Source organism: Paenibacillus agaridevorans, from assembly GCF_018604145.1.
Taxonomy (GTDB): Bacteria; Bacillota; Bacilli; order Paenibacillales; family Paenibacillaceae; genus Pristimantibacillus; species Pristimantibacillus agaridevorans.
On the sequence record NZ_CP075889.1, the window covers coordinates 3,033,574 to 3,148,916 of the forward strand.

Here is a 115,343-nt window from a genome sequence, read left to right on the forward strand (position 1 = left end):
GCTTCTGCCGATGCCTGAACCCGCGCCATTCTGCCGAGCAGCGCGCGTACGGCAAGCAGCGTGCCCGCTACCCAGATCACGAACGCGGCAACAGCCACAGCGGCAATCCATTCCATCGTCATCCCTCCCGCTCCTCTCTCTCTGATCCTTCTCCACCACATGCCTTCACGGCCGACAAGGGCGAATGCCCATTTGCGTAATGACAGTATAAGCAGACTGGGCTTGTCTTGACACAAAGTCGCATGGATCCCCCGGATAAAAATCAATGGGCTCGTTCGCCGCATGGACAATTCTTAATCCTACTTGCCGCTAAATCCCGACTGAGGGGTCGAACGAACAACAAAAAACACGACCCGCAGCAGGTCGTGCCCAATATAAGATCAAATTTTTGCGTACGTATTCGTCGATTTTACTCGCCCGAGAGGAGAGCTGCGGGGACAAATTTACCGATTGCATAGCTGCATCTATTGCCGCCCTTCGCGAGACATTCCGTGCGCTGCACATTCGCCTCCAGGAGAGAACGGAACAGCGACAGCTCGCACCGGCAAGCTTGATCATAACGTCCGGCAACATCGGAGATGGGACAATTATATTCATGAAGCATATAACCATCGCCGTCCCCGCGCTCCATCTCTGCCATGTAGCCGCCGCCGTTCTGAATCGCCGTCAGCTCGCGCACACGCTCCTCCAACGTCTTGCCTTCCATACGCGGAGCATAACGCTCCAGAAGCTTCCGCTTGCGGCCTTCGAACATACGGTTAATGAGCGGCATGGTGTCGGGATCAGACTCCAGCTCGGCGAGCAGGTCGATCGCTAGCGTATGGTAGTTACGTGGAAAATGGCGATCCGCCGCATCCGTCAGCTCGTATACATGAAGCGGACGGCCTTTAGGCTGGCGCTGCGGCACGATGCTGACACTGCCTTGGCGCTCCAGCTCGTGCATATGGCGGCGAATCGCCATCTCCGTAAGACCCAGCTCGGCTGCAAGCATCGCGGCGTTCATGCCGCCTTGCTTACGAAGCAAGTTCAGCAGCCGCCCTCGCGTAGCGCCAGCTGTGCCAACGGCCTCAACGCCGTCTCGCTCCGCCATCAGATCTGCCATGCCCTCTCCCCCTCTCCGCCCGACCGATCGATGATTGCCTATTGCAGTTCTTTCTTAAGATACGTCTCTACAGCCGATGCAAAGGTCGGCAGCAGTTCAGCCAATCTGGCCGTATACGGATGCAGCTCGCCTCGCGGCCAGCTGTAATATTCCTGTACCAGCGGGCGGCGAAGCTTTACAAGCTCCGTCAGCGTCTCGGTCATATCGGCCGGATAGGCGCCTTCCGCCCCAGTAATTTCGATGATATCCTCGTAGCTGCTGGCATCCCGCATCAGAAATCCGTCGATCAGATAACTTCCGACATCGGTTACGATTTCGATTGCCAAGTGAAGCGCACGCTCCTGCGCAAGTCCTTGCATCAGACTGCCGTTCCATCCATTAGCCAGCTCACGCAGCGCATCCGTCAATGCCGGAATGGCACCCAGCCGGACTGCGATTTGTTCCTGGTTTACATAATACATGTTATTCCCTGCTTTCGATTTACTTCTTGCTCCGCCGAGCCTTGCGTTTTAGCCAAGCAACCATAATGATGCTGCTAAAAATGATTACAAGCAAATAGGTGAATATTTCGTAAACGTCTCTCATCTCTGACATTGCTTAAGCCCTCGAGCTTTCGTAATCGACGCTGACGGATGCTTCGCGCACCCGTGACATATGCTCGATCACCTTCTTGTGTACGGGATGCACCTGATAAACCTCCAGGTCTGCCATTGAATCGAATTTCGTCACGAGGGCGATATCGTAAGAGCGTTCCGAATGAAGAACATCCACGCCAACCTCTATGTATTTAAGCTCCTCGATTTTGCCTTCCATATCGCGCAGAATCGCCACTGTACTGTCAAGGTCCGCGTTGCGATCCTTCAATTTGAAGCAAACGATGTGTGTAATCATGATACTTAGTCCTCCCTATTGTACGTATTGCCGCCTTGCCGAAGCATACGGCATGAGTTTCGTCCTTTTGTCACATAATAACCTATGAGATGACATTACGGCAATCTTTAGTTAAAGGAGCGAACGCGCATCATGCGATACAAGGTCACAATCATTGCCACTCTCATCGGACTTGCCGTCTGCGCATTCAACTATACCGGCTACGATCCTCATAATATGGTGTTTTTCATGTTCAGCGTTCCCGCTTGGTTCGCGGACATGTTCATGGACATTCACGACATCAGCGTGCTGCTGATGTACGCGCTGACCGTGCTGACGTGGGCGCTGCTCGGCTTCATTACGGATCTTATCATCGCGCGCGACAGACGAAAAAATTCCAGCACCGCCTGACTGACTAACTGACTAACTAACTGACTGTCGTCCGAGATGTCTCGCTCTGCAGGCACTCAAACGTCTGCCGAACCCTCTAATCCGAAGCGTAATAATTCTCATCGAATAATCGCGAGCCAAAAGACGCTCTCGAGCGCATCCTCGCGCAGAGCGTCTACTTGTCGCTTCTTCGAACATCCCCTTAGATCCTGACTAATTAACCAGGCCGGAATATGCGTTACTTATCCTTCTCCTTTAGGACCGCAATCATCTTGCGAATCCGTTCCGGCAGCGGCAGTCCCAGTCTGCCGTAGTTTTCGGTTACGGAGATCAGCTCATTCGCGATATAAAAAAATATAGCCGCCCCCATCGTCACATCCTCCGTGTTCATAAGCACGTCAATCCGATGGGCTAGCAGGACAACGAGGAGCGATAACCCTTTTCGCGCAAGTCCCCATGCTCCAAATGAACTACTCAACCCTTTGCCTTCTTTCAGGGAGGCCGCAATACCCGTTAAATAATCCGCTGCCATCGCAACCAAAAGAAACGTCAATGATTCCGACCAGCCTCCAAATGCGAACAATAGAATCGCCCCCATCACCCCGCATGCCGAATTAACCCAAACGAGCGGCATCCTCGCCACCTCTTTTCATCGGAGAGTTATACGATAGGATATGCCTTGCCGCAGAGTCTTGCTTGTTGACTTGTCCCTGCTGCCGCGTTCTCGAAACAATTAGGCCGCCCAAAATAAAAATAGGATTGGCACCTTCCGGCTCCAGTCCTTAACTCTTATTCCATTTCGAGGTAACTTTCATCGTCGGCCACGCTTTGAATATCCTCGGACGTCACGGCAAGGTAACGATAGCCCTCCTCCTGCATTTTCCGCAGTGCACGCTCCTTCATAAAGCGCGGACTTCCTTCGCCGGCATCTTCGTCATACACGAGAATGATGCCGTCCGACTTGCGCAGCAGAAGCTCGTCCCGAGCTTTGAACTGCCACGGCCCCTCGTAAGGCGCCTTCGACACGGCCGCGTAATAATCAACTTGCTTAAGAAGATCTCGGTAATAGGTCTGCTTCTCTTCTTTCCAATTTTCCTCTTGATTTTGGAATGCCGTCAGAATGGACAGCTTGAGCTGAGGATATTGCGGCTTGAGGTCGATCGCCGCCTCGCAGGCCCATAAATCCACACCGTACCCGCCGGGCGTGATCACCCATTCCAAGCCTTCCTCCAGCAATGGAATCAGCTTGTTCGTGATCGCTTGACGAATATAGGGGATACCCTTGTGCTTCTGGTTGAAAATGCCTAGCTCATGCGCGCGATAGCCGGTGACGAGTATAGTCTTCATACGCTAGCGGTTATCGACTTTCTCGGGATACAGGTCATGATTCATAAGACGGTAAGAAGCCATTTCTTCGAACTTGGTACCCGGACGTCCCCAATTGCAGTACGGATCGATGGAGATGCCGCCTCGCGGCGTAAACTTGCCCCAAACCTCGATATAACGCGGATCCATGAGCTTGATCAGATCATTCATAATAATGTTCATACAATCCTCGTGGAAGTCGCCGTGATTCCGAAAGCTGAACAAATACAGCTTTAGCGACTTGCTCTCAACCATCTTAACATCCGGAATGTAAGAGATGTAGATCGTCGCGAAGTCAGGCTGTCCCGTGATCGGGCATAGACTCGTAAACTCCGGACAATTAAATTTGACGAAATAATCGCGGCCGGGGTGTTTGTTATCAAACGATTCCAGCACCTCAGGCGCGTAGTGGAACGGGTACTTCGTCCCTTGATTCCCGAGCAGCGTAATGCGGTCCAATTCTTCCTTTTGCCTACCTTCCATTCTTGCACATCCTTTCGATCTATTTTTCTTTTTAAGTATTAAAGGGGTTTGTTGGTTCTTGCACTTAAATAAAATAGAGGTTCAAAAAGCCGCTTTTCAGCACCGAGAAGATTGGACGAAGCTAGAAACTGAGTATCGGAGCGTAGCGGAGCTACGTGAGAAACGGAAGTTTCGGCTGAGTTCAATATTCGACGCCGAATAATCACCTCCGAATAGGCTTCGTGATGGGAAGCGGCTTTTTGAACTACCTATACGCCTTTTTTGTTGCCATATATCCAGGTGTGGAGTTGGGGAAGTACGTGCACGCCCCGGAGCGACTCGTCCGGCATTGTCCGGCTAATCAGCCATTCATAACGCTCCACGAGATAAGGAAGCATCGCTTGCGGGTCCGTCTCAGTCAGATTGCCGTTCCCTGCTTGAAGATAGAACGGTACATCGCGGTAACGGGCATGTACCTTGCGTGCGTAATCCAAGTCGGCATCGTCAAAGATGACAACCTTGAGACAGAAACCGTTCCCGGCCTCGCTCAGCCTTTCTACAATATCATCCAGCGTGTCCCAGTTCGTCGTCATGCCGGAGCTTGGCGGCTTTGGCGACAAAGTCAGATCGTCGATGGCCTTGAACCATGGCTGCCAGCGGCTGCCCTGCGTCTCCAGAGCGACTTTGCAGCCTCGATCATGCAAGCCCTGTATCAACGCGGAGAGCTGCGGCAAAAGGGCAGGATTGCCGCCTGAGATCGTTACATGATCAAACGTGCCGCTGCCGATCTTCTCCAGCTCCTCGATAATCGCCGCTGCGGACAGCAGACGAATATCGTCCTTGCCGGAGCCGTCCCACGTGAAGGCCGAGTCGCACCAGCTGCAGCTGTAGTCGCAGCCGGCGGTGCGGACGAACATCGTTTTGCGGCCGACAACCATGCCTTCTCCCTGCACCGTCGGTCCGAACACTTCCAGCACGGGTATAGGTCTAGCAGCGCCGACCAAGCCGGATGCTGTACCGGATGCCTTTCCGGCGTTAGCCGACGCCGCCGAATCAGATCTTCTCGAACGTCGAAAATCAGTCATTGCCCTTCCCCTTCCGCTTGGGCCGATAGATACAATAACTCGTCGGAGTCTCGCGCAGGAAAACCTGCAGACATTGCGGACGGTTCGGCAGGCTGTCCAGATGCGTTTGCACAAGGTCGTGGATGACCCGCGCGACGACCTCCGTCGTCGGAAACCGATGGGATATGCCATTGTCGAAGCTGTCGGTATCTTCGTTAAGCAGGGTGTGATCGAATCGGTTGTGAATCAGTTGTTTAATAATGGCGAAATTGACAAGGAAGCCGGAATCGTCGAGTTCTTCTCCCGCGACCGTCACATTGGCGAAATACGTATGCCCATGCGTCAAGCGGCATTTGCCAGCATCGTCAGAAGGGATGTAATGCGCCGCTGCGAAATGAAAGTCCTTGTTCAGCTCGTAGCAATAATCATGCTGGACAGATGGATAAATTTGCTGCAGCATCAGCGTCCCGCCTCTCTCGAACCGCGGATTGCCAAATAATCGGCAAGCCCTTTGCGTCGCAGCTTGCAGGCCGGACATTCGCCGCAGCCATCTGCCAACATGCCATTATAACATGTGAGCGTACGTTCCCGAACGAAGTCGAAGGCGCCGAGCTCGTCGGCCAGTTCCCAAGTCTCCGCTTTATTGAGCCACATGAGCGGCGTATCGATCACGAAGCCGTAATCCATCGACAGATTCAGCGTAACGTTAAGCGACTTAATAAAGACGTCGCGGCAATCCGGATAACCGCTGAAGTCGGTCTCGCAGACGCCGGTTACAATATGCTTCGCTCCAATCCCTTTCGCGAGCACGGCTGCGAATGTCAAGAACAGCAGATTTCGGCCGTCGACGAAAGTTGTCGGGAGCTCGCCTTCCTTTTGCTCGATTGCAATGTCGTCGCGCGTCAGCGCGTTCGGCGCGAGCTGATTCAGCAGCGACATATCGAGAATATGATGTTTGACGCCAAGCGTTCCAGCAATCTCGGCGGCGCAATCCAGCTCCAGCTTATGCCTCTGGCCGTAGTCGAACGTGATTGCTTCCACTTCCGAGAACCGGCTCATCGCCCAGAACAGGCATGTCGTGCTGTCTTGCCCGCCGCTGAAAACGACGACGGCTTTTTCTAGTTTCATGTTGTTTCCACCTCTCCTGAAGTAGAAGACGGATATTCGCGACGGGACCGTACGATCCCTTATCAATAAGAAACGGCGCGTTAGACGCTCCCTCCAAGGGAGCGACGCGACGCGCCGAACACAAAAACGACGATGCCTTCGACGGGCAATCGTTTCGTTTAGTTTTTTATAGAGGGAGTTCGCGAACCTCTCCCGGCATGCTGGCGAAGGGAAATGTAACCGGACATCTTCGCGGCAGCAACCGGAGTTGCATCTTCAATTGTTCACTCGTACTATAGCACAGCGCATGCGGAATTGAAATAGGAGTGCCCCAGATGCCCTTCAAACATCGCTCCACCGTCTCGCACGTTCCGGCTGTTCCGTCTGTCTCCAGATGGAACCGCAGCGTAAGACGGCTTGTGGACGCCGCGCCCGGTATCTCCAAAATTTCGTCGGACAACTCCTTAAGCGAGGAGCTTAGCAGCAGCTCTGCCGTCGTCGTTCCTCCGTTCGCCAAGCGGCATGACAATGTCAGCTCGCGCGACAGCACGGCCATATCCAACAAATCACGCCTGCCTGTAACGTCAATTTTGCGATCCAGATTATCTAGGTCGTATAGCTCATTCTCCAGCGCTACCTTTACATTCTCAAATACGGTTGGGTCAATGACCCCCACTTAACTATCGTTTGAAGTGGGAGCTTGTAACGACCCGATCGTACAAACGTCTTGTGCGACTCCGATCTTTTGCGTTCCGAAGAACGTGGTGTTACATCCGCAGGTAAGCCTTCGCTTACCACTGGGCAGACTGACAGCTACCCTGCAAGCCTAGTCATGCTAGGCCTGCACCTTGTAGAAGGTACTCTTTTCCCTTCAGACAGAGATTCATCGCACCGATCCGGTCATCATTACTTGCATAGCCACAGGCCAGGCAATGGAATCGATGCCCCCGTTTATCCCGGTTCCCTTTTGCCGTGTGACTGCATATCGGACAGGCTTGCTAGGTGTTTTTTGGATCTACGGCAATGGTCATCGCTTTCACAAGCTGCGACTTGTACGTTACCATCTCGCGAAGCTGGCGGAACGCCCACGATACCGTCACATAGCGATGCTTACGCCTGACCTTTTCCGTTGCTCCCCGAATCCCTGTCAAATCTTCAAGTACAAACAGCGTATTCGCCCCATACCGGGTCACGAGTGCCCTGCTGACTCCATGATTAACATCGGTCATCCAGCGGTTTTCTCGTTCTCCGATTTGCTTCAGCCTGCGACGGGACGAAGGCGTTTGTTTGCGCTGCAGCTCCGAACGCAACCTTTTGTAGTTCGCTCGTTTTTGTTTGAGTTCTCTTCCTCGAAAGAATAGGGTTTTGCCATCGGTGTCATACGCCGTGGCTACAAAGTTGACGCCCAGATCAACGCCAACGACGTTTTCGATTTCCGTCAGCTCAGGAACGGCTATTTCTTTCGATACCGGAATATGCAAAAACCACTTCCGCTTTTTATACACCAGCTTGGCCGTACCGAACGTCCACGAACCGTCGAAATAAGCTTCCATTCCTTTCGCTTCGAAAGGAACCTTGATACGGCCCTGCAGCGTATTAACGGAGAACAGCCCAGCGCCTAGGTTCAGCGAGTAATCCCGGTTCCAGACAAGATCATATTCCGGCTTCTTAAAGCGTACAAGCGTCCAGGCATGGCCGTTACTCCGAAAGGCTTTGTATTTGGCAATTACGGTTTTCATCACCGATTGAGCCATTTGAGAGCGCAGGCCAAGCGTGCTGCGAAGGGGTTGATACGTCATTCGATGCAAGGCAGGCTGCCCAAGCTCTCTCTTCTCGAACACAAGAGCAGAGACAAAATCGCAGCCCTGCCGATAAGCGATCATCGTTTGTTGCAGTGCCCTCATTTGACTTTCTGACGGTTTTATTTTGAGTTTAGCCGTTATAGTCACGATCATACGTTCGCCTCCTTTCCATCCTTATTTTAGCATAGTGGGGAGAACAAGAACATACGAAATATCCTTCAGGCTAACGCCTGACGCCCAAGTTTGCCGTACGCCCCGGAAATCCGTATACTTATAAGAAGAGATACGCAAGCTCTGCTTGCCAATCATGAGAGCAGCATAATCGAGGTGACCGAGTGGAAAAGTTGGATGACTTAAAAGAAGCTTACACATTATTGGGTCTGGAGGAGTTCGCCCCCAAGGAAGAGGTCGAGAAACGTTATACGACGTTAATGCGCCGAGAGCGGTCCAGATCGCGGGCAGAGGTTGAAAGCGCCTCCCAGGGTGACGACTTCGCGAAAGTAACGGCGGCGTACAAGCTGATCCTTGCCTATGAGGACCGCAAGATCACTGACGCCTTCAACGAACAGGAATACGGCAAGTTCAAGGGAATGGCAGGCAGAGCCCAGAAGATCGATCACTTCTGGCGTTATTACAAAATTCATACGTTCGTCGCAATCGCACTAATCGCCGCAATTATTTATGGAATCAACAGCTACATCGACAAACGCGAATATCAGAAATATTTGGCCAGCCTGCCGCCGATTGATCTTAGCGTTTCGTTTTACGGCACCTTTATGGAACCGGACAACAAGGACAGCAAGGAAATGACAAATGCGGCCATGCTGAGCGCCTTTCCGGAATGGAAGCGCGTTGAATCCAACATTGTATTCGTACCGCAGGACGACATGAATCAATACGCCTACCTGCAGAAAGCCGTTGTCACATTAATGTCTGAGAAACCCGACATCTACATTATGGACCGTGCCATGTTCGAGTGGGTCGGCAGACAAGGCGCGCTGCTGGAGCTTGACGGCAAGCCCGAGATCAGCGGAGCCGGAGAGGATCGGACGAGAAAGCTGACAACGGAGGATGTACCCGAGGAACGTATCTACGGCATCGATCTCAAGGATACCAAGTTGGACAAGGACCTGCCTCTCATAAAACCGGCAGAGGATCTGATTATCGCCGTTCGCGTCAATGCCGAACGTCCTGACAAGGCTCTGGAGTTTATCGAGACTTATCTGGCTGACGGTGCGGCGCAGGAATAAGACGCAAATGATTGAATACCGCAAAGCCCCCGTCCATGCACTGGCGGGGGCTTTGCGGTGTGAACCAATAGAACGATGCCAACAACTTAAATCTGCGAAAGCAGCACCTTCGAGGGAAATAGATCGATGCCAACGACTTAACTCCGCGAAAGCAGTACCTTCAAGGCAATTAGATCGATGTGTGGTACAGCAGGAAGCCGCTGGCGGCGGCGCTGCCGACATACAGGACGGCGTGGAAGAAGGCGAGTAGCCAAGCTGCTCGTAGACAACGCCGCCAAGGACACCGCTGATCAGGCCGGCATTGCCTGCCCATGTAATGGTATATACCCGCTTGACCGGATGCACGTTGGATGTTCAAAAAATCCAGTGGTAAAACGCCACGCGAATATCGTAAAGATGAACTGCCCGCCACGGGGAGTCCTCCAGCTTCAGCGACAAGAGCCGTCCACTCCGCTTCTTAAGCGGAATGGACGGCTCTTGCATTTATCGTATTGTACATTGCATGCTACCCGACAATCAACGCGTAGACGACGCCAGGGCCGTGCACCCCGATCGTCAGGTCGTTTTCGATATCGGAGGAGCGGCTTGGCCCCGTGATGAAGTGGACGCCGGCAGGCAGCGCCTCACGGCCCGCCTCGTCTAACCCGATCAGCACCTCGCCCAGCCGCGTCTTTAGACGTTCCGCAGGGATGACGATAAAGAGCACCGTCGGCAGCAGGCTGACGGAACGCCCCTTCTCCTTCGACGACGTTACGACAACGGAGCCCGTATAGGCTACGGCATGGTCCGCCTGCACAACGCCGAAGTCTGCTTCGGCCGCGCGTGCCTTCCAAGGCTGTTGTTCGTCGCTGTTCCAAACGGACACCTGCACGTCTGGCAGAGCCTCCTCCAGCCCGAGTCCCGCCAATGTCGGATCGTCCTGGCGGACGAGAAACTTCGCGCCCATCTCCTCGGCTTTGGCCGTGATGTATGCGGAGGCTTCTTCCATGCTCCCCAGCTTCGCGACATGGCCGCCCACGGACAACCAGTTGTCCGTAAATGCAGCGACTTGCTGTTCGGTCGTCCAGTCCAGCTCTCTCCAAAAGTCGGGAGCGCCGCGATATGGATGCTTCGGAGCCGTCGTCATCCGCGGATGGCGCAGGCGCTCCGAGATATTATTCATAAATCGCTCCTGCTTCTGTCGGGACTGCTCCGCCAGGCGAGCCAGCCATTGCTCGCGGGACTCGTCGCCTTGGCTTCCGCCAGTTGGCCGGGCAGCGTCGCTCCCCGTCTGAGTCACATGTTTACTCATGTCTATGCCTCCCTTGCCGACCCGCGGCGTCGGCCACGTCAACGAAATACCCGGCCATTTTCCTGGCCTCGTCACCCATGACCGCGACCTCCTCCGCCCTTCGACTCGCGTTGTTCCCGCGCCTTCTGCTCCATACGCTCGCGCATGGCCGACGGCATCTCGCGGAGCTCCGCTTTCAGCTCTTGGTCAAGCGTAGCCCACTGGTCGCGGAACGACTTCTTCGGCAAGCTCGGCGTAACCCGATACGTATTCCAGCCTTTCAGAGGACCGAGCTTCGTACGAATGAAACCGTCGCGTACGACCAGCTTTTGGCCAAGCTTGCCCATCCGTATAAGACCGCCCATCACCTTGGAGCTGCTCATCACCGTGGCGAAGCCTTGCATGCCCATGCCCTCCAGCTTGTTGCCGTTGCCGCTCTCCACCTTGCGGCGGCGCAGGTAGACTAGCATGTCGTGCAGCGGAATTTTGACAGGGCATGCCTCGTAGCAAGCACCGCATAAGCTTGACGCATTTGCGATATCGTCCCATTCGGCGATATTTTTGTTAAGCGACGGCGTCAGCACCGCGCCGATCGGGCCGCTGTACGTGCCGCCGTAAGCATGGCCGCCGATATGGCGGTACACCGGACAAGCGTTGAGACAAGCTCCGCAGCGGATGCAATTAAGCAGCTCCTGGAACTCGGGGTCCCCAAGCTGCAGCGATCGGCCGTTGTCGACGATAATAATATGCATTTCCTCGGGTCCGTCGCCGTCGGCCGTCCGCTTCGGTCCCGTAATGCCGGACATGTACATCGTCAGCTTCTGACCCGTCGCGGAACGCGGGAGAAGCGTCGCCATCACCTCGAGATCTTCCCAGGAGGGGATGATCCGCTCCATGCCCATCAGCGTAATTTGCGTTTTCGGCACGGTTGTCACCATACGGGCGTTGCCTTCGTTCTCGAACAGCACCATGGAGCCCGTCTCCGCGATCGCGAAGTTGCAGCCGGTCATGCCGATATCGGCTTCCAGAAACTTCTCGCGCAGCTTTTTGCGCACGAAGCCGGCCAGCGCCGTCGTGTCAGGCGGAAGTTCATACCCAGCTTCCTTCGACAGTAGCTCCGCGATCTGATAACGGTTTTTATGAATAGCCGGGATGACGATATGCGAAGGCATCTCTCCGGCAAGCTGGATGATATATTCGCCCAGATCCGTTTCGATCGCTTCCACGCCGATGGATTCCAGCGCGTGGTTGAGATGAAGCTCCTCCGAAACCATGGACTTGGACTTCACGACCGATCTCGCGCCGACATGCTCCGCGATATCCAGCGTAAGCTCTACTGCTTCCTGAGCCGTATCGGCAAAATGTACATGCACGCCGTTAGCCCTTGCATTTTCGACGAACGTATTTAAATAATAGTCGAGATGAGCGATCGTATGCAGCCGAATCTGCCGTCCGCGCTCACGCCATTCCTCCCAGTTGCCATGCTCCTCGGACGCCTTCTTCTTGCCGTTCCGCAGCCGCTCCGTCGTGAATCGTACCGCCTTGCGCAGAAATTCGTCGTTCAGCGCCAGCTCGGCTCTCGCCTTGACCGTCGCTCCTGGTTTCCCTCCGCTCATGCTCCCTTCACTCCTTCGTACAGCAGCTCGGCCAGATGCATGACGCGCACCGGTTCGCCGCGATAATGCAGATTGCCCGCGATGTTCATCAGGCAAGCCATGTCGAGGCCAACCAGCACCTCGGCTTCCGTCTCCAACACATGATCGGCTTTCTCCGTCACCATCGCGCCCGAGATATCGGCCATCTTAACGGCAAAGGTGCCGCCGAAGCCGCAGCAGTCTTCCGCGAACGGAAGCGGCACAAGCTCCATGCCCCTGACGTTTTTCATCAGCTGCATCGGCTCGTCCTTCACGCCCAGGATCCGGCTGCCATGACAGGATGGATGATAGGTGACTTTGCGCGAAAAGGTTGCCCCGACGTCCGTCACGCCAAGCACCTGCACGAGAAACTGGGTAAACTCGTACGATTTTGCCCGCAGCGCCTCGGCCCGCTTAAGCATAACGGGATCGCTTTCGAACAGCTTCGTATAGTGATGCAGCATGCCCGTGCAGGAGCCGGAAGGCGAGATGACAAAGTCGCTGTCCTCGAACGCGTCGAGAATCGTACGAGCCGACTCGCGCGCTTCCTTCCAGTAGCCGCTATTGTAGGCAGGCTGCCCGCAGCAGGTCTGGACGCGGGGGAATTCCAGCGTAACGCCGTAATTCGCCAGCAGCCTGACCATCGCTTCCCCGACCCGCGGGAAGATTGCATCGCTTAAACAAGTAATAAATAGAGATACCTTCATGACTGCACCCACCTGTTAAACCGTCGTAACGGTAATTTGGCGTTCCCGAAGCTCTGCACCCAGCTCCGGGGTCAGCCCGTTATCCGTAATGATTCGATGAATTGCGCCAAGCTCGGCCACATGGGTGAACGCCTGGACGCCGAATTTGCTGGAGTCCGCGAGCAAGACGACTTCGTCGGCCATGCCAACCATCCGATGTTTGATGCGTGCTTGCAGCTCGTTGGACTCGCTGATGCCCCGGTCCAGATGAACGCCCTTGCAGGAGAGAAACACCCTGTCGACATGATAGGCGTCCAGCGAACGTTCCGCCAGCGGTCCGATATAGGACAAACTGCGGGAAGCAAGGATGCCTCCCGTCGAAATGACCTCGATCCGCTCCTTGCCCGCCAGCTCCATCGCTACCTTGATGGAATTGGTCAGCACCGTCAGCGGAATATCAGGCATGCTCTGCGCCATATACCAAGCCGTGGAGCTGGCATCCAGCAAAATCCGCTCCTTGGGGCGGATCAGGCTTACGGCTTCCTCGGCGATTCGCCGCTTTTCGTCTGCCCGGACAATCTCCCGTTCAAAATAAGGAATTTCCGGCTGCTGCTCCTTTACGCTCACTGCACCGCCATGGGAGCGGCGCAATCGGCCGGCCTGCTCCAAGCGGTCCAGATCGCGGCGGATCGTCTCCTCCGTCACCTGGCACAGCTCGCTGAGTTCCGTCACGCGAATACTGCCTCTCTCATTTACCAGCTGTACAATTAAGTCGTATCGTTCCGCAACCAGCATAGAATCCCTCTTTCCCGACCATCATCGATCACGTTATTTTAGCCCTTCAAGCCGGTAGCGGCCAAGAACCTGACATAAGCCTCTTCCCATTGCGGTCCGTCCTTGGGCTCATAGACGTCTACAGGGAAAGAATCGCCGACTACGCGTCTCGCTTCCCATATGTCGCTCAATTCGCCGTTCGTTATCCATTGTACCAGCATATTGCCGATTGCGCTTCCTTCGATTGGTCCTGCCCATACCGGCTTGCCGATCGCGTTCGCCGTCCATTCGCAGAGCAGCGTGTTCTGAATGCCGCCGCCGACCATATGCAGTCCACTATAGGTCACGCCGGACAGCTGCCCAGTCTGCTCCAGCGCATAACGGTATTTAAAGGCCAGACTCTCCAGGATGGCCCGAACGAAAGCTCCCTCGTTTTCCGGCGCCTTCTGTCCCGTCCGCTCGCAATATTCGCGAATGCGGCCAGGCATATCGCCAGGTGGCAGAAACAGCTCGTCGTCGGAATCAATGAAGCATGCGAAAGGCTCAGCAGCCGACGCCTTCGCCACCAGCTCGGGGAACGTATACTTAACGCCTGCGCGCTCCCACTCGCGTCTGCATTCCTGCAGGATCCAGAGGCCCATGATGTTTTTGAGCAGCCGGTACGTGCCGTATACGCCGCCCTCGTTCGTGAAGTTCAGCTCCAGCGCCTTCGCTCCCATAACAGGCTCGCTTACTTCGGTACCGATCAGCGACCATGTGCCGCAGCTCAGGTAGGCGAACGAGCGATCCTTCGCCGGCACCGCCGCAACGGCGGAGCCCGTGTCATGTTCGGCTACTGCGATGACCGGCACCGACTCAATGCCCAGCTCCGCGCATACCGATTCGCTAAGCCGACCGACCGGCGTGCCAGGCTGAACGACTGGACCAAACAGCGAACGGTCCGCGCCTACCGCCTTCAGCAGCTCGTCATCCCAATCGCCCGTTACCGGGTTGTACATTTGCGTCGTCGTCGCGAGCGAGAATTCATTGTGCATTTCGTCTGTAAGGAAGTAACGAAGCAGAGCCGGAATCATCAGAAAGTGTTTCGCTTCGCGCAGCAGCGGAGAACCGGCCTTCTTCATGGCCTCAAGCTGATAAAGCGTGTTGAACGTCAGAAACTGAATCCCCGATCGGTCGAAGATTGTCTCCGCCGACAGTTCGCCGATGAGACGCTCCATCACTCCATCGGTCTGTGAATCCCGATAATGGACGGGATTGCCCAGCAGCTCGTTGCCGGGACCGCCCAGCAGGCCGAAGTCAACGCCCCAAGTATCGATGGCGATGCTGCTCAGCTTGATGCCGCGATGTTTCGCTTTCAGCAAGCTTTGTTTCAGCTCATGAAGCAAGCGAAGAATATCCCAATGCAGCCGTCCGCCTGCCTGCACAGGGTCGTTCGGGAAGCGATGCAGCTCTTCGAGAACGATTTTGCCGTCTTCGAGCCGACCCAGCATGGCTCTGCCGCTGCTGGCGCCGAGATCGAAAGCCAGTACATGCTTCTGCATCACCAGCTCGCACCGCCCTTGCCTCTAACGGCAATGTCTTTCCCGTAGCTGGAGGCCAGGTAATCGCCCATGGGATCAACGGACAAACCTTGCTCTTCGCGGTACGACCGCAGCAGCGGAGCAACGTCGAATTCGAATGCGCTGCGCACCGCATGTTCGGCAGCCAGCACGTCGCCGCGGTTTGCTGCCGCTTCGACTTCCTCGTGATTAACAAGCAGCGCTTTCGCGAATTGCGTTTGCACATTAAGCACGGAACGCAGCATCGCTGGAATTTTCGCTTCGATATTATGCGACTGGTCGATCATGTACGCAATATTGTTCACGCAGGATTGGATCGCCTCGTCGCGGTCGCTCGCCGCGCTCAGGATTTGATAGAAGATCAGGAACAGCTCGTATGGATTGACGGTACCTACGATAAGATCGTCATCCGCGTATTTGCGGCTGTTGAAGTGGAAACCTCCGAGACGTTTTTCGTCGATCAGATAAGCGACGATATGCTCGATGTTGGCGCCCTGCAGATGGTGGCCCGTATCTACGAGCACTTCGGCCTGCGGTCCCAGCTTTTGCGCCAAGTTGTACGCCATGCCCCAATCCGCGAGATCCGTATGATAAAACGCCGGCTCGAAGCATTTGTATTCGATCAGCATGCGCATGTTTGGCGCAAGCGCTTTATACATTTCGCCCAGCGATTCCTGCATCCATGCTTTACGTTTGCGAATGTTGCCTTGTCCCGGGTAATTCGTGCCGTCCGCGAACCACAGGCTGATATCGCGCGAGCCCGTCTCCTTTGCGATATCGACGCATTCCAGCAGATGATCCGTCGCCTTGCGGCGAATGGCGGCATCCGCATTTGTCACGCTGCCCAGCATGTAATCGTCTTCTTGGAACAGGTTCGGATTGATCGCGCCAATCGCGAGACCCAAACTCTCCGCGTGGCTTCTCAGCTTGGCGTAATCTTCCACTTTGTCCCAAGGAATATGGATCGCAACAGACGGCGCAAGGCCAGTCAGCTTGTGCACCTGAGCCGCATCCTCGAACTTCTCGAACGGATTGCGCGGCACGCCTTCCTTCTGGAACACCTTAAAGCGCGTACCGGAATCGCCATAGCCCCAGGACGGAGTTTCGATGCTAAGTCCTTTCAGTTTCGCTTTCACTTCGTTTAAATTAATGCCTCTTGCCCCTTGCTGCTCCTCGAACAGCGAATACGCGCGATCTGTCATGTTACGGCACCCTCTCTATAATTGAATGGTATTATTTCGATTTCAGCGGAAACGCCATTGTCGACATCAGCGCATTCTCCGCTTGCGTGGAATCCAGTCTGCTGTACTGCACAATAACGGGAATATCGCTTTTTACCTCGATCGCATAAGGCACGCCCACCGGAATGCCTGCGCCGTTTTTCTGAAGGGAGGAAGTGCGGATATGCTTCGTGCGCCTCGCCGGCACAACATGCAGCATGTCCTCCATCGGTTCCCTATCCTCGAAAAAGATCGTAAATCGCAGCAGCGCCTCTTCGGAAGACGTATTAAGGACGCAAACGGATTCATGACTGGTCAAGCTGCCCGAGCTGTCCGGCGGAATAAATCCGTCCGGAATGATCCAATGTTTCTCTCCTCTGGCCTGGAACAAACCGATCATCCCCTTTTAGGCGATAGGTCCGCCTGGCGTCCTTTAAACGTGGATGCAGGCGGACCACTTGGGCCCGAATATTATCTAGTAAACGCCGCCGGCACGCCGCCGTCAATCGTCAGCATGCAGCCCGTCGTTTTGTCTGCTTTCGACGAAGCGAAGAAGGCAATGCCCTCCGCGATATCGCGCGGATAAATATTAACGAGCAGCGTCGTACGTTTGCGGTAGTACTCCTCCAGTTGATCCGGCTCGATGCCGTAAGCGGCTGCCCGCTCGTTGCGCCAGCTGCCGTTCCAGATCGCGGAGCCTTGCAGAATCGCGTCCGGCAGAACCGTGTTGACGCGAATGCCGAACTCGCCGCCTTCTGCCGCGATGCAACGGGCAAGATGCGCTTCCAGCGCTTTCGCCGCGCTGTATGCCGATGCGTTTTTGCCTGCGTATACCGAGTTTTTGGATCCGATAAACACCATGTTGCCGCCAATGCCTTGCGTCTTCATCAATTTGAACGCCTCGCGCGCAACCAGGAAGTAACCTGTGCCGAGCACGTTCATGTTCAGGTTCCATTCCTTCAGGGAAGTCTGGTCGAACGGGCTGGAAGTCGCCAGACCCGCATTGTTGACGATAATGTCAACGCCGCCGTATGCGATCGCCGTCTCGGCATAAGCCGCCGCCACCTGTTCCTCGCTCGTCACGTCCATTTTTACCGCAATCGCGCGGTTTTCGCCGTACTTCTCATTAATTTCGCCGGCAACCTTCTGGGCACCTTCCAGGTTCAGGTCAGCCAGTACGACATGGGCGCCTTCGGATACGAGTCTGCGCGCCGTCTCGCTGCCGATGCCGCCGGCTCCACCCGTAATGAAAGCAACCTTGCGGGAGAATTCCGCTTCTGCGGGAGCAAGCGACAGCTTGTACAGCTCAAGCGGCCAGTACTCTACATTGTAGGACTCGTTCTCGCTTAGGGAAACGAAGTTGCCCAGCGCCGTTGCGCCCCGCATAACAGCGATGGCACGGTGATACAACGCGCCGCTGACTTGGGACATCGCCCAGCTCTTGCCTGTGTTGATCATGCCGATACCAGGAATAAGAATGACGCGTGGAGCCGCTTCGAACATGACGTCGCCTTCATGTTTGTTACGCTCGAAATATTGCGAGTACTGCTCCTTGTAAGCCGCGATTCCTTCGGCAAGCTTCGCTTTCAAGCCTTCGACATCGTCCGCGTTCGGCGCCCAGTCGATAAAGAGCGGAACGACCTTCGTATGAACAAGATGGTCCGGGCAAGCCGCGCCGACTTGCGATAATGCTGCGGAATCCGAGCCGTTTACGAAGGAAAGCACGTCGTCCGCGTCGTCGAAGGACAAAATCATCTTTTTGACGTCGCTGACGGCGCCGCGAACGGTTGGCATCACTGCCGCGACGATCGACTTGCGAACATCGGCCGGCAGCGATTCGTAACGCGCTCCGCCGAACAGCTTCGCTTCGTTGACGCGCGCCTCGATAAACGCTTCCGCTTCATTGATAATGCGAATGGTTTGCGCGTAAGCAGCCTCGGACGTTTCTCCCCAAGTAACCAGACCGTGTTTCTCCATGATGACAAGCTCGGCGTTAGGATTGTTAAGGACGCCTTCCGCTATCATCTTAGACAGCGTGAAGCCAGGACGTACATAAGGAACCCATACGAAACGGTTGCCGAAAATCTCTTCCGCCAGCTGGCGGCCGTTATCCGCGCATGCCAGGCTGATAATCGCGTCGGGATGCGTATGGTCAACGTGTTTAAAAGGAAGGAACGCATGCAGCAATGTTTCGATGGAAGCACGCGGATGTTTGGCATCGATCATGCAGTTCGCCAGGTAAGCCACCATATCCTCATCGGACATCTCGCCGCGCTCGAACAGCGGACGAATGTCGTCCATGCGCAGACCGGTGAAATTGCCCGCTTTCATCGTAGCCAGGTCGGAACCGCTTCCTTTTACGTACATGACTTCGACGTCGCGTCCGCGGAAGTCCTTCTCCATCGTTTTGGTCGATGTATTGCCGCCGCCGAAGTTGCACACTCTGCGGTCCGTGCCGATCAGGTTGGAGCGGTATACCAGCTCGTTCAATCCCCCGTTAAGCTCTGCTGCTTTCGAAGATTCCCATAATGATTGCACCATGTTTGCTTTTACCTCCAAGTAATTTTTGTTTTTATTTGTTTTTGATTGGTTCCAGTATATCATCTTTGTTTTTGTTTGAATACAATTATTTTCGGAAGAAAACAAAGATGATCCAAAACAAAAAAACGCTCCCATTCCTCTATCGAGAAGATGGAAGCGTCTGTCGTTCCGGTTAAATCCGCAGCCCGTCGTAAGCGACTGTAATCCGGCAAGGGAAATGCTGCGCGGCGAACCATTCCACAAGCTCCGCGTGGGTTGAGGTGAAATGGTTAATATGCGTCAAATAAATATGCGTGCCTTCGTGCAACGTTCCTTGCTCCAGCAATTGGCGAAATAGTCCCATGCAACTGGGAGCATCCAGATGCCCGCCGGGATGCGGCCCGCGTCCGGGGGTCAGACCGAAGGTGCATTCGCTGATGAGTACATCCAGAGCCGCATTTTCCAGCGCCCGGAAGGTCTCAGGCAAGTACCAGCCCGTATCCACTCCGTAATAGAGCTTTCTTCCATCTTGCCATCGGAGCAAATAATTGGCGCAATCTTCGCCCATATTGCCTCTGTGATTGCCGCGGAGCGGTGTAACTTCCATGCCGTCCACTACCGCCGTCCGGTTAAATTCCAGCTTGTGAAAAGCAATGACGCCCTGCTCTTCCAAGCGAGTAGTCATGCCCTTCATAATAGGTTGGCTTTGGCGATAAAAGTCGGCGATGTCATACGCGCGATCGGTCAAATAAATATGAAGCGGCTCCTTATGTCTTTCAATCGCCATGTTGCGGACATTCATCATCATATAGTTGAAGTGATCCTCGTGCGTATGACTGACCAGCACATGCGCAAGCTCCGTGAAATCGCCGTAATCAATGGCTTGCTGGAAGGAGTCGGCGCCCAGATCAAGAGAAATCCGTTCGTTCACTCGGAAGGTGGAGCGGCGGCGCACCTCGGCGCCGCCAGTTTGCCGGGCGTTCCGGCACACGGAGCAGGAGCAGAACGGGTTAGGGATGCCTTCCGCCGCGCTTGTACCGTAAAATCTCATGGTGTTCCCGCCCCCTTACTGATTCCAGCGGTCGTATGCCGCCTGGTAGATAGCCAAATATTCATCCAGCTTCATGTTGTTCAAAGTGCTTACGAATTTATCCCATTCTCCGATCGGTCTCGATCCGGTTACAAATTTGACAACCTGCTCGTCCGTATACGCTTCGAGATCTGTCGCGATCGTACCGAGTTTGATGTTCTCCTCTTCTGTGAAGCTGGGATTCATCAAGTTCTCGTCCGGTACGAGGTATGGACGGATAATATCCTTGTTCGCGATCATCTCCGGCAATACGGCCGCGCTCTGATCGACCTTCTGCGTCACGCGCTGCGTAATTTGGCCGCCTTGAAAAATCGTATATTCCGACAAGGCCTCATCGACCGTCAATCCGTTCGGATTGTTGGCGAATTCGTCCTTAAGCTTGTAGAATCCGTCAGCGTCGATCGTATACGTGACATCCTTGATCCCGAGTCTGGCGAGCGCCGTGCCCTCTTCGCTCAAGAAGTGGTCGGCCCACCGAAGCGTAGCCTCCGGATTCGGATTTTTGTTCGTAATGACGAAGGAGCCCACTTCGCGTACTTTAGGATTGACTCCAACCCAATAGATGTCTCCGTCGGTTGCGCGCAATACCGGATTCTGCACATAATTGGCGCGATTATTGCCAAGCCACAGATTATTGTTGCCGCGAGCGACGAAGCCGACCCGATCCTCATCCACCTTGGAAACCACCTTGTTCATATCCTGAGAGAATATTTCCTTGTCGATCAGGCCTTCCGTCCACAGCTTATTGAAGAAAACAATGATTTCTTTAAATTTATCGTCCGTCGCGATGTAGCGGATCTTGCCTTCCCCGTCCACGTCCATATAAGGAGCGATGATGCCTGAATTACCTCCGTAACCCCAGCTTCCATAGAACGTGCGGATCAACTCGTTGCCGCTGCTCTTGGTTTCTTTGTATCCTGTGAAAGGCACCTCGTCTGCCTGTTGATTGCCGTTCGGGTCCTTTTCCTTGAATGCTTTCAGCACCTCATAAAATTCGTCCATTGTCGAAGGCATCTCGAGGCCGAGCTTTTCCAGCCACTTCTGGTTGATCCAGGAGGAGGATATTCGTCCGTCGGCTTCGCTAATATTCGGAAGGGAATAGATGTGGCCGTCCGCGGCCGTAATCGCCTTCCGAATGCCCTCGTCTTCTTCCATCAATGCGGAGAGATTCGGCGCGTACCCTGCTTCGATCAATTCGTCCAGCGCGATGATCTGCCCAGTGGCCGCGTAAGACGTCAGCAATTGGGAGGACAAATTCGCGCGCATCACGAAATCCGGCAGATCATTCGAAGCGAACAGCAGGTTTCTGCGCTCCTCGAAGGAGTTTTGCGGCACGCTGTCCCATTCGATCATGACGTTGGACAGCTCCTCGTAATGTTTCATGCCTTTATGTTCGTTCCAGTCCTTTACGAGCTCGTATTTGGATACAAGTCCCTTTAACTGCACCGGTTCATTGGCGATCGGGAAGCCGGTCTTGTTGATATTATCCTTCGACTCGGCTGCCGCACCTTGTCCTGCAGGCTCCGATGGACCATCGTTGTTGTTGGATGCGCAGCCCGTCATGGCGAGCAGTGATACGACTTGAACGGCCGCTGCGGCCGCAACCCATTTTTTTCTCATGATTACATTCATCTCCCGTATAAGTTTTAGCCTTTCAAAGCGCCGATCATCATGCCTTTAACAAAATACTTTTGCAGAAATGGATATAGCGCGAGCACAGGTATGCTGGACACGATAATAACGGCATATTTGACGCTTTCCGCGACCAGGAATTTGCTGGTGTCCATCTCGATGGAGTCCATCATAATATTATCGGACTGATTCATAACCAGAATCTCCCTTAAAAATAATTGCAAAGGATACAACTCGCGATCTTTCAAATAGATCATCGCTTCAAAGTACGAATTCCAATGGAAAACGGCGTAAAATAATACCAGAACGGCGATGATCGGCGCGCTAAGCGGCAGCACGATCGCGAAAAACGAGCGAATGTTCCCGCTGCCGTCAATATAAGCCGATTCATAAATCTGTTCGTCGATCGTCGTCTCCAGGAAGGTCCGGGCTACGATCATATTGTATACATTAATAGCCGTGGGCAATATAATCGCCCAAATCGAATTGTACAGCCCCAAATTTTTGACAAGCAGATACATGGGCACAAGACCGCCGCTGAAAAACATCGTAATCGTAAAAAAGATCATGCACAATCTTCGGAACGGGAAGTTCTTGCGCGCCAGCGGATAGGCGCCCATCATCGTCAGCGATATATTGACGACCGTCCCGATGATCGTATACATAAGCGTATTGCGATAACCGACCCAGATCTCCGGATTGGCGAATACCCGCTGGTACGCTTCTACATTAAACCCTTGCGGAATCAGCCCTATCTTGCCGGAAATGACCAGCGCAGGATCGCTGAAGGACGCGCTGACCACATAAAGCAACGGATAGAGAATGATCAGGACGAACCCCGCGATGAGAATATAAGTGATGAACAAAAAGATTTTATCGCCCTTAGACTCGCGAATTTTATAGGACACGGCCTGCATAATGATCCCTCCTAGAACAGGCTGCTGCTACTGTATCGTTTGGCTAGCCGGTTGGCTACCAGCAGCAAAGCAATGTTGATGGCGTTGTTGAACAGTCCGACAGCCGTCGAAAAGCCGTAATCCATGTTTATAAGCCCCATTTTGTAAGCATAGGTCGATATAACCTCGGATGCTTCCACATTAAGACTGTTCTGCATCAATAGAATGCGTTCGTAGCTGAGCGACATCATTTTCCCCATCTGCAAGATGAATTGGATGATGATCGTCGGCAGCAAACAAGGCAAGTTGACATGCAGGATCCGCTTTAGCCGGCTCGCGCCGTCAATTTGCGCTGACTCATGCAGCTGAGGGTCCACGCCGGATAGCGCCGCGATGAAAATAATGGAATTCCATCCACAGTTGCGCCATATATCCGTTCCGACATAGACGCTCGAAAAGTACTTCGAATCCGTCAGGAAAGGAATCGGTCCCAGCCCAAAGTAATCCAAAATGTGATTGATGTATCCGCTCTCTCCGCCCAGGAACAAATTGATGATCCCGACGTATACGACCGTCGAAATAAAATAAGGCGCATAAGTGATCGTCTGGAACGTTTTCTTAATGCGCTCCCGTCTCATTTCGTTAAACATTAAAGCCAGGATGATGGGGATCGGAAAACTGATCAGCGTCTTCATTAAATTAATGACGAGCGTATTATTGAGAATGCGGGCGAACTGGAACGAATCAAAAAGCCTCTGAAAATTGTCGACGCCAATCCATGGACTGCCGGTTATGCCGTCTATCGGATTAAAACGCTTAAACGCTAATTGCACGCCATACATAGGGCCATAGCAGAAGACCAGGAAATAGACAATAACCGGAATAATGAAAATTAGATAATCCCAGTTGCTGCGCATTCCGAATCTCCGCTTGCGCATCCCGTCAATGGATACGGGCGCGGCCGCGGATCGAGCACGCATCGGGCAAACCTCCTTACGAAATTCTCGAGTGGAAACCAATCTGGCCAGATTCGGTCCTCAGCTATCCTTAGTCGGAACAGCGTCGTCTCACAAGCTCGATCATAAGAGAAGACAACCGCTCCCGCAACGATAGATAATTGCTCCTCACAGCAAAAATTGATATTTGGCGCGCTTTACGCACCCTGCAATTTTCGCAGCGACCCGTCATTTTTTGCAATTGTCTTCATAAGGATTGATTACTCGCGGCAAAGTTCGTATAGTTGTTAAATACAAAATTTCAATTATGCATCGGGATGTGAGCAAGATGTTGAGCGCTTTTCGCTCCAAGCTGTTCAGACAATATTTGCGCAGATATTTATTGATTTTGGGCGTGTCAGGCACACTGCTCCTCACCACCAATATTATTTCGTTGACGAATGCTTACAGTCGGTTAACCGACAATGCGCATCGCTTTATGGCACACGCCACGGAGCTGCTGGACAACCGAATTCTCGAGCTGCAGCAACTGACCTTGTTCATTTCCCGAGATTCCGATCTTCTGCCTTATCGGTTGCAAGAACAATTCGAACACCCCTATTTGATTTCCGACGAGCTTTCCAAATTAAAGGCGCCTTCCATCGATCTTGATTCGATCGGCCTATTCTATCGGAATACGTTGCACCCCTCGCTCGCGAATACGGTCTTTACCGACACGGGCATGTATTCGCCGGAAAGTTATATCAAACTGATTGCCGACGACAAAATTTCGACGGCCGGCTTCCGCGGCATGCTGGAACAATTGAAAGCGCCGGTACTGCTTTCGTCATTATCGAACGAAAGCAATCAAGGCGATCGCGATCAGGTGCTGCTGTTCCTCGTTCCGCTTGACGGCACGCCTTACTCCAGCGGCGTCATGGTTTACAAGCTCAACTATCCGGCCTTGCTGCAAAATTTCAAGCAGATCATCGATAGCAGAAGCAATCTGATCGTATTTGACCGTCAAGGAACCCCCATTGTTTATCTTGCGGACGATCCCAAGCTGGAATATGCGAGTCTGGCAAGGGCTCAGGAGCAAGGAGTTCGGCTTCCCGGCTATCTCCTGCTGCAAGAAACTTCCGCCAAACAAGAATTCCAGGTCGTCAGCGGCATTCGGCACAGCCTATACTATCACGAATATTATGTTTCTCTTGCCATTTCGATCTCTATTATTCTATTATCCATCGTGCTTGGGACGGCGCTCAGCTTCCGTTCGGCCCGCAAAAGCTACGAGCCGATTCAGGAGCTTTCAAGCAGCTTTGCCGACTTGGAGCCCGCTAAGCTGAAAGTAGAAGGGGGCAAAGACGAATTAGCCCGATTATCCGAATACATTCGTCAGATTCGGGACGAAAGCGTAAACATGTCCAATATGATGAACAATCAAGAGGTTCTAAGCCGAAATCAGCTATTGCAGGCTTTGCTTATGGGCAAGCTGAATGTGGATAACACCAGCGAGGCGAATCAGCACGCGCTGAGGAAATATTTTGGCGAAAGCGCGGGCTGCAACGTGCTGGTGTTCCTGTTCGACGAATTTAATGCCAAAGTCGGCAAAGAGCCCCTGAGCGAGCAGTGGCTGTTAAAGTACGTCATCGGCAATGCCTTCGAGAACCTGACTGGCGACCATGGCGTCCATTTCGCCCTCGATTTGGCCGTGGACAAAGGCATAGTCGGCATCGTCGCCTGGCATCGGGAGAACGCGGGAGAATGGGAAGAGCGCAGCCGGGCATTCGCAGCCCAAATCGGCGCGTTCATGCAAAGACATTTCTCTTTGTCGCTCTCCTGCTTCGTCGGCGAGCTCCAGCCCGCGAGCGAACTTCATCAATCATTCAGCTCCGCCCTGGCGTTGGCCGAATTCCGAATTTTCTCGGGGAAACAAGCGATTATTACCCCAACGGAAATCGATCGTCAGAGAGCAGACCAAACAGAAAACGATAAACGCCATATTTTGAGCTTTGTTGCCGAGCTCAATGCAGCCGTCTCGTCACGGCAGCCGGACAAGCTGGTAGAGATCATGCGGGAACTGGAAGCTCGCTTCCTGTGGCTCGAGGACCCTACAGCGTTCCGAAGCACCTATTTGCAGATGGTATTCAGCTTGAATCAATTCGTCAATAACATCCCGCTAGCCCATCGCGAAGCGATCAAATACAAGCTGGATGGTCTGGCCGAGGCGGAAGTGGAAACAATAGAAGAAGCCTGCGCCAATCTCATGGACGCGGCGCACTGCATTCAGGGCAGCTTGGGCGAGGAGTCGGGCGAAGACCGGTTGTATGGTTCCATGCTTGAGTTCGTGGCGACTCATTACATCGACTGTAACTTGAGTTTATCGATGGTGGCGGAGAAGCTGTCGTTGACTCCTTCCTATGTAACGCGTTATTTCAAGACGAAGAATGGACTGCCGCTCATGCAATACGTGTCCAAAGTTCGCATCGACAAAGCGAAGGAGCTCCTGGAGACCGGCAGCCTCACGATCAAAGAAGTCGTAGAACGGGTCGGGTTCGTAGACGAAAACAACTTTTCACGCGCGTTCCGCAAACGCGAAGGCGTCTCGCCGACTAAATTCCGGTCGATGCGGCAGATATCAGGAATCGCGACGGCGGATGCGGCGGATGCGGCAACTTCGGTTCCCGGCTCAACCAATCCCTACCCGAAACATTGACACCCGGGAATGTTACGGATAAAATAGGTCGCGTCAACTAGGGCGTGTCTGAATACTCCGAGGGGAGCAGATTTTGCCGAATTTTCGTTCCATGCAAGGAACTTTTGTGAAGGCGTACCGGAGGTACGTCAAGCAAAAGTGACGAAGCAGGGGGCGGAAAGGCGGTGAAAGATGCCCCAGAGCGGGTTTTCAGACACGCCCTAGAACAAAAACATTACAGTATTTTGAAATTAGTCGGATAAAGGAGGTTGCCGCATGAACAACTTTCAGTTTCACAATCCTACCCGCATCGTGTTCGGCGATGGCGAAACGCGTCGAGTCGCCGAAATGACCGCTACATATGGCCAAAACGTCCTTCTTGTGTACGGAGGCAGCAGCATTAAAGCGAACGGCCTGTACGACCAAACGATCGATCTGCTCAAGCAAGCGGATATCGCCGTGCATGAGCTGGCCGGCATTGAACCGAACCCTCGCCTGTCCACCGTGCAGAAGGGCATCGACATTTGCCGCCGGGAAGGCGTGGACTTTATATTGGCGGTCGGCGGAGGCAGCGTCATCGACGCGGCCAAGGCGATCGCGGCCGGCGTTCCGTACGACGGCGACGTCTGGGATTTCTTCGTAGGCAAAGCACGAATCCAGGAAGCACTCCCGCTGGGAACGATTCTGACGCTGGCCGCTACGGGCTCCGAGATGAACGGCAACACCGTTATCTCCCACTGGGATGCCAAACTAAAGCGAGGCAGCGGCAGCCCCCATATCTATCCCAAGTTTTCGATACTCGATCCCACCGTTACCTACTCCGTGCCTCGCAATCATACGGTGTACGGGTCCATCGACATTATGTCGCATGTGTTTGAACAATATTTCAGCCTGACCAAGAATACGCCCCTGCAGGAGAGATTGTGCGAATCCATTCTTCAGACCGTCATCGAGAACGTAGAACCTGCGCTGTCCAATCCTAACGACTCGGTGGCACGGGCCAATCTGATGTGGAGCGGCACCATGGCGCTGAACGGCGGGCTCATCAGCGTCGGCGTGCATACCGATTGGGCGACGCACGGCATCGAGCACGAAGTCAGCGCGATCTACGATATCCCGCATGGCGCGGGTCTCGCTGTCATTTTCCCTAACTGGATGAAATACGTGTACAAAGAACGCGTCGACAGATTTGTCCAATACGCGCAGCGGGTATGGGGCATCCAGCGTGATGACCGCACTGACGATGAGCTTGCGCTTGCGGGCATCGAGGCAACCCGCGCCTTCTTCTCTCGCATTGGAGCGGAATCCCGTTTGGCCGACTTCGGCATCGAAGCGGACCAGTTGGACCGAATGGCGGAAGAAGCCGTCCGTTACGGCGAGATCGGCAACTTCAAGCGTCTGAGCCAACAAGATGTGCGCAATATTTTGGAAATGTCGCTCTAATCTACTATCGATCGAGGAGGAACTCTAACAATGACAACCGCATTTACGAACAGCGCAACGCTGCATAACGGACTTAAAATGCCTTGGCTCGGCTTGGGCGTATGGAAAGTAAAGGACGATGGCGAGACGGAGCGTACCGTGCAAGCCGCGATCGAAGCAGGCTACCGACATATTGATACGGCCGCGGTCTACGGCAACGAATCAGGCGTCGGCATCGGCGTACGCAACAGCGGCATCGCGCGCGAAGAGCTCTTTATTACGACGAAAGTATGGAACTCGGACCAAGGCTACGAGTCTTCGCTTGCGGCGTTCGAGCAGAGCTTGGAGAAGCTTGGCATGGACTATGTCGACCTGCTTTTGATCCACTGGCCGGTGAAAGGCAAATACAAGGACACTTGGCGCGCGCTGGAATCCATCTACCGCTCCGGCAAAGCCCGCGCGATCGGCGTCAGCAACTTCCACATCCATCACCTGCAGGATCTGATGGAATCCAGCGAGCTCGTGCCGATGGTCAATCAGGTAGAATACCATCCGCTGCTTACGCAAGAGCCGCTTTTGGCATTCTGCAAGAGCAATCATATTCAAGTCACGGCTTGGAGCCCGCTGATGCAAGGCAACCTGGATCATGCCGTGCTTGCAGACATCGGCGCCAAATACGGCAAATCTCCCGCGCAGGTCGTGCTCCGTTGGGATCTGCAGACGGGCGTTATTACGATTCCGAAATCAACGAATCCGGAGCGTCTGAAGCAGAACGGAGATATTTTCGACTTCGAGCTGTCCGCAGAGGATATGGCTGCCATCAGCGCGTTGAACCGCAATCAACGCTTTGGTTCGGATCCGGACAACTTCAACTTCTAAAATATTCCCGGTTAACCAGCCAATGTGATACGGCCGAGCAAAGCGCTTCACTCCGAGAAATAGAGTTGGCGAATCATATACACTCTTCTATACGATCAGGGCACGGGGACTCAACGGTCTCCGTGCTTCTTTTTGCCTCGATACGGCTGCCGCTTACACCTTGCCCGCTCTACGCTCTACGCCCCATGCGCCTGGTATCCCTTTCATACTATTGATTCTGTCCATGGCCTACTCATGAGGCTGTCGATTCATTGTGGACGGCAGCGCTGTGAAGTAAAGGCTGATCGGACGGACACCACAATCGCTATTTCGCAAAAATGGGGCCTGTTCAAATGCTAACGGACACAGACGACCTTACTTCCATCAAAACCGCATAGAATGGGCGGAAATGCACCAATTAGCGTCATCTGAGTCCGTTAGATTTTCAATATCGTGAAAAGGCTGCACATAGAGGCTCTGAGGTCCGTTAGCGAAAGCAGAACGTTTCAGCTCAGTTACTCACAATGAATCGACAGACTCTTCATATCTATTAGCGAATCCTTCTACCGACAAACGTTTGTTTTCGCCCCTATCTGAACTCATTAGACGCCAGCGCATCGTTGTTTTTCGCCCCCATCCGAACTCATTAGACGCCAGTGCTTCGCTGTAGTCGAAGCATATCCGATTTTTCTTGACAGCTCCAGCCTTCCGGGAGTATTCTAATGCCATAAAATGAGTGATTACTCACTCTTATCCGAGGGGGTTTTGGAATGTTTGCTCCTATCGATCCCGCCATCCGCGTTCGCGGGCTCAGCCGCGCTTTCGACCATCAACCCGTCCTAAACGACATTACGCTCGACATCCAATCATCCGAAATATTCGGTTTGCTGGGACCTTCCGGCTCCGGCAAAACGACGCTTGTCAAAATGATCGCCGGCATTGACGAAGGAACCTCAGGCGATGTCGTCATGCTGGGCACGAAGCTGCCGAATCTCTCGATGATGGAAAGAATCGGGTACATGGCCCAGTCCGACGCACTGTACGCAGAGTTGACGGCCAAGGAGAATCTTGATTTCTTCGCCGCTTTGTTTGGACTAAAAGGCGCGATAAAGAAAACCAGAACCGCGTACGTCATGGAGTTGGTCGGGCTGGGCGAGCACATGAACGGGATTGTAGCCTCGTACTCCGGGGGGATGAAACGAAGATTGTCGCTCGCGATCGCCCTGCTTCACGATCCCAGAATCCTTATTCTCGATGAGCCAACCGTTGGCATAGATCCCTTGCTTCGGAAGTCGATCTGGTCCGAGCTGGAAAAGCTTAGCCGGCAAGGGACGACCATCCTTATCACGACCCATGTCATGGACGAGGCGGAAAAATGCCATCGGCTCGGCCTCATCCGCGAGGGCCGCCTCATCGCGGTCGGCTCACCGGAAGCGTTGAAGCAGGAAACGGGCAGCGCCACGATCGAGGAAGCATTTCTTCATTACGGAGGTGCGGAAAGATGAGAATTCGCGCGTTAACGCTCCGGATTATCCGCCAGTTTTTCCGCGACAAGAGGACGCTGGCCTTGCTGATCGCAGCGCCCCTACTCGTCCTTTCGCTTATGTATCTTGTATTTAACGGCGACTCTTATACGCCTAAAATAGGGGTTATCGGCATACCGGACTCGCTCGCAAAACAAGCCGAGGGGCTTGATGCGGATGTCCTTGCGTTCGGCAGTCCGGAGCTTGCGGAGAAGGCGCTCGAGGGGCAAGACATCGACGCCTATGTCTGGTGGGACGGCAGCACGCCGGCGATCAGGCTGGAGGGTAGCGATCCTGCCCGCAATCGGGCTGTGCTTTCCGTCGCTTCGGCGTGGCTGGGGCTGTCCGGCATGCCTGCGGGCATGGGCGTACCGGGGGGCATAGGCGCGCCGGCAGGCAAAGGGGCGCCAGCGGATATGAACGCGCATTTGAATGATGTCGCAGACACGTCGTCGAAAGCGCACTCGGAGGCTGATAAGGGCACGAGCGTTCAAGCCGTTCCTGTGGAGCCTGCAATCGAGTATTTGCACGGCGGACCCGCGATGACGACATTCGACAGTCTGGGCCCCGTCTTCATTGGCGTATTTGCCTTCTTTTTCGTGTTCCTGATCGCTGGTGTTTCGTTTTTAAAGGAAAGAACAAGCGGAACGCTTGAGCGGTTGCTTTCGACGCCTCTGAGAAGATGGGAGATCGTTGCGGGATATATTTCCGGCTTCGGCTTGTTCACGGGCATACAAGCGGTGCTGATCGCCTTGTATTCCGTCCATGTCCTGGGATTGATGATGGACGGCTCCATCTGGTACGTGCTGCTGGTGACGCTGCTCTTGTCAGCAACTGCGCTAAGTCTCGGCACCCTTCTGTCGGCGTTCGCCAATACGGAATTCCAGATGATACAATTCATCCCGCTGGTCATCGTGCCGCAAATCTTTTTCTCCGGACTGTTCGATCTCGAAAGCATGTCCCCATGGCTCAGATGGCTGTCCCATCTCATGCCGCTGACCTACGGCGCCGACGCGCTTAGAGGCGTCATGCTCCGGGGCGAAGGCTGGAGCGGCATCGCGGGAGACGTGCTCGTGCTCGCCGGCTTATCTTTGCTCTTTATGGGAGCCAACGTGCTGGCGTTGCGCAAACATCGCAAAATATAGTAACCTGTAGCCAACCTACAGCTAGACAAAAAGGAGCTTACTCGCATGACCGAACGGAATGATCTATGGCTGCAAGATCTGCTTCGACTGGCGGAGGCAGACGGGGGCGGCGTTAAAACAGAGAAGCAAGCCCGCATTCTCGAAGCCGCGATCGAAATCTTTGCCGAGAAAGGTTACGCTGCCGCATCGACGAGCGAGATCGCATCCAAAGCCGGCGTAGCGGAAGGCACGATTTTCCGCCATTACAAGACCAAAAAGGATCTGCTGCTCTCCATTGCGGGACCCATTGCAGTGAAACTTGCCGCTCCGTTCCTCATGCGCGACTTCGCCAAAATGCTGGAGCAGCCCCACGAACGGGTCGAAGACTTGTTCCGGACCATCGCCAAGGATCGATTCCAGTTCGCGCGACAGCACATGAAGCTGCTCCGCATTCTGATCCATGAGGTCCCCTTCCAGCCCGAGCTGCTGATACAGGTAAGGGAGCTGTTCGAGAACCACGTATTTCGGCGCATGGAGAAAGCGATACTCCACTTTCAGGCCCAAGGCCAACTGATCGACGCCCCTCCATGGCGCGTGCTTCGATCCGCGATCAGCCTGGTTGTCGGCATGATCTTGACCCATCTCCTCCTATCACCGGACGAGAGCATCGACGAGGACGAAGAAATCGACCGCACGATCGACATCTTGATGTACGGCATCGCAGGCCGGTCGGAATAAGGAAAATCTCAAACGTCCAGTCACTCACTGCCTATCGGACATAAATGACACTATTCTTCGATTTTTTAGGTTTTCGAAAATCTAACGGACATGCACGACGTTATTGGCATCATCCGAGCGCCATTGGGCTGGATAACAGCCAAATAGCGTCTGTCCTGTCCGCTAGATTTATTTGTGGTTAAAAATCGGACAATTAGCGTTGCTGGTGTCTGTTAGATTTCAACCATCTCCTTACAAGTCTCGGAGTTGTATAATTTCCTATACAAGGATAAAGACACCCCTTACCTCGCTGAAACAGCAAGGTAAGGGGTGTCTTTATGGTCAAGAGATCCTGTCCAGCCTCTTTCGTCGAGTCCAATCGTTCCCGTCGGCAAGTTATTCGGAAGCGTCATTTGGCGTCATTGGACGTTGCTGAAACGTTGTTAGTGGACGTTGTTAGACGTTGTTCAGCGTTTCTAAGCTTCATTAGACGTCAGCGCCATTCGACGTAACTGAACTTTACTCGGCGTTAACCGGCTTGACAACGCCCTTCTTCAAGATCAGGTTCGCGTACAAGGCGCTCTCACCTGTCGCTACGATTGCGTAAGCCCGCTTCGCCCTCTCGTAGAAGGAAAATCTTTCGATCTCTTCAAACGGCTCATCCAGCCCTTCGCGGGCGCGGATAATTTCGCGGTACTCTTCCCAGATAGGCGTCTCCGTGGCGTCACCCGGCATGACGGCCATCAGTCCGGCAGGTTTTTCCACGTATTGATCCAAAGGGAACAATTGCAGCATGGCGTCCAGCAGCGCCGGAATGCCGTGCCCGTCACAACGGATTAGCCGCTGCGCGTGGCTGGCGCCAGGGAAGTTTCCGTCCGCGAGGACGATTTCGTCGCTATGTCCCATTTCCATAAGGACCTTCAACAGCTCGGGCGGCAAAATGGCCGGTATCCCTTTCAGCATAAAAAGCCTCCTCACCGCTTCCCTATCGCCATGTTAAGCCACAAGGACCCAAGGGCGATTGGCATCGGCATTATTTCATCTTCTGAAGCAGTTGAATCCGGTAGGCTTCGCTTTCAAGCGATGCTATCTCCTCAAACTCTTCCTTCGTGAGCACCTTCGGCTCGCGAATCGCTTTGGCGATGAGGTAGATTTTGCAGCTTTCCTCGACGACTTCCGTACGGTAATAAGCTTCGCGCAGGTTGCGTCCTGTCGTCACGAGACCGTGATTGCCCAGCAACACGGTGCTGGCTTGATTAACAACCTCGACGTATGCGTCCGCGAGCTTATCCGTCGTAGGCAGAACGTAAGGTACATACACCGTCTTGCCGACAAGCGCCGCTTGGTCCGGAAACATGATGGGCAGCTCCTGCTCTACCAGAGTAAATGCAATGCAATAGGGCGGGTGCGTATGCACGATTGCGCCGATATTCGGATTGGCGCGGTAAGCGTAGAGATGCATCAGCACTTCAGACGATGGACGCAGACCGATGTCGGTTATGTCGCCCGTTTCGATGTCGACTTCTACCCATTGCTCCGGCTCGATTTCGTCGAGAGCGAAACCGCTTGGGGACAAATACATTTTGCCTTCGTGCTTTGCGCTAATATTGCCTCCAGGGCCGACGACCAGCTTGTTCGTTACCGTCTTGCGGGCGTATTTGCACAGTTCCTCGCGAATGGCTGCACTGCTCATGTTGGGTTAACCTCCAGCATAATTAATTTGATGGTGCGAACTCATTTACTTTTCTATGTGTCAAGGTGAAACGGCTGCCGCCATCCATCGATGGGGCAGCACGTTCAAGTTATTTGTAAAGCGGGCCAAAGTTGCTGCACGCGCGGAAGTCCGCGCCCTCGGCATCGGCCGTGCCGAAAAGTCCCCATGCGCGAGGACGGAAGACACGATCCTCCGGCACGTTGTGCATATGGACCGGAATGCGAAGCATGGCCGCCAGCGTAATCAAGTCGCCGCCGATATGGCCGTAGCTGATGGAGCCATGGTTGGCGCCCCAGTTGTCCATGACATCGTAGACGGAGCGGAACGCGCCTTCTCCGGTAAGCTTAGGAGCGAACCAAGTCGTCGGCCATGTGGAATCCGTCCGTTTGTCCAGCGTATCGTGCACGTCTTGCGGCAGATCGACGGAGTAGCCTTCCGCGATTTGCAGAACCGGACCGATGCCCTTTACGAGATTGAGCCTTGACATCGTCATCGGCATGCCGCCGCGAGTCAGATAATCGGAAGAATAGCCGCCGCCGCGGAAATATTCCACGGAAGCCGGACGCCAGGACGTCGCGTCCAGACACTTCTGCGCCTCTTCTTCCGTAATCTCCCAGAACGGCTTCATGACCGGCTGGCCGTCCCTGCTTTGTTCGCCCGTGCCGTCAAGCGTTGCCGGACCGGAGTTGATCAGATGGAGAATGCCGCCTTGCGCAGCTCCTTCGAGCTTATGTCCCGTCACGCGTTCAACGGAGTCGGGACTCCAGTAAGTGCGAACGTCTGCAAAGATCTGCGCCGTATTCGTAAGCAAGTTGCCGAACAACATGACCGCGCCGTTAAGGCTGTCGTTCTCCGTCGCGACGATGTATGGAGCTCGGATGCCATTCCAGTCGAACGAGGAGTTAAGCATCGCTTCCATAAAGTCTCCGTTCGGGAAGTGGTCCGTCCACTGGCGCTGGCCTTGGAAGCCGGATACGATCGCGTTGTGGCCCATTGCTTCCTCGCCGAAGCCCAGCTCCGCAAGGCGCGGGTTGCCGACCATAAGGTCGCGGGCGATTTGGGTCATTTTGACCACGGTCTCCCAGTCCTTGTCCTTGCTCTCGCGGGAGGTCTGGATGCTTTCCGGATTGTTGTCCGGTCCTTCGATGCAATTCTCCTTCACCCATGCCAGCGCCTTTTCGTATTCCTCGCCGTCATAGATGCCTTCTTCCATACGACGGACGAATTCCGACATGTCTACGTATTCGGTGCGAAGGCCGAGATATTCCTGGAAAAACGCGTCGTTGACGATGGAACCCGCGATACCCATGGATACCGAGCCCATGGACAGGTACGACTTGCCGCGCATATAAGCAACCGCGAGACCCGCGCGCGCGAATCCGATCAGCTTGTCCCGGACATCGTCCGGAATGGTCGTATCGCCAGCATCCTGGACTTGCTCGCCGTAGATGCCGAACGCCGGCAAACCTTTCTGCGCATAACCCGACAATACGGCTGCCAGATAGACCGCGCCCGGACGCTCCGTACCGTTAAAGCCCCATACCGCCTTGGGGATGGACGGATCCATATCCATCGTCTCCGTGCCATAACACCAGCATGGAGTTACGGTGATGGACACGCCTACGCCGGACTTCAGGAATTTGTCGGCGCATGCTGCAGCCTCCGCCACGCCGCCGATGCATGTATCCGCAATGACGCATTCTACGGGCTCTCCGTTCGGATAACGAAGCGTCTCCGACAACAATTTCGCCGTTGCTTTTGCCATATTCATCGTCTGCTCTTCGAGCGATTCGCGCACGCCTCTGCGTCTGCCGTCAATCGTCGGCCGAATGCCGATCTTGGGGAAACCCCCTTGGAATCGCAAGTTTGTCTCTGCCATGTCAAAACCCTCCAATGGAATAATTTAAAGGTTGTTCAAAGTAATAATGTTACCGATAACTCTAAATTAACAGCCAAAGAGGTTGCTGTCAACGCTTTCTTTTTGTATGATAAGTCCTAAGATATGTCGAAAGGATAGTCATTATGGTAACGATCTATGATATTGCGGAGAAAGCCAATGTCTCGGCGATGACCGTGTCGAGAGTTATCAATAACTCCGGCAGAATTAGCGAAAAAACACGGGCGAAGGTACGGAAAGTGATGGAGGAAATGAACTACGTGCCGAATCAAACGGCGAGAAGTCTCGTGCTGCAGCAAACGAAGCTGCTGTTCCTGCTCATTACGGATATTACGAACCCGTTTTATACGACGCTCGCAAGAGGCGCGGAGGATGCCGCCAAGAAACAAGGCTACCGTCTGCTGTTCGGCAACAGCGACGAGAGCCTGGAAAAGGAAGCCGACTACGTGACGACGATATTGACGACGCGGGTCGACGGCGTGCTGCTCGCGCCGGCCGGCGATCCGTCACTCCCCCATCTGGAGTTGCTGCGCCGCCACGATGTGCCCTTCGTCCTGCTTGACCGCGAGGTGCCCGGCATCGACTGCGACATTGTACTCGGCGACAGCAAGGAAGGCGCCAGGCAACTCGTCTCCCATCTGGCGGAGGCCGGACATGAACGAATTGCCATAGTAAACGGTTCCTCCTCCATCTCCAGTGCGAGACTGCGCCTGCAAGGCTACAAAGAAGGACTGAAGCTAAGCGAGCTGCCTTTCCGAGAGGACCATATTTTCGAGACGAGCTTCGGCTCGCTAAACGATCTGTCCGAGATGGAAGCATGGCTGGCCGGCCTCAACCCTCGTCCAACCGCGATTCTTACGGGCAACAACGTGCTAGCCGTAGAGGTTATGCGGCTGCTGCATGGACAAGGACTCCGCGTCCCCGAGGATATGTCCATCGTCTGCTTCGACGATCTCGGTCCCTACGCCGACGTGGAGCCGTTTCTCACCGTCGCGGCGCAGCAAGCCTACCAGTTCGGCTATATGGGCATGAGCATGCTCATCGAACGTATTCAGGACAAGGAGATCGCCCAGCCTTGGAAAAAAATCGTCCTCCCCGCGGAGCTGCTCATCCGTCGATCCGTCAAGCCGCTGCGCTCGGGAAAGTAGTTTGTGTCACAGCGACTTCCGGAATTCTGTAGGCGACACCCCTCGCCACTTCCGAAATTGCTTCGTGAAAAACAGAGGGTCGTTAAAGCCGACCGAAGCCGCCACCTGGGCGATCGTCAAATCTCCAGCGAGCAGCTTCTCGGCTTTTTTCATACGGATTTTATTTAAATATTGCATGGGAGACAATCCTGTCGTTTCTTTGAACAGCTTCGTCAAATGGGCGCGGTGGTAGCCCAGCTTCCTAGCGATTTCCCCAATCGAAATATGCTGGCCGTATTGGTAGGACAGCATCCGAATCGCTTGATCGATCTGCTGCTGTCTGCCAGGTATCGCGTCCTCCGGCAGCGGTCGATTCATGGGGCGCCCTCCCTCGCTTGGCTGATGCGACATGATCCTCGGCTCGCCGTCGCCGCCGTCAATGCCCGTGACGCCGTTTTCGGGGGCATTCCCAGCCAGCGCGGCGACCCCCATTTCGTGAAGCACCAGCCTCAAACAGCCGGACGCCGCCATGCTGCCCAGCTCGGGCGTCGCTCCGTTGTCCAGACTGTCCCGGATACTGCCGAACAATTCTCGCATCTTAATGGGAGACAACCCTCGGAGTGCCGCCCGTTCAGGCGTAATGCCAATACGCCCCAACGCCTTCTCGGTCTGATCACCCGAGAAACCGATCCACATATACGTCCACGGAGTCTCCTTGCTCGCTTCGTATTTGACCAAAATGTCGGGGAAAATCAGAAACGCGTCCCCCTTCTTCAGCCGATACTTTTGCCCCAGCGTTTCGAACGTCCCTTCTCCCGCCGTCACAACATGAACGAGAAAATAATCGTGAACCGCAGGCCCGATGTAATGGCCGCCAACGACGTCGGCTTCGCCGCAGAACATCACGACGAAGTCCCCCCGATCCGTCGCGGCGTTTATAGACAAGCTGTATCGGTAGTGTTCCACTTTGCATGTCTCCCTTCGCGTTTCTCCTGTCGTTACTCCTATCGTTATCATACACAACAATACGACATTACTCCATATATTGATCTCTTCTTTCCATATGCAACGGCAGCTTGCCGACCTATACTGTAAGTGATTACTTCGGTAGTGCGCGCTGCATACCACACTTCAAACCTATACGTTCGAGGAGGCTTATTTCTTATGTCCAAGATTACATTTATCGGTGCGGGAAGCACAGTATTTGCAAAAAATATTTTAGGCGACGTGATGCATACGCCGGCGCTTCAGGGCTTCGAGATTGCCTTGTACGACATCGATGCCGATCGTCTGCGCGATTCCGAAACGATGCTGCAAAACATTAAGTTAACCAGCGGCAGCGCTTGCGAGATCAAAGCTTACTCCGATCGCAAGGAAGCGCTGCGCGGCGCCAAATACATCGTTAACGCGATTCAGGTTGGCGGATATGATCCATGTACGATTACCGACTTCGAAATTCCTAAAAAATACGGCCTGCGTCAGACGATTGCAGATACGGTCGGCATCGGCGGCATTTTCCGCAACTTGCGCACGATTCCCGTCATGCTCGACTTCGCCAAGGATATTAACGAAGTATGTCCGGACGCGCTGTTCCTGAATTACACGAATCCGATGGCGGTATTGACGAACGTCATGAACACGCACGGCGGCGTTAACACGGTCGGTCTCTGCCATAGCGTGCAAGTATGCGTACCGCATCTGTTCAAACATCTTGGCATGGAGACGGAAGGCGTGAAGTGGCACATCGCGGGAATCAATCATATGGCTTGGCTGCTGGAAGTAAGCAAAAACGGCGTCGATCTATATCCCGAGATCAAACGCAGAGCCGCAGAGAAACAAAAGGAAAAACACGACGATATGGTCCGCTTCGAGATGATGCTGAAATTCGGCTATTACATCACGGAGTCGTCCGAGCATAACGCGGAATACCACCCGTACTTCATCAAACGCAATTATCCCGAGCTGATCGAACGCTTCAACATTCCGCTGGACGAGTATCCACGCCGCTGCGTGAATCAAATTCAGAACTGGGCGGATATGCGCGATAAACTCGTTAACGACAAAGGACTCGAGCATTGCCGAAGCCATGAATACGCATCCTACATCCTGGAGGCGATCGAGACCGACGTTCCGTTCCGCATCGGCGGCAATGTCATGAACACGGGGCTCATCACGAATCTGCCTAAGGAAGCCTGCGTCGAGGTGCCGTGTCTGGTCGACCGCAACGGCGTTACGCCAACTTACGTAGGCGATCTGCCGCCGCAGTTGGCCGCTCTTAACCGCACCAACATCAATACGCAGCTGTTGACGATCGAAGCGGCTGTCACCGGCAAGCGCGACCACATCTACCATGCGGCGATGCTGGATCCGCATACGTCCGCCGAGCTGTCGATGGACGACATCGTTTCCCTCTGCGACGAGCTTATCGAAGCTCACGGCAGCTGGCTGCCGAAATACGTATAACATTACGGAAAACCATTGTTGTTTTTGCTGCCTCCCGTCTTTCGGGAGGCCTTTTTATTTGGGCATCCAGTGAAAGTTGATCCTCTATGTAATGAAGAATAAGCCGCAAAGTCAGGTAACGAAACCCGTCTCTGCGGCTTATGGAAATGGACTAACCGATAAGTTATATCATTTTTTTGAAAAGCAGGCTTGAAATCAAGGTTCCGCGTAGACGCCCCACCCCGCTCCGCCCGGAAGCGGACAACGCTTGACCTTCAGCTTTGCGGCCACGCGCACGTAACACCCGCAAGCGACGCAAGTCGAACCGCCGGACAGCTTGGGACATGCTCGGCATACGGCAAGCCTGCTCTCGTACACATCGTCTGGAACGGCATGGAGAGGCGAGCTGAACATCGGCGCCGACAAGATACGGTCGATATCGGCTTCCGAGACGCGATAAGCGGGATCGCAGCCTCTGCAGCCCCCGGAATCGGGCTGCCTGGACTGCCCGCGAGCAACCTGTCGATCTTCCGCGGTCATCATGAACCGCCCCTACGATTGAAGCTGCAGTACCGTTACGGACATCGGCGACAGCTTCACGCGGAGCGTCGTCCCTTCCAGGGAAAAGCCGCCAAACGGCGCCGGCTTCACGACTTCCGGCTGCTCGAACGTATTGTGGGCATCCATGGCGCTTGCCGTCAATTCCGTGCCGCTGACCTGCGGAGCGGCATCCGACAAACCGCGTAGATCGATGCTCAGCTCGGCTCCGCTGTGTGGATCGACATTGCACAAGCTGATATGGATGCGGCCTTCCGCGTCTCTCGACGCGCTGGCGGACAGCTTGGCGATGGAGTCGCCGCCATGCGAATACGTTTCGTCCGACGACAGCTTCAGCTCCAGACGCTCCGCGTCGTGATGCACCTTGTACATATCGAATACATGGTACGTCGGCGTCAAGATCATGGCTTCCCCTTCCGTAAGAATGACGGATTGCAGCACGTTGACGACCTGAGCGATGTTCGCCATGCGGACACGATCATTATGTTCATGGAAGATGTGGAAGTTGAGTCCGGCGACGATCGCGTCGCGGATTGTATTTTGCTGATACAGAAAACCCGGATTCGTGCCCGGCTCTACGTTGTACCAAGTGCCCCATTCGTCGATAACAAGTCCTACCCGCTTTTCCGGGTCGTAACGATCCATGATCGCGGAGTGGCGAGTAATGAGCTCATCCATCCGCAGCGTCTTCTTGAGCGTCACGAACCACTCCGCCTCCGTAAAGCCCGTCGCCGCGCCTTTGTCCGCCCAGACGCCCGGCACCGTGTAGTAATGAAGGGAGATGGAGTCCAGATGGCGATGCGCTTCGCGCATGAGCACGTCTGTCCATTCATAATTATCGTCGTTGGGACCGCACGCAATTCTGTGTATCTTGTTGTCCCCATAGTTGCGCACGTAAGTCTGATAACGCTTGTATACGTCCGCGTAATATTGCGGACGCATATTGCCGCCGCAGCCCCAATTCTCATTGCCGACGCCGAAGTAGGTCAGCTTCCACGGCTTCTCACGGCCGTTCTTCGCACGCAGCTCCGCCATTGGCGATACGCCTTCGAATGTCATGTACTCCACCCACTCGGACATCTCCTGCACCGTGCCGCTGCCTACGTTGCCGCAGATGATGGGCTCGCATTCCAGCAGCTCGCACAACAACATGAACTCATGGGTGCCGAAGTGGTTGTTCTCCACCACGCCACCCCAATGCGTGTTGATCATCCGCTTGCGCTCCTCGCGAGGGCCGATGCCGTCCTTCCAGTGGTATTCGTCCGCGAAGCAGCCGCCTGGCCAGCGCAACGAAGGGATCTTAATGCCTTTGAGCGCTTCCAGCACGTCGTTCCGAATGCCGCTCGTATTTGGAATCGGAGAATCCTCGCCCACCCAAATGCCCTCATAGATACATCTGCCCAGATGCTCGGAGAAGTGGGCGTAAAGATTGCGGTCGATCTTGCCTAACGTTTGGTCGGCTTGAATCGTCAATACGTTTTGGTTCGTCATCGCTATGACCTCGCTATTCTAATGGGAGTAGGTTGCTCTAACTGAATTAACATTTATATAAATTCAATTAGCGTATTTATTAATCCTACTCATAGAATACGCTTGCAGAGCTATTTTAGCAATCCTTTTTTACTTAACCAGCTTAGATAATGTTTGATTTGCGAATCCCAATGCCCCCAAGAATGATCGCCAGGTCCTTCGGAGTAGTCCAGTTCATAGGCGGATTCCCGGCAAGCATTCCGGAAGCTCAAGTTTTCCTCATAAAGAAAATCCTCAGTTCCGCACCATTGGTACAGCGGCGGCAATGCCGCATCTGCCTTGGCTCCCCGCTTTAATAGCTCCAACAGGTCATTGTCCGTTCCTTCCACGGGATCATCTCCGAAAATAAGGCCGAAGGAGCGGCGACGGTTCTCGTCATCCTTGGATTTTTGGATGAAGGCTGCTAAATCTACCGCACCGGAGAAGCTGCCGGCTGCCGCGAATCGTTCCGGTTGGCTCAGCGCCCACTTGAACGCTCCGTAACCTCCCATGGACAGGCCCGCGACGAAATTATCCTCGGGCTTATCCGAAAGCGGAAACATCGATCTCGCAAGGAACGGAAGCTCTTCCGTCAGGAACGTCCAGTAATCGCCCCCATGCACCATGTTCGCGTAATAGCTGCGATGGACGTTTGGCATGACGACGGCAATTCCATGCTCGTCCGCGTATCGTTCGACGGAAGTACGGCGCGTCCAGATCGTGTCGTCGTCAGAGAAGCCGTGGAGCAAAAACAGCGTTTTGTATTTCCGCGATTCCGGGTTCATTCCGTTAGCTCTGGAGGGCTGCGGCAGCAGCACCGTCATGGACGTACTAAGTCCCAGCGATTCGGCAATAAAGTGACACTTCAACAAAGCCATTCGATTATCTTCTCCCTTGACTCATAGTATCTTTACGACTAATATGCTAGCAGAAAAACCGATGTTGCGAAACCTGGAATTGAAGCGCTCTCAGCGCTTATTCATCCTGCTTGCTTTCATGAGATTTTTTTCATGCAATTCTCATAAAGCCAAAAAAAGCGCTCTGCAAGAACCTTTCCAGCTCTCATTTGGCAAAAAGGCCCTGTTTCAATTATGATATATTGATTTTATGAAAAACGACCTGGAGGGATACACTGACAACATGAGAAACGGAAACCTGCTCAAGCACATCGTCAAAATCGGAACCTGCGGCGCAATTATTTGGTCGGCCGTAACGTTCGGAGCCGGCACAGACTCGGCTCATGCAGCAACTCCTACTTCGATAGCGTTAATCGACAGCAGCAAAGATTACATAGGCACGCCATACCTTTATGGCGCAGCCGCGGGTTCGACCTCCGCATTCGACTGCTCCTCGTTTACCCAATACATGTTAGGATCCATCGGAGTCTGGCTGCCCCGCACATCAACGGCTCAAGCCTACATGGGCGAAAAGGTTGGCAAAGGATTTCTGAGCATGGGCGATCTCGTGTTCTTCAGCACAAATGGAGGCAAATCCATCAGCCATGTCGGCATCTATGCAGGATCCGGCAAGTTCATCCATAGCTCCAGCAGCAAAGGCGTTACCGTAACCGACATGAACTCCAGCTACTGGAAAAACAAATACGTAACTGCACGCCGGGTTTTGTAAGCGGGATTTCAGAGTATGCACTTTTGAAAAAGCTGTTCCCCTGATGAACGAATTCGTTCTTCGGGAGAACAGCTTTTTTGGTCCCATTCTTCATCGATCAGGTCAGGTCTTCACCTTAATCCACTCTTCGCTTCTTCCTTCGGCGTACAAGCTCCGCCAAGACTTTCCGATTACGCCTTGCAGCCCCAACTCCCGGACTTGGCTGTGCAGCGATTCGCTTGTACCTCTTGCAAACACCATCCGCTTAAAGCAGGCATTATCCTCCAGCACGGCAAGCAGCATACGCTTCCGCTTATATAGAGGAAACACTCGCAAATCGATGCCGTTATAATAAAGAATATCGAATACAAAAAACCGGAGCGGCATCATCGATTGCGCTTCGCGAATACGCAGATCGCCCTTTAAACGATACCGATGCTGGAGCACTTCGAAGTCCGTCTTTCCGGACTCCGGATGCACATAGGCGAGCTGCCCGTCGAAAACGACGTCTGCGGGTTTGCGCAACGGGACGTTATGTAATTCCGGATATTGCCTCGTCACGTCATACCCGTGCCGGCTCAGCAGCTTGACTACGCCTCCGCTCATTGCCAACTGGAGACGCTGACCGTGAATCAACGGCTCGAACAGAAATCGCTCGTCATCAAAAGGGCCGTCCCCCCCGGCGGGGAGCATAGGTTTCATAAACATAGGATGAGTCACCTCGTCTCCATTTTATCATGCATCTATTCATCGAATCCTCGGTAAATTTAGGCTCAATTGACGAATAATTCGTGTAGATGCAACGCATAATATCGGTAGAAAAGGAGGTTGACCAAAGATGTCCAACAACAGAAGCAGCAACAATCTTTTAGTACCCCAGGCTCGCGCCGCCCTGGAGCAGATGAAATATGAAATCGCAGGCGAATTGGGAATCCAGCTTCCGCAAGACGGCTATTACGGCAACATGACCTCTCGGGACATGGGCTCCATTGGCGGTTACATTACGCGTCGCCTGGTTCAGATGGCTCAGCAGCAGCTGGCAGGTCGCCAATAACCGAAAACGCATGGTCAGAGAGCGCAGCTGCGCTCTCTTTTTGCATTTCGCTTCCATTCGGTTGAGAAAATCGGTAAAATGGGATAGAGTTGTCCTTTGTACATAAATGATGAACGTATTTCATGAAAAGAAAGGAATATCCCAATATGATCATTCAACCAAAAACTCGCGGCTTTATATGCACAACGGCTCATCCGGAGGGCTGCGCCAAGCAAGTTCAGCGGCAAATCGATTACGTGAAAGGCCAGCCTGCTCTGACGGGCCCACGCAATGTGCTCGTAATCGGCGCTTCAACGGGTTATGGTCTTGCATCCCGTATCGTCTCCGCCTTCGGCGCAGGCGCGAATACGGTCGGCGTTTACTTCGACAAAGCCGCCGAAGGAGCGCGTACCGCCTCCGCGGGCTGGTATAACTCCGCCGCGTTTGAGCAAGCTGCCGCCGCTGCCGGCACGAAGTCCTACAGCATTGTCGGCGACGCATTTTCCGACGAGATTAAAGCCAAAACGATCGACCTGATTCGTACGGAGCTTGGCAAGATCGACCTGATCGTGTACAGCGTCGCCTCCCCGCGGCGCACGCATCCCAAGACAGGCGAGACCTTCTCTTCGGTTATCAAGCCGCTTGGCGAAACTTACAGCAACAAAACCGTCAACTTCCATAATGGCGACGTTTCGATCGCAACGATCGAGCCCGCAACGGATGACGAGCTGCGTCAGACTATTGCAGTCATGGGTGGCGAGGACTGGCAAATGTGGATCGACGAACTCAGTGCCGCCGGCGTTCTAGAGGACGATGTCACGACGGTTGCTTATTCCTATATCGGACCCGAGATTACGCATGCCGTCTACCGCGAAGGTACGATCGGCGCGGCAAAAAATGATCTCGAGACTACGGCTCAGCGGTTGAACAGCCAGCTGTCGGCAACTGGCGGACGGGCGTTCGTATCCGTGAACAAGGCGCTCGTAACCCAATCCAGCTCCGCGATTCCGGTCGTGCCGCTGTATATCTCCGCTCTGTACAAAGTCATGAAAGAGAAAGGCCTGCATGAAGGTTGCATCGAGCAGATGTATCGTCTGTTCTCCGAGCGGCTGTACGCCTCTAACGGAGTTGCAGTAGACGAAAAAGGCCTCATCCGCGTCGATGACTGGGAGATGAAGCCGGAGATTCAAGCGGAGGTCGCTCAGCTATGGGCTGATCTGACTACCGAGAATGTCTACGAGCTGTCCGATCTGGAAGGGTATCGCCGCGAGTTCTTCCAATTGTTCGGCTTCGAGACGGACGGCATTGATTACGAAGCGGATGTCAATCAGGAAGTAAACATCCCGAATTTGCGTTAAGTTTTACTATATTACAACAAAACGCTGAGCGTCGGCCGCGGCCGTGCTCAGCGTTTTTGACCACATAAAAATTTTTAAGTTTCCGAGCTTATCGGACATTTGAAATCTAATCTTTGAAGCGGAGGGCAATATGCCGAATATTAAAATTTTCGCCGGATCATCGAACCCCCGGCTAGCAGAAGCCGTGTGCAAGCAGCTTGAGCTGCCGCTCGGCCGTTCCAACATCTCCCGCGCGCAAAGCGGAGAAATTCATGTTTCTTACGAAGAGTCGATTCGCAACTTCGATATCTTTATCGTGCAGTCGCTCTCTCATCCCGTCAACGAGAATCTCGTCGAGCTGCTTGTTATGATCGATGCGGCCAAACGAGCTTCGGCCAAGTCCGTTAACATCGTCATGCCGTATTACGGCTATGCGCGTCAAGAGAGGAAAGCCGCGCCTCGCGAACCGATCTCGGCCAAGATGGTTGCCGACGTTCTGACGACGGCCGGCGCATCCCGGATCATTACTGTCGATCTTCATGCGGATGCTATCCAGGGTTTCTTCAAGATCACGCTCGATCACTTGACCGCGCTCGATTTGATTATCGAATATTTGCGTTCCAAATCCATTCAGAACCCTGTCGTCGTATCGCCCGACGCCGGACGCGCCACGACAGCGGAAAAGCTTGCAGGCTTGCTGGACTGCCCGTTCGCGATCATGATCAAAAACCGTCCGGCTCACAACGAGTCCGAAATTACGCATATTATCGGCGAAGTCGAAGGGATGACGCCAATCATCATCGAGGATCTGATCGATACGGGCAGCACCATTATTAACGTCGTCGAGGCGCTAAAGAAACGCGGAGCCGAAGACGCCTTTATTTGCGCGACGCATGGACTATTCTCGGGTGACGCGGTACAAAAGCTAAACCATCCCAACATTCAGGAGGTCGTCATCACAGACACCATCAGTCTCGACCAGGAACATTCCGACAAATTCGTCCTGCTGCCGATGGCTCCGCTGCTCGGAACCGCCATTCGCATCATTACGGAGGGCGGCTCCATCGCGACACTGTTCAAGTCGGAGTAACAATAATCTCTCGGCCTGAGACTAGACGGTCAGGCTTTCCTTCTTTAGATCCAGCCAGTCCATCTCTTCCTTGGTCAAGACGATTCGCGAACCTTCGTCGCAGGACGTCAGCTCCTGCGTCGTCTGCGCGCCGATCAGGGCGCAGGTCGGGAACGGCTGATTTAATACATAAGCCAGGGCAATCTGAATGGCGGTTGCCCCCTTCTGTTCCCCAAGCTTCCTTGCCCGCTCCAATCTCTCCCAGTTGTCGTCGTTATAAAACACCCGCACCAAGTCTGCATTGTCACGAATCTCCGGCGTGAACCTTCCCGTAAAGAATCCCCTTGCCTGCGAAGACCACGACAAAAGCGGAAGACCTTCGCGCTCATGCCAGGCGCAGGTTTCTTCGTCTGCCGATACGCAGCCCTTCCAGAACGGCTCATTCGCTTTTGCGAGACTGAGGTTCGGACTGCTAAACGTAAAGCCTCTTAATCCACTTTTAGCGGCATATTCATTCGCCTCCTGGATTCGTTGCCAAGTCCAGTTGGATACGCCGATCGCGCCCACTTTGCCTGCTTCGATATGTTCGTTAAGAGCGTCCACGATAACCTGTACCGGTATCTCGGGATCGTCGCGATGCAAGCCGTAGAGATCGATATACCCCGTACGCAGTCTATCCAGACTCACGGAGAGATCATAAGCGATGTCCTTGCGGGTAACGCGCGGTCCGTTCTGATCGTGATGGGCTCCCTTGGTCAAAATAACGATTTTGTCCCGGTTTCCCCTCTCTTCCATATAACGGCCAATTACTTCTTCGCTCTGGCCTCCGCAATAAATATGGGCGGAATCCAGCGAGTTGCCGCCGATGGCAAGGAAAGCGTCCAGATTCGTTGCCGCCTTCTCGTAGGAATCGTGATAGAAATAGTCCGTGCCCTTCATCAATTGAGACACCGGTTTGTCGCAGCCTTTAATTTGAATATATTCCATGGTTGTTGTCCTCCTATTAGTTAATGGTTACTCTTGCTCTCTCGCGTGCGGATTGCAAGCAAGCATCAATGACCTTCATATTGCGGACTGCGTCAAAAGCATCATACCGAAGCGGTTCTTCTCCTTTGACGGCGCGATACAACGCGTCGGCCTGGGCCGTATAGGCGTTGACATGCTCGACCTCCACCAATCGGCGTTCTCCTCCAGCGTTTACATAGAAGTCGCCGCTGCCTGGCTGCGGCGCTACGTATGCGGAAGGAACTTCAATAATGCCTTCAGTCCCAAGGATCTCAAGCGGGTTGCGGAACGCCGCCCACATGCCGCAGTCGAACGTCAGGGAAACTCCGCCTTCGAATTCCAGCAGACCGGATGCCATCATATCCACATCATCATGCTCCTGCGAGAAGATCGCCTGAACCGTCGCCGCTTCGGGCTCCTTGCCAAGCAACAGCCGTGCCGCGTTGATCGGGTAACAGCCAACGTCGTAGATAGAGCCGCCGCCCCAATCCTTGCGATAACGGACATTGGAGGAATCTTTGGCGTTGTTGAACGTAAACGCGCTGCGAATGCCCCTCAGCTCGCCAATTTCTCCGGATGCGATGATCTCCCGAAGCTTGTCGTAACGCGGATTCCAACGATACATAAACGCTTCGGACAGTTGCACGCCGGCTTTGGCGCAAGCCTCTACCATTTCCTCTGCTTCTTTAGCGGTTAATGCCAGAGGTTTCTCGCAAAGGATATGCTTGCCTGCCTCTGCGGCGCGAATCGTCCACTCTCTGTGCAGATGGTTCGGCAGCGGAATATAAACGACATCGATGGAAGGATCCGCGAGGAGCTCCTCGTAGCTGGAGTAGGCTTGGCCGATCCCATGCTCTTCTGCCGTGCGTGAAGCCTTATCGGCATCCCGGCTGGCAATAGCCGCCACTTCGTTCCATTTCGAAGCTTGCACGCCTGGAATCACTGCGCGTTTGGCAATCCCGGCACAGCCGAGCACGCCCCATTTTAATTTGGTCGCTGTCATATTTGATTGCTCCTTTGTATGTGTGATAATACTATATTGTGATTATATGACTACTGCATTAAAATGAAAATGACAATATATTAAAGGTGTTTAGCACAATTTTGTCTTGAATTAAGTATTCAAAAAGTAAGGGGGTTGGCCTATAAATGCAACGTCAAAGCCACTTGCTAACGCTTCCCCATAGCCCTTTCTTCTGTATGCCCGAATCCGTCGGACATTATGAGGATTATATGGAACATACCGTTCATCGCAAGGCCGGAGCGCAAAATAACTTCAATATCCATTTTGTCGTGTCGGGCAAAGGTTATGTAGAAATAGACGGAGAGCGACATGCGCTAGTCGCAGGCGACGCCGTCTTGTATTTCCCCCTTCAGGAGCAGACCTATTATACCAGTCAAGACGATCTCTGGAGCTGCCGATGGGTTCACTTCTACGGCGATGGCCTGCTTGGCGATTTCCTCGTCAATCAGGAGCTGCATCTCAGCCAGCTCTGGTCGCTCCGGGGAACCGAACAGTGGATTGCCGCGCACGAAGAGCTGCTTGCCGAAGCGGAGCAGCACCGGATGTTGCGCCCTCATCGGCTATCGACGCTTACTTATGCGCTAATCGCGTTATTTGCCGAACAAGCCGTGCCGAGAACAACGATCAAACCCGTCTCATCCGGCAACCGCATTCTGGAGATTCTGCCGTTGATGCAAAAGGAAGCCGTCCAGCCTTTCGAGCTGGAGCGCTGGTCCTCGCTCGTTGGGGTTACTCCCCATTACTTCTGCAAGCTGTTCCGAGCTGTAATGGAGATGACGCCGATGGACTTCATAACGCGCTGCCGGCTGCAAACGGCCAAGCAATGGCTGCTGGAACGCAAATCGGCCTCCATCGGCCAAATCGCGACGGAGGCCGGTTATCCCAGCGCCAGTTATTTCAACAAACGATTTATGGAGCATGAGGGCATGACGCCCACCTCTTATCGCCAGCTCTATAACAATGCGAATAAATAATGGGCGAGACGGCTAATTGTTCTTGCCTGGCCCCATTATATCTTTGTCGCACACTTTAGATCGGCGACGCCGACTTCAATCCTTACGTTGGGTTGCTCGCATCGTATAGGATAGTCAGCCGCCGTCAGATCCTTAAATCCGGCCTAATCCAACATACGTCAAGCCGGCTTCGCGGACTTTGGTCGGATTCAGCACATTACGTCCATCCATGACGATCGTTCCGCTCATTTTTTGCCGAAGCTGATTCCAATCGGCATCCACGAATTCCTTCCAGCCGGTCGCCACGATGAGGGCGTGGGCACCCGTCGCTGCATCGGCAGCGGACTTCGCCCAAACAACGCCCGGCAGAGCAGGCGAAACCAGCGGGTCGTATGCCGTAACGGCGCAGCCTCTCGCAGCCAATCGCTTCATAAGCTCAATCGCTTGCGAATACCGCAAATCGTCGGTATTCTCCTTAAAGGTAGCTCCAAGCACGGCAACTTTGACTTCCGAGTCCAGACGGCCAAGCGACTTCTCCAGCTTGCCGATATAATAGTCCGGCTGAGAAGCATTGACGGCGGCGACTTCCCGCAGCAGCTCCAGGCCAATCTTGCGGGAAGACGCCGCTCCAATCAGCGCGCTGACGTCCTTGGGCAGGCACGAGCCCCCGTACCCGATGCCGGCTTGCAGAAATTTGCCTCCGATCCGCGTATCCTTGCCTATGCCCTCGGCTACCTGCATAATATCTGCGCCGAATACGTCGCAGACGCGCGCCAACTCGTTTACAAAAGAAAGCTTTGTCGCCAGGAACGCATTGGAACCGTATTTGATCAGCTCAGCCTCCGTCTGTCCCGTCCACACCGTCTCCGCTTCGATCCCGTTATAGATGGCCCGCACTTTCTCGGCCGCATCGACGCTCCTGCTGCCGATAACGATACGATCGGGATTGAGCGTATCGTGGATCGCCGTGCCTTCGCGCAGAAATTCCGGATTGGACACGATATCAAAGAGCGTGCCGGGCACGCCAAGTCCCAGGAGGAACTCCTCCGCCCATACGCCTGTACCCGGAGGCACCGTACTTTTCATAATAATGACTTTATGGGTATGAAGCACGGTGCTTACCGCCAGAAGCACGCTTCTTACGTACACGAGATCTGCACTCCCGTCCGCAGCCGAAGGCGTCCCTACTGCAATCATAATCAGCTCATGTTCGTCCATGCTGGCCGCCACGTCGGAGCTGAACGTCAGCCTGCCCTCTTTCCTGTTGCGAACGACCAGTTCGGATAATCCAGGCTCAAAAATCGGGATAACGCCCTGCTCCAAGGCATTAATCTTGGTTTCGTCGCGGTCGACGCACCTGACCTTGTGTCCAAGATCCGATAACACGGCAGCTGTAGTCAAGCCGACATAGCCCGCTCCAATGATACAAATCCTCATGAATACGCATCCTCTCCAGACACCATAGGTACAATATCATGTGCAGAGAGAAAAGGAATGGAAACGGCGTATCACTATCCGCATTTACAATAATTTAACCTAGGACCGGGCTTTCGGTTTGCGTTCGTCTATTCTGAAAGCATCATGACGTGACCGATTCGTTATTTGCCTTCGGCCTAACGGAGGGCTAAAATATAAGAACACGCTGACAAAGGTTGTTCAAAAAGCAAACAGGAGGAGATGCATATGCGCAAGGGGATCCAATCCGTAAAAGCTATGATAACCGCAGGTTTGATGGCAACAGCCTTGCTGTCAGGCTGCGGCAACTCAGTGCAGTCGGAAAAGCCTTCCGAGTCGCCTCCGGCAACCATTCAGCCGACTCCGGAGAGCTCGCCGTCCGAAAGCCCGAGCGCTTCCGCCGAAGGTCCTGCGTCGACTTTAAATCCGAATACGCCGCCTCAGACGGGCGATAAAGCCATTCTGGAACAGATTGCAGCTATGACGCTTGAGCAGAAGGTAGGGCAGTTGGCTATCATCGGTCTGGAAGGCAAATCGATGGACAAGTCGACGGAATCTTTTATCCAGAACTACCATGTCGGAGGGTTCATTCTATTTAAAGACAATATAACAAGCGCGAATCAGACGTTGAAGCTGCTTAATCAGTTAAAGGCTGCCAACGAGGCGGTGCCAGACTCCGTGCCGTTGTGGCTAAGCGTCGATCAAGAGGGCGGCAAGGTCAACAGGCTGCCATCCGAGTTCGACAAGACTCCGACCGCGCGCCAGATCGCAAGCAAACAGAATCCGGAATATACGGAAGCGATCGGTTCTTCGCTTGGGCTTAAGATCGGTTCGCTTGGTTTTAATATGGACTTTGCGCCCGTGCTTGATATCAACAGCAATCCCGACAATCCCGTCATCGGAGACCGTTCGTTCGGCAGCGATGCCGAAACCGTCAGTCGCCATGGTGTCGCCATGATGGAGGGCATCACTTCGCAAGGCGTCGCAGCAGTCGCAAAGCACTTCCCCGGACACGGAGACACTTCCGTTGATTCCCATAAGGGGCTGCCCGTCGTGAACAAAAGCTTGAATGAGCTCAAAAACTTCGAGCTGCTTCCTTTCGAAGAGGCTATTCAAAAAGATGTGGATGCGATTATGGTCGGCCATCTGCTGATGAAGAAGCTGGATGCGGAGAATCCCGCGTCGATCTCCCCTGCCGTCATCACCGGCTTGCTGAGGGAGCAGCTTGGCTACGATGGCCTCATCATAACCGACGATATGACGATGAAAGGTTTAACCGGCGGCATTAGCGTGGGTAAAGCTGCGGTAGAGGCGATATTGGCGGGAGGGGACATCTTGCTCGTCTGTCATGAATACAAGCTGCAGCAGGAAGCGTTGGACGCCGTCATTAAGTCCGTAAAGGACGGCGTCATCTCGCAGGAGCGATTGGACGAAAGCGTCTATCGCGTATTAAGCCTGAAAGCGAAATACGAACTGTCGGACGCCGCCATGCCCGCTGTTGACACGTCGGCGATCAATGCCGCTGTGGAGGACTCGCTTAAAGCTTTCCAAGCGCAATAGATCATGCCTCAGCCGCCGATCGCTTTTTCGAAGCGGGTAATATCGATATTTTTGCCAATGACGACCAGCAAATCTCCTTCATAGATATAATCGTCCGCATGCGGCGCTACGACCATATCATTGTCCTTCCTGCGGATCGCCATAATGTTGCATCCGTACTTTGCTCTTACGTTTAATGCTTTGATCGTTCGCCCGCAGAAGTTATCCGGCGCGATTATTTCGACAAGACTATGCTCAGGCGACAACTCCAGATATTCCACCGTGTTTTTTGAGGTTACCTGATGGGCTACCCGAATGCCCGTGTCCCGTTCGGGATGCACGATCTGATCGGCTCCAAGCCCTTCGAGAACCCGTTGGTGGTAGTCGTTGTTCGCCTTGGCCGTTACATACGGGACGCCCATGTCCTTGAGGATCAACGTCGACAGAATGCTGGCTTGCAAGTCTTCCCCGATCGCCACTATGGCATGGTCCATATTATGGACGCCAAGCTGTCTCATGACCGCCTCGTCCGTCGAATCCGCCTGATACACCTGCGCAAGAACAGGAGCGAATTCTTGCACGCGGCGTTCATCCCGATCAATTCCCATCACCTCGTGGCCCAGTGAAACCAACGTCCTGGTGACGCTGCCTCCGAACCTCCCCAGACCGATGACGACAAATTGTTTTTTCATAGTAACGCAGCCTCTTTTCTCTCATTCCTGTAACCCCGACACTCCTATGCACATCAAAAAACCACAGAGGTTCATTCGCTCTGCGGTCGTGAATCATACGAACACGGCTCGGCGTTTTGATGTGTTTGGTTCATTGCTAATGCTACTCCTTTCGAAACCAAATGTAAAAGCCGAAACGAGGATACCATTATTAGGATTGACTGAAATAATGCCGTTAGAACGTTTACAATGCGTCCAAGATCAGCCAATCGCGAATTCTGAAGTCCTTGGACCGTTTTACGCGTTTTCCGGCCTGGGCAAACTACTTTTCGAATTTGCCTACGGACTTGATTGTCACTTTCGTATTGCAGCGAATGTCCATGTTCGGATAAACGGCTTTCCAATCCATATTTTCCCATTCTTTATAACTTAACGAATTCCGTACATGTTTCCCGATTCCGATACTATCTACGCCTAATTTCTGAAGCTCCTTCACCATGCTTTCAGCCTCATTGTTGATGTGAGCGGCTATTGCCTTCTCCAACCGCTCCTTATCCGATTCCATGTTTAATTGCAAATCGCCTAGATATTCCAGAAGAATTCCATGAATTTTAATACTAATATCGGCTCGATACAAACGCTCCCCAGGCAACGTTTTGATTTTCACCTTGCTGTTTCCGGCAAGCGAACTAAACATCGCTTTCTCCCCTTTTCTTTCTTGAGCGGCCAAGTCGATATTAATCTCTCCGTATTTGAAGGAACCCTTCAAAAACGCGAATATTAAGGTTTGATCGCTATCGATGCGCGAAATATAACGGTCTCCATCGAACAAGGCGATGCCGCTAGCTTCGATATGAGTCCCCTGCTGCTTAATGATTGGCGCAACCGGATCCACACCGTCATCCATATAATCGCGCATAAAGCTATAAAGAGTCGATTCAGGAACCCTGTTGTTCATGACTTCCTTTTCCAGTAAATGATCGATATATGGCCCCGTATTCATATGGGAGGGATACTCTTTTTTCAACATTTCATTTGCCGTTCCATCGACAACTACGATTTTCAGACGCTGCGAAACAGCTGGATCCCGCATGAATCCGTCCAAATATGGCATAATTCCTCTGGATGCAAGCTGCAAGTTGAATAGAGCCGTGCGCATCTGTCCGCTTGCGAGCGATAATTCCGTCTGCTTGGCTAGACGGAATCTGCCTTCTTTCCCCGTACTGGCAACGGTTTGTAGAATCAACGGATGCTGCCTGCCGCTCTCGGCGCTGACAACGGGCAGCCAGACCGTAACGCTGAGCTGGTCTTTCTTTACCTTGTTGCCAGGCACGGATCCTTCCGCTGATTTGCCTTTGGCCAGCCAATCGTACCCTACTGAATAGATAAACCCTTGTTTCTCCAGAATGCGCTGATCCCCGCATCCTGCCAGCACTCCTAATAAAATTACGATCATTGCCACTCGAACGAGTCGATTATGCATGCCCCTGCTCCTTTCTTCGCAGAATCAACAAGATGAGAATCAAGAAAACCGGCAAACCGATCGCAACGATAACTTGGCCGTAACCGAGCCACTTCAGCCAAATCTCTACCTGGCTTAATGTATCGGGAAGCCAGGACACCCCATAGATGACGATGAGCAACACGGCTGCGAGCAGCTTAGATTCTGCTTTGGGAAACATCCGGTTAAGCGCTTCGGTACTCGCCCAAATATACATAACGATTGTGATTAACACCGTAAAGAAGAAAAAACCAAAAAACAACGTTTCTATGCGCTCCACGAAGGGCAGACGAATATACGATAACATATCCAGCATCGGGAAGCGGAAAGCGGTAAGCTGCCCAAGACTGTAGAAGCCGAATGCCACGAAAGCATACAAGGTATACAAGACGCCGGTCAACAAATTACCCGCATGCACCGCCTTAATAAAACCCTTTTTGGTATTGACGTATGGAAAAAGGAAAAGCGTTAACTCGTAGCCCAGAAATGCCGAATATCCGTTCAATCCGCCTCTTATCGTTTCCGTGCCTCCCTTTAGCAAAAACGGCGTTAGTCTTGCAAATTCGAAGTCCGGGACAAAAAACAGAAGCAGCAAGCCCATCCAAATCGTTAACACGAAAAACGACATCGTTGCTTTGGAGATGTTATAAACCCCTTTAATAAGCAACAAAAAAGCGGCAATATCTATAAGGAGCTTAAAAAGCATAGGATGCAAAGTGGGAAACGCCATCGTTTGAAAAATATAAACATAATGTTTTGCTACCATACACCCTAATAACGACCAAACGACAATCAAAACGAGATAAAAGGGATAAGCCCCTATTTTTGTCAATGACCTCTCCAATATTTCAAAAACAGACCTTCCTTGGCTCAGTCTGTAAACCACCGCAATCAAACCAATATTGAGCGCTGCGATCAGCGTAAACACCGGCACCATCAACCAGCCGTTGTAACCGAAGGCCTCTGCCATAATCCGCGGAAGGCTAAACACGACCACTCCCGTCTGAATCATATACACTAAAATCGCGATATGGACAGGATACAACTTCTCTTTCATATGCGGTTCCTCGCTTATTGTTTGATCCTCGTCTTCCGCTTGTTGGGAGTGCGGGTCTGTGAAGGCCGTTCTTGTATCCAACTAAAGGGAGCGCGTATGAAGATATCCAGCCAATCTTTAAGGTTGATTGGCGCTACCGGAGTCAAATACGATGATTTTAAGCTAGTCAAGCCGCTAAGGTGAATGAAGATGATGGCAATCGCCATCACGATCCCGAAATTTCCGAGGAGTCCTGCCATTAATAGCAGTCCGAACCGGATTAGCCGGATCGATGCGCTCATCACATAACTTGGAATAACGAAGGAAGCGATCGCAGAGGAGGCTACCGCAATGATTAAAATATTGCTTGTCAGTCCAGCCTGCACTGCCGCTTGCCCAATCACGATACCGCCGACGATGCCGATAGTTTGACCGATTTTTGTCGGAAGTCTGGCCCCGGCCTCGCGCAGCAGCTCGATGGTGATCTCCATAAGCAACGCTTCGTATAAGGGAGGAAAAGGGACGCGGCTCCTTGATTGCGTTATTGTAATGAGCAAGTCCTCGGGAATCATCTCGTAATGGAAGGTCGTAACGGAAACGTACATTGCTGTAAACGAGATCGTAATGACAAAGGCGATGAACCGAAGCATTCTGGTCATCGTGCCAATCGCCCATCGTTGATAGTAGTCATCCGATGAGGCAAAAAACTCAAAAAAAGACGATGGCGCGGAGAATGCGGACGGACTTCCGTCCATAACGACGACAATCTTTCCGCCTGCCAGCTTGGATGCTATGGCATCCGTTCTTTCCGTTGTCTGAAACAACGGGAATACGGAGTTCGGATGATCATCGATCAGTTGAGCCAGCATGTTACCGTCGTGTACGACATCAATCTCGACGAGCTCAATTCGTTTCTTCATTTCCTGCATGTTCTCTGCATTGGCCAGACCGTCTATATATAACAGATAAACATCCGTCTTCGAAACCTCGCCCACCTGCAGCTTGAGCGCCTTCAAGCGTGTTGATCTTATCCTGCGACGAATAAGCGACAAGTTAATAAGAACGGACTCGACAAAGCCGTCATGAGGTCCATTAATCGAGGTTTCCGTCTCCGATTGCGAGATGCTTCTTGTCTCCGGCAAAGAGACGCTTACGAGATATACTCCGCCTTTGTGGAACAAACAGACATTACCGTCCAATACCCCTTTCGACGCCGACCTGCAATCCGATACGGGCTTGTATTGAGATCGGCTCAACACCTCATCCATATCGTCCGGCGCAATGGAGCGGAATGGTTCGGATATTTCTCTGGCGAACTCTTCGTTGCCTGCCAAATGGCTGAAATACAGCATATCCAACTGAGACTCCGGCCAACTCCAATGGACGAGGTCAGCGCAATCTGCAAACAAATCTTGCATGATCTTAAGCGTTGGATACTGCTCGAGCAAGGCTTGCTGATCAATGGACTCGGCATCATGAATAGCATTTTTGTTGTCTTTGCCGGGCCTTAACCATTTGGCGAGCAATGACATAGGATTCCTGCCTCCTAATATGGGTTGTTGCTTTAATATTCGCAAAATATGGCAGTCCCATTCAGGAGCGGTCTTCCATCTATTAAGCCATGAGAAAAACCGTCAGGGAAAAACTACCCTGACGGTTCTTTGAGTTTGAGTATGGACACATTGCATGAACGTAACGAGCTTGCCGAAATAGGTATGGAATTTCCTCTCGGACAGCCCCCGGCTGTTTTATTTCTTTGATGGAAGTATCCGTTCATACAAGTAGTCTACGATATGCATGGCCTCCATGCGGAAAGACGGCTTGTGTTTTTCGATCCCATGCTTCATCTGGAGCAGGCAGCCCGGATTGCTTGTCAGCATATAGCTCGCTCCCGTCTGGCAAGCATGCTCCATCTTATGCTCCAGGAGCTGGCCGGCCATCTCCGGCTGAGTCACGTTGTAGATGCCTGCAGAGCCGCAGCAGCGGTCGGCTTCCTTCATCTCTACGTAGGAAACGCCTTCCACGCTTCGCATAAGCTGGCGCGGCGCGGAAGAACCTTTCATCACGTTGCGCAGATGGCAGGAATCCTGGTAGGTAACGGTGCCTTGTCCTCCTTCCGCCGCAAGCTCGGCGAACGCCGGGATTCTTCCCTTTTCCACTACAAGCTGGCTCACATCCTTGACTCGCTCTGCGAACCATTGCGCTGCCTCCCGCACATCGCTGTCGGCATCCGCGCCAAGCAGATGATCATATTCCACCAGAAGCGCGCCGCAGCCTCCCGCATTGGAGGCGATATAGTCCACGCCAGCCTCTTTGAATACGCGCACGTTGGTCCTTGCAAGCCCGCGAGCGTCGTCCATCTCTCCGCTATGCGCATGCAAGGCGCCGCAGCATACTTGCGTCTCCGGGATGACGACGTCGAAGCCCGCTTCCGACAACAGCTTTACCGTATTTACGTTCGTCCCCGCGAACATGACATCCATAATGCAGCCCCGGAACAACGCTACGCGGGCAATCGCTTCTCCTTTGGCAGGATAGAAGGTCCCAAGCCGCTCCACCACGCCCTTCGAGGACGCATCCGGCAGAATCGCCTCCATCTCCTGGAGATGCTTGGGGAACATCTTCATCAAGCCCGTGCCTCGAGCAAACTTCCGCAGGCCCGACTTCTGATAGAAGCCCATAGCTCCGCCTAGCAGCTTAAGCTTGCCCCGGTTAGGAAATACGCCTTTAAACATGACCCGGCGAAGTCCGCGCACGGGCAACCCATGCTCCGCGTGATCCTCGATCGCGTCGCGCGCCTGCTCGATCAGTTGCCCGTACTTGACGTCCGCGGGGCACGCGGGCTCGCAAGCCCGGCAGCCCAGGCAATGGTTCATCTGATCCTGGAACACCTGGTCGGGATCCATCACGCCATCGGCGACCGCTTTCATCAGGGCGATACGGCCGCGCGGCGATTCCGGCTCCAGTCCCGTCTCGCGGAACGTCGGGCATGCCGGCAAGCAGAAGCCGCAGCGCATGCAGTTGGTGAGCTGGTCGTAATCCAGCTTGTTCAGCAGCGTCTGCGCCAGCGGATTGGCATGCTTAATATCCGGCTTCTTCATCACGGTTCCGTTAGCCATGCTGCAACACCACCCTTTTCCTCGTTTCCTTCGCGAACAGCTTGCCAGGATTCAGCAAGCCTTGTGGATCGAAGGCCGCCTTTATTCCCTTCATCACCTCGATGCCTGGCGCTCCTACCTTCCATTCCAGATACGGGGCTTTTACGAGTCCCACGCCATGTTCGCCTGTAATGGTGCCTCCCAGTTCGATCGCCGCTTCGAAAATTTCCGCAAAAGCCGCTTCGACACGGTGCACTTCCTCCGTGTCTCTCGCGTCCGTAGTCGCCGTAGGATGCAGATTGCCGTCTCCCGCATGGCCGAAGGTAGCGATCGTCACGTTATGCTTGCGGGCGATCTCGTTAATGCGGAGCACCATATCCGCGATCCGGGAGCGCGGCACTGTCGCGTCTTCGAGAATCGTCGTCGGACGAAGCCTCGCGAGCGCCGTGAAGGCGCTGCGGCGAGCCGTCAGCAGCTTCTCCGCTTCCTCCCGGCTTTCGGCGACCTCCACGCGATCCGCCGCTTCCAAGGCGCAAATCTCGCGAATGCGCGCGATATCCCTCTCTACCGATGCAGCATCGCCATCCTGCTCGATAAGCAGAATCGCCTCCATATCGCGGGGAAGACCAAGGCCAGCGAAGTCGTCGACCACGCGAATCGTCGGATTATCCATAAATTCCAGCGTAGCCGGTATGATGCGGTTCTCGATAATGCGCGATACCGTCCGGGCGGCTCCATACAGATCGCGGTACATCGCCAGCATCGTCTTTTTGGTCTGAGGCGGCGGGATCAGCTTGAGCGTAGCCTCTGTAATAATGGCGAGGGTCCCCTCGGAGCCGACAAGCAGCTTCGTCAGATCATAGCCGGCAACGTCCTTCATCAACTTGCCGCCGGTCCTTATAATGTCGCCGCTGGCCAGTACCGCTTCCAGCCCGATGACGTAATCCTTTGTCGTGCCGTACTTCAATCCCCGCAAACCGCCCGAGCATTCCGCGATATTGCCGCCGATCGTGCTGATTCGCATGCTGCTGGGATCGGGCGGATAAAACAGACCGAGTGACTCCACATGCGCGATCAGCTCGGCCGTAATAAGTCCGGGCTGAACCGTTACGGTCAAGTTCTCGGTATCCGTCTCGATAATCCGGTTCATGCGATGCATGACCATCACGATGCCGCCCTCCACCGGCACGGTCCCTCCGCACAGGTTGGAGCCGGAGCCGCGGCTTACTAGCGGAACGCCGTGTTTGGACAGCAGCTTCATAATGGCCGATACCTGCGCCGTTGATTCAGGATAGATGACGCCTTGCGGCAGGCTTTGCAGCATGGGGGTTCCGTCATACGAGTGGGCGACTAGCGCCTCGGGATCATTGCGATAGTGGCGTTCGCCGACAATGGCGCGCAGTCCTTCAATCAGTTCGGCATTCATAAAATGCTACCTCCGTTTTCCAATCCGTAATATAGATCAGGTCATCTGATGACTTTTCAATCATTATAGCTTATGCTTATATTAAAATACAGACCCAATTTTAAAAAAGCCATTACGACAACGGCTTGCTAATAGATGACGGAGGTAGCGCAATATGAAAATCGAAACAGAGAAGGGCCACGAAATTGTCAGCCGTATCCTCTTGACGAAAATTCGCGAGGGAGAATGGAAGCCAGGCGATAAACTGCCGTCCGTGGTGGAACTGTCGTCTTCGTTCGGCGTCGGCCGGTCGACCGTTCGCGAAGCGCTAAGCGCCCTTAAAGCGATGGGCTGGCTGGACATTCGCCATGGGGGCGGCACCTTCGTTAAGAAGGAGCTTCCCAGCGAGCGCAAGGACGGCGCCGATCCCTTTAAGGATGCCGCCTCCATGATGGAGCTGCTGGAGGTGCGCAAGGTGCTGGAGACCGGCACGGCGACGCTTGCCGCCCGCAATCGCAAGGATGAAGACCTCGCCGCATTGCAAACCATCCTCGGCACGATGCGCGAAGCGCTGGAGAGAGACGATACCGCGGCGGGAGAACAAGCCGATGTCGCCTTCCACGCCGCCATTGCTGCCGCTTCGCATAATTCGCTGCTGTCCGGCTTAATGGATTCACTGGCAGAACGGCTTGGCCGCACGATCGGACAGACGCGGGAGCTGTGGTTCTACCAGGAGACGTCGACCGCGGTCCGCTTGCTGGAGGAACATGAAGGGATCTACGAAGCGATCGCCGCCGGAAATGCCGAAGAAGCGTCCCGATTAATCGGGACGCATCTAACAAAGGTCGAGAACGTATTGCGAGAGCGACTGTAGCCGCGCGCGGCACGATTAGCGCAATCGGTCTCTTAAGAACCGCCCCGTGTGGGAAGCTTCTATTGCGGCAACCTGTTCGGGAGTTCCTCGCGCCATGACGCTGCCCCCCGCCGCTCCGCCTTCCGGGCCGATGTCGATGACGTAATCGCATTGCCGGACTACGTCGATATTATGCTCGACGACAATAACCGTATTGCCCGCGTCCACCAGCTTGTTAAGCAGCACCATCAGCCTGCGGACATCGCCCGGATGCAGGCCGGTCGTCGGCTCGTCAAGCAGATAAACCGCATGTTTGCCCGTCCCCTTGCCCAGATGTTTCGCCAGCTTGATGCGCTGTCCTTCTCCACCGGACAGGGTACTGAGCGACTGACCCCACTTCAAGTAACCAAGGCCTACCTCGCAGAGCAGCTTAAGCGTATCGCCGACCTTTGCGAGGCTGCCAATCACGGCCAGACTCTCTTCGATGGATAGATCCAGCAGATCGGATATACTGTATCCTTCGTGCGTGACGGCCAGCACCTCGTCCTGGAATCTCCGTCCCTTGCATGCCGTGCATCGCACCTCGATCTCCGGCAGGAAATGCATATGGATCGGCACGACGCCAAGTCCCTGACATCCCTCGCAGCGGCCGCCCGCCGTATTAAAGGAAAAATGTTTGGCCGTCAGCTTCCTTCTTTTTGCTTCGGGAAAGCTTGCGTACCAATTGCGCAGATGCGTATAAACATCGGTGTAAGTCGCGATATTGGAGCGCTGCATGCGGGACAGAGGCGATTGATCCACTTTGATGAGCGAACCCGCATGCTCCCAGCCTGTTATGGCCCTGCACCCTGACGGCGCAGGTTTGTCCGGACCGGATTCCGCCAGCAGATCGAACACTAGCGTCGACTTGCCGGAGCCGGATACGCCCGTTACCGCTACCAGGCAGCCCAGCGGAAAAGCAGCCGTGACATGCTTTAAATTCCGAAGCGTCGCTTCCCGAACCGTCAAGAATTGCCCCGTCCCTTCGCGGCGCTTCGAAAGCACGGCCCCCTTCTCCAGTTCCTCCCTGAAATACGCGCCCGTTACCGACTTCGGCTGCTCCAGGAGTTCCTCGAGCGTTCCTTGTCCGACAACGTTGCCGCCGAATGCGCCCGCTCCCGGACCGATGTCGATAATGTGATCGGCTGCCCGCATCACTTCTTCGTCGTGCTCGATAACAAGCACCGTATTGCCGAGGTCGCGCAGCTGCTTCATGACCGCGATAAGTCCTCCCGTATCCTTGGGATGCAATCCCGCCGTCGGCTCGTCGAGAATATACAATACGCCGGTCAGACCCGAACCAATGATGGAAGCCAGCCTCAGCCGCTGCGCTTCTCCTCCGGACAACGTCACGATCTGGCGGTCGAGCGTCATATATCCGAGCCCTGCTTCTATAATCCGCCGGATTCTGACGATCATGTCATGGATCAAACTTCCGACGAGCTTCTCTTCGTCGTCCGAGAGACCTTCCCTCATCTCCTCCAGCCAGGCGAGCGTCTTGCCCAGCGCACCATAGGATGTTTCATGGATGGCCAGGCCGTTCACTTTTACAAGCAGACTCTCCTTCTTGAGCTTCGCGCCTTCGCAGCTATCGCAAACCCTCTGCTCGAACAGCGCCGCTTCGCCGGATTCGGCGCCTTTCTCTTTGAACCTTCGCCATATGCCCGTGACGACGCCTTCGTATTTGCCATGACTCACCGTCTTCGGCGCCTTCTTGTCGGGAAAGCGGGAAGCGAACGCTTCGCTTTCGACCCCATAATACAAAAGATCAAGCGTAGCGGAATCGAATTGCGCAAGGCGCTGATTCTCGTCGAATGCAATGCCGTAATGCTTCGCCGCTGCTTTAAGCGTGGCGATATTGTAATCGGCCCAGGCATCGAACCAGATGAAAACCGCCCCTTCCCGCAAGCTTTTGCCGCTATCGAACACCGCCTCCATGTTAAGCGTCGATACATGTCCGAGTCCGTCGCAGCTCTCGCAGGCTCCTTCCGGCTTGTTGAAGGAGAAATGGGACATCGTCAGCCTGTCCAGCGAATGACCGCAGGCGCCACAGCTCACGGCATCGTTTCCTCCGTTGTCGTCTTCCCATAGCCCCGCTGCCGGTTCCGCTTGTCCAATGACGCTGGCGACGTTCTCGCCGCAATTCGGGCAGGGTCTTTGCCCCAGCTTCGCATATACGATTCGCATGAGGGTGTAGATATCGGAAGCCGTTCCGATCGTAGAACGCGGGTTGCGATTGGTCTGATGCTGCCCGACGCTGATGGATGGCGAAAGGCCCTCAATCGCCTCGACCTTTGGTTTGCCCACGTTATCGGACACCAGCCCCATCGACTCCATATATTGCCGCTGGCATTCGCGCTGGAGCGTATCCATGGCGAGCGTCGATTTGCCCGAGCCGGAAGGTCCGGTTACGACGATCAACTTATGCTTCGGGATGGACAACGAAACATTTTTCAGATTGTTTTCACGCGCGCCTTTAATCTTAATCATACCGCTCATTCTTTTGCCTCCCAGTCCGATTTTGATCCAACCCCATCATTCTACAACATTCATGCAAGTCCGAAGCTTTGAGCGTATAATGGATGAAATAACGCCGTTTTTTGACCATCAATCCGTCATGTTACTTTAAGGTATTAAATGAAGGTTCGACGACGGCGAATAGAAAGGGTGAGCTTGATGGGACAAATCAGGATCTGGAAGCCGCTGCAAATCGCCAAAAGCCTCCAAATTAGCACAAGCGCGCTGAGGCACTACGAGAGCTGGGGGATCGTCCCTCCGCCCGAACGGTCGCCGAGCGGATATCGGCTCTATACGGACGAACATTACGCCTACTTCGCTTGCATTCGCGCCATGTATCCCGGCTACGGTATGGATACGGTAAGGCAAGCGATGTCGCTTATCATCCAGAAACGTATGCACGAGGCGATGTGGCTGATCAACAAATGCCAGGCATCGCTTCACGAGGACAAAGTAATTGCCGAGAGAACGATTGAACTGCTGGAGAAGGAAGACTTGTCCGAGGCTGACCGGAGAGGCGGGCGCGGCAAAATGACGATCAGCGAAGCGTCGGAGCTTACAGGCGTGCCCAGCACCGCAATTCGCCATTGGGAGAAGGAAGGATTATTGGAGATTCCTCGCAGCGAGGATAACGGATATCGCTGCATGACCGGCATACATGTCCGGCAAATCTCCATTATTCGAACGCTCCGTGCGGCTAATCACCCGCTGGACGTCATTCGCGAGGTCATGGTCCAGCTTAACCATAATCATATCGGAAATGCGCTTCGAATCGCCCGCGAGGCAAGCGATTATTTAGATCATCGACTTCGGAATCAAGTCAAGGGGGCACACTATTTTTATCGATTATGTCTGGCAACGGGGTTAATGGATGAGGGCTAGCGGCAGAGCGATAGAGACACTCAAAAATTAATTTTGCGGACAGAAAGTGGACAATAATATACCTTTTGTATCATTTTCTGCTATAATAAATGGCAACGACATGGGTCTCGCGGACTAAGGAGGAGCCAATGCAGATGGCAAGATACGGAAAGAGAATCGCGGAGCTCCGCAAAAAGAGGGGAATGAACCAGGAGACGCTGGCCGGGCTGTTGGGCATTACGAGAGCGTCCCTGTCCCATTACGAGACGGATCGCAGGGAGCCGGACTTCGAGATTTTGACGAAGATGGCCAATTTGTTCCGAGTGTCATTTGACGATCTTATGGGCCGTACGCAGCATGTGGCAACCGACCCCGAACATCATATAACGGAATTTTTAAACCGCGTCGAGTTGGCCGACGATCAAATTGAAAGCCGTTACGAGCTGACCATAGACGGTCGCAAGCTAACGCCGGACGAGACGCAGCGTTTCATTGCTTTCATTCGTTCTGAGCGAGCTGCACATTCGGATCGGACAGGCTACTAGCGGGTTCCTTGCCGACTTCGATCAGATGCGCGATGGACTCCCAGCTGATGCCAAGCCGGTCGAGGATATCGCAAACATCGAGCACGACTGCTCTACTGTTGCTTTCTACCATATCATTACCCTCTTTCCGCCCAACATTGGTATGTACCCGAGTTCATTATACTAACGTCGGGCGGATTCGTAAACGGACATCATTTGTCATCCGATAAGAAGTTTTGTCGAATGTCCCCGGATCGAGCCTCAACTTGACATTTAATCGCAAATTCTACGGCAAGCGCTCGAAAGCCCTTCTCCCGCTTTCACTCCACTCCCTTCCAATCGATTAAGTTCACTCTTTCGCTCAAATCACCCATCGACTAGTCAATGCCCTCCAACCTCGGGCCCCAAGCGGGTCTACTGTGAAAAAACAGATTCAGTGTACATTATTGGAATACTCTTGCAGCCCGCCATAACGCCATATATAACTATAGTTGAAGAGACAGATCAAAGGGGGAATGCGATCGTATGACCAGGACGATCTACGTGGCGACGGATGGCAGCGACCGGGACGGAAACGGTACTGTGAAAGAGCCGTTCGGAAGTTTGGATCGCGCCGTGCAAGAAATACGAAACCTTACCGCAGCCGGACTGCTCAAACCTGTTACCGTTTATATTCGGGGCGGTTGTTATGAACGGTCAGAACCGTTATCGCTTGACGAAAGAGATTCCGGCACTCCGGAATGTCCCGTCACTTACCGCGCCTATCCGGGAGAAGAGGTCGTCATTACGGGCGGCAAAGCCGTTACGGGGTGGGAGCGGATGGAAGACGGGATTTGGCGAGCGTCCTATGATCTCGGCTACGTTCCTTCGACTTTGTATGCGGATGGTCGTCGCGTCCTTCAAGCACGCCTGCCGTCTGTTGGCTATTATGAGACGGATACTCCAATCACCCCCCTACACGATCATAGCCTAGGCATCACGTTCAAAGAAGGCGAAGCTCCGGAGATCCCTGCAGGCGATTGCCGCTTGTCCGTCTTTGTATGGCCCGGGGAAGGAGAATGGAACTGGTTTTCGGAGACGAAAACAGCCGTTCATTACAACTCAGCCAACCGATACCTCTCCTTCGGCAGTCCCGCTTCCTGGCCGATCGGCGAAGGTTCGAGATTTTATATTCAGGGCTCGCTTGCATTTTTGAGGGCACCGGGCCAATTCTGCATCGACGAAACTCAAAGATACGTGTATTATTGGCCGGCGGACAGCGGCGCGGATCCCAATGAACAGACGATCATTGCGCCGGCAATAAGGCGAATATTGCAAATACAGGGCTCCAGTCCCGAACTTCCCGTATCGGGGATCACCTTCTCCGATCTGACGTTTTCGGGTACGGATTTTTTCCCGGAATACCGCATGATGGAGAATAACGTAGAGCGGAATGAGCATCGCGAAGGACTCATCTATATGAGAAACGCGGCGAATATACGGATCGAACGCTGCAGGCTGCTGCAATCGGGAAGCTGCGGCATCTATCTCGACAGGGATGCAGCCGGCATCAGAATGGACGGCAACATCATTGCAAGCTTTGGGCATATCGGCATTAGCCTTAGCGGATATGCGCCGGGCGAAGGTGCGTTTTCCGGCCCCGCTGCAGCCGACCGGAACGGCCATCATGCCATTACGAACAATTACATCGAGCATGGCGGCGAGCTTGTCGGCCATGGCTGCGGCATCTTGCTCTACCAAAGCGGACATAACTTGATCGCGCATAACCGCATCTCCCATATGCCGAGATACGGGATTTCCATGAAAGGGCTGCGGTACGGCGAGATGCCCGCCGAATTGTACGGCTTAACGGTAACCTGGGATAATCACTGGGACTTCCTCCACACGCGGGAGAATCTCATTGCGGGCAACGATATCTCAAGCGTGATGGAAGACAGCCAGGACGGAGGCATGATCGAGGCTTGGGGCGTCGGACGGGGCAATATCATTACGAACAACGACCTTCATGACAGCGGCATTCATTTCTCTTTTGGATTCGGCATCTATCTCGACGATGCGGCAGACGACTTTACCGTCTGCAATAACGTCATTCGAGGTTTATACAGCACAGGTCAAGGGAAACTGTGGATGTTGATCTTCTCCAAGGGGATCGGCAATCGCATCTTCAACAACCTGCTTGTCGATAATCCCATGGCGATCTCGGGCATCGGCTCGCAGGAAATGGCCGGAGAGCAAAATAAAGATATCGAAATCGCTTCCAATATCGTTTATAATTCGGGAAACCTTTATTATTTTGTCAATTACGCCGACGAACGGTTCGCTTCCGCCGACCGAAATCTGTATTGGCGGAACGGAGAGCCTTGCCGAATTGCCGGAGAACTTCCTCTTGCGCCAAAAGGTCCCGACGAACTGGGACGGAACGTTTACGAATGGTCGCAATGGCGCACTCTCAGGGAGGGCAGCTACGATGCCGCTTCTCTATGCTGCGATCCCCTGTTCGTCGACCGAGCCGCCGGCGATTTTCGGCTGCAAGCCGAATCTCCGGCCTATTCGGTTGGCTGGCAGGACATTGCGCTCGGCGAATTCGGTCCCAGGCAGTCTTATCCCGTGTGATGTAACGACCTACTCATCCTATGCTCGGGGGGCTTGAATACCATGAAAGTCGTGTTCGGCTTCTATAAGTCCAAAAAGTACTTGCAGCGGGTTATGCTGTCCATCGTGACGACGATGGTGCTTGTTCTGGTCGTGTCTTCGATCACCAACACTTATATGCTGGAGAGAACCGTCAAGCGCATCCAGGAAGACTCCAACCTTAAGGTGCTGTCTCAAATTCGCTATAATCTGGCTTACATGAACGACATGATCTCCAGACTTTCCAATTTCGTTTACCGCGACAACTTCCTGATCCCGCTTATGTTCAGCACGGAATTGCCCAAGATGGATCTCATCAGGGGCCACAGGCAGATGGCCAATATTATGGAGAGCACCTCGTTCCTGGATTCCATGGTCATCTACAACAAGTCGCAATCGGAGCTGTACGGCACCAGCGTCAACTTTATGCTGGACGGGGGCATAACGAAGGAGCGTATTCGGAAAGCGCTGATCAACGACCGGCCGCATCCCACCAACCGACTTATTCCCATGAGTCTTAACGGCAGCGTAAACCGGATCGATACGTTCGCATTTATTGTCACCGATTCATTGAAATCGTTTTCAGAAACGCAATCGGCTATTATCCTGTTCATTAAGTCGGATTGGGTATTCGACAGTCTAAAGAAGATGAACGTAACGAGCGGGCGCGACCTCGGAGAAGTCTATATTCAAACGGAGGACGGCTCCCTGTTGACATCCGATGCCGGCGCAAGCTACACGGGCGAGGAGAATCAGAGCAGGCTGACGCAACTCGTTCATACGGACAAGGTAGCGCAGGGCGGAACGACTTTGGGATTCGTCATCGGAGAGGTTGCGGACAGGAAAAGCATGGTTACGTATATGGATGACAGCCTGGGAGCCTGGACAATTCTGTATATACAGGACTATAAACAGCTTATGTCGGAAGTAACCAAATCGCGCAACGGATCGCTGGCGATTTCCGGCATTTTCCTGCTTTTCGCCATCGCCGTATCGATCGGGTTGTCCTATAAGCTCTATAATCCAATCGAAAACATGCTTAAGCAAATCAGGCCTTATCTGGCTGCGACCAATCGAAAAAACGAGCCGGCTGCCGGCGACGAGCTTGGTCTCATGAGCGAAAATGTGAAGCAGCTGTCGGACCAGCTCAAAGAGATCAGCTCCGAGCAGATCGTAAGCAAATATTATGTCAGAAGGTTTCTTACCGATAGTCTTCTGTTCTCCCATGCCGATATGCAGCATCTGATCGAAAAACATAATCTTAACATTAAAGCCATGGACGGTCTGCTGGTCTGCGTGCTGAAGTTCGATCACTTCGCCGCTTACGACGGCAAGGTCAGCAACGCGTCCAAGCTGCTCTACAACTTCGCGATCGTTAATATCGCTGCCGAGATCATGGGCAAGTCATACCCTTGCGAAGCGGCAGAGATGCGAGGCGATCACTTCGTACTCATTTTGTCCAAAGTGCGGCAAGAAGATGCTGCTGCAATCGAGGGCGTCAAAGGCATGCTGCGCGAGGTACAAGATACAATCGACCGGTATTACGGTCTGTCGCTAACTAGCGGCATCAGCGACCCTATCTCGCAGTTCCCTTCGCTCTCCTCGGCGTATGCGCAGGCGCTGCGCTTGTGCCAATACAAGCTCGTTAAAGGTCACAAGTCCATCATCTCGTCAGAGGATGTGCGCGACAATCTGACCGGCAAGCAGTCCGATCTCCCTGATGGCGTGACGCGAAAGCTGACCGAAGCGCTCAAGAAAGGTCACTTGACGAACGCCGGAGGCGAATTGGAGAAGGCGTTTTCCCTAATCGCGGGCTACAATTACGATGACATGATTCGTGCCGTATCCAACCTGGCCTTCCAACTGAAAAACGTAGCGGGAGAAATCAATGACAATCGAATTGTCGCCTTTACGATCGATATGGAGAACCTGCATCAGCTCCTGCAAGAGAAGGAGACGCTTACGGAGATGTATCTCTCCCTCCTCTCGGTATGCAGCCAAATTTGCGAAGGGCAACGCCCCGCCAATATGGAGCGCAACGAGATGATGCTAGAGACGGTAAAGGAGCTGATCGAGCAGCGTTTCACCGACATCAATCTTAGTCAGCAGTCTATCGCGAGCACGGTCAAGCTGTCTTCCGCTTATATCGGCAAGCTGTTTAAGGAAAGCTACAACATGTCCATTACGGAATACATGAACGAGGTGCGTCTTAACCATGCACAGAAGCTTCTGGAGGGAGACAGCTATACGATCTCGGAAATTATGGACAAATGCGGCTACGCGAATCAAAGCTACTTCTTCCGCCTCTTTAAGGGCAAGGTCGGCACCACGCCGAAAGAATACCGGATGAAAAAATCGTTAACCTGACCGCAAGCGATAACGAAGCAGCTCCTGTTACTCGGACCTTCCCGGCCGGCAATCGGCCGCGGAAGGTCTTTTTTGCTGTCATAAAGTCTCTTGAATCCGAGCCGTCACTGTATTTCCTGCGGAATTGCAGAGAATCGAAAATTGTACACTTCGGCAATACAGCTATTCGCAAACTCTATTCTATTCAGCCCGCCTCTTCCCGTGGCAAGATGGCTTCAGCGACGACGCCGCACACCAATCGATACAAAGGACGGAGGAGATCCTAAAGTGGCCAACCGGCTGTACAAGGAATGGAAGCTGATAATCAAAAATCGGGAGCTGCTAGCACTCTCCTTGCCGGGCATTCTATATAAGCTCGTAATCGCTTATATCCCGATGGTCGGACTCATTCTCGCCTTCAAGTACTTCAGGTACGACCAAGGCATCTTTGGAAGCAAGTGGGTCGGACTCGACAACTTCGAGTTTCTGTTCAAAGCCCAGGATGCCTTCCGCATTATTCGCAACACCTTGCTGTATAACGTGACGTATATCATTCTCGGAACCGTTGCCGCCTTGCTGCTTGCTTTGCTGCTGAACGAGTTGCACGGGAAGCTGGTCAAAATTTATCAAACCGCGTTGTTTCTGCCCTACTTCATCTCGTTCGTACTCGTCGGATATATTACCTCCGCATTCCTCGATCATAAGGCGGGTTACCTCAACACCATGCTTGCCTGGTTCGGGATGGATCCGCACAAGTGGTATCTGGAGACGACGCCATGGATATTTATCTTGCCGATCGTCGCCTTATGGAAGGGAATCGGCTTTTCGACTCTCGTGTATTATGCCGGCATTACCGGCATCAGCACCGAATATTACGAAGCCGCGAGGCTCGACGGCGCTTCCCGCATTCAGATGATGTGGCGCATCACCCTGCCGCTTCTGAAGCCGCTTATCATTATTTTGTTTATCCTGGGGCTCGGCAACATCTTTAGAGGCGACTTTGGCTTGCATTACTTCGTGCCTAACAACGTCGGACCGAACTTCCCGACTACGGATATTATCGACACCTACGTCTATCGGGCGCTCACGAAGCTCGGAGACATTAACTCCGCGGCAGCCGTCGGCTTCCTGCAATCGGTTGTCGGATTCGTTACCGTCATCACGGCCAACTTCATCGTGCGCCGCATCGACCGGGACAGCGCACTATTTTAAGAAAGGAGCAACACAGCGATGCCTACCGCCAAACGATTCAACATCATGAACGGCTGCATCAATCTATTTTTGACGATTCTGTGCTTGATGATCGCCCTGCCGTTCATCCTGGTCGTTGTTATCTCCTTGACCTCGGAGAACAGCCTTGTGCAAAACGGCTACCAGTTCATTCCTAAGGAATGGTCGCTGGAAGCGTATCGCATCACGTTCGCACAGCCGGATCCGCTGATCCGCGGTTACTTGGTCACCATTATGATAACCGTCATCGGAACGGTTATTTCGCTCCTGCTGACGGCGATGACCGCCTACCCCATCTCGCGCCGCGACTTCCGTTACAACCGGCCGATTACGTTTTATATTTTTTTTACGATGCTGTTCAACGGCGGCTTGATTCCGTTCTACATTCTTATGACGCAATATCTGCATCTAAAGAACTCGCTTATGGCCCTTATCATCCCGGCCCTTCTAAGTCCGTTCAATATCATGATCATGAAGGGGTTCCTCGACAAGATCGGCAAAGAGATCATCGAATCCGCCAAAGTGGACGGCGCCAGGGAAACCCGGATCTTCTTTACGATCATTCTGCCCTTGTCCACGCCGGCTCTGGCCACATTAGGGTTATTCATTTCCTTCGGCTATTGGAATGAATGGTACAACGCGCTGCTGTTCATCGACAATGACCGGTTCGTGCCGCTGCAACTTCTGCTTGTTCGCATCCTGACGCAGATCGAGTTTCTTGCGAACTCGCCTCTGGCCCAGGTGGCCGACAAGCTGGCCTTCGCGAACTTCCCGACCATGTCCGTCCGAATGGCTATGGCTATTCTCGCCGGCGGTCCCATGCTTGTCATCTTTCCTTTCTTTCAGAAGTATTTCGTGAAGGGTATTACAGTAGGTTCCTTGAAAGGATAAGGGACGACTATTGTGCCAAATATAGAAAAACATACATTGGAGGGTTCAACGTGAAAAAAGAAAAAACGACCGTCTGGAGCAAATGGGTTCCTCTCGTCCTCAGCTTAGGCTTAATGGCCGCCTGCTCCAATACGAACAACGCTCCCGCAGCAACGAATGCGCCAAGCGCCGGCACCGATCCCACCTCAGCCGCCTCGGAGATGCCGTCCCTGCCTGAAGCGAAGCTGACTTTCATCTATCCCGTAGCCTCGAATCCGGGTCCGGATCAGAAGCTGGTCAATGATGAAATCAACAAATATCTGAAAGAAAAAATCAACGCCACCGTCGACTTGAGACCGCTTACGTTCGACGAGTACGAGCCGAAGCTTAACGCCATGCTCGCCGCGGGCGAAAACTTCGACATCGCTTGGAGCTCCAAAGGCTGGCTCGGCAATTATCAGCCGTACATCGACCGCGGCGCCTATCTCGAGATTACCGAAGACATGATCAACACGTATGCCAAGGAAGCCCGCGCCAATATACCGGACAAATTCTGGCCGGACATGAACGCCGTCGACGGCAAGGTATACGGCTTCCCGATCTATCAGGTCGCCGCCAAAACCAAAAGCTTGGTCATTCAGAAACGTTTTGTCGACAAATACAGCTTGGACCTGGCTTCCATTCAAACCTACAAGGATATCGAGCCGTTCCTGAAGCAGCTCAAGGAGAACGAACCGGACATCATCCCGCTTGGTCTTGCACAGAACTCGTGGGGACTGTACGCTAACCGCGACGAGGTTGGCGAGGGCATGTCCGTGACGTACAAAAAAGACGATCCGATGTTAAAGATGGTGAGCGGTCTGGAAGCGCTTGACAGCAAAACGGACTATTATAATACGATGCGCGCCTGGTATCAAGCGGGTTATATTAATGAAGATGCGCCTATCATCCAAAACATTAACGATCTCAAGGCTAAAGGCAACGTAGCCGTCGGCCTTGAATTTACCTCCAAGCCAGGCGGCGAGGTTGGCGAAATGGCCGTAAATGGCGGCAACGAAGTCGTCTACGCGCCGATCGCGGACAGCTACTTCACGGGAATTGCCAGCGCCATGCATGTCATTAATAAAGGTTCCAAAAACGCGGAACGCGCCCTTATGCTCATTAATCTGCTCAACACGGACCCCTACTTGTACAATCTGATCTGCAACGGCATCGAAGGCAAACATTATACGAAAATCGACGACAAGTTCATCGAGCCGATCAAGGATTCCGGTTATGCGCCTAACGGCGACTGGGTATTCGGAAACCAGTTCAATGCTTACTTAAAGCCGGGTCAAGCACCCGACACTTGGGAAAAAACGATCGAGCTCAACGATAGCGCCATCGTCCCTGCATCCAGCGGCTTCGGCGTCAACGAAGAAAACATGAAGGCGGAAGTGGCCAATATTACGGCCATCAACAACGAATATCGCGTCGCGCTGGAATCCGGATCCGTCGATCCGGCCAAAGTATTGCCGGAATATCGGGCCAAGCTGGTCGCATCCGGTCAAGAGAAGTTCGACAACGAAATCAATGCGCAATGGGAGCAATTCAAAAAGGATAAAGGGATCGGACAATAATCTTTTAAGCCTTCCCGCCCGCTCATGGAAAACCGTCGATCAGCCTGGGCTGACGGCGGTTTTCTTTCATGAAACGGGTCAAATATGAACAATGTTTGACAAATTAAAAAACCTTATTCCCTGGCTGTGTATAGTCCATGCTGCTTCTTGAAAAAATAGCTAATAAGTGCTAGAATCTGAATTTAGGTGAGCCTGTCAGGGAAGGAGGTTATGGGGCATGCATAAGTGGATTATGGCAACATTGCTCGGAGTAGCTGGCCTGTTGGCCGTATACCTGCTCACGTTTAATCTCCCGGAGAAAGAGGAGCACGTAGCTGAGGAGCAGTTTACCGTTCCCGATACGCCTGTGGATGCTGCAACTGCCGAAGCGTTTTACAAGAGCAACTGCATGGGATGTCACGGCGATCAGTACCAAGGCGCTATGGGTCCTGCGCTTGCGAATATCGGCAGCTTGAGAAGCAAAGAAGAGATCTACAAGACCGTACTAAAAGGCAAAAGCGGCGGAATGCCATCTTTCGAAGGCAAGATTACGGAAGAAGAACTGATTAATCTTACGAATTGGCTGGCGGAGATGAAGTAACAAACTCCACGGCCGTAAGCCCCGCCCGGCGTTAGCGCCAGGCGGGGCTTATTATATTTCACTGATTGTCTAGGATGGCGCCTTGCTATGATCCTCTCCGAGGCTCCAAGCTTTGTAGAGTTGCTTCATATAGGTTGTCATCCAGCCATTCACTTCCTGCAGATCGGCAACGGGAGCACCCGTTTCATGATGGATCGGCATATAACCCGGAGGACCGAACTCCGCGGTAAATGTCGCGAATGCTTCCCCCCGCTCTTTGCGTAGCAGCAGCATACGGCGCCACCAGCCGCTAAACAGCTCCAGCTCCCCCTGGAAAGCTTCTGCCGCGGGATGAGGCACCTGCGGGCCTTGGGGGTATCCGATCCTTCCGTGGATATGAACCGTTCTCTCTATCGCGAGAGACAGATTCTCCTCCTGATCCTGCAGATGCGATTCGCAGACGTTTACCCAATGGCTGAAATCCGCTGTAATTTTCAACTCGGGGAATTGGCGGAGCAACCGGGCCGTCGTCCATGGAGTGAACAAAGGTCTGCTGCGATGCGTCTCATGACCGACCGGTATGCCGAATTGCTTCTCGATCCTTAACGCGCCTTCGTAAAAGGCATCTTGCTCGGACTCGCTCATGCTGTCTCTTGCGCTTTGGGCGTTGATGAGAACGGGACGGAAATCAGCCGCCCGCTCTACCATCTCGCCGAAACTTGCGAGATGATCGCCGAATGTATGGATTTGCGCGATAAACCGCAGATCGAGCCGTTCCAGCGTTTCTTTAAATAGCGTTTCCTCGTCCGCGGACGGCAGCACCGTCTCGACGCCGTCATGACCGGCTGCTTTGGCCGCTTCCAGCTTCTCCGTCAGCGTTCCTTCCATACCCCACAGCGATTGATACGTGCGCAATCTCACTGTAAGTCCTCCTTTTTCGCAATCGTACGATTAGTGCGGATAAGCTTTGTCGAATTCCACGCCGCAAGGTCCGCCGTCATCGTTTAACTCAAGATCGACGGAAGTGCCGTCCTCGCGGAACAACGGACGGTAAAAGCCGCTTATACGGGACGCGGATGCATTGGCGTAATGGCAGATAAACGCTCTGCGGAATCTGTCCTTCGTCTTGTTCCGGTAGGAACCGTGTATCAGGTTGCCATTAAAAAATAGAACATCGCCCGGATCCATAACCGCCGGTACGACAGCCCGGTCTTTGGGCGGCTTTACATAATGGGTTGTAAACGATTCCCCAGAATCCGCAAGCTCCGGACAACTGATCTCATGCTCCCCCGTGCGCGGCACAACCAGCAGTCCGCCGTTCTCCATGTCCGCAGCGTCCACTGCGGTCCATGCGGCTATGCAATTGCCCGGCTCCACTTGCAGGTAGAAGTTGTCTTGATGCAGCGCCTGACCTCTCGAACCTGGCGGCTTGTAGTAGAACATGCTTTGCGCGGCTAACGCTTCCTCGCCGTACAGCTCTCGCAGCACCGCCATAACAGGCGCATGAAGCATATACTTCTTCGCGGTATCGTTGAACCGGTGCGGTTGCATGACGCGCGGGTATCGCTTCAGCGGATCTTCCGTCCCTGCCTCCATATCGGGTTCAAAAAATCCAGGCACTGGATTCTGACCGATTCTCTCAAATGTATCCGATATTTCGGCGAGCTCTTCCGGCTGGAACAGCCCTTTCACAATAACATAACCTTCCTCTACAAATTGCCGCATTTGCTCTTCGCTTAATATACGAACCTGCTTCTCCATATCTCTTCCCCTCCGTTTGCGGATCCATGATTGTCAATTCGATATTGCTTTCTTCATGGTTTCATTATAGAATTTCGAACCAAGAGGGGGAATAACGATAATGGTCGATAACCATAACAATCCTGCTGCAACGACTTTCACTCCTCCGCCCGGCGTCCTGGTCTCCGGCCACTTCCAAGAGACGTATGGATACGAGGTCATCCGACCGGAAGGGACTCGCGATTGGCTGCTGACGTTGACGGTGGGCGGCGTGGGCGAATACCGCCTGGGAGATGAGGTCATTAGGCCTGCGGATGGAGATATTATACTGATTCCGCCGGGAACGCCCCATCATTACTACGCGCCCGAGCATGGCTATTGGGATTTTGTTTGGGTTCATTTTATCCCGGAGCTTCGCTGGCTTGAGCTTCTGCGCATGCCGCAGAACGGGAGTCGCATCATGACTTTCTCCTTGGGCACATCTTCAACCTTCATGCGAATGAAAAGCGCTTTTCTTCGGCTGGTTCGCGAAAACCGGCATACGGGACGCCATGCCGAGCTGCTATCCCTTAACGCGTTGGAGGAAGTGCTTATTCATCTGGCCCAGCACGCGGTTACGACGGATCAACGGCTGGATGAACGGATCGCCGATACGCTGAATTATATGATCGACAACCTGAACGTTGCTCACGCCATTCCGGCCTTGGCCAGCCGCGTGGCGCTTTCGCCGTCCCGCTTCTCGCATTTGTTCAAGGAACAAACGGGGGACTCCGTTTTGGAGACGCTGCTTAAGCTGCGGCTCAAGCATGCCGCTAGGCTGCTGAAGCATACCCCTTCGCTAGTGTCCGAGATTGCCGGCCAGGTCGGCTTTCAAAGCCCTTTCTATTTCACGAAGCAATTTACCGCGATGTTCGGCGTTAGTCCTTCCGATTATCGACGGAAGGAGTAGTTTCATCATTTCCTATAAAACGAAAAAACCTCTCTTCCGCAGTCTCGCGTAAGAGAGGTTTAACAATGAACAGTGTGCGTTAGACGTCGCGCACGACCCTGAAGCCGCAATTGCCCGTCGAGCTGTCGGGCGTATTGGAGCTTCGAGCTGCCACCCTGTAGCGGTTGCAGTAAGAACGATGGCAGAGATAGGAGCCGCCGCGCATGGATCGGCTGGCGGTCTGCTTGCCGTATAACGGATTAACGTCTGATGTCGTCCTGTGATAATCCGGAGAGAACCAATCCGCGCACCATTCCCATACGTTGCCGGACATCTGGTACAGACCATAACCATTGGGCTTGTACGAATGGACAGGCGCAGTACCGACATAACCGTCGCTTGCGTTGTTCTTCACAGGAAATTTCCCCTGCCAAATGTTGCATTGATGCTGATCGTCCTGCTTCAGCAGATCGCCCCAAGGATACGTCTTTCCCTCGAGACCGCCTCTTGCCGCATATTCCCATTCCGCTTCGCTGGGCAGACGGACTCCGGCGAAGCGGCAATAGGCATTGGCATCGTTCCATGAGATATGAACGACGGGATGATCCATCCGGTCCTCGATCGACGAATCAGGACCTTCAGGCGCCGCCCAGTATGCTCCCTCCACAACAAGCCACCACGGCACTCCTTGCGGCACCGTCTTCACCTTCCTGCCTGTCTCCTCCGACACCAGCAGATGGAACACGAATGACCAGCCGAAAACCTCGGCTTCCGTGCGATACCCCGTAGCTTCTACGAATTGGCTGAACTGGGCATTCGTAACGGCATACGGCGACATGCGGAACGATTTCAACCCCACCTGTCGTACCGGGCCCTCCCCGTCATTAGGGAAACCCTCCCTTGTGTCCGTTCCCATCAGAAAGCGGCCTTCCGGAATGAGGACCAGATCGTCATGCAGCAGGACGGGGTTATCCGACTCCTTTTTCCACCGTTCCAGCTTGATGAGACCGCTTGCCGCCGACGGTTTCGTCTCTATATGGATCCCATCGCGCGAAGCCGCGCAGCAGGATGGCAGTTTGTCTTCATTCAAGATCCTATTCCCCCTTGCTTGCTACAATATTTAGCTATATAAGGCAATACCGATTAATCCGGATATAATAAGAATCGTTAATGGATGTTTGCGAAGCAGCAGCAACGCCGCAAGCGAACCCGCGAAGATCAGGAGCTGGCTAAGCGTAAACCATGATATCGACGTCACAAGCTCGTTACGCACCGCAAATACAACCGCTGCATATAGAATAAGTCCTGTAATAACGGAACGCAACCCGTATAGCGACGACTGGACCCACTTGTTCTGATGAATCCGGAAAAATATCGTTCCTACCGCCACGATAATGACCAAAGATGGCAGCACCATGCCAATTGCGGCAATGATCGCTCCAGCAATACCCGCTTGCTGCATGCCGACGAATATGGCAATATTTGTAGCGATCGGTCCAGGCGACATCCCCGCCACTCCGATCATATCGGTAAACTCCGTCACGTTCATCCAGCCATGCCGTTCGACGACTTCTTGCTGGATAATCGGAATCATGGCATATCCGCCACCGAAAGCTATGAAACCGACCAGTAAGAACGTCAGAAACAGCTCCAGCAGAATCATCCTCATCGCCTCTCCCATGTTAGTGCATGTTCCCAACCTTTATTGCCTAGATCATATAATCAAATATTTGCTCCTGCACCTTGCCGCTTCGCTCCTGCCGCAACTCTTTGCTTCGCTCTTGTCCCAGCTTCGCTTTAATGGCCTGAATCACGATTCCCGCGGCAGCGCCGCCAGCAATGATCAGAAGCGGATGGATCAAGGAACCACCTACGAACAGCAGCAGCACGGTGACCCCGATAAGTACGGCCGATGCTTTGTCGACGAGCGCCTTTTTACCGTATTTGATGGCTGCATACGCGATTAGCGCCACGATCGTAGCCCTGATCGACAGAAATGCCGCTTCAATCTTGGGATTGTCCTTCACCTGCAGAAATACATAAGACAGCACAACGATAATACAGAACGTTGGCAGCAGCATCCCTATCATAGCGGCTAACGCTCCACGAATACCGGCGATCCGGTATCCGATGAAAGTAGCGGAATTAATCGCAACCGCGCCTGGAATGGATTGCGCAACAGCGAATACATCTCCAATATCCTCGCTGTCCATCCATTTGCGTTTCTCCACAACTTCCTTCTCCATCGCCGGCATGACCGCAAAGCCGCCTCCGAAGGTCGCCGGAGCTATTCTCAGAAACGTTGTGAACAACTGCCAGATAGTTTTCCCTGTCTCCGTCATCTTCTGCCGTCCCCCCATGATGTCATCTGAAAATCAATGCCGTTTATGCAATCAAGCTTTCCGTTCCAAACTCTATAGAACTAGTATAGCATCTTTTTTTCAATTTGGAATTAAGTTTTTATGAAAAGGGCTATAAGTATTTGTGATAGGGTCAAATATAGGAAGAATCATTGATTTCTTGTCATTATCCAGAGAGGAATACTGAGGATTTGTTGAAGTTTTTATCATTTTGCAAATAAGTGGATATACTTGTATAGATTCTAGCAACCACCCTTCTTTTAAGCTATGATGAATATTAAAGGTGTATAAAGGAATAGGAGAAGTTGGGATGAGGACAGATGGACAAACCGCAAAACAATCCGTGAAACAAACGGTGTATCAACATATTGCGCATCAGGGCATCGTCTCCAAAGCCGATTTGCTTCCAAGCTATTCGTTGACTTCGAGCACGATGAATCGCCTGCTGGAAGAGCTGCTGGGCGACGGTTTGATCGAGGAATCCGGATTCGGCCCTTCCAGCGGCGGAAGAAAGCCCATACTCTATAAAATTAACGGAACCTACGGTTATGTTTTTGGACTGGAAATTTCGCGTTTTTACTCCACGCTTGGTTTGTTCGACATGGACATGAATCCCAAGTCTTTCGTCCGCTGGCGAATGGATGAGGATATGACGCCGGAACAATTCGTAAAGTATGTCGCGGGGCGAATCCGGGTGCTGTTGACCGATCATGGCTTGACGGAGTCCCGGATCATCGGTATCGGCATCGGCGCCGTCGGACCGTTGAACCGCGAGGAAGGCATCATATTGAACCCGCTGTACTTCCCTGCAAAGGGCTGGAGCAACGTGCCCATCTGCAGCTTGATCGAACAAGCGACGGGGATAGCCGCCATGCTGGATAACGGAGCGAACACCGCGCTGATCGGCGAACACTGGGCGCTGCGGCACGAAGGCATCGAGCACATGGTCTATGTGCATGCAGGAATAAGCATGCGCTCCGCGATGATGTCCTACGGCCGAATCGTCTACGGCTCCGTGGATATGGAAGGCTCCATCGGACAGATGATTATTCAGACCGACGGGCCGCGCCTTAACGAAGAAGGCAACTACGGGGCGCTGGAGGCATTTGTCTCCGTCCAGGCGCTGGAGAAGCAGGCACGCTCGGATGCCAAGATGGGCCGCGGCGACCTGACGAATATGTACCATCTCCCTGCCGAGCGTATCGGCTACGATACGCTGCTCCGGGAGCTGGCGAGAGACAGCGCCTACGTATCGGAGCTGTTCCTTCGCTCTGCGAGATATTTTGGCATCGGCTTGTCCAATGTGATCAACCTGTTCCACCCTCAGACGATTGTCCTCGGCGGCACGCTGGTAACCTCGCATGAGCGCTTCTTCCAGACAGCGACGGAGGTTGCCCGAAGCAACGCCTATCATAATCCGGAATACGTGCCCGTGTTTTCCAAGGGCGTGCTCAAGGAAGACGCCGTCGCGACCGGCGCGGCTCTGATGGTCTGGAAGGCGATGCCGGTATAATAACCCGGCCTTTCGGTTCAAACGACGATCGGCTGTCCTATCAGGATAAAAGAAAAATCACGTTGTATGCCCCCGTCTGCCTGGTGCAGGAGAGCAACAACGTGATTTTTTAATGTATAGGAATCGAAGCGCGTCGATAGCCGTATTTCGCTACTTCAAATAAACGAATCGCTCGCCCGGCGCGAACATATGGAAGCTCGAACTTGGATAATGTTTGTACATATAATCGACGAAATAAGCCGGATTCTCGTCATTATGAGCGAACAATCCGTAATGCATCGGCACGGTCAGCCTTGCGCCGATCGCGGCGCTGAGCTCGGTAGCCTCCCTGTAGTTCATGTTGCCGACGATGCCTTTGCGGCCCCGGACATAATCGCGACCGTTGATCGGCAGCAGCGCGACGTCGATCTCTTGCGGCTTCAGCCAATCCTCCAGCTCCGTAAAGCCAATGGTATCCCCGGCATGCAGCAGCTTGATCTCCCCCAGCGTAGCGACATAACTTAAGTAGAAATGCTCACCTGCCCCATCCGTTTCAAAATCCTCGTGTTTCGCTGCGTGTGCGGCAATCGATACGCCCTCCGCCAGTTGCAGGTTATCTCCATGCGAAATCCCGATCAACTGCTCCTCGGCGACTCCCCATTCCATCATTAGGCCCAAGTGAGCTTTGGGGACGATGAACTTCGTTTTGTTCGATCGGGCTATTTCCTGCAAGGTAAGCTTGTCCATATGATCCTCATGGTGATGCGAGCAGACGACATAGTCCACGTCTAGACACTCCGAGGGCAACAACGGCGTCTTGAAAGCTCTCTGCCAAGGATCGCCGGCAAGTTCGTAAACCCAATCGGATAGGTACGGATCAAAGAGGACGGTAGTTTCCTTCCATTTGACCAGAAATCCCTCTTGTCCCAATGACCAGATGGCAATAGCTTCTTGCGGCAGCGTCGTAGAACGCAGTTGGTTGAATACGGTTGCAGAATACTTGTTTGGTTTCATATGCTCGCTCTCCTCGAATGGAATGGTATAATAGAGTAGTTCAAATAGGGTAGAATCTATGAAACGATCGGAAGGATGGATCACACGATGACTACAAAACAGCAACGCCAGCAGCAGCTTAGAAAGCTGATAGCGGACCGTGCCTGTGCCACGCCCCTGCTTCCCAGCGGACTGTGGTTCCATGGAGACATCCGCGACAACTTCTATTATGCTTCTTATCTGTACTCTGCTGCAAGCGAAGGCCAGACCCTCGCGCTTGAGCAATCGTCTGCCCTTGATCTGGCTTCTTCCGTACTGACGAAAGTCTTGCGTCTGCAAGACCGCGATCCGGCCAGCGCTACTTACGGTCATTGGCCGCTGAACCTCGGAGACGATCCTGCGCAGGCGCCGATCAACAAGCTGCCTGTCGAGATCATTTGTTGTCTCCTTACTTTCTTCCACGAAAAGCATAAAATGGATTTGACGCCGGAGCTTCGCTCCGAGCTTTCGCAATCCACCCAGCATATGTATCGTTCTCGTTACTATGCCGCGCCGCTAAGAACGTATAACCATCATGAAGCGAAACATACCGCTGCGGCCCTTCTACTAGGCACCGTACTTGAAGATTCGGAATTGCTTCGAGAAGGAGCGGCCCGCGTACGATCCACTTTGACGCAGCTGAAGACCTACGGCATGTCGGAATACGGCATCCTGCCATGGTTCTGGCACTGGACGCAAGCTTATGCCGCCGCTTGGGAAATTGTCCGTGACCCTGCTGTCAAAGCTGACATCCAGTCTCTGCTGGAATGGTTGTGGCAGGAACGTGCCGATTATTATTTCCACGGGGCGTGGGCGGGGCCGCATTCGCGTTCGTTGCCGCCGGATGCGCCTGCCGACCGCTGCGCGGCGTTCGATTATGTGCAATTCGGCGATTTCCCGCTGCCGGAAACGGTTCATCGTCCGGAATATGCCGGGCTGCTGGGTTACGAGATCCCGGATTACATCAGGCAATCCGCGTTGAAACGTTCCTATCCCTATCAATTGCGACGCGACTATCCCGCTTCCGCGCTTGAACCGTCCGGCGAACGCCGACATAGCATCCTCTATATGGACGAAACGTTTGCGCTTGGCGGTATGCTGGAGCGAGCGGTCGAATTCGACAACGAGCAGCATCGCTGGGATGTGACGTTTCCTGTGACCGATGGTACCGTCAACCAAGCTTACTTCGTCCTGCCTGCTGCCAAAGCTGGCGACAAGCTGCGCCATAGCGGCGAAGCAGAGGAGATCGCGCTGGACCGCAATGTGCTTATTGCCTTGTACCAGCCTACCTCTCCGGAAGAAGCCCGTCAATCTCTAGTAGGCGTGTTGCCGCCGGGAGAATGGATTGCGGATGCTCGCGCCGTGTATGGCATCGTCGGACAAGCGATGCTCGCCATCCACTTGATGAAGCCGTTCCGCCTGACGTCCAGACCTGATCGCTGCGAGATCGAGTCGATTGAAAGCGGCAGCAATGGCGTCGTCGTAGAAGCGATCTCCATCCGGGAAGCCGGGGCGAACGGCTTGACGACGCTCAGCGCATTTGTGGAGAACAGGCAGGCCAATGCTCCCGTATTTTCCGAGCAGCCGCTGTCTGCCTCCTATGTAAGCGTGACAGGCGCAACGCTGACCCTTAAGCATAGCCGGTAAGATGCGAAGGTTGGAATTAGCGGCATAGCCGCACACGTGGCATTCGCGAAGGGTCGGCCAACAAGCCGACCCTTTACGCCAGCGTCGGCTTCCGCCTCCTGATCGCGACTATTTTTGCAGCGGCAGCTCCTTCGCGAACCGTTCCTGATACATGCGGGGGAGATGCTTAATTTTGTAATTGATCGTCTTCAGACTGTTCTGGAGCTCCACCAGCTGCGATTCGACCATCTCCCTATGCTTAAGTAAAATTTCCATCCCCTTCTCGAGCACTGCGTCATTGTCGGTGCAATGCTGGATCAGGCTGCGCAAATCCTTGATTGGCATACGCGTCTGCTTAAGGCAACAGATGAGATCGATCCAGTCGATGTCCTGCTCGCTGAAAATGCGTGTCCCATTGCGGCGGTCGATGAATGGCAGCAGACCTTCTTTGTCATAATATCGAATGGTATGGATGGACAGCCCCGTTTTTTCGGCCGCTTGAGATATCGAATACGTCATGATTCATACCCGCTTTCCAAGGCAATACATATATACTAAATGTCTAGAGGTTACGCCAACCTCCCGGGATTGTCAATGCTTGCAAGGAACAAACATCAGATTGCGGCTTTGCAGAACAGCACCAGATTTTTTTGTCCAATATATTCTGGACGTATTGACCTAGAGTCCACTCTATCTTGTATGTTGTTGTAGAACCTATTCTCGAGAGGAGCCAACCTTACTATGAAAATGATTCCAATAGCAGGCACGGATCTAACCGCCTCCAATATTGTGCTCGGCTGCATGCGCATTAAGGGTATGTCCCTGCAAGACACCGAAACGCTCATTCGCACCTCGATGGAAGAGGGCGTCAATTTCTTCGACCATGCGGATATCTATGGCGGCGGCGAATGCGAGACACATTTCTCCAAGGCGATTGGCATGAACGCAAACCTTCGCGAAAAGATGATCATCCAAAGCAAATGCGGCATTCGCGGCGGCTATTTCGACTTCTCCAAGGAGCATATCCTTGCTTCCGTCGATGGTATTCTTGGGCGTCTAAACACGGATTATTTGGACATTCTGCTGCTGCACCGTCCCGACGCGCTCGTGGAGCCGGAAGAAGTCGCCGAAGCCTTCGACAGCCTGCAAGCGAGCGGCAAGGTCCGTCATTTCGGCGTCTCCAACCATTCGCCGTTGCAGATCGAGCTGCTCAAAAAATTCGTAAAACAGCCGATCGTCGCCAACCAGCTGCAATTCAGCATCGCGCATACGCCGCTTGTCGACTCCGGCATTGCGCTGAACATGAATATCGACCAGTCCGTCAACCGTGATGGAGGCATTCTCGACTACAGCCGTCTTCACGATATTACGGTCCAAGCCTGGTCGCCATTCCAGCAAGGATTCTTCAAAGGTCCGTTCCTCGGCGATTTGGAGAACTACAAGGAGCTTAACGAGTATATCGATACGCTCGCGGCCAAATACGACGTCACCAACACGGCGATTGCCGTGGCTTGGATTACCCGTCATCCGGCGAATATCCAGGTCGTGCTGGGCACGACGAACGTCGGCCGTCTCAAGGATTCCTGCAAAGGCTCCGACATTCCGCTGACGCGCCAGGAATGGTACGGCATCTACAAAGCTGCAGGTAATATGGTGCCTTAACGGGCAGTAAGCTGCTCGTATTTTATTTGGTACACTGCTTATAAAATGAAGCTGACGACATATAAACTGCTTGGAAACCATGCAACTGACATTCGTCCGCCTTCGGCGAAGAACGCTTGAATCCACCTGACTGCCAGGTTGATTTGCGCGTTCTTTTTTTGCGTGAATGCAACATGCGCGTAGCACATCGCGGCGTTTGTTGACGGCTTCATGATGTTTTTGCTGAAACTTGCATTACCGTAAAAATGAGAGGAGAAGATCACGATGACGTTTGAGAAGGAACACGAAGCGTTTATCCAGCGGCATTTGGAAAGACGGGCCGGGGAGCGAAGAGGAAGACTGGAGCGTGGACATCTGGAAGCGGAAACGCTGTTTTGCAAGCAGGTATGGTGGCCGCTCCGGGGTAACTTTCTTGGTCTCCATCCGGAGTACGAGGTGCTGGATTGGCGCGGTTACTCGTACTTTTGCGATTTTGTGTATATGACGGGCAAGGAGAAGATTGTCATAGAAATAAAAGGCTTCGGCCCCCACGTCAAAAACATGGACCGACAAAAGTATTGCAACGAGCTCAATCGGGAAACTTTCCTTACCTCTATCGGCTATCACGTTATTTCCTTCGCTTACGACGATGTGGCGCAACGCCCGGAGCTGTGCGTAACCTTGCTACGCATGGTATTAAGCCGATTCGAGGCATCGGCTACACCTGTGACAATCTGCTCGCTGGCCGAACGCGAGACGATTCGGCTCGCCTATACGCTCGCTCGACCCCTGCGGGTTGCCGATGTTGCCAAACACGTCGGAATCGACCGGCGTACAGCCGTCAAGGCACTGCGTTCATTATGCGATCACGGTTTGTTTACTTCCGTCACGGTCCCAAATGGCAAATACGTGGTGAAGTACGTGATGAAGCCTCATGCATTATTTGCGCTCAGATAAGAGTCGCTGAATAGTTGGTGGCATAGATTTGTACATTTACACACTAATTTCACGGCAACATTTGTACAAAACTGTGCATGTTGCTATTCAGCTTTGTGCCTAAGGGATACAGTAAGATCCAGTAGGTATTCATTAAGTATTCGGTAGGCTTTCAGGAGGCTTTCAGGAGGCTTTCAGGAAGCAACAAAGGAAATTTGTACAAATATACACAAATTTCATGGGTAGACCAGCGGTAAACAGTAAAATTGTACAAAAATACATAAAATTCAATAGCAGCAAGCTAAAATACCTCTTCAGCTATCTAAAATTGTGTATTTTGGTATAATTCTTTCACGATCAGCTGAATTCGGGAGAAAAATTGAGCATATTTGCACAATCATCGAGTAGCTTTCCGCGTACGAAGTGATAAGAGTAGGTGTAGGTGTAGGTGTAACTGTAGGTGCGGGTGCGGGTGCAGGTGCGGGTGGAGTGCTGGCCGCACAACGTCAGCGGCCAGCACCTCCAATAACTCTATTCGTCGAATTTGTTCACATACGCAGACAGCGCAAGCAACGGCCAACTGACATTGTTACTTGGATAATGGGCATACATGCTGCCTGGCAACATCGCTCCCGTCGGGTAGACAGATGTCCAGTCTCCCGCTCGCAAAACTCGCAGCAACGCCTCCACCCCCCGCTCCATCTCCGAAGTCGGCTTGTCGTGCGCTGCTATCAGTCCGTTCAGCGCCCATGCCGTCTGAGACGGTGTGCTGGCATTTAGAGGCACGTACCGTTTCCGTTCGTCGCTGACACAGCTTTCTCCCCAGCCACCGTCGCTATTTTGTATGTCGAACAGCCAGCGAACGCCTTTCGTTACGGCCGGATGATCCTTCGCCAGCCCAACGGCCAGCAGCCCTTGCAGCGCCATGCCCGTTCCGTGAACATAAGCTATTCCCCATCTGCCATACCAGCTTCCGTCACGCTCTTGGCGCGACAACACCCACTTAACGGAATCGTCCACCCAACTGTGGCCGATTGTCATCTCCAGCTCCTTGCCTAGAAACTCCAGCTCCCTGCAGCTGAGATCCACTGTAGAAGGATCCGATGCGATATCGGATTTGCCGTCGAAGGTAAAGAACAAGTCCGTTATCGAGCTCCCCCTTCTTTCGAACGCAGGCCATCCCCCATCGTCGTTACGCATGGCTAACACGAAGTTCAACCCCCTCTGCCAGCTGGCGCGTCCATCCGGCAGCCTGCTCAAGTAAGGGCGGATCGTCCTCAATGCAGCTACGCTGTCGTCCACATCGGGATAGAAGGTGTTCACGTCCGAAAAGCCCCATCCTCCCGGCTCCGTATGCGGGCTTCTTCGAATCCAATCTCCGACACGGGATTGCTGCCTGCTGGCAAGGTACAATGCGGCGTTCTCCAGCGATGTAGAGGTTTCAGAAGTCGGAAGACCAGCTTCTATTAGTGCGTAACTAATCATGGCGGTGTCCCATATCTCGGACGAAGCTGTCTGAATGCCGGCACGATTCCAGCATTGCAGTGACAGAACGCCGTGCAGGAGTCGATCCATCAGAGGTGATGCGACAGGCTCTTGCAGCGCCATAAGCGCAAATGCCATCAGAATGGTCGAAGTCGAATATGTGAGCAGCGTCCCGTTCGGCTCCAGCCTCTCCAGCATAAATTGCCGAGCTTGCTCCAGCGCGTTCGGCGAACCGATGACAGGCAAGCTGTCAAACGGAATTGCCGATAAAAACGCATTTAGCGCCGAGATCCATGTATGGTCGTTGGCAAAAGTTCGTTCTCCGCGAACAAACAGATCTCCCATATCCGGCATCCATTCGTTGCGCGCCGAGAACTGCAGATTCGACATGATTAACGTCGGAATGAGATGGACGCGAGCATGCCCCGATAATGAAAAGAGATCGAGCCCTGCCTGCGAAAAAAACAACTCCAGCGGCAGCCGCAACTGCTTCGGCCACTCTGCTTGCCCTGTCGCGGAGAAAATAACTTGCGTCAGCAAGCTTTTTGCCTGAGACAGTCCTCCCTTCGAGCGAATATATTGCTTAGCCCTTTCGATCGCAACATCCGTCTCCAAATAGAACCCTGCGCATAACAGCGCGTAACAGGCTTCCGCCGTCGCCTCCAAGCTGCCTTCCTCGTCGGAATACAGCTTCCACGCTCCATTTGACTGCTGCAAAGAGGCTATCCGCGCGGCCAGCGGTCGGATAAAGGCGTCATCCCTTCGTCTGAGCGCTGTCAACAATACGATCCAATAACAATCCGTCGAGATCCCGGTGTCCAGGCATAAACGCCACGATCCATCCGATGACTGAGAAGCCATTGCCCCCATCGCTAGCGCACGAATCCCGTCCTTTATTTCATTCATGTCCATTGCATGCCCATCCTTTTCCCGTTTCTTTGCTACATATATATGCGTGTTAGGAGTAGGATAGGATTTGCATGAACAATAGAACTATCGACCTATACACAGGTCAATCGGCATGATATATTCAACTAGAAGGTTCTGGAATTATATCCAGCATTCGTACCAGGCGAATCTCACCCTATCTTTGACTAAGGAGCACAACTCAATGGCACAAGAACTAGAACAAGAACCAGCCCCCCTCGCGCCCCAACAACCGACAAAACCCTGGATTCGCTTCTGGGCGAGATACTTCGATTATTTAAGTCATGCGATTTTTATTTCCATTTTGTGGATATTAATTGATTTTGATAGTTTTCTTCAAATCAATGACAATCTTCTAGGTTTCATCCTATTGGTTGCCTTCGTTTTTCTGGATGCCCTGTACATGTACTTTTGGGGGACAACGCCTGGCAAAAAACTATTGAACATTAAAGTTCTGGATGCCGACGGAACAAGAATGCCCAAATCACTGGCCTTTAAGAGAGCCCGACTTGTCTGGTTGAGGGGAATGGGACTTGGCGTTGGCATACTGGAAATCATCGCGAACATTATTGGCTATCGGAGATTAAAAAAAGAAGGAATAACATCGTGGGATCAGGAGTTAGGGCTTCAAGTCATACACGGAAAAATCGGCATTTTCAGAATGCTACTAACCCCTTTTATCGTCGTTCTGCTGCTAGGCATTGCGGTTTACGGCATGATATAAGAAATAACAGTATATCAGTAGGAAGAACTAGGGCGTGTCCGAATACTCCGAGGGGAGCAGATTTTGCCGAATTTTCGTTCCATGCAAGGAACTTTTGTGAAGGCGTACCGGGTGTACGTCAAGCAAAAGTGACGAAGCAGGGGGCGGAAAGGCGGTGAAAGATGCCCCTGAGCGGGTTTTCAGACACGACCTAAACTTTCTATAACAAAAGCCATAGTTTCTAAGGTTTCGTGCGGCTTTCTTTTCGGATAAAATGGAAGGAGCATTCACTCAACGCTCAAGGAGGAACTATGATGGCTAAACGCAACGAACCCTTGGTGACTCATATCTATACAGCGGACCCTTCCGCGCATGTCTTTGAAGGCAAACTGTATATCTACCCTTCGCACGACCTCGATCATGAGAAAACCTCCAACGACAACGGCGATCAATACGATATGGAAGACTACCATGTTCTCTCCATGGAAGATCCGGACGCACCTTGCGTTGATCATGGGGAAGCGCTCCATCTGCGCGATATTCCATGGGCCAAGCAGCAGCTATGGGCGCCGGACGCCGCCTTCAAAAACGATACGTATTATTTGTTTTTCCCGGCGCGTGACGGGCAGGGCATCTTCCGTATCGGCGTTGCTACCGGCAAGTCGCCGGCTGGTCCGTTCGAGCCCGAAGCGGACTACATCCCGGGCAGCTTCAGCATCGATCCCGCCGTTTTTGTGGACGAAGACGATAACGCTTATATGTATTTCGGCGGATTGTGGGGAGGACAGTTGGAAAAGTGGCAGACCGGCGAGTTCCTGCCAGACGCCGAAGGCCCCGACCCGACGGAACCGGCACTGGGTCCACGCGTGGCAAGGCTGTCAGACGATATGCTGAGTTTCGCCAGTGCTCCCAAGGAAATTGCCATCGTGGACGAGAACGGACGGCCTATTCTTGCGGGAGACGAGGAGCGGCGCTACTTCGAAGGGCCATGGGTGCACAAGTACAATGGACTTTATTACTTATCCTATTCGACGGGCTCCACCCATTACATTGTCTACGCGACCAGCACGAATCCCGAAGGCCCCTACCATTATAGAGGCCGGATACTGACGCCGGTTATCGGCTGGACGACCCATCATTCCATCGTGCAGTTCAAGGAGCGTTGGTATCTGTTCTACCACGACAGCTCGCTCTCAGGCGGCGCGGATAACAAACGAAGCGTCAAATTTACCGAGCTCCATTACAACGAAGACGGCACGATTCGAACGATCGACCCTTACGAGGTTTCACAATAACGGTGACGTCTGCTCTGACAAAGGGGCTATCCCAAAAGCCAATTTGCGACTTTTTTGGGACAGCCCCAATCGACAGCTCATCATGGCTTGGGTAACGATACGACCATTCATTTAAACAACCAGCACTACCCGCTTTGCTCCGCTCCCTCCCGCCATGCCTGTTCCCGGTATTGCCCCGGCGTCTGCCCCGTCCATCGTTTAAAGGCGCTTTGGAACGCGCTTGGCTCCGAGAAGTGCAAGGCATAAGCGATATCGCCGACCGAAACACCTCGCTTCTCCAGATAACCTTTGGCCAGCTCTTTGCGAACCCCGATGGACAAATCATTGTACGACGTCCCCTCCAGCTGGAGCTTATGCTGGAGCGTTCGCACGCTAACGCCAAGCGCCTCCGCCGTCTGCGCGACGGTTGGAAAATCGGCGGGCAGACATGCCTTCATCCAAGCTGTCACCCGTTCCCCCATCCCGTGACTCTCCGTCTGTGCTAGCTGCTCAAGCGTCTGCCGTGCCATATTGTCGAACAGCTCCAACAGCTTGGAGTCGGAATACATCACTGGATAGCCGAGTACCTCCGCAGAAAAACGAAGATATGTCTCATGTTGTTCGAACATCGGCGATACACCAAACACACTCAGGTAGGGATCGACGTCAGCCGGTGGGGCATGCTGGAACGATACCTCTTGAAGGGCTATGGAACGATTGCTTAATTTGCCCATCATTTTAAATATGGAGCAAGTCATATCCTCCACGCAATGGCGGGACATCTTGTCTTTATCGGGATGCTGAAGCCGTATGACGATTCTGACCTCGTCACCATCCGGCTCCACGTCCATTAGAAAGCCGCTGCACAATATATCGTTATACCGCCTATACGCGGCGAGCGCTTCGCCGACCGTGCGGGAGTGCATCATTACGTAACCGAGAATGCCCATATCCGCAAAATCCGTAATCTCGCCCTGGCGCATGCCAAAATGATCGTCATCCGTATAAATAGCGGCGGCAATCATAAGCCGTTCCAGCTCGGATGCAGGAATACGCGCCTCCGGATCCCGCAGCAATTCGACGTCAAGCGATACCGATGCGCAGAAATGCTCGCGATCGTATCCTTTGTGCACAATGGTCTTTAAAATGGGAAATACCATCGTGATCGCTACCTTTTCGCTGCTCAAGCCCCTCTCCCCCTCCTTTCGCTTGCGTAAATTCACAATCCGGGTTGCGCCATCCATCATCCACATGCTCTTCCAAATGGCGTATGCTGAATCTGGCATTACGAATCCCATGATTGATGGAGGTAACTTCCCATGACCCTTACGAACAAATCCAACATTCTTATTATTAACGGCCATCCCGATTCTGCAAGCTTTAATGCCACGCTTGCCGACGCTTACGCAACCGGCGCCCTTGACAGCGGCGCGCAGGTACGCAGGCTAAATCTTGCCGAGCTTGCTTTCAACCCTACTTTGTCCTTCGGCTACCGAAAGCGCACCGAGCTCGAGCCAGACTTAATTCGCGCTCAGGAGCTGATCCGGTGGGCTCATCACCTGGTATTCGTCTACCCAACCTGGTGGGGAGCCATGCCAGCCTTGCTGAAGGGCTTCATCGATCGTGTTTTCCTGCCCGGCTTCGCCTTCAAATACCGCGAGAACTCCGCTCTCTGGGATAAGCTGCTTTCCGGCCGCACCGCGCATCTGCTCGTTACGATGGATACGCCATCCTGGTACAATCGGCTCGTATATCGCAATGCGGGACATATTGTGATGAAAAAGAACATATTGAAGTTTTGCGGGATCAATCCTGTCCGCATTACAGAACTTACGCCAATCAAACCTTCCACTCCCGAACAGCGAGCCAAGTGGTTAAAGAAGGCGAAAACTCTCGGCGAAAAAAAGTCTTAAGCAGGTTTTGAACCGCTTCTTAACTACAATTAATTGGCCACGGCGAGCGATTGCTCGCCTTATGGAGGAAATGGTGTTCGGGAAACAGCCGACCGCCAAACGGACCGTTACTGATTTCCATTGTTTAACGGAGGTACATGGCCAAGCTTGTCGGGGTTGCAAATGCAATAAATATGATCGATAACCCCGTCCCGGAAGCCGAAAGAATAGATGTATCGGTTCCCGTCGTCGAAATCGAAACGGAGTCCCGGCGTGCCGTTAATCCAAACATAATCGAATTGGTACGTAGCGTCATACATGACAAGCAGATTTTGCAGCAAGGACAGAACGGCGTTTGCGCCACGAACAGGAACTTGAGCCGCCCGCACCTTGCCGCCGCCATCTGACAGAAAGACGATGTTGTCGCTGACCAGCTCCAGAATTCGCGACTTATCGCCCTTAAAAACGGACTGCACAAACGACTTGACAAGAGATTCCGCAACTTCTGCAGTTGGATGCTCACCTTTGCTGTCGCGAATGCTCTTATGCGCCCGATGATAAATTTGCCGACAATTCGCTGCATGCTTGCCGACGATCTCCGCAATCTCCTCATAAGAATATTGATACAGCTCCCGGAGCAAAAATATGGCTCGCTCTACCGCGTTCAGCTGCTGCAGCAGCATAAGATACGCCGTGGACATCGATTCGCTCCGTTCGTAAGCCAGCGCGGGATCTTCGCCGCCTGTTGCACCGCCGTTGAAGTCTCCGAGCAGCGGCTCCGGCAGCCATGGCCCGACATAGAGCTCCCGCTTCTTCGCAGAGGACCGAAGCAAGTCCAGACAGCGATTCGTCGCGATTCGATATAAATAAGCCCGTACGTTCCGAACCGGCTCGACGTTTAAAGATTGTCCGTACGCAATAAAGGTTTCCTGCACGATATCCTCCGCATCCATGACGCTCCCCAGCATGCGGTACGACAACGCGAACAGTTCCGCTCGATGTTCCTTATATAACGACTCGATGTCCATTTCTTGAGTTGCCCTCCCCGATGCCGCTCCCCAGCATATGCCGGACGGCCCTTTTCGCGCTGGCCGTGGCGGCGTCTACCAACAATTCGCCATGGGACGCCCATTCGCCTGCCACATATAATCCGCTGATCTCCGGTACGTTCGGACCCGGATGCACTCGACCGCGAACATGGAGGAAATCATGGCACACTGTTATTTTCGGCAAATATTGTTTCGCGACCAGCTCCCCTCGCCATCCCGGCTGCACGAGATCAAGCGTCTCCTCCAGCTCCTGCAGATCCTTCTCCGGATTCGAACTCGTTCCTTGGTACTTAATGAGACATACGACTTGGGCGCCATCATCGCTTAGTCTGGCCGCACGGGACTGATTCGTCAGGAAAATCGGCCTATCGATGCCATAGACGAATTGCTGACTAGGCATCGGGAGCTTCCTCAGGGCAACATCCAGGCAAGCGGACGTTATTTCGATGGATTGCTCCTTCCACACGCGCAGTACGGTAGCGTCGGCTTGAGGAACAAGCTTATATGCAACGGCTGGCGACGACGCGACAATGACATGTTCCGCGCTAATGGATGTTCCATCGTCCAGCACGACGCCAGTAACGGCACCTAGCTCATGCAAAACGCTTACCGCGTTTGTACCGGTCAAGAACGAGGCTCCCTCTCGGGAAGCCTTCTCCTGCAGCTCCCGAACAAGCGTCCCCCAGCCTTCATCCAAATAAATGACGCCTCGCATGGCGCTGGCAAGCCCTCGCAGCACCGGACCCGCAGCTTGCAGATCGGGCGCCATCCCATAACTCGCCGTACGCAGAAGCGAATAGAACACATGCCGCACCATAGGGTCTTTGATATTTCCTTCAATCCAATCTCTTAAGCTGATTCCATCGTAATTCCGGGTATCCAGCTTCGGAAATTTCATAAGCCAACCCGCGAACTCCAGCTTGCCCCTCCAAGACAACAGCGGCGACGCCAGCAGCGAAGAAACGCTGGTAGGCAGCACGCTGAGCTTCCCGTTCCAAATGCCGAAGGCGTCAATGGACGGCTCCCCTCCCTGCAACGAACATCCGAACTCCCGGAACGTCTCGTAGGCATCGCCTTTGTATAAAGCATGGCCTCCCAAGTTGAAATAAGCTCCTTCCTTCCTATTCGTCATCGCCCTGCCGCCAAGCCGGTGCTGCTTCTCGATGACAACAACTCGTTTGCCAGCCTTGCTGGCCAAAACCGCGGCCGTTAATCCCGCAATACCTCCGCCCACGATCGCCACGTCATACCTTTCCATCCCCATCACCCTTTCGCGTATTTGCCAATATGACGGGGAGGTCGATTGATTTGTGACATCTCTATCCGAAAAAAATAAACCAGCATGTTCGTATTTCCATATCCTTCCACAGTCATGCTGTGCTATAGTGAACCTAATTATGCCATAAGGGAGGAGAATAATGGACTATATTCGGGATTACGCCATGTACGCAGCCATTTTCGGCATGTTCAGCTTCAGTTGGTTCGGCTGGGCACAGGAAAGACCTCGCAATTCATGGCGTCTTTATTTGGGAATCGCTTCGGGACTGGCACTCCTCGTTTGTCTACTCGGCGTTTATCTCAGCATTACGAACTGGGATGAGGCATCCGCATTAAACGAAGCAAGCTCGTTCCGTGTTTATCTCATTACCGTGTATGCCGAGTTTATTATCGCGGGCATTGGGGCTTTCCTTCTCATTCGCAAGAAGCTGTCCGATTTCGTGGCGCCGTTAATCGCCTTTATCGTCGGTATTCATTTTATCGGGCTTGCTCCGGTGTTCGAGGATGCCAGCCTTTACGTGCTTGCCGCCTTGCTGACGGCTGCTTCCATTTTATCGATATTCGTCGCACCCAAGCTGGGAGTCGCCCGCAGCGCGATTACTGGCATTTGCAGCGGGTCTGTGCTGTTTGCTTTCGCAGTTCTCGGTCTTATTCGTTACTTCTCGGTATAAATCCAAGTAAAGCAGCCCCTTCTTGATAAACGGAACGATTCGCTAGTCGTTCGCTCGCTGTTTAGTCAAGATATAGGGCTGCGTTTTCTTGCCACGATGTGATTGTTTTATTAAATCAACTTATGCTTGTACCACTTGTCTCCTTTGTACCTCCAGTAGAACACAGCCCCGCGCACGCCCCATTCGGCAACCATCGCGACCCATACGCCCATTAATCCGAACCCGAGCGTAATGCCAAGCACATAGCCCAAAATAATGCGAAGCAGCCACATCGTCAGCAGCGACGATATGGACGTAAACTTCGAATCGCCCGCGGCCCGAAGCGCCGAAGGCAAGATGAAGCTAATCGACCACAGCAACGGCTGCGAGACGGAAATTAAGACGATAAGTGCGAATATATCCGGCACAATCTCCTCCGGCGGGGCGTACAGATGAACGAGAAGCGGGAAGATCGCCAGCAGGATGATCGTAATCACCACGAAAAATACGTTGGACAAGCCAAGAAAAGAGGAAATAAACTTTCTTGCGTCGTCAATATTTTTGCGTCCTATGGATTGTCCGACGACGGTAACGATAGCCGCTCCGAGCGCCATGCCCCCAATCTGGAACAGCATGGACAGCGAATTCGCAATCGCGTTGACCGTAATGGCCAGCGTGCCGAGCTGGACGATAAACGTCTGCGTCAGCAGCTTGCCTCCATTAAAGAACATCTGCTCCAGCGCAAAGGGTACGCCGATGTACATAATCTTGCGAAGAAGCGACCAGTTCGTTTGCAACAGATGTTTCAGCTTGAAACGCAATGTCTGGTTATAACGAAGCAGGTAGATAATCGAGACGACCATCCCCAATACGCGTGCGGCAATTAGCGAGATGGAAAGCCCGACTACGCCCAGATCAAACCCTTTAACCAGCACGAGATTGAGCAGGAAATAAGAGAGATTCATGATTACCGATAACATCAGGCATGCTTTCGTCTCCGCGACACCGCGCAGGGCGCCGGTCACCGCTTGATAAATGGCGAGGAACGGATACGAGATGCAGCTCCCTATCAGAAAGATCTTCGCATTATCCAGGACGTCTGCCTCTGCGCTCCCGAAGAGCATTTCAATCACCGAGCCATGAAAGACGATCATGACCACGCAGAGTATGATCGACAGCAAGGCCACGGTCGATACCGATTGGGAGGCTGCTTTCGACACCATCGCGTCATTGCCGCTGCCCTTGTATTGCGCGACTATGACCGTCCCTCCCGTCGCAACGGCCACGAACAGATTGATAATGAACATGTTAATGGAGTCGACCATGCTGACGGCGCTCACCGCCGCAACTCCCGAGGAGCTGATCATGGCCGTATTCATAATCGCCATCAATACGATAAACGCGGAATCCACGAAGATGGGAATAATAATGGCGAAAATTTGTTTGTAATCCATAGAACTACCGGTAAAATAACGATTTAATAGCGCCACGCTTCGATTGCGCAGTCTTGTTGTCAAGCCGTGCACGGCATCATCACTTCTTTTCTGTTACGATAGCGGGAGTAACGACATCGTCGCCTCCAGCCTTCCCAGTATAACAAATAAAGCAGACTTTCGGCCGCTTTTCGAAATAAAATTTCAGTTCTTGAGCGCTCCAAGATCCGGCTTGCCAATCGGCGTATAGGGCAGCTCATCCATCATGACGATGGACCTGGGCAACTGGTATCTGGCCATACGCGGCCGAAGCCATATCATCAGCGATTCTTCCGACAGAACCGCTTGCTTTTTCAGCTCTACATATGCGGCAAGCCGTTGACCGAACGTATGATCATCTACCCCGATAACGATTGCGTCTTCCACGTCGGGATGCTGCCGCAAAATCCCTTCAACTTCAGCGGGAAAAACGTTTTCTCCTCCGGATACGATCATGTCGTCGATTCTGCCCAACAGCCGGTACAAACCGCTGCTTTCCCTGACGCCGACATCCCCCGTCTCGATCCAGGAGGCGCGTTGTCCCGGCAATCCTTTCCGTCTTCTTATGCACAGCCGTCCGACTTCGCCAGCCCGAGCCAAGCGTCCTGACTCGCTCAGCACGTACAGCGGGACGCCTCTAATGGCTTTGCCTATGGTTCCCGGTATCCTTCGCATATCCCTGGGCGTCGCAATTGTAGTGAGTCCGCCCTCTGTTGTTCCGTAAAGGTTAAATAACACCTCGCCTAGCGTGTTCATGGTCTCCTTTGCCAACTTGCCGCTCAGCGCAGCTCCTCCCGATACGATGCAGCGTAGCGATGGCAAAGCTCCGGAATCATGCCCGAGCATCCTCTTCACCATCAAGGGAACGACGATCGTGACCTCTACTCCATGCTCGCGGATCAGAGCGCAAGCATCTTCGGCTTTGAATCGAGGCGTCAGAATCAGCTTATAACCAAGCGCGATAAACAGGAACAAATTCGCGAGCCCAAAACCGTGGGCCAAAGGTGTCGCAATATAGACGGTACGGCAACCAAGCAGGGGCAGTCTGTTAAGAAGCGCGGCAAACGGTGGCAAATAATGCAACAGGGAAGGTTTATGCGCCACGCCCTTCGGCCGCCCGGTCGTACCGCCGGTTAGCAGCATGATGCGTCCGGATGAGGAGCGAGGAAGGTTTGACGTCTCGCCTGCCGTCAACAATTGCCAATCCAATGACGCCAAGCTGGCGATCGCCCAGCCTTTTTGCTCCGGCGTCTCTATGTCGAGCGCCCGTATGTCGTCATATAAAATAAGATCCAGTTCGTTGTTAGCCGCCAATTCCTTTAATTGGCTCGGGCTCAGCTCTGCATTCATCATATACAGATCCGCTCCGGTTGCCGAGACGGCAAAAATAGAGCGTACTAATGCCAGCTTATTCCTCCCTATGAGTCCAATCTTCATGCCACGCTTTACTCCATGACGGGAAGTTAGCAGCGAAGCAAGCCGATTTGCCTGCGAAAGCAGCTCGCGATAGGAGACACTGCCTCGGTCATCCACGATGGCTGGAGAGTCTCCATGCGTTCGCTCCGCAATTCTAAGCAGGGCCATCACATTTATGCCGTGCCTGCCAATCGCCGACAACAGACGCCACAGGCCAGCTGGCGTAAGCAGCCGAAGCTTGTACATCACCTCGAGCAGAAGCAGAAATCGCATTACCGCCTCTCCCTTCTCCGCAATAGGAGAGGAGCCGCTCGCTCCCATGCCCCTCTGCCCCATAAGGAAGCAAGCTCACCGCAAGGAAGCCACCATGGCCTGATTCTTCGTTGTCGCGTGTAAATGGCTCTTGCGATAAGCTGCGCGGCATGTTCGGCGCTCATCGCCGGACTGCTCTCGTAAGCTTTGGTCGGCGCGATCATGGGCGTGCGAACAAGCGGAAGATAGACCGACGTCGTGGCGATCCCTGCCGCATTCAGCTCCGGCGCGGCAGAACGGAACCAGGTGTCGAAGGCGGCTTTCGACGCTTGGTACGCAGACCAGAGAGGGAACGGAATTAAAGACATATTTATCGTGGAGATGTTGATGATTTGACCGCCATTACTTCGCAGACCGGGAATAAGCCCAAGCAGAAGCCTAAGCGGCGCCGTATAATTAATCGCAATCGTACGATCGAAGTCATAGGCGCGATCGAGCGAGTCGAAGATGGCTCTGCGGATCGATAAGCCCGCGTTGCTCACGACGATATCCGGCTGATTCGGAAGTTCCCGAATAAAAGCATGCAGCGCCTCCAACTGCGCCGCATCCCGAAGATCCGCGCAAAAAATCGACACTTTCGCTCTCTCCGCCTCCTCTTCGATCGACCTCTTGACCGCCAGCAGTTTCTCCTCTCGTCTTGCCGTAAGAATGAGACTTCCCCCACATCTGCCTGCCAGATAAGCAAGCTGTTCCCCTATGCCGGAGCTGGCGCCGGTAATTAGAACCGTTTTGCCACTCAGCGCCTCCTTTAGTTTCATCTCGCTCAATCGAGTACGGGGGAACAAAATTCGCTCCAGTATGCTGTAGCTCTTCATGTTGTTCGTCCCCCCTTTCGTCTTCGTACAATCCGAATCATTGACCGTCGAATCGATTTTCAAGTCGTTTCGAACCGTCTTCACCTTTGACTATCGAGTAAACCTTTAAGTCGCAATGGACGCCCTTGTTCAACACAACCTTGCGCAACGTTCCTTCGTAAGTCATGCCCGTCTTCTCCATCACCCTGGCCGAGCCGATGTTAGGTACGAGACATCTTGCTTCGAGACGGATAAGGTCCATCTCCGTAAAGCCGAATTGAATGATTGCGGCCGCGACCTCTGTCATGTATCCCTTACCCCAATAGCGCCGGGACAACGCATATCCCAGTTCCGCTCTACGGTGAACGGGATCCCAATGCACGAAGCCGCAAGTACCGATTAATCGGTCTTCTTCCTTGTCCACGACACCCCACGGCGCAACTTCGCCGCTATCGTATTTGCGCTCCAGATGGCGGATAAAGCCAAGCGTGTCATCGAGAGTCCCATGGGGATACCAGCTCGTAAATTCGGAAACGGCTTCGTCCGAGCAATAGCGGTACATATCTTCAACATCCTGTAAAGTGACAGGACGAAGCTTCGTCCGCTCCGTCTCCAATAAGGGAAGCTTTCCAAATACGTCTTTTATTTGCATAGCCGCAGCCTCCATAGTATTCGATTTCAATATGTTGATGCATAAAGAGTCCGTATAGTCCGAAGCTTGAATAAGGTGTATCATTATAGTTACATCAAGTGCAGGGTGAAGGAGAGTGGACGTAATGTCTCGTTATATAGATCAATTTGTGCGCAATGAAGAGGAACGATTACGTGTGGAGAAAGTCGAGCGTTTGGCTGCGAAATTCGCGGAACGTGCTGCCCGGCATGATGAGGAGGGCTCCTTCCCATTCGACAACTTCGCCGACCTGCGGGAAGCCGGTTATCTAAAGCTGACTGTCCCGACGGAATATGGCGGCGACGGCATCGACTTGCATGGTCTAGTCCTGCTGCAGGAGCGCCTGGCTTACGGCGATGGCTCCACGGCTCTCGCCGTAGGCTGGCATGTCGGGCAAATGTTCCACTACCGGGAATCGGGCAAGTGGCAGCAAGAATTGTTTGCGGAATTATGCCGCTCCGTCGTTCGGGACGGCACGATGATCAACACGTTTGCAAGCGAAGCCTCGACGGGAAGCCCCAGCCGCGGCGGCAGGCCGGAGACAAACGCCGTCCGTTCGGATGGCGGCTGGCGGTTAACGGGCCGCAAGACGTTTAGCACTTTATCGCCGATTCTGGACCGGTTCGTCGTATCCTCCTACATTCCGGAAGAAGCTGTCGTCAGCGAATTTCTAGTCATGAAGTCGGAAAACGTAACGCTGGTAGAGACCTGGAATTCGTTAGGGATGAGGGCGACAGGCAGTCACGACGTCGTTTTGGACGGCGCGTTCGTTCCCTCGGAGCATCGCATCGCGGGCGGTGGCATCGACGACGGGTCCGGCTGGCTGCTGCATATACCGGCATGTTATATGGGCATTGCGCTTGCCGCCAGAGACTACGCGCTGGAATTCGCTCGCACCTATCAACCGAACTATACGGACAAGCCGATCGCTTCATTCCCCGCCGTTCAAGCTTCTATCGGCGAGATGGAGTTGGCGCTGCGTTCTGCGCGTACCATCCTGTTCGCTGCAGCGGACCGATGGGACACGGAACCGGACAATCGCCCCGCTTTGAAGTCCGAGCTTGGTCTTGCGAAACATGTCACGACCAACAACGCGATTCGCGTCGTGGATCTTGCCATGCGGATCGTCGGAGGCTCCAGTCTCGCACGCAGCCTGCCGCTGGAACGTTACTACAGGGACGTGCGGGCAGGACTGCATAATCCGCCCATGGATGGCACGGTCATTCAGAATCTGGCATCCTCTGCCCTTTCCGAAGGCGTTTCAACGTTTTCCCCTTAATCAGAACATGTGATTATATGATGTCCAGCAGCTCCGACAAACGCTCCACCGTCGCGATGGGCTGTGCCGTTAGCCCATCTCGCCATGGTTGGTTCACCTTGACCCATATCGTCTTCATGCCGAGCATATGCGGCGCTTCTATATCATTAACGGGGTGATCTCCGATGAAAAGACATTGCTCCGGACTCAAACCCAGCTTGTTTAATGCCATTGCGAATATGGAGGGATCCGGCTTCTTCACGCCCGCCTCCTCCGATACGAGAATGACATCGAAATCATGTCGTATGCCAAGACGATCAATCTTGCCATATTGAATTTCATTCCTGCCGTTCGTGATCAGCCCCGTCTTGTATCGGGATCGCACATGCGCGATGATCTCGCCCGCATGATTCATCGGGGAGGCGCTCTTGACATATTCCGCTCGGTAAAAATCCATCAGCTCGGCCGCGACAGGGCGTTGTTTCCATGGCAGCTCGAGCATCAATTCCTCGAACAGCTTCGTTTTGTCTTTGTAACCATCCTGGTCCAGCTCCACAATTCTCTTATGAAGCTCATCGACTGCATCCAAATGCCCGAAATAGTTTTTCAGAAAAGCTCTTGTGAATACATCGAAGGTGGCCGTTCGATCAAGCAGGGTGTTGTCCAGATCAAATAGGATAGCTTTTATCGATTCCATTAAGAGACTCCCCCTTATTCTAACTCCCCCTAATAAATGTACCGCTCCAAAAATCCATTCCGGAATTTCCGCTCGGGATCGAACTTCTGCACCAGCTCCCTAAAGGCCGGCAGCTTCGGAAAGAGCTCTTGCAGCTTGGCCGGCTCCATGGCAAAGAGCTTGCCCCAATGCGGACGCGCGCCGAACGGCTCAAGACTGGCTTCAATGATCGGCAACGCCGCGCTGACTCTCTCCCATTCCGGCTTCCATGTAAAGTGGATGCCAACGGAGTCTTGTCCGAAGCATGGACTTAACCACAGATTGTCGCTTGCAATCGTTCGCACCTCCGTTACGAACAGAAGCGGAGAGATGAGATCGCGCAGGCCATCCAGCGCCTCGAGAGCAGCGTAGGCATCCTTGCGCGCCACAAAATATTCGCTCTGCAGCTCCTCGCCCGCGCTTGGCGTAAAGTCCATGCGGAAGTGGGCCAACCTCTCATGCCAAGGTCCCGCGATGCCGCGCTGATCGCTGCAATTGTCTGCCGCATAGCCCGGAACGGGATGCAGATTAACATCGGATAACAAGGCGCCGTAACAGCTAATGGGATCTCCCCCAGCTGGCTCATCGCCTGGCTTTACAACGGACTTCCTCCACACCTGGTGGAAGGACGATGACTTCCAATCCGTAAACAAGCTGACGCTGTATCCGGAAGCGAACAGGTCCTCAAAGCAGTCCGCAAGCTTGGAGAGCGGCAAACCTTCGTAGACATGTTGCTTTATTTCGAAGGCTGGCACAAGATCCAGCGTCAGCTTTGTCACGACACCCAGCGCTCCAAGACCAACGATTGCTCCCGCGAACAGACCATCCTCGTCATCCCTGGTCAGAGTGATCAGTTTCCCATCACCTGTAGCCAGCTCGATGCCATAGACCACTGTAGCCAGATTGCCGTTGCGATCCCCCGAGCCGTGCGTCGCCGTCGCGCAAGCTCCCGCAATCGTAATATGCGGCAGAGAAGCCAAATTGTGAAGCGCGTAACCATTCTCATGCAAATAACCGCACAGTTCGCCGTAGCGGATGCCGCCCTCGACGGTTACTCGATGTTGGACACGATCCAGCTCAACGACGCCATTTAACCTCTCCAGTGACACATGTGCCGCGTCCGTATCCGCGATGGCGTTGAAGGAATGTCTGGAGCCAAGAACCTTTATTTGATCCAGTCGGCTCACTAACTCGCGCACCTCTTCGGCCGTCCCCGGCACATGACATTCCTTGGCTTGGTACATGTAATTGCCTGCCCAATTCCGTTCGTATCTCAAGCTGTTCCGCTCCTTTGGCGTCTTTATTTCACTAAAATTATTTTATAAAGTTCTTATTCAGTTTATCGCAGAACGGAATTCTTGTCTTTATCGAGTTGCCAGGATACCGAACAATGATTGCCCAGTATTTGCTAAAACGTAGTAACATAGGCTTAGTCTTATATCATTCAACTGCAAAGGGGATTATCGCATGGGATTGTTCGATGGTTTAATGGGCAACGCCTCGGAGCTGAAGATGGAAGAGGTTCAGAAGGAATTTGGTCATATTCTGAGCAAAACGGAGAGGTTCGAGAAAGCCTATAAGCTCATTCGGGATTTGTTTGTCTTCACGGATAAGCGACTCATCCTGGTCGATAAGCAAGGACTCTCCGGCAAGAAGGTCGAGATTCACTCTTATCCTTATAAAAATATAACGCACTTTAGCATCGAGACCGCAGGCACGTTCGACATGGACGCCGAGCTGAAAATCTGGATTTCCGGCTCGGCGATGCCCGTTCAGAAAAAATTTAATAAAAGCCTGAATATCTACGAATTGCAAAGCGTGCTTGCGGAATACGTGATGAAATAAAATTCTATTCGTAAAGGGACACGGACTTCATTAATCCATCTTCTTTGGACAACGAGTACGTAATGAGAATATTTCCGTTAGGAAACGGAACGTCCATTCGGAATACGTCGACTGCTTCGTTGCTGGATTCGGAATCTTGCAGCTCGGCGTATCCGAATTGTTCTCCCGCCTTCGTCAGGTATTGAAGCAGCGTCCCCACTTCAGCTCCTTTGTAGAGGTCTCGCAATTGCGCCGTCCACTCCTCCGCGTCCCAATCAGGGCGTTTCACCTGTATCTCATGGTTTTGCAGCATGTCGAGCAGATCGATTACCATCCTTCCGTCCCCTTCCTGCAGGGCAACCGCAAGCGCGATTTGACTTCTGTTCAACGTCGGCATATAACTTTCCAGGTTTTTCGCTGCCAGCATGTCGAATATGGCATCCGGTTCATGATGTTTGGCGAACCAATAGGAATGAACGTCCATCGGATTCAACGGACTAGTGCCCGGAATGAGGAACCTGCCGTCCGCCGATACACGGTTTAATGCAGATGATTCCAGACGGGCCGAATATTTCAAGACGAACACGTTTTCGCCGTTTCCGTCGACGAAAATTCGTACGGATAGCGGTTCGCGCGGCTTCTCGTCTCCTGGAAGAATCGCAGCATAACCGTTATCGCTGGAATAATAGACGCTCCCGTCGTTCGAGCCATGACGGACAAGCCGATACAAGATCCGGCTCTTGCGCTCCATCGGCTCTACCCAGATACTCGTAGTATTTCCGCTCGTCGTTCGTACCTCTTCATCTATTTCCCATGCGATGTCGGCAATACCCCGAAGCTCGTCTGGCTGTCTTCCATTCCCCAGTTCCGGCAGCTTCATATTCAACTTGTAATTTTCTGAACGCCATTCGTATGCGGTGTAACGTTGCTCAGAAGCATAGAAGACATCCGCGAAGTTTGAACGGCTCAAGATGCCTTCATAAGTCGGCTTCCGTGCCGAATCGAACAGAGTCAGATGTTTCCCTGACGAGGCATACACGCCTCCTGCAACCAATGCCGGTATCAGGAGGACATGGATAATGGCGATGAGCCGGTTATGCGAAGTGACGACGGGCTGCAGTCTGGGGATCGAGTCGCCGTCTTTCTTGAGATTGGATGCCAAGGTAAACATAAGAGCCAGGATTAGCAGCGTGCCTATGCTGGAATGGAGAAGCAGCGGGACGGCGTAACCATACGGAGCCGGCATCATTCTCGTCAAACTGATCGCGAACGTGCACAACATGGCGATCAAAGCTAGCGGGAGCATCGCGCCGAAATAACGGCGGAACATGCCGGGCGCTTTCGTAATAGCATCGCCTAACGACAAGTCTTGAAGGACCATTAAGTAAGGCGTTATAGAATAAATCATCATGACCACGAGTAAAAGAAGTCCTAGCGGGAAAAATACCGCCGTTAAAAAAAGCATAAGGACTCCCGCCAATAACTGAAGAATCGACCACGCCAGCATTTCGCTAAAATAGCGGCGCCCGTTTGCCCATAATGGCACAGCCTTACGATCGACAACCCATCCTCTCGCTCCTCCTAGAAACATCCCCCTTACTAAGCTCTGAAGGACCAATACAGCTGCCGATACGAGCACGCTTGCCGCTCCCCACTGCGGCTCTCCGCTCTGGAGCGATGTATATCCCGCCTTCAAGTCCTGCAGCGACGGCATATATAGCGGCAGTGTAGCATGGAAGCTTTCCGTCCGGGTTTCCCAGCCTGCCGCTCCGCCTCCAATGAGGCTAACCGATGAAGACGAGGAAACATAGGGATAGACAGTGAAGCCGTAATAATAGCCCGCCACGATCAAAGCCGTAATAAACACTTCAAACAACAACACGAGCACGATTAAACGGCTATACGCCACTGTCCCTCCCACTAAAAGGAACCTCCGCACATAAGCCGATTCCACTCCACAAGCTCCGGCAGCTCGCTTTGCTGGACGCCCGGCGGGGTAATCGCGCACAACTGTTTTGGCTTACCCCTGTTTCCGAATGTTAGGATAACCTCCGTCCGAATCGGACGGCTGTCAATCTCGAACGTTAACTCCGCATGTCCGGTGCTGTAGCTGCCATCGTCGAATTCGGCTCTGATCCCATCGAATGTCAGCAGCTTGAAATCATGTTTTTCGAATAATTCCCGCATGTCATCCGGCCAACGGTTGTTGGCGGTGGAATCCTCGAACCGTTTCATAGCCTCCTTAAAATCCTGCTCGCGAATCTGCTCTAAAAAAGCTTCCGTGTTATTTTTCAGTAGCGGCGGATTCCAAAACCAACCTATTGTTTGGAAGAAAAAGTAAACAACTGCACTGATGCCAATCGCGAAAATGACCATTTTAATCCCTAAACTTGTTCGTTTGCTCACGTTATACCTCCGCTATGCTTACATATTACCCTATAATTAGAAACGCATGTTGAGCAGAAAAGTTGCCTTTCTATAGGCGATTTCTGAATTATGGCTATCTGGGGAAAAAGATCACTTTATAACTAGAAATGGCGGTGCTAGGGAAACTTTCCCCGCACCGCCATTTCCGGCTTTTTCGCAGAAACCTGTTTCAGCTCCGTTATCGTCTGTTTGCCGAAAGCTGATCGGACAATCCCCAATGTGGCTCAAACGTCCTTCGGATTGCTTCGCAATTCGCAGCCGTTATCTCGTCTTAAGGGCCGAAAGTTTCCAGCGGAATGGACATGACGTTCATTCGCGAGCCGTCCTTCGCGCTGTATTCGAACAACTCCAGCGTCAGCGTGCCGTTAACGGGCTGCCCAGATTCCGGAATTTCGAGTTCGATCGCGAACGGTGACCATGCCGGAGCCCCTTCCGCAAGTGTATGGAAGTGTTCTAGCAAATAGTTATGCCCGTCCTCAACGGCATAATTCATGACTGCTTCGAATACCCGCGCTGTTCCCGATACGATATATCTGCCATTAGAACCGTTGACGCTGACATTGCAAAATGCTTGGTTGCATGGACGCATATCCTCGTTTGCAGTGATATGGACTCGCCTTAAAGCATCATCCCAGGCAACCGATGCCCCCAACAGATCGCCTACGGACCGAAGGGGCACATAAGTACTTCCCTGATAATTCAGCATGGGCAATCTTCCATCCGTATAAGCCACATTATTTACGAATACAGGATACGATGCTTCCGTCAAAGAATACGTTGTCTTCTGCGTCGCCGCCATCGAAGGCAGCGCCGTCATGAGCAATCCTCCCATGACCAAGCCTATTATGAATCCTTTCGCATTTTTAAACAAACTTGCACCTCTCTTCTCCTCAATTCCCTCAGCGGGATTTATTCCATCTTATGCAGAAGAATAGTGAATCCATGAATGACGATTCTTCGGCGATAGAGAAGGCGCTGGGCAAAATCGCATACAAACAAAGCAAATACTCGCCCTTGCAACTCGATTGCGCGCACGATACGCTTGTATGACTACTAACAACAGAATGGAGCGTGCGCCTGCTATGTTTGTTAATCGCCTCTCAATAAGCAGCTGGAGTCTTCATCGCTGCCTTGGTCCACTTCGCTGGACCGTCTGGGATCAGACTTCCCGGACTCAGTCCACCAACATTCAGGAGCAGCCGGAGCTTTTTTCGCTCCTTGATCTGCCATCCGACGCCGCTTCCCGAGGATTGTCGTATCTGGAGCTCTGCCATTTTCATTTCCCATCCCGAGAGGACGATTATTTAAAGAAACTCCGTTCCTCGTTTGCCGATGCCGGCATCGCCTTTCATACTTTGTTAGTCGACTATGGCGACATCTCCTCTCCGGATCTCGTACGCCGGGAATCCGATATCGCTTATTTGAAGGGCTGGATGGAGACCGCTGCCCTGGCGGGCGCCGCTGGCGTCCGAATCGTCGCTGGCGAACAGCCGGCCGGAGACTTGGAAGCGATCCGGCGAAGCGCGAATGCTCTGCTTGAACTGAGCCATTATGGGGCCCCTCTAGGCGTAAAAGTCGTCACGGAAAATTTCCGCGATCTGACATCCACCGTAGACAGTTGGAGAAATCTGCTTGCCGAGACGGGCAATGAGGTGTCCACTATCGTCGATTTCGGCAATCTGGCTAAGAAGGAGAAAGAAGCGGGCATCGTCTTTGGAACGCCTCTCGCGCACTCCTTCCATGCCAAGCCGGAGTATGGCGACGATGGTTCCATTGACGCCGATTCGCTGCGGCAGCTGCTCCGACTAGCCGGAGCGGACAATGCCGATGCGCCGGTGTCCCTTATTTTCGACCGGGACGGGGATATGTGGGAAGGCATCGAGAGGATCAAGAGCGTCGTTCTGAGCGTAGAAGAGTAGCCCCAAAACAAAGTGAACTGGAGGGTAGATCCATAAGCGTTATTAATGCCTATGGACGCTAACCAGCGTGACTTTACGATCCATCGGCGTTTTTAACGCCTACAACTGCTCGTTCGCCTGCTTTTTGGAACCAAAAGCGTTATTAACGCCTATGGACGCTAACCAGCGTGACTTTACGATCCATCGGCGTTTTTAACGTCTACAGCTGCTCGTTCGCCTGCTTTTTGGAGCCATAAGCGTTATTAACGCCTATGGACACAAATCTGAGTGACTTTACGATCCATCGGCGTTTTTAACGCCTACAGCTGCTCGTTCGCCTACTTTTTGGAGCCATAAGCGTTATTAACGCCTATGGACACAAATCTGAGTGACTTTACGATCCATCGGCGTTTTTAACGCCTACAGCTGCTCGTTCGTCTGCTTTTTGGAGCCATAAGCGTTATTAACGCCTATGGACACTAATCTGAGTTACTTTACGATCCATCGGCGTTTTTAACGCCTACAGCTGCTCGTTCGCCTACTTTTTGGAGCCTAGCTGCACTGTTGTCTGTTAGATTTTCAATCTTTTGATCACAAGTCTCGGAATTGTATAATTTCCCAACCAACAAAAAGACGCCCTGCCATCCAGTACAATCACCTGGATGCGAGCGTCTTTATTGTTCGGTATAAATGTTGCCGCTTATGCCATTTTTACGAGGCTGTAGTTCTTTTTGCCTTTGCGGATAATGATAAAGCGGCCGCCGATGGCTTGACCTTCGGACACCTCAAGCGTGAGGTCGGTTACGCGTTCGCCGTTCATGGAGATGGCGCCGTTCGTAATATCTTCGCGCGCTTGGCGTTTGGATGGTTCGATGCCGAGATCCACGAGCCAGTCGACGATGTTTTTCGCCTCGCGGCCCGATTCGAACGTCGGCATTTCCTTGAAGCCCTGCTCGATCTCGTCCGCCGTCAAGGAGCCGATATCGCCCGTGAACAGAGCCGCCGTAATACGCTTCGCCTGCTCCAGCAGTTCCTCGCCGTGCACAAATCTCGTCATCTCTTCGGCAAGCTTTTTCTGAGCTTCGCGTTTATGCGGCTCTGACTGCACCTTTTCCGCGAGCGACTCGATCTCTTCCATCGACAAGAAGGTAAAGTATTTCAAGTATTTGACGACATCGCGGTCGTCCGTATTCGCCCAGAACTGGTAGAATTCGAACGGCGTCGTTTTGTTCGGATCGAGCCAGATCGCGCCGCCCGCCGTCTTGCCGAACTTCGTCCCGTCCGCTTTAAGCATGAGCGGAATCGTTAGCCCAAATGCCTTGGCTTCGCTGCCTTCCTTCTTTCGGATCAGGTCCAGGCCGCTCGTAATGTTGCCCCATTGATCGGAGCCGCCGATTTGCAATTGCACATCCTCGTTCTGGAAAAGGTGAAGGTAGTCGAGCGATTGCAGAATCTGGTACGAAAACTCAGTGAAAGAGATTCCGCTGTCGAGACGACTGGACACGACGTCCTTCGCCAGCATCGTGTTGATGCTGAAGTTTTTGCCGTAGTCGCGCAGAAATTCGATAACGTTGATCTTGTGCGTCCAGTCGTAGTTGTTGACCATCCGAATGTTGTTGTCGCCATCCGTGACGAACAGCTTGCGCAGCTGCGCCGTTAGCGCTTCAACATTGTCCTGGATCTGCTCCAGCGTCTGCAGGGATCTCTCCGACGTACGACCGCTTGGATCACCAATAGTACCCGTTGCGCCGCCGATCAGGATAACAGGACGATGGCCGGCCAGCTGGAATCGCTTTAGCACCATAAAGGGGATCAAATGTCCGATATGCATGCTGTCGCCCGTAGGATCCACGCCGCAGTATAGCGACACGGCTTTCTCGTTCGTCAAGGCGCGAAGTCCCTCCGCGTCGGTCTGCTGATTAATGGCGTCTCGCCATTCCAATTCGTCGATAATGTTCATTTGCTCTGCACTCCTTCGATTGTTCGTGGAATTAAGGGAAACGGTTGCGCTAACCCTTTAAATGCTTGGAAACTAGGCAAAACGGCTACGCCGTCCAGTGGAGGCGGGGCGCGTTTCGATTCGAGAATTATTGAGAAAGCACGGCGAAATCCTATACTTTCTTAACAATTAAAAAAACGCCCCTAGTCTATTGAAGACATAGGGACGATTATTAACCGTGTTACCACCCAAATTGCATCAACTAAGCAGCGCCCGCGGACGTGTCGTTGATACCACTCTAGGCGAGATATCGTTCGCCAATCCGCTCGGCATTACCCGAGATGCTCCAGAGTGTATTTCGCAGGCTTCATGTGTACCGGGTTCCATCGCCCCCCGGCTTTCTGAGACAGGGACTAAGCCGCTACTGCGCTCTTTCGACGCAAGTCGCTTATAAGATTAAAGCAAGTATAGAGAATGACGCATGGATTGTCAACCGTCTCTATCGATGTCTGTGTCGATGCCTGTGTCGACGTCTCTCCCGTCTCGGTCTCTGTCCGCTCCATTGGCCCGTTTCTCTCTCGCATCCGAAGGGGGGTACCCGTAATATCGTTTAAACAGCTTGCTAAACGTATAAATATCGGCATACGCCAACGCATCCGCTACTTCCGTTACGGTCATGGCCGTCTCCTCCAGCAAGTGGACCGCGCGCTCCATGCGCAGCTTCGAAATCGTTTCCTTAAGCGTCAGCCCGGTATGACGTTTCATGAGCGAGCTAACGTAACGAGCGGTGAGACCCGAGGGGGCTGCTACAGATTCGTAATCGATCTCCTCCGACAGCCGAAACCGTATCTCGTTATGCACTTGCTGGATCATCTGTTCAACATAATAGTTGCGCTGCGGCATAAGCTGCCTTTCCATTGCCTTGCGCCAACGGGTCAGAATCAACTTAAGCAGCAGGTCGAACTCGGCTTCCTCCCCCGTCTCCGCCAAAGAAGCCAAATCGACAAGCTGATGAAGCAACGGCTCCATCCGGTAAGTATCCCCAATATGGACGCAGCGCTGCTCGGTCAATGGATCGGGCAGCTCTCTCCAGTGCTTCGTTTTTATATTCACAATTGTAAAATGGCAATAGAGTACAGTAAGCGGATTGTTCGGGCGATGGCTGGCTTTGATCTCGTCGCCAGGATGCAATATAAAGCATGAGCCAGGGCGAATGTTATACTTGTCTCCGTTGATCCACATATCCCCTTGTCCTTTGGCGGCATACCAGAGGTCGTAATCCGGCAGCGGAAGCGGCTGCCAGGACCAGTTCGGCTCACATCTGGCTTTGCCGCTCGAGCCGCTTCTCGCAAAAAAACGCTCTTCCCAAGGCCATGCTGCCGACTCTCCGCCAAACGTGATTCCCATCATCGCCAACCTCCTCTATTAGCATCTTTGTCCAAATTCATGCGATTGGATTCCATTTCTATATCGTATGCTCCCTGATACTCTATTGGCAAGGGATATTTATTCATATTAAGGAGGAATAGACCATGAAAGGAACCACGTTAACTCCGGAGCAAATCAATTCCATGTTATACCAATACGATAAGGTGCATGTAAGTCTAAACGGAATCAAAGAGCTGCAAGAGGTACATTATGCGCAATACAAACAAACGGGCTTCATTTCCGTCGATGGCGTGCTGAATGAGAATGAAGTTGGGCAAAGCATTCAAGCGATTATGGATTTGCTCCATGTCGATCGTAAAAAGTCGCGTCTGCAATTCACGAGACCCGAGCAAGAGTTGAATACACCAGAAGAACGCGAACTGTCCATTCGGAAAATTCACGAATTCGTGGATTCCGAGGACCGATTACGCAAAATCGCCTATCACCCCGACATCATCGGCACGATTCGATGCCTATTCGGCGAAGAGCCGAAGCTGATTCAGGATATGGCGCTGCTCAAGCCCCCGCACGGCGGCGGCGAGAAACCTTGGCATCAGGATATGGCCTATGGCAACCTGACCTATACGAAGTCGGCTATCGGAGTATGGATCGCCCTTGACGAGGCTACGGCCGACAACGGCTGCATGCACGTCATTCCCGGCTCCCATCAAGAGGGCGCCACGCCTCATTACGCTGTACGCGACTGGCAGCTTTGCGACACGCAAGTACCGGTAAACAAAGACGTTATCGTTCCCTTAAAGCCAGGCGGCGTATTGTTCTTCCATGGATTGCTCTACCACGGAACCCCGTCCAACTTCTCCACGCTTCGCAGGCGAGCCTTGCAATTCCATTACGTGCCGGCCTCTGCCGAAAAGATAAATGCCAAGGAGTACAAACGGATGTTCACGAACGAAATGACCGACGCGGAATGTTGAATCGAGCGGTGTAACTGGCCTAATGGGGCTGCTCAAAGTTTATTGCGACTTTGAGCAGCCCCATTAGGCCCGCGCCAGGCTAAACTTGTATGAAATTTCATACTCAATCAGCCCATTGGGCTCGCGCCTTGCTAATCGTGTATGAAAATTCATACTCACTCAACCCATTAGGCCCTCGACTGGCTAATCGTGTATGAAAATTCATACTCACTCAGCCCATTAGGCCCTCGACTGGCTAATCGTGTATGAAAATTCATACTCACTCAGCCCATTAGGCCCTCGACTGACTGAACATATATGAAATTTCATACTCACAAGGCCTATTGGGCTCGAGACTGGCCAATCGTGTATGAAATTTCATACTCAGACGGCACATCGAGTCCGCGCTTGGCTAAATGTATATGAAATTTCATACTCAAACAGCCCATTGGGCTCGAGACTGGCCAAACGTGTATGAAATTTCATACTCAATCAGCCCATTAGGCTCCCGACTGGCTGAACGTATATGAAAATTTGCTTCACAAACAGCAAAAGCTCGTGAGTTATGACCCTCTCGGAAAATGCCTCATCATCCCCGCCGCTCCGCACCATTCTTCCTCACCCAGCGCTTCGCCAATAAGCTCCATGCAAATGATGACATTAATCGACCATTGCGAAGCCGTGTTCGTCGACATCCAAGGACATCCAGGGAACGAGTCGCTCTAGTCCCGCGACTAGAAGCCCAGGCAGAACCCCTAGGAGCTTCCCGGCGCGATATGCCAGGAATCGATCGAAATCCTCTTACCGCCACTGGCATGTGGACTATTTTGCCGCAGTCTCTCATTTGGCGAGCCTGTCCCCATTACGACTTGCAAGCAGCACAGAACACAAAAAAATCGCCCTCGGTCCGTAACAGACACGAGAGCGATTTAAACTTATAAATCCGTCATACCACTGGCTGGGTAATGGAGTTCTTATAACCCAACCGTTTGAGCCAATTGCCGCAAAGCTCCGTCCAACGCGCCGTATCAGGCAGATGATGCGCCAGTCCGACGCCGTGCTCGCCCTTCTCGAAAATATGCAGCTCGAACGGCACCTGATGCCGGCTCAGAGCCATAGCGAACATCATGCTGTTCTCGACAGGTACGGGTCGATCCTCGGCGGTATGCCACAGAAAGGTCGGAGGCGTCTCTGCACTCACCTGCATATCGTTGGATAACGATCGGAGCAGCTTCTCGTCCGGATTCGCGCCAAGCTGCGCTTCCACCGAACCTCCATGAGTGAATGGTTCCATAAAAGAGATAACGGGATAACACAAGATTAGAGCGTCCGGTCTACAGCTATGCCGTTCTACCGGATCCTCGCTCTCAACGTCGCCATTGTCAAAATGCGTGCCTACCGTCGATACGAGATGCCCGCCGGCCGAAAAGCCTAGCAGCGCTATCCGATCCGGATTAACACCCCACTCCGCCGCATGCTGCCGAGCGAATCGTACCGCCCTCTGGGCATCCACCATGGGAACCGGATATTGATAGGGTTTGACGCGGTAATGCAAGACTGCCGCCGAGATGCCTATTGAATTCAGCCAATCCGTGATGGGATAAGCCTCATGCGCCGCTCTCCCTCCATAGCCGCCGCCGGGACAAACGATGACGAGGCCTGCGCGTTCTTGTTCCGGCACGAGGAACAGCTCCAGCCTCGGGACATCTTCGTTCGACGTCCCTTTTGCCAGCGGAGCATCTCCTTCCCATAATCGGTAAAGCATGTCGTTCTACCTTCCCTTCTACCCCTGGATAAAATGATGATCGCAATCGTCCTCGATCATCTCATAGTTGAGCCGCAACCGTCAATTGCTTCGCCGGCTCGACAGCATCAAACCACCAGTGGTATCCGTCCCGCGCCAGCAGTTCGTCGGCTTCGGCCGGTCCGTACGTGCCTGCCTCGTAGACATGCAGCGGAACGCTATTTTCCTCGTAAGCTTCCAGGATCGGTTGCACCCAAGCCCATGAAGCTTCCACTTCGTCCCAATGCGCGAAGTACGTTCCGTCGCCCAAAAGGGCGTCATGGATAAGATTCTCGTATGCTTCGGGAAGATCGCCTTGGCCGGGATCGATGTCGATGCAAATCGGCTTGGAGGCTTCCTTGACGCTTGCGCCCATCGTGTTGAGTTGCAACGAGATGCTTTCGCCGGGGCTCATCTCAATGACGAGCAGATTCGGTTCCGCCGCGCCGTCTTCGGATACCGAGGATTGCTTGAGCGGCTCCTTGAATTCAATGACGATGCGCGTCGACTTCTCCTTAAGGCGTTTGCCCGTACGAATATAGAACGGAACGCCGCGCCAGAAGGAATCGTCGATGCTCAGTTTGGCCGCAATGAACGTATCGTTCATCGAGCCTTCCGCGATTCCGGGTTCGGAGGTATAGCCGTTAACCGGCTGGCCCTCGAGATAACCTGCACCGTATTGGCCGCGCACGATGGATTTGGCGACATCGGCCTTCTGCAGAGGCTCGAGCGCCTCCATGATATGTTTTTTCTTAAAACGCACTACTTCCGCATCGCTTCCGGTAGAAGTGCGGATCGCCGTCATCATAAGCAGCTGCAGCATATGGTTCTGGAACATATCGCGCAGCGCGCCAACATGGTCGTAATAACCGGCTCGCTCCTCTACGCCAACCGTCTCGTTTGCCGTAATCTGAACGTTGGCGATGCTGCGGTTTGTCCATAACGTCTGAATGATAGGATTGCTTTGCTGTAAAACCTTGAAGCGTTGAAGCATCGGTTTGCCAAGATAATGGTCGATGCGGAAAATCTCCTCTTCCGCAAACGCTTTGCCCAGCATCGCGTTCAGTCCTCTTGCCGTCTGCAGATCGTGGCCGAACGGCTTTTCGATGACGAGACGTTTCCAGCCGTTCGCGGAGCCAAGACCGCTTTCCTGAATATTCTCGGCAATCGTCTCGAAGTACTCCGGTCCGACCGACAGGTAGAACAATCGATTCGGCGCAAGGCCCAGCTTTTGTTCGCGAGACTCGATGCGGCCTAGCAGTTTGGCATAATCCTCAAGATTGCCGATGTCCAGCACGCTGTAGCTGAATGCTTGCAAAAACGACGCCAGCTTGGATTCGTTCACCGACTTGCGCCTGGAGAAATCGCGTATGGATTGTTCGATATTCCCTCTAAATTTGTCATCCGACCAATCCCTGCGGCCCAAGCCAATCAGAGCAAATGATATTGGCAATTTATCATCAATAAATAAATTAAACAGGGCAGG

General features: G+C 53.2%; 106 protein-coding genes, 1 pseudogene, 1 riboswitch and 1 other annotated feature (2 of these 109 only partly in view). Of the genes and pseudogenes, 40 read left to right on the forward strand and 67 right to left on the reverse strand.

What is annotated here, in order from left to right:
- The 4 genes from KJW29_RS13020 to KJW29_RS13035 all read right to left on the reverse strand — a co-directional run.
- On the reverse strand, positions 1-122 hold the 5' end (the start) of the coding sequence (locus KJW29_RS13020) for a DUF948 domain-containing protein (RefSeq protein ID WP_214630077.1). Its footprint begins 364 nt before the window's first position; 122 of the gene's 486 nt are visible here — the first part of the coding sequence; its start codon is at positions 120-122; the stop codon falls past the left edge of the window.
- Positions 123-409: 287 nt separating this feature from the next.
- Positions 410-1,102, reverse strand: coding sequence for a helix-turn-helix transcriptional regulator (locus tag KJW29_RS13025; RefSeq protein WP_246608706.1), 693 nt, complete (start codon positions 1,100-1,102; stop codon positions 410-412).
- A gap of 38 nt (positions 1,103-1,140) precedes the next feature.
- Positions 1,141-1,563 carry a DUF86 domain-containing protein gene (locus KJW29_RS13030; protein WP_214630078.1) on the reverse strand — a complete coding sequence of 141 codons (423 nt, stop codon included), beginning with the start codon at positions 1,561-1,563 and terminating at the stop codon, positions 1,141-1,143.
- A gap of 136 nt (positions 1,564-1,699) precedes the next feature.
- Positions 1,700-1,993, reverse strand: coding sequence for a Dabb family protein (locus KJW29_RS13035; protein WP_087567240.1), 294 nt, complete (start codon positions 1,991-1,993; stop codon positions 1,700-1,702).
- Positions 1,994-2,125: 132 nt separating this feature from the next.
- Here KJW29_RS13035 and KJW29_RS13040 point away from each other — a divergent pair, with 132 nt between their 5' ends.
- On the forward strand, positions 2,126-2,383 hold the full coding sequence (locus KJW29_RS13040) for a hypothetical protein (RefSeq protein ID WP_214630079.1): 258 nt from the start codon (positions 2,126-2,128) through the stop codon (positions 2,381-2,383).
- A gap of 217 nt (positions 2,384-2,600) precedes the next feature.
- Here the strand turns inward: KJW29_RS13040 and KJW29_RS13045 are convergent, their stop codons facing one another.
- From KJW29_RS13045 to queC, 6 genes are all read right to left on the reverse strand, one after another.
- Positions 2,601-2,996: a phage holin family protein gene (locus tag KJW29_RS13045; RefSeq protein WP_214630080.1), complete on the reverse strand. Its 396-nt coding sequence runs from the start codon at positions 2,994-2,996 to the stop codon at positions 2,601-2,603.
- A 155-nt stretch (positions 2,997-3,151) separates the two neighbouring features.
- Positions 3,152-3,709 (reverse strand): SLOG family protein, encoded by a 558-nt coding sequence (locus KJW29_RS13050; RefSeq protein ID WP_214630081.1) that lies wholly within the window; start codon positions 3,707-3,709, stop codon positions 3,152-3,154.
- Positions 3,710-3,712: 3 nt separating this feature from the next.
- Positions 3,713-4,210, reverse strand: a complete 498-nt coding sequence (queF, locus tag KJW29_RS13055) for a preQ(1) synthase (protein WP_087567244.1) — start codon at positions 4,208-4,210, stop codon at positions 3,713-3,715.
- 248 nt (positions 4,211-4,458) lie between these two features.
- Positions 4,459-5,274: a 7-carboxy-7-deazaguanine synthase QueE gene (gene queE / locus KJW29_RS13060; RefSeq protein ID WP_214630082.1), complete on the reverse strand. Its 816-nt coding sequence runs from the start codon at positions 5,272-5,274 to the stop codon at positions 4,459-4,461.
- The gene (locus KJW29_RS13065) at positions 5,267-5,713 is read right to left on the reverse strand and encodes a 6-pyruvoyl trahydropterin synthase family protein (RefSeq protein ID WP_214630083.1); all 447 of its coding nucleotides are present in this window, start codon (positions 5,711-5,713) and stop codon (positions 5,267-5,269) included. Before KJW29_RS13065 ends, queE begins: the two co-directional genes overlap by 8 nt.
- The gene (queC, locus tag KJW29_RS13070) at positions 5,713-6,381 is read right to left on the reverse strand and encodes a 7-cyano-7-deazaguanine synthase QueC (RefSeq protein ID WP_214630084.1); all 669 of its coding nucleotides are present in this window, start codon (positions 6,379-6,381) and stop codon (positions 5,713-5,715) included. Before queC ends, KJW29_RS13065 begins: the two co-directional genes overlap by 1 nt.
- A gap of 152 nt (positions 6,382-6,533) precedes the next feature.
- A riboswitch (PreQ1 riboswitch) is annotated at positions 6,534-6,577 on the reverse strand.
- Between the two features lie 118 nt (positions 6,578-6,695).
- Here queC and KJW29_RS13075 point away from each other — a divergent pair.
- Positions 6,696-7,040: a hypothetical protein gene (locus KJW29_RS13075; protein WP_214630085.1), complete on the forward strand. Its 345-nt coding sequence runs from the start codon at positions 6,696-6,698 to the stop codon at positions 7,038-7,040.
- Positions 7,041-7,190: 150 nt separating this feature from the next.
- Here the strand turns inward: KJW29_RS13075 and KJW29_RS13080 are convergent.
- A pseudogene (locus KJW29_RS13080) lies at positions 7,191-8,315 on the reverse strand (RNA-guided endonuclease TnpB family protein).
- Positions 8,316-8,497: 182 nt separating this feature from the next.
- Between KJW29_RS13080 and KJW29_RS13085 the strand changes: the two are divergent.
- Complete coding sequence (locus tag KJW29_RS13085) at positions 8,498-9,412, forward strand: J domain-containing protein (protein ID WP_214630086.1); 915 nt, start codon at positions 8,498-8,500, stop codon at positions 9,410-9,412.
- A 505-nt stretch (positions 9,413-9,917) separates the two neighbouring features.
- On the opposite strand, the gene KJW29_RS13090 is transcribed toward KJW29_RS13085, so the two are convergent.
- The 12 genes from KJW29_RS13090 to KJW29_RS13145 all read right to left on the reverse strand — a co-directional run bounded on the left by KJW29_RS13090 (position 9,918) and on the right by KJW29_RS13145 (position 23,673).
- Complete coding sequence (locus KJW29_RS13090; protein WP_214630087.1) at positions 9,918-10,703, reverse strand: LutC/YkgG family protein; 786 nt, start codon at positions 10,701-10,703, stop codon at positions 9,918-9,920.
- A 71-nt stretch (positions 10,704-10,774) separates the two neighbouring features.
- Positions 10,775-12,298: a LutB/LldF family L-lactate oxidation iron-sulfur protein gene (locus KJW29_RS13095; RefSeq protein ID WP_214630088.1), complete on the reverse strand. Its 1,524-nt coding sequence runs from the start codon at positions 12,296-12,298 to the stop codon at positions 10,775-10,777.
- Entirely contained in the window at positions 12,295-13,023 is a 729-nt protein-coding gene (locus tag KJW29_RS13100) for a (Fe-S)-binding protein (protein ID WP_087567251.1), read from the reverse strand. Before KJW29_RS13100 ends, KJW29_RS13095 begins: the two co-directional genes overlap by 4 nt.
- Before the next feature lie 15 nt (positions 13,024-13,038).
- Positions 13,039-13,797, reverse strand: a complete 759-nt coding sequence (locus KJW29_RS13105) for a DeoR/GlpR family DNA-binding transcription regulator (protein WP_214630089.1) — start codon at positions 13,795-13,797, stop codon at positions 13,039-13,041.
- A 38-nt stretch (positions 13,798-13,835) separates the two neighbouring features.
- The gene (locus KJW29_RS13110; RefSeq protein ID WP_214631117.1) at positions 13,836-15,317 is read right to left on the reverse strand and encodes a rhamnulokinase; all 1,482 of its coding nucleotides are present in this window, start codon (positions 15,315-15,317) and stop codon (positions 13,836-13,838) included.
- Positions 15,317-16,537, reverse strand: a complete 1,221-nt coding sequence (gene rhaI, locus KJW29_RS13115; RefSeq protein ID WP_214630090.1) for an L-rhamnose isomerase — start codon at positions 16,535-16,537, stop codon at positions 15,317-15,319. Before rhaI ends, KJW29_RS13110 begins: the two co-directional genes overlap by 1 nt.
- Before the next feature lie 31 nt (positions 16,538-16,568).
- On the reverse strand, positions 16,569-16,946 hold the full coding sequence (locus KJW29_RS13120) for a sensory rhodopsin transducer (RefSeq protein WP_256975566.1): 378 nt from the start codon (positions 16,944-16,946) through the stop codon (positions 16,569-16,571).
- An 80-nt stretch (positions 16,947-17,026) separates the two neighbouring features.
- The gene (locus tag KJW29_RS13125; RefSeq protein ID WP_214630092.1) at positions 17,027-19,096 is read right to left on the reverse strand and encodes a bifunctional aldolase/short-chain dehydrogenase; all 2,070 of its coding nucleotides are present in this window, start codon (positions 19,094-19,096) and stop codon (positions 17,027-17,029) included.
- A 172-nt stretch (positions 19,097-19,268) separates the two neighbouring features.
- Positions 19,269-20,126: an MBL fold metallo-hydrolase gene (locus KJW29_RS13130; protein ID WP_214630093.1), complete on the reverse strand. Its 858-nt coding sequence runs from the start codon at positions 20,124-20,126 to the stop codon at positions 19,269-19,271.
- Positions 20,127-20,141: 15 nt separating this feature from the next.
- Positions 20,142-21,785, reverse strand: coding sequence for an extracellular solute-binding protein (locus KJW29_RS13135; protein ID WP_214630094.1), 1,644 nt, complete (start codon positions 21,783-21,785; stop codon positions 20,142-20,144).
- Positions 21,786-21,811: 26 nt separating this feature from the next.
- Positions 21,812-22,714, reverse strand: coding sequence for a carbohydrate ABC transporter permease (locus tag KJW29_RS13140; protein WP_246608707.1), 903 nt, complete (start codon positions 22,712-22,714; stop codon positions 21,812-21,814).
- Between the two features lie 11 nt (positions 22,715-22,725).
- Entirely contained in the window at positions 22,726-23,673 is a 948-nt protein-coding gene (locus KJW29_RS13145; RefSeq protein ID WP_087567259.1) for an ABC transporter permease, read from the reverse strand.
- A gap of 304 nt (positions 23,674-23,977) precedes the next feature.
- On the opposite strand from KJW29_RS13145, the gene KJW29_RS13150 reads away from it, so the two are divergent.
- From KJW29_RS13150 to KJW29_RS13175, 6 genes are all read left to right on the forward strand, one after another.
- Entirely contained in the window at positions 23,978-26,344 is a 2,367-nt protein-coding gene (locus KJW29_RS13150; RefSeq protein WP_214630095.1) for a helix-turn-helix transcriptional regulator, read from the forward strand.
- 255 nt (positions 26,345-26,599) lie between these two features.
- Positions 26,600-27,766 carry an iron-containing alcohol dehydrogenase gene (locus KJW29_RS13155; RefSeq protein WP_214630096.1) on the forward strand — a complete coding sequence of 389 codons (1,167 nt, stop codon included), beginning with the start codon at positions 26,600-26,602 and terminating at the stop codon, positions 27,764-27,766.
- A gap of 30 nt (positions 27,767-27,796) precedes the next feature.
- Positions 27,797-28,624, forward strand: coding sequence for an aldo/keto reductase (locus KJW29_RS13160; protein ID WP_214630097.1), 828 nt, complete (start codon positions 27,797-27,799; stop codon positions 28,622-28,624).
- A gap of 749 nt (positions 28,625-29,373) precedes the next feature.
- A complete protein-coding gene (locus tag KJW29_RS13165) occupies positions 29,374-30,108 on the forward strand; it encodes an ABC transporter ATP-binding protein (RefSeq protein WP_214630098.1) in 735 nt (244 codons plus the stop codon).
- The gene (locus KJW29_RS13170) at positions 30,105-31,271 is read left to right on the forward strand and encodes an ABC transporter permease (protein WP_214630099.1); all 1,167 of its coding nucleotides are present in this window, start codon (positions 30,105-30,107) and stop codon (positions 31,269-31,271) included. Before KJW29_RS13165 ends, KJW29_RS13170 begins: the two co-directional genes overlap by 4 nt.
- Positions 31,272-31,316: 45 nt before the next feature.
- Entirely contained in the window at positions 31,317-31,988 is a 672-nt protein-coding gene (locus tag KJW29_RS13175; RefSeq protein ID WP_214630100.1) for a TetR/AcrR family transcriptional regulator, read from the forward strand.
- Positions 31,989-32,486: 498 nt separating this feature from the next.
- Here KJW29_RS13175 and KJW29_RS13180 read toward each other — a convergent pair whose 3' ends face one another.
- The 3 genes from KJW29_RS13180 to KJW29_RS13190 all read right to left on the reverse strand — a co-directional run bounded on the left by KJW29_RS13180 (position 32,487) and on the right by KJW29_RS13190 (position 35,560).
- A complete protein-coding gene (locus tag KJW29_RS13180) occupies positions 32,487-32,930 on the reverse strand; it encodes an RbsD/FucU family protein (RefSeq protein WP_214630101.1) in 444 nt (147 codons plus the stop codon).
- Positions 32,931-33,000: 70 nt separating this feature from the next.
- The gene (locus KJW29_RS13185) at positions 33,001-33,660 is read right to left on the reverse strand and encodes a class II aldolase/adducin family protein (RefSeq protein ID WP_214630102.1); all 660 of its coding nucleotides are present in this window, start codon (positions 33,658-33,660) and stop codon (positions 33,001-33,003) included.
- A gap of 109 nt (positions 33,661-33,769) precedes the next feature.
- Positions 33,770-35,560, reverse strand: a complete 1,791-nt coding sequence (locus KJW29_RS13190; RefSeq protein ID WP_214630103.1) for an L-fucose isomerase — start codon at positions 35,558-35,560, stop codon at positions 33,770-33,772.
- A 143-nt stretch (positions 35,561-35,703) separates the two neighbouring features.
- Between KJW29_RS13190 and KJW29_RS13195 the strand changes: the two genes are divergently transcribed.
- Complete coding sequence (locus tag KJW29_RS13195; protein ID WP_214630104.1) at positions 35,704-36,726, forward strand: LacI family DNA-binding transcriptional regulator; 1,023 nt, start codon at positions 35,704-35,706, stop codon at positions 36,724-36,726.
- A 6-nt stretch (positions 36,727-36,732) separates the two neighbouring features.
- Here KJW29_RS13195 and KJW29_RS13200 read toward each other — a convergent pair whose 3' ends face one another.
- The gene (locus KJW29_RS13200) at positions 36,733-37,671 is read right to left on the reverse strand and encodes an AraC family transcriptional regulator (protein WP_179215448.1); all 939 of its coding nucleotides are present in this window, start codon (positions 37,669-37,671) and stop codon (positions 36,733-36,735) included.
- A 198-nt stretch (positions 37,672-37,869) separates the two neighbouring features.
- Here KJW29_RS13200 and melA point away from each other — a divergent pair, with 198 nt between their 5' ends.
- On the forward strand, positions 37,870-39,168 hold the full coding sequence (gene melA, locus KJW29_RS13205; RefSeq protein WP_087567271.1) for an alpha-glucosidase/alpha-galactosidase: 1,299 nt from the start codon (positions 37,870-37,872) through the stop codon (positions 39,166-39,168).
- Positions 39,169-39,363: 195 nt separating this feature from the next.
- Here melA and KJW29_RS13210 read toward each other — a convergent pair whose 3' ends face one another.
- The 3 genes from KJW29_RS13210 to KJW29_RS13220 all read right to left on the reverse strand — a co-directional run bounded on the left by KJW29_RS13210 (position 39,364) and on the right by KJW29_RS13220 (position 42,092).
- A complete protein-coding gene (locus KJW29_RS13210) occupies positions 39,364-39,690 on the reverse strand; it encodes a DUF6171 family protein (RefSeq protein WP_343222800.1) in 327 nt (108 codons plus the stop codon).
- Between the two features lie 9 nt (positions 39,691-39,699).
- Complete coding sequence (locus tag KJW29_RS13215; protein ID WP_214630105.1) at positions 39,700-41,196, reverse strand: alpha-N-arabinofuranosidase; 1,497 nt, start codon at positions 41,194-41,196, stop codon at positions 39,700-39,702.
- A 110-nt stretch (positions 41,197-41,306) separates the two neighbouring features.
- On the reverse strand, positions 41,307-42,092 hold the full coding sequence (locus KJW29_RS13220; RefSeq protein ID WP_214630106.1) for an alpha/beta hydrolase: 786 nt from the start codon (positions 42,090-42,092) through the stop codon (positions 41,307-41,309).
- 262 nt (positions 42,093-42,354) lie between these two features.
- Between KJW29_RS13220 and KJW29_RS13225 the strand changes: the two genes are divergently transcribed.
- Positions 42,355-42,840 (forward strand): C40 family peptidase, encoded by a 486-nt coding sequence (locus KJW29_RS13225; RefSeq protein WP_087567275.1) that lies wholly within the window; start codon positions 42,355-42,357, stop codon positions 42,838-42,840.
- Positions 42,841-42,942: 102 nt separating this feature from the next.
- Here KJW29_RS13225 and KJW29_RS13230 read toward each other — a convergent pair whose 3' ends face one another.
- Entirely contained in the window at positions 42,943-43,527 is a 585-nt protein-coding gene (locus KJW29_RS13230) for an ATP-dependent DNA ligase (protein WP_214630107.1), read from the reverse strand.
- Between the two features lie 130 nt (positions 43,528-43,657).
- Between KJW29_RS13230 and KJW29_RS13235 the strand changes: the two genes are divergently transcribed.
- The 3 genes from KJW29_RS13235 (at position 43,658) to KJW29_RS13245 (ending at position 46,279) form a co-directional block, all read left to right on the forward strand.
- A complete protein-coding gene (locus KJW29_RS13235; protein WP_087567277.1) occupies positions 43,658-43,873 on the forward strand; it encodes an alpha/beta-type small acid-soluble spore protein in 216 nt (71 codons plus the stop codon).
- A gap of 146 nt (positions 43,874-44,019) precedes the next feature.
- Positions 44,020-45,210 (forward strand): enoyl-ACP reductase FabV, encoded by a 1,191-nt coding sequence (fabV, locus tag KJW29_RS13240; protein ID WP_214631120.1) that lies wholly within the window; start codon positions 44,020-44,022, stop codon positions 45,208-45,210.
- Positions 45,211-45,340: 130 nt separating this feature from the next.
- Positions 45,341-46,279, forward strand: a complete 939-nt coding sequence (locus KJW29_RS13245; RefSeq protein ID WP_087567278.1) for a ribose-phosphate diphosphokinase — start codon at positions 45,341-45,343, stop codon at positions 46,277-46,279.
- A gap of 21 nt (positions 46,280-46,300) precedes the next feature.
- Here KJW29_RS13245 and KJW29_RS13250 read toward each other — a convergent pair whose 3' ends face one another.
- The gene (locus KJW29_RS13250) at positions 46,301-47,245 is read right to left on the reverse strand and encodes an aldo/keto reductase (RefSeq protein ID WP_087567279.1); all 945 of its coding nucleotides are present in this window, start codon (positions 47,243-47,245) and stop codon (positions 46,301-46,303) included.
- Between the two features lie 16 nt (positions 47,246-47,261).
- On the reverse strand, positions 47,262-48,266 hold the full coding sequence (locus tag KJW29_RS13255) for a Gfo/Idh/MocA family protein (RefSeq protein ID WP_214630108.1): 1,005 nt from the start codon (positions 48,264-48,266) through the stop codon (positions 47,262-47,264).
- A 146-nt stretch (positions 48,267-48,412) separates the two neighbouring features.
- On the opposite strand from KJW29_RS13255, the gene KJW29_RS13260 reads away from it, so the two are divergent.
- Entirely contained in the window at positions 48,413-49,261 is an 849-nt protein-coding gene (locus KJW29_RS13260) for an AraC family transcriptional regulator (RefSeq protein WP_214630109.1), read from the forward strand.
- A gap of 132 nt (positions 49,262-49,393) precedes the next feature.
- Here the strand turns inward: KJW29_RS13260 and KJW29_RS13265 are convergent, their stop codons facing one another.
- Positions 49,394-50,677 (reverse strand): UDP-glucose dehydrogenase family protein, encoded by a 1,284-nt coding sequence (locus KJW29_RS13265; RefSeq protein WP_214630110.1) that lies wholly within the window; start codon positions 50,675-50,677, stop codon positions 49,394-49,396.
- Positions 50,678-50,923: 246 nt separating this feature from the next.
- On the opposite strand from KJW29_RS13265, the gene nagZ reads away from it, so the two are divergent.
- The gene (gene nagZ / locus KJW29_RS13270; RefSeq protein WP_214630111.1) at positions 50,924-52,255 is read left to right on the forward strand and encodes a beta-N-acetylhexosaminidase; all 1,332 of its coding nucleotides are present in this window, start codon (positions 50,924-50,926) and stop codon (positions 52,253-52,255) included.
- An 8-nt stretch (positions 52,256-52,263) separates the two neighbouring features.
- Here nagZ and KJW29_RS13275 read toward each other — a convergent pair whose 3' ends face one another.
- The 6 genes from KJW29_RS13275 to KJW29_RS13300 all read right to left on the reverse strand — a co-directional run bounded on the left by KJW29_RS13275 (position 52,264) and on the right by KJW29_RS13300 (position 59,966).
- Complete coding sequence (locus KJW29_RS13275) at positions 52,264-52,926, reverse strand: potassium channel family protein (protein ID WP_214630112.1); 663 nt, start codon at positions 52,924-52,926, stop codon at positions 52,264-52,266.
- A gap of 301 nt (positions 52,927-53,227) precedes the next feature.
- Positions 53,228-54,388, reverse strand: coding sequence for a Ger(x)C family spore germination protein (locus KJW29_RS13280; protein WP_214630113.1), 1,161 nt, complete (start codon positions 54,386-54,388; stop codon positions 53,228-53,230).
- Positions 54,381-55,463: a GerAB/ArcD/ProY family transporter gene (locus tag KJW29_RS13285; RefSeq protein ID WP_214630114.1), complete on the reverse strand. Its 1,083-nt coding sequence runs from the start codon at positions 55,461-55,463 to the stop codon at positions 54,381-54,383. Before KJW29_RS13285 ends, KJW29_RS13280 begins: the two co-directional genes overlap by 8 nt.
- A gap of 14 nt (positions 55,464-55,477) precedes the next feature.
- Complete coding sequence (locus tag KJW29_RS13290) at positions 55,478-56,974, reverse strand: spore germination protein (RefSeq protein WP_214630115.1); 1,497 nt, start codon at positions 56,972-56,974, stop codon at positions 55,478-55,480.
- 216 nt (positions 56,975-57,190) lie between these two features.
- A complete protein-coding gene (locus KJW29_RS13295; protein ID WP_214630116.1) occupies positions 57,191-58,561 on the reverse strand; it encodes a (Fe-S)-binding protein in 1,371 nt (456 codons plus the stop codon).
- Positions 58,554-59,966, reverse strand: coding sequence for an FAD-binding oxidoreductase (locus KJW29_RS13300; RefSeq protein WP_087570229.1), 1,413 nt, complete (start codon positions 59,964-59,966; stop codon positions 58,554-58,556). Before KJW29_RS13300 ends, KJW29_RS13295 begins: the two co-directional genes overlap by 8 nt.
- Positions 59,967-60,120: 154 nt before the next feature.
- Here KJW29_RS13300 and KJW29_RS13305 point away from each other — a divergent pair, with 154 nt between their 5' ends.
- Positions 60,121-60,819, forward strand: a complete 699-nt coding sequence (locus KJW29_RS13305; RefSeq protein WP_214630117.1) for a FadR/GntR family transcriptional regulator — start codon at positions 60,121-60,123, stop codon at positions 60,817-60,819.
- Between the two features lie 15 nt (positions 60,820-60,834).
- Here the strand turns inward: KJW29_RS13305 and uvrA are convergent, their stop codons facing one another.
- Positions 60,835-63,336 (reverse strand): excinuclease ABC subunit UvrA, encoded by a 2,502-nt coding sequence (gene uvrA / locus KJW29_RS13310; RefSeq protein WP_214630118.1) that lies wholly within the window; start codon positions 63,334-63,336, stop codon positions 60,835-60,837.
- Between the two features lie 177 nt (positions 63,337-63,513).
- On the opposite strand from uvrA, the gene KJW29_RS13315 reads away from it, so the two are divergent.
- Together KJW29_RS13315 and KJW29_RS13320 are read left to right on the forward strand one after the other, a co-directional pair.
- Entirely contained in the window at positions 63,514-64,236 is a 723-nt protein-coding gene (locus KJW29_RS13315; protein WP_214630119.1) for a MerR family transcriptional regulator, read from the forward strand.
- A 134-nt stretch (positions 64,237-64,370) separates the two neighbouring features.
- Positions 64,371-64,760 carry a helix-turn-helix domain-containing protein gene (locus tag KJW29_RS13320; RefSeq protein WP_214630120.1) on the forward strand — a complete coding sequence of 130 codons (390 nt, stop codon included), beginning with the start codon at positions 64,371-64,373 and terminating at the stop codon, positions 64,758-64,760.
- Here the strand turns inward: KJW29_RS13320 and KJW29_RS13325 are convergent.
- Positions 64,714-64,872, reverse strand: a complete 159-nt coding sequence (locus KJW29_RS13325; RefSeq protein ID WP_214630121.1) for a hypothetical protein — start codon at positions 64,870-64,872, stop codon at positions 64,714-64,716. The genes KJW29_RS13320 and KJW29_RS13325 overlap by 47 nt on opposite strands.
- 392 nt (positions 64,873-65,264) lie before the next feature.
- On the opposite strand from KJW29_RS13325, the gene KJW29_RS13330 reads away from it, so the two are divergent.
- From KJW29_RS13330 to KJW29_RS13355, 6 genes are all read left to right on the forward strand, one after another.
- Entirely contained in the window at positions 65,265-67,352 is a 2,088-nt protein-coding gene (locus KJW29_RS13330; protein WP_214630122.1) for a right-handed parallel beta-helix repeat-containing protein, read from the forward strand.
- A 42-nt stretch (positions 67,353-67,394) separates the two neighbouring features.
- Positions 67,395-69,737, forward strand: coding sequence for a helix-turn-helix domain-containing protein (locus KJW29_RS13335; RefSeq protein ID WP_214630123.1), 2,343 nt, complete (start codon positions 67,395-67,397; stop codon positions 69,735-69,737).
- Between the two features lie 267 nt (positions 69,738-70,004).
- Positions 70,005-70,928, forward strand: coding sequence for an ABC transporter permease subunit (locus KJW29_RS13340; protein ID WP_246608708.1), 924 nt, complete (start codon positions 70,005-70,007; stop codon positions 70,926-70,928).
- Positions 70,929-70,946: 18 nt separating this feature from the next.
- On the forward strand, positions 70,947-71,837 hold the full coding sequence (locus KJW29_RS13345) for a carbohydrate ABC transporter permease (RefSeq protein ID WP_214630124.1): 891 nt from the start codon (positions 70,947-70,949) through the stop codon (positions 71,835-71,837).
- A 50-nt stretch (positions 71,838-71,887) separates the two neighbouring features.
- Positions 71,888-73,435, forward strand: a complete 1,548-nt coding sequence (locus KJW29_RS13350; protein ID WP_214630125.1) for an ABC transporter substrate-binding protein — start codon at positions 71,888-71,890, stop codon at positions 73,433-73,435.
- A 217-nt stretch (positions 73,436-73,652) separates the two neighbouring features.
- Positions 73,653-74,015, forward strand: a complete 363-nt coding sequence (locus tag KJW29_RS13355; RefSeq protein ID WP_087570219.1) for a c-type cytochrome — start codon at positions 73,653-73,655, stop codon at positions 74,013-74,015.
- A 69-nt stretch (positions 74,016-74,084) separates the two neighbouring features.
- Here the strand turns inward: KJW29_RS13355 and KJW29_RS13360 are convergent, their stop codons facing one another.
- Entirely contained in the window at positions 74,085-74,915 is an 831-nt protein-coding gene (locus tag KJW29_RS13360) for a sugar phosphate isomerase/epimerase family protein (protein ID WP_214630126.1), read from the reverse strand.
- A gap of 30 nt (positions 74,916-74,945) precedes the next feature.
- Positions 74,946-75,755, reverse strand: a complete 810-nt coding sequence (locus KJW29_RS13365; protein WP_214630127.1) for a phytanoyl-CoA dioxygenase family protein — start codon at positions 75,753-75,755, stop codon at positions 74,946-74,948.
- 100 nt (positions 75,756-75,855) lie between these two features.
- Between KJW29_RS13365 and KJW29_RS13370 the strand changes: the two genes are divergently transcribed.
- Entirely contained in the window at positions 75,856-76,683 is an 828-nt protein-coding gene (locus KJW29_RS13370) for a helix-turn-helix domain-containing protein (protein ID WP_214630128.1), read from the forward strand.
- A gap of 79 nt (positions 76,684-76,762) precedes the next feature.
- On the opposite strand, the gene KJW29_RS13375 is transcribed toward KJW29_RS13370, so the two are convergent.
- The 3 genes from KJW29_RS13375 to KJW29_RS13385 form a co-directional block, all read right to left on the reverse strand.
- A complete protein-coding gene (locus KJW29_RS13375; protein WP_485020619.1) occupies positions 76,763-77,623 on the reverse strand; it encodes a formylglycine-generating enzyme family protein in 861 nt (286 codons plus the stop codon).
- Between the two features lie 159 nt (positions 77,624-77,782).
- Positions 77,783-78,331 (reverse strand): chromate transporter, encoded by a 549-nt coding sequence (locus KJW29_RS13380; RefSeq protein WP_246608709.1) that lies wholly within the window; start codon positions 78,329-78,331, stop codon positions 77,783-77,785.
- A 40-nt stretch (positions 78,332-78,371) separates the two neighbouring features.
- The gene (locus tag KJW29_RS13385) at positions 78,372-79,004 is read right to left on the reverse strand and encodes a chromate transporter (RefSeq protein ID WP_108996365.1); all 633 of its coding nucleotides are present in this window, start codon (positions 79,002-79,004) and stop codon (positions 78,372-78,374) included.
- Positions 79,005-79,332: 328 nt separating this feature from the next.
- On the opposite strand from KJW29_RS13385, the gene KJW29_RS13390 reads away from it, so the two are divergent.
- A complete protein-coding gene (locus KJW29_RS13390; protein WP_214630130.1) occupies positions 79,333-80,535 on the forward strand; it encodes an ROK family protein in 1,203 nt (400 codons plus the stop codon).
- A gap of 150 nt (positions 80,536-80,685) precedes the next feature.
- Here KJW29_RS13390 and KJW29_RS13395 read toward each other — a convergent pair whose 3' ends face one another.
- Positions 80,686-81,528, reverse strand: coding sequence for an MBL fold metallo-hydrolase (locus KJW29_RS13395; protein WP_214630131.1), 843 nt, complete (start codon positions 81,526-81,528; stop codon positions 80,686-80,688).
- A gap of 87 nt (positions 81,529-81,615) precedes the next feature.
- On the opposite strand from KJW29_RS13395, the gene KJW29_RS13400 reads away from it, so the two are divergent.
- Complete coding sequence (locus KJW29_RS13400) at positions 81,616-83,193, forward strand: hypothetical protein (RefSeq protein WP_214630132.1); 1,578 nt, start codon at positions 81,616-81,618, stop codon at positions 83,191-83,193.
- 108 nt (positions 83,194-83,301) lie between these two features.
- On the opposite strand, the gene KJW29_RS13405 is transcribed toward KJW29_RS13400, so the two are convergent.
- Positions 83,302-83,691 (reverse strand): MerR family transcriptional regulator, encoded by a 390-nt coding sequence (locus KJW29_RS13405; RefSeq protein WP_087570209.1) that lies wholly within the window; start codon positions 83,689-83,691, stop codon positions 83,302-83,304.
- 222 nt (positions 83,692-83,913) lie between these two features.
- Here KJW29_RS13405 and KJW29_RS13410 point away from each other — a divergent pair, with 222 nt between their 5' ends.
- A complete protein-coding gene (locus tag KJW29_RS13410; RefSeq protein WP_087570208.1) occupies positions 83,914-84,834 on the forward strand; it encodes an aldo/keto reductase in 921 nt (306 codons plus the stop codon).
- Positions 84,835-85,098: 264 nt separating this feature from the next.
- Positions 85,099-85,770, forward strand: a complete 672-nt coding sequence (locus KJW29_RS13415) for a DUF559 domain-containing protein (protein WP_214630133.1) — start codon at positions 85,099-85,101, stop codon at positions 85,768-85,770.
- A 510-nt stretch (positions 85,771-86,280) separates the two neighbouring features.
- Here KJW29_RS13415 and KJW29_RS13420 read toward each other — a convergent pair.
- Positions 86,281-88,146 carry a prenyltransferase/squalene oxidase repeat-containing protein gene (locus tag KJW29_RS13420; RefSeq protein WP_246608710.1) on the reverse strand — a complete coding sequence of 622 codons (1,866 nt, stop codon included), beginning with the start codon at positions 88,144-88,146 and terminating at the stop codon, positions 86,281-86,283.
- Positions 88,147-88,345: 199 nt separating this feature from the next.
- On the opposite strand from KJW29_RS13420, the gene KJW29_RS13425 reads away from it, so the two are divergent.
- Both KJW29_RS13425 and KJW29_RS13430 read left to right on the forward strand, forming a co-directional pair.
- On the forward strand, positions 88,346-88,885 hold the full coding sequence (locus KJW29_RS13425; protein ID WP_214630134.1) for an RDD family protein: 540 nt from the start codon (positions 88,346-88,348) through the stop codon (positions 88,883-88,885).
- A gap of 293 nt (positions 88,886-89,178) precedes the next feature.
- Positions 89,179-90,159 (forward strand): glycoside hydrolase family 43 protein, encoded by a 981-nt coding sequence (locus KJW29_RS13430; protein WP_425517558.1) that lies wholly within the window; start codon positions 89,179-89,181, stop codon positions 90,157-90,159.
- Between the two features lie 125 nt (positions 90,160-90,284).
- Here the strand turns inward: KJW29_RS13430 and KJW29_RS13435 are convergent, their stop codons facing one another.
- The gene (locus tag KJW29_RS13435; RefSeq protein ID WP_246608711.1) at positions 90,285-91,325 is read right to left on the reverse strand and encodes an AraC family transcriptional regulator; all 1,041 of its coding nucleotides are present in this window, start codon (positions 91,323-91,325) and stop codon (positions 90,285-90,287) included.
- A 132-nt stretch (positions 91,326-91,457) separates the two neighbouring features.
- On the opposite strand from KJW29_RS13435, the gene KJW29_RS13440 reads away from it, so the two are divergent.
- Positions 91,458-92,051 carry an NAD(P)H-dependent oxidoreductase gene (locus KJW29_RS13440; protein WP_214630136.1) on the forward strand — a complete coding sequence of 198 codons (594 nt, stop codon included), beginning with the start codon at positions 91,458-91,460 and terminating at the stop codon, positions 92,049-92,051.
- 107 nt (positions 92,052-92,158) lie between these two features.
- Here the strand turns inward: KJW29_RS13440 and sigJ are convergent, their stop codons facing one another.
- Both sigJ and KJW29_RS13450 read right to left on the reverse strand, forming a co-directional pair.
- Positions 92,159-93,058, reverse strand: coding sequence for an RNA polymerase sigma factor SigJ (gene sigJ / locus KJW29_RS13445; RefSeq protein WP_214630137.1), 900 nt, complete (start codon positions 93,056-93,058; stop codon positions 92,159-92,161).
- Positions 93,036-94,337, reverse strand: a complete 1,302-nt coding sequence (locus tag KJW29_RS13450; RefSeq protein WP_214630138.1) for a phytoene desaturase family protein — start codon at positions 94,335-94,337, stop codon at positions 93,036-93,038. The genes sigJ and KJW29_RS13450 overlap by 23 nt, the downstream gene beginning before the upstream one ends.
- 160 nt (positions 94,338-94,497) lie before the next feature.
- Between KJW29_RS13450 and KJW29_RS13455 the strand changes: the two genes are divergently transcribed.
- Positions 94,498-95,028, forward strand: a complete 531-nt coding sequence (locus KJW29_RS13455) for a hypothetical protein (RefSeq protein ID WP_214630139.1) — start codon at positions 94,498-94,500, stop codon at positions 95,026-95,028.
- Positions 95,029-95,138: 110 nt separating this feature from the next.
- Here KJW29_RS13455 and KJW29_RS13460 read toward each other — a convergent pair whose 3' ends face one another.
- The 4 genes from KJW29_RS13460 to KJW29_RS13475 form a co-directional block, all read right to left on the reverse strand.
- Entirely contained in the window at positions 95,139-96,533 is a 1,395-nt protein-coding gene (locus tag KJW29_RS13460; RefSeq protein ID WP_425517531.1) for an MATE family efflux transporter, read from the reverse strand.
- 111 nt (positions 96,534-96,644) lie between these two features.
- On the reverse strand, positions 96,645-98,168 hold the full coding sequence (locus KJW29_RS13465; protein ID WP_214630140.1) for an AMP-binding protein: 1,524 nt from the start codon (positions 98,166-98,168) through the stop codon (positions 96,645-96,647).
- A complete protein-coding gene (locus KJW29_RS13470; RefSeq protein WP_214630141.1) occupies positions 98,168-99,022 on the reverse strand; it encodes an SDR family NAD(P)-dependent oxidoreductase in 855 nt (284 codons plus the stop codon). The genes KJW29_RS13465 and KJW29_RS13470 overlap by 1 nt, the downstream gene beginning before the upstream one ends.
- A 37-nt stretch (positions 99,023-99,059) precedes the next feature.
- Positions 99,060-99,653 (reverse strand): GNAT family N-acetyltransferase, encoded by a 594-nt coding sequence (locus tag KJW29_RS13475; protein ID WP_214630142.1) that lies wholly within the window; start codon positions 99,651-99,653, stop codon positions 99,060-99,062.
- A 124-nt stretch (positions 99,654-99,777) separates the two neighbouring features.
- Here KJW29_RS13475 and KJW29_RS13480 point away from each other — a divergent pair, with 124 nt between their 5' ends.
- A complete protein-coding gene (locus tag KJW29_RS13480; protein WP_214630143.1) occupies positions 99,778-100,950 on the forward strand; it encodes an acyl-CoA dehydrogenase family protein in 1,173 nt (390 codons plus the stop codon).
- 13 nt (positions 100,951-100,963) lie between these two features.
- Here KJW29_RS13480 and KJW29_RS13485 read toward each other — a convergent pair whose 3' ends face one another.
- The gene (locus KJW29_RS13485; protein WP_214630144.1) at positions 100,964-101,626 is read right to left on the reverse strand and encodes an HAD family hydrolase; all 663 of its coding nucleotides are present in this window, start codon (positions 101,624-101,626) and stop codon (positions 100,964-100,966) included.
- A gap of 29 nt (positions 101,627-101,655) precedes the next feature.
- A complete protein-coding gene (locus tag KJW29_RS13490) occupies positions 101,656-102,921 on the reverse strand; it encodes an FAD-binding protein (RefSeq protein WP_281426359.1) in 1,266 nt (421 codons plus the stop codon).
- 190 nt (positions 102,922-103,111) lie between these two features.
- On the opposite strand from KJW29_RS13490, the gene KJW29_RS13495 reads away from it, so the two are divergent.
- Positions 103,112-103,489 carry a PH domain-containing protein gene (locus tag KJW29_RS13495; protein ID WP_214630145.1) on the forward strand — a complete coding sequence of 126 codons (378 nt, stop codon included), beginning with the start codon at positions 103,112-103,114 and terminating at the stop codon, positions 103,487-103,489.
- Positions 103,490-103,493: 4 nt separating this feature from the next.
- On the opposite strand, the gene KJW29_RS13500 is transcribed toward KJW29_RS13495, so the two are convergent.
- The 3 genes from KJW29_RS13500 to KJW29_RS13510 all read right to left on the reverse strand — a co-directional run bounded on the left by KJW29_RS13500 (position 103,494) and on the right by KJW29_RS13510 (position 106,712).
- Positions 103,494-105,389 (reverse strand): hypothetical protein, encoded by a 1,896-nt coding sequence (locus tag KJW29_RS13500; RefSeq protein ID WP_214630146.1) that lies wholly within the window; start codon positions 105,387-105,389, stop codon positions 103,494-103,496.
- Positions 105,389-105,874 carry a hypothetical protein gene (locus tag KJW29_RS13505; RefSeq protein ID WP_214630147.1) on the reverse strand — a complete coding sequence of 162 codons (486 nt, stop codon included), beginning with the start codon at positions 105,872-105,874 and terminating at the stop codon, positions 105,389-105,391. The genes KJW29_RS13500 and KJW29_RS13505 overlap by 1 nt, the downstream gene beginning before the upstream one ends.
- A gap of 292 nt (positions 105,875-106,166) precedes the next feature.
- Positions 106,167-106,712, reverse strand: coding sequence for a Gmad2 immunoglobulin-like domain-containing protein (locus KJW29_RS13510; protein WP_246608712.1), 546 nt, complete (start codon positions 106,710-106,712; stop codon positions 106,167-106,169).
- 104 nt (positions 106,713-106,816) lie between these two features.
- On the opposite strand from KJW29_RS13510, the gene KJW29_RS36485 reads away from it, so the two are divergent.
- Positions 106,817-106,945 carry a hypothetical protein gene (locus KJW29_RS36485; protein ID WP_281426360.1) on the forward strand — a complete coding sequence of 43 codons (129 nt, stop codon included), beginning with the start codon at positions 106,817-106,819 and terminating at the stop codon, positions 106,943-106,945.
- A gap of 32 nt (positions 106,946-106,977) precedes the next feature.
- Positions 106,978-107,814, forward strand: coding sequence for a sugar phosphate isomerase/epimerase family protein (locus KJW29_RS13515; RefSeq protein WP_214630149.1), 837 nt, complete (start codon positions 106,978-106,980; stop codon positions 107,812-107,814).
- Between the two features lie 679 nt (positions 107,815-108,493).
- On the opposite strand, the gene tyrS is transcribed toward KJW29_RS13515, so the two are convergent.
- Together tyrS and KJW29_RS13525 are read right to left on the reverse strand one after the other, a co-directional pair.
- Positions 108,494-109,753 carry a tyrosine--tRNA ligase gene (gene tyrS, locus KJW29_RS13520; protein ID WP_214630150.1) on the reverse strand — a complete coding sequence of 420 codons (1,260 nt, stop codon included), beginning with the start codon at positions 109,751-109,753 and terminating at the stop codon, positions 108,494-108,496.
- Between the two features lie 197 nt (positions 109,754-109,950).
- Positions 109,951-110,179, reverse strand: a binding site (T-box leader).
- A 42-nt stretch (positions 110,180-110,221) separates the two neighbouring features.
- Positions 110,222-111,142, reverse strand: coding sequence for an AraC family transcriptional regulator (locus KJW29_RS13525; RefSeq protein ID WP_214630151.1), 921 nt, complete (start codon positions 111,140-111,142; stop codon positions 110,222-110,224).
- A gap of 122 nt (positions 111,143-111,264) precedes the next feature.
- Between KJW29_RS13525 and KJW29_RS13530 the strand changes: the two genes are divergently transcribed.
- Positions 111,265-112,095 carry a phytanoyl-CoA dioxygenase family protein gene (locus KJW29_RS13530; RefSeq protein ID WP_214630152.1) on the forward strand — a complete coding sequence of 277 codons (831 nt, stop codon included), beginning with the start codon at positions 111,265-111,267 and terminating at the stop codon, positions 112,093-112,095.
- 542 nt (positions 112,096-112,637) lie between these two features.
- Here the strand turns inward: KJW29_RS13530 and KJW29_RS36490 are convergent.
- The 3 genes from KJW29_RS36490 to zwf form a co-directional block, all read right to left on the reverse strand.
- Positions 112,638-112,769, reverse strand: a complete 132-nt coding sequence (locus KJW29_RS36490) for a hypothetical protein (RefSeq protein WP_281426361.1) — start codon at positions 112,767-112,769, stop codon at positions 112,638-112,640.
- A gap of 251 nt (positions 112,770-113,020) precedes the next feature.
- Positions 113,021-113,839 carry an alpha/beta hydrolase gene (locus KJW29_RS13535; RefSeq protein ID WP_214630153.1) on the reverse strand — a complete coding sequence of 273 codons (819 nt, stop codon included), beginning with the start codon at positions 113,837-113,839 and terminating at the stop codon, positions 113,021-113,023.
- 61 nt (positions 113,840-113,900) lie between these two features.
- A protein-coding gene (zwf, locus tag KJW29_RS13540; protein ID WP_214630154.1) for a glucose-6-phosphate dehydrogenase crosses the window boundary here: on the reverse strand, positions 113,901-115,343 show its 3' portion. Its footprint extends 63 nt past the window's final position; 1,443 of the gene's 1,506 nt are visible here — the last part of the coding sequence; its start codon lies off the right edge, out of view; it ends in the stop codon at positions 113,901-113,903.

Coding starts and splice junctions, on each gene's coding strand:
- KJW29_RS13510 (WP_246608712.1), bottom strand. CDS start 106,712: ATGACGGCGCTGCCTTCGATGGCGGCGACGCAGAAGACAACGTATTCT.
- KJW29_RS13385 (WP_108996365.1), bottom strand. CDS start 79,004: ATGACGGAGACAGGGAAAACTATCTGGCAGTTGTTCACAACGTTTCTG.
- KJW29_RS13425 (WP_214630134.1), top strand. CDS start 88,346: ATGGCACAAGAACTAGAACAAGAACCAGCCCCCCTCGCGCCCCAACAA.
- KJW29_RS13410 (WP_087570208.1), top strand. CDS start 83,914: ATGAAAATGATTCCAATAGCAGGCACGGATCTAACCGCCTCCAATATT.
- KJW29_RS13095 (WP_214630088.1), bottom strand. CDS start 12,298: ATGAGCGGAGGGAAACCAGGAGCGACGGTCAAGGCGAGAGCCGAGCTG.
- KJW29_RS13355 (WP_087570219.1), top strand. CDS start 73,653: ATGCATAAGTGGATTATGGCAACATTGCTCGGAGTAGCTGGCCTGTTG.
- KJW29_RS13255 (WP_214630108.1), bottom strand. CDS start 48,266: ATGACAGCGACCAAATTAAAATGGGGCGTGCTCGGCTGTGCCGGGATT.
- KJW29_RS13395 (WP_214630131.1), bottom strand. CDS start 81,528: ATGAAACCAAACAAGTATTCTGCAACCGTATTCAACCAACTGCGTTCT.
- KJW29_RS13365 (WP_214630127.1), bottom strand. CDS start 75,755: ATGGAGAAGCAGGTTCGTATATTAAGCGAAGAGCAAATGCGGCAATTT.
- queE (WP_214630082.1), bottom strand. CDS start 5,274: ATGACTGATTTTCGACGTTCGAGAAGATCTGATTCGGCGGCGTCGGCT.
- KJW29_RS13245 (WP_087567278.1), top strand. CDS start 45,341: ATGCCGAATATTAAAATTTTCGCCGGATCATCGAACCCCCGGCTAGCA.
- KJW29_RS13330 (WP_214630122.1), top strand. CDS start 65,265: ATGACCAGGACGATCTACGTGGCGACGGATGGCAGCGACCGGGACGGA.
- KJW29_RS13215 (WP_214630105.1), bottom strand. CDS start 41,196: ATGACGAACCAAAACGTATTGACGATTCAAGCCGACCAAACGTTAGGC.
- KJW29_RS13210 (WP_343222800.1), bottom strand. CDS start 39,690: ATGATGACCGCGGAAGATCGACAGGTTGCTCGCGGGCAGTCCAGGCAG.
- melA (WP_087567271.1), top strand. CDS start 37,870: ATGTCCAAGATTACATTTATCGGTGCGGGAAGCACAGTATTTGCAAAA.
- KJW29_RS13065 (WP_214630083.1), bottom strand. CDS start 5,713: ATGCTGCAGCAAATTTATCCATCTGTCCAGCATGATTATTGCTACGAG.
- tyrS (WP_214630150.1), bottom strand. CDS start 109,753: ATGAACATTATCGACGAATTGGAATGGCGAGACGCCATTAATCAGCAG.
- queF (WP_087567244.1), bottom strand. CDS start 4,210: ATGGAAGGTAGGCAAAAGGAAGAATTGGACCGCATTACGCTGCTCGGG.
- KJW29_RS13045 (WP_214630080.1), bottom strand. CDS start 2,996: ATGCCGCTCGTTTGGGTTAATTCGGCATGCGGGGTGATGGGGGCGATT.
- KJW29_RS13105 (WP_214630089.1), bottom strand. CDS start 13,797: ATGCTGGTTGCGGAACGATACGACTTAATTGTACAGCTGGTAAATGAG.
- KJW29_RS13535 (WP_214630153.1), bottom strand. CDS start 113,839: ATGCTTTACCGATTATGGGAAGGAGATGCTCCGCTGGCAAAAGGGACG.
- KJW29_RS13335 (WP_214630123.1), top strand. CDS start 67,395: ATGAAAGTCGTGTTCGGCTTCTATAAGTCCAAAAAGTACTTGCAGCGG.
- KJW29_RS13260 (WP_214630109.1), top strand. CDS start 48,413: ATGCAACGTCAAAGCCACTTGCTAACGCTTCCCCATAGCCCTTTCTTC.
- fabV (WP_214631120.1), top strand. CDS start 44,020: ATGATCATTCAACCAAAAACTCGCGGCTTTATATGCACAACGGCTCAT.
- KJW29_RS13035 (WP_087567240.1), bottom strand. CDS start 1,993: ATGATTACACACATCGTTTGCTTCAAATTGAAGGATCGCAACGCGGAC.
- KJW29_RS13285 (WP_214630114.1), bottom strand. CDS start 55,463: ATGAAAGAGAAGTTGTATCCTGTCCATATCGCGATTTTAGTGTATATG.
- KJW29_RS13430 (WP_425517558.1), top strand. CDS start 89,179: ATGGCTAAACGCAACGAACCCTTGGTGACTCATATCTATACAGCGGAC.
- KJW29_RS13415 (WP_214630133.1), top strand. CDS start 85,099: ATGACGTTTGAGAAGGAACACGAAGCGTTTATCCAGCGGCATTTGGAA.
- KJW29_RS36490 (WP_281426361.1), bottom strand. CDS start 112,769: ATGTCGACGAACACGGCTTCGCAATGGTCGATTAATGTCATCATTTGC.
- KJW29_RS13320 (WP_214630120.1), top strand. CDS start 64,371: ATGGCAAGATACGGAAAGAGAATCGCGGAGCTCCGCAAAAAGAGGGGA.
- KJW29_RS13175 (WP_214630100.1), top strand. CDS start 31,317: ATGACCGAACGGAATGATCTATGGCTGCAAGATCTGCTTCGACTGGCG.
- KJW29_RS13480 (WP_214630143.1), top strand. CDS start 99,778: ATGTCTCGTTATATAGATCAATTTGTGCGCAATGAAGAGGAACGATTA.
- KJW29_RS36485 (WP_281426360.1), top strand. CDS start 106,817: ATGCAGAAGAATAGTGAATCCATGAATGACGATTCTTCGGCGATAGAG.
- KJW29_RS13180 (WP_214630101.1), bottom strand. CDS start 32,930: ATGCTGAAAGGGATACCGGCCATTTTGCCGCCCGAGCTGTTGAAGGTC.
- KJW29_RS13185 (WP_214630102.1), bottom strand. CDS start 33,660: ATGAGCAGTGCAGCCATTCGCGAGGAACTGTGCAAATACGCCCGCAAG.
- KJW29_RS13040 (WP_214630079.1), top strand. CDS start 2,126: ATGCGATACAAGGTCACAATCATTGCCACTCTCATCGGACTTGCCGTC.
- KJW29_RS13455 (WP_214630139.1), top strand. CDS start 94,498: ATGGACTATATTCGGGATTACGCCATGTACGCAGCCATTTTCGGCATG.
- KJW29_RS13025 (WP_246608706.1), bottom strand. CDS start 1,102: ATGGCAGATCTGATGGCGGAGCGAGACGGCGTTGAGGCCGTTGGCACA.
- KJW29_RS13235 (WP_087567277.1), top strand. CDS start 43,658: ATGTCCAACAACAGAAGCAGCAACAATCTTTTAGTACCCCAGGCTCGC.
- KJW29_RS13485 (WP_214630144.1), bottom strand. CDS start 101,626: ATGGAATCGATAAAAGCTATCCTATTTGATCTGGACAACACCCTGCTT.
- KJW29_RS13110 (WP_214631117.1), bottom strand. CDS start 15,317: ATGCAGAAGCATGTACTGGCTTTCGATCTCGGCGCCAGCAGCGGCAGA.
- uvrA (WP_214630118.1), bottom strand. CDS start 63,336: ATGAGCGGTATGATTAAGATTAAAGGCGCGCGTGAAAACAATCTGAAA.
- KJW29_RS13495 (WP_214630145.1), top strand. CDS start 103,112: ATGGGATTGTTCGATGGTTTAATGGGCAACGCCTCGGAGCTGAAGATG.
- KJW29_RS13265 (WP_214630110.1), bottom strand. CDS start 50,677: ATGAGGATTTGTATCATTGGAGCGGGCTATGTCGGCTTGACTACAGCT.
- KJW29_RS13160 (WP_214630097.1), top strand. CDS start 27,797: ATGACAACCGCATTTACGAACAGCGCAACGCTGCATAACGGACTTAAA.
- KJW29_RS13030 (WP_214630078.1), bottom strand. CDS start 1,563: ATGTATTATGTAAACCAGGAACAAATCGCAGTCCGGCTGGGTGCCATT.
- KJW29_RS13190 (WP_214630103.1), bottom strand. CDS start 35,560: ATGGCAGAGACAAACTTGCGATTCCAAGGGGGTTTCCCCAAGATCGGC.
- KJW29_RS13230 (WP_214630107.1), bottom strand. CDS start 43,527: ATGTTTATGAAACCTATGCTCCCCGCCGGGGGGGACGGCCCTTTTGAT.
- KJW29_RS13150 (WP_214630095.1), top strand. CDS start 23,978: ATGTTGAGCGCTTTTCGCTCCAAGCTGTTCAGACAATATTTGCGCAGA.
- KJW29_RS13345 (WP_214630124.1), top strand. CDS start 70,947: ATGCCTACCGCCAAACGATTCAACATCATGAACGGCTGCATCAATCTA.
- KJW29_RS13090 (WP_214630087.1), bottom strand. CDS start 10,703: ATGAGTAAACATGTGACTCAGACGGGGAGCGACGCTGCCCGGCCAACT.
- KJW29_RS13525 (WP_214630151.1), bottom strand. CDS start 111,142: ATGATGGGAATCACGTTTGGCGGAGAGTCGGCAGCATGGCCTTGGGAA.
- KJW29_RS13300 (WP_087570229.1), bottom strand. CDS start 59,966: ATGAATGCCGAACTGATTGAAGGACTGCGCGCCATTGTCGGCGAACGC.
- KJW29_RS13250 (WP_087567279.1), bottom strand. CDS start 47,245: ATGGAATATATTCAAATTAAAGGCTGCGACAAACCGGTGTCTCAATTG.
- KJW29_RS13155 (WP_214630096.1), top strand. CDS start 26,600: ATGAACAACTTTCAGTTTCACAATCCTACCCGCATCGTGTTCGGCGAT.
- KJW29_RS13170 (WP_214630099.1), top strand. CDS start 30,105: ATGAGAATTCGCGCGTTAACGCTCCGGATTATCCGCCAGTTTTTCCGC.
- KJW29_RS13400 (WP_214630132.1), top strand. CDS start 81,616: ATGACTACAAAACAGCAACGCCAGCAGCAGCTTAGAAAGCTGATAGCG.
- KJW29_RS13405 (WP_087570209.1), bottom strand. CDS start 83,691: ATGACGTATTCGATATCTCAAGCGGCCGAAAAAACGGGGCTGTCCATC.
- KJW29_RS13195 (WP_214630104.1), top strand. CDS start 35,704: ATGGTAACGATCTATGATATTGCGGAGAAAGCCAATGTCTCGGCGATG.
- KJW29_RS13135 (WP_214630094.1), bottom strand. CDS start 21,785: ATGAGAAAAAAATGGGTTGCGGCCGCAGCGGCCGTTCAAGTCGTATCA.
- KJW29_RS13315 (WP_214630119.1), top strand. CDS start 63,514: ATGGGACAAATCAGGATCTGGAAGCCGCTGCAAATCGCCAAAAGCCTC.
- KJW29_RS13295 (WP_214630116.1), bottom strand. CDS start 58,561: ATGGCTAACGGAACCGTGATGAAGAAGCCGGATATTAAGCATGCCAAT.
- queC (WP_214630084.1), bottom strand. CDS start 6,381: ATGAAACTAGAAAAAGCCGTCGTCGTTTTCAGCGGCGGGCAAGACAGC.
- KJW29_RS13470 (WP_214630141.1), bottom strand. CDS start 99,022: ATGAAGAGCTACAGCATACTGGAGCGAATTTTGTTCCCCCGTACTCGA.
- KJW29_RS13275 (WP_214630112.1), bottom strand. CDS start 52,926: ATGAAAAAACAATTTGTCGTCATCGGTCTGGGGAGGTTCGGAGGCAGC.
- KJW29_RS13465 (WP_214630140.1), bottom strand. CDS start 98,168: ATGCGATTTCTGCTTCTGCTCGAGGTGATGTACAAGCTTCGGCTGCTT.
- KJW29_RS13075 (WP_214630085.1), top strand. CDS start 6,696: ATGCCCTTCAAACATCGCTCCACCGTCTCGCACGTTCCGGCTGTTCCG.
- KJW29_RS13390 (WP_214630130.1), top strand. CDS start 79,333: ATGAGGACAGATGGACAAACCGCAAAACAATCCGTGAAACAAACGGTG.
- KJW29_RS13220 (WP_214630106.1), bottom strand. CDS start 42,092: ATGGCTTTGTTGAAGTGTCACTTTATTGCCGAATCGCTGGGACTTAGT.
- KJW29_RS13145 (WP_087567259.1), bottom strand. CDS start 23,673: ATGCGTGCTCGATCCGCGGCCGCGCCCGTATCCATTGACGGGATGCGC.
- KJW29_RS13530 (WP_214630152.1), top strand. CDS start 111,265: ATGAAAGGAACCACGTTAACTCCGGAGCAAATCAATTCCATGTTATAC.
- KJW29_RS13380 (WP_246608709.1), bottom strand. CDS start 78,331: ATGAGGATGATTCTGCTGGAGCTGTTTCTGACGTTCTTACTGGTCGGT.
- KJW29_RS13515 (WP_214630149.1), top strand. CDS start 106,978: ATGTTTGTTAATCGCCTCTCAATAAGCAGCTGGAGTCTTCATCGCTGC.
- KJW29_RS13100 (WP_087567251.1), bottom strand. CDS start 13,023: ATGAAGGTATCTCTATTTATTACTTGTTTAAGCGATGCAATCTTCCCG.
- nagZ (WP_214630111.1), top strand. CDS start 50,924: ATGCGCAAGGGGATCCAATCCGTAAAAGCTATGATAACCGCAGGTTTG.
- KJW29_RS13165 (WP_214630098.1), top strand. CDS start 29,374: ATGTTTGCTCCTATCGATCCCGCCATCCGCGTTCGCGGGCTCAGCCGC.
- sigJ (WP_214630137.1), bottom strand. CDS start 93,058: ATGGACATCGAGTCGTTATATAAGGAACATCGAGCGGAACTGTTCGCG.
- KJW29_RS13130 (WP_214630093.1), bottom strand. CDS start 20,126: ATGAGATTTTACGGTACAAGCGCGGCGGAAGGCATCCCTAACCCGTTC.
- KJW29_RS13370 (WP_214630128.1), top strand. CDS start 75,856: ATGGTCGATAACCATAACAATCCTGCTGCAACGACTTTCACTCCTCCG.
- KJW29_RS13140 (WP_246608707.1), bottom strand. CDS start 22,714: ATGCAGGCCGTGTCCTATAAAATTCGCGAGTCTAAGGGCGATAAAATC.
- KJW29_RS13475 (WP_214630142.1), bottom strand. CDS start 99,653: ATGCAAATAAAAGACGTATTTGGAAAGCTTCCCTTATTGGAGACGGAG.
- KJW29_RS13290 (WP_214630115.1), bottom strand. CDS start 56,974: ATGTCATTGCTCGCCAAATGGTTAAGGCCCGGCAAAGACAACAAAAAT.
- rhaI (WP_214630090.1), bottom strand. CDS start 16,537: ATGACAGATCGCGCGTATTCGCTGTTCGAGGAGCAGCAAGGGGCAAGA.
- KJW29_RS13305 (WP_214630117.1), top strand. CDS start 60,121: ATGAAAATCGAAACAGAGAAGGGCCACGAAATTGTCAGCCGTATCCTC.
- KJW29_RS13125 (WP_214630092.1), bottom strand. CDS start 19,096: ATGGTGCAATCATTATGGGAATCTTCGAAAGCAGCAGAGCTTAACGGG.
- KJW29_RS13440 (WP_214630136.1), top strand. CDS start 91,458: ATGACCCTTACGAACAAATCCAACATTCTTATTATTAACGGCCATCCC.
- KJW29_RS13420 (WP_246608710.1), bottom strand. CDS start 88,146: ATGGACATGAATGAAATAAAGGACGGGATTCGTGCGCTAGCGATGGGG.
- KJW29_RS13225 (WP_087567275.1), top strand. CDS start 42,355: ATGAGAAACGGAAACCTGCTCAAGCACATCGTCAAAATCGGAACCTGC.
- KJW29_RS13325 (WP_214630121.1), bottom strand. CDS start 64,872: ATGGTAGAAAGCAACAGTAGAGCAGTCGTGCTCGATGTTTGCGATATC.
- KJW29_RS13280 (WP_214630113.1), bottom strand. CDS start 54,388: ATGCATAATCGACTCGTTCGAGTGGCAATGATCGTAATTTTATTAGGA.
- KJW29_RS13450 (WP_214630138.1), bottom strand. CDS start 94,337: ATGGAAAGGTATGACGTGGCGATCGTGGGCGGAGGTATTGCGGGATTA.
- KJW29_RS13050 (WP_214630081.1), bottom strand. CDS start 3,709: ATGAAGACTATACTCGTCACCGGCTATCGCGCGCATGAGCTAGGCATT.